Below are 114637 nucleotides of genomic sequence, written 5' to 3' on the forward strand. Positions count from 1 at the left end.
TTTGACTTCTTTAGCAGAAATCTCCTTATCATATTGTTTTAATTATAAAGCCGGGCGTTGCCCGGCTTTATTGTTTTTTTATGGGCAACAGCAATAAATAATACCTTTTATTACTTTTCCAGGTATTCTTTAAGCGAGATACCGGTAATATGTGTCCAGCCGGCAACAAAATTTTCTTTTTTGAAGGAATCCAGTGGCGGGAAGGTTTCGAGCCCGCTATGGGTAAGTATCAATTTAGTACCCTCCCCTTCCGGGAAAAGCTCCCAGGTAACTTCCGAATTACCTTCATAACCATCATAGCGCCAGGTGTAAGCAATAGTTTTGCCCTCAACAACCTTAGTTACCCGGCACAGATGAAGAAATTCTTTATTTCCGTCGCTTCCGGTAAATTCAAATTCAAAACCTACCTCGGGCTTAAATTCGGCAAGGTCAAAATACCACTCTTTCATTTTTTCCTTAACGGTAATGGCTTCCCATACTTTTTTGATGGGCGCTGCGTAAACTCTTTCAATTACAAATGGTTGCGTGCTCATAGTTTGTTGTTTTTATGGTTATCTGTGTTGTGTTCGTTGGTCAAAAAAGTACCAAGCGCATCCAGTTTCTGCGTCCAGAACTGGCGGTATTGTTCGGCCCAGTCGGTAACTTGTTTTAGCTGCTTTAAGTCGGCATGACAATAGCGCTCCCTTCCCTGCTGTTTAACAACAAGCAGGCCACATTCGGTTAATATTTTTATGTGTTTTGATACAGCTGGGCGGCTGATATCAAAATTATCGGCCACCGCATTCAAGTTCATTTGCCGGTGGGCCAGCAGGTTAATGATCTCGCGCCGGGTAGGGTCAGCAATGGCCTGAAAAACATCTCTTCGCATAATAACTGAACAATCATGTGAAACCGTTCGGTTACAAATATAAATGAAACCTTTTGGTTACACAATAATTCTTTTAAATTTTCCAAAATCCATTTCATATGCTTTTTTGCGTGCCGGCTAATTCGGCATATCGCTCCATGTTCATTTTCAAGCACATAAAACATCTTTTCAGTGTAGATTATTGCCCCGAAATATGTACCGGCACTTGAGCTATAGGTAATTTTACGTAGTGAAAATTGGGTGATTATACCTATTTCGGGGTATTGTTTTTTGCCATATTTTTATTCCACCTGAACATCTAATGCAAATAACACAATGGCAGTACGTATAGTATGTATAAAAACCGATACCCGGCCTCATGATAATCCCTATGTGGCCATCGATGCGCTTGAATGGATCAACGAACGGATCAATGTAAAAGGTCTTACCGAACGCTCAAAGCTGTATGATTGGATAAAAAATGAAGACGGCGAAGCTTATATCATCGATAACAAGGGTAATAAAACCAGTTTGATCCCGGCTGTGTGCCCTCAGGGTAATAAATATGTTAAAACTGTGAATGACGAATCGGAACCAGACTACCTGCTGGGCTTACCCGAATGCGCCTGAAAAATCTTTACCAGTTTTTAATCGGATTGACGCTTAAAAAGGAATTGTAATATCGCTTATCTCCGGTTACTTCGGTAGTTACCCAGGGCGGTAATTCAAATTTTTCATCCTCACTATCAAGTTCAATCTCGGCCATGAGCAAGCCGCCATTATCGCCTAAAAACTCATCAACCTCCCAAAGTTTACCTGCATAGTTGATGTTGTAGCGATATTTTTCCAATTCGGATGAGGCAAAGTTATCAAGTAGCTGATTGCCATCAGCTATAGGGATAGTGTATTCGAACTCACTGCGGCTAAAACCTGCAGTGCTTCCTTTTATGGTAATAAATGCATCAGTATCGGTAACCCTTACCCTGATAGTTTTCTTTTCATCGCTAAAGATGTATCCCTGCCTGAAATGCATTGCCTCAGGCTTTGCTAACTGCTGCCATTTTTCGTGATCTACCAAAAACTTACGTTCTATTTCAACTGCCATCAGATTATATCGAATTTATTTCAGCCTGCAATTTTAGCATTATTTAACATTTAGGAGTAGATAGATACCGTATATTTATTATATATATAAAACCTACATGCTAACCGCTAAACCTGTTACAAAACTAACCTGCATTGTATTGACTTTGTTTTGCCTTAGCTGCAAACAACGCAACATCGTTAAGCACAACGGCGAAAAGGACCTCATCTCATTTAAACCCGTACTGGGTATCAGCTACACCGAAATTGCCCGACGTTCACAGAATGGCCTCTCTTTTAACAGTTTCGGCTATCAGTTGGAACCGCAATGGAAAATGCAATTTGTTTCAAATGATTCCGCCAGCATTTATAGCCCAACAAAAAAGCGGTTTATCAATTTCCCCCTTACCCGTGGCTATGACTCTATTTTTAATACGGCTCGCAGTTGGCTTAAAGTTAAAACCATAACAAAGGATAGCCTCATCGTTGAGCTACTCAAGGCATATGCCGATTCGGTGGATACCAGGGGCGCCAAAGTTTACATGGTTTTCTATGCCGACAATTATATTAAAAACGTGCTTCATGGAGATATAAGCCATTGCAAAAGCCCCAACCGTAAGGATAGTGTGTACATACAATCATTAACCGAAGCAGCAAATAAAGATTTTAAAAAGGGATTTGCGGCCAGGCAACCCGCAGAGCTTAAAAGCAAAAGTCCGTTGGTTACTATCAGTAAGCGTTATACCGAGCCAACCATGCTCAACAACTTCGATGCCTCTTATGATTATATGAACCCCGAGTTTGATATTACTATCGATAAAGCCTACGCCAATTTTTACTATTCATTCTCTGTGTTTGTTGATACGGCCGGGCAAATACATTATGGAAAACCCCTTACAGTATTCTCGGAGAAAAGCTACGAGGAAAATTATATTCACCTCTCTACGGCAGTAATGAACAGTTATCTTAAATACTACCTGAATTTCATTCCTGGTAAAACACTTGGTATAGTACATACCAGCGAGATAGCTGTTCATGTTACAGGGAACCGGGGCGTATAGATCTAAGTCAAAAGATTATGTAAACTCCTCATTTTAGCGTTCATAATAAGTTATATATTTAATAAATACCTATATGATAACCAACAACCAATGGCAAAATTAACCTGCTTTGTATTGGCTTTGCTTTGCATGGGCTGCAAACAACGTAACATTGTTAAACACAATGGCGAAAAAGACCTGATTTCGTTTAAACCTGTATTGGGTATTAACTATACGGAAATAGCACGCAGATCAGATAATGGACTGTCATTTAATAACTCAGGTTATCAATTAGAACCGCAATGGAAAATGCAATTCGTTTCCGATGATTCAGCCAGCATTTACAGTCCAACAAAAAAACAATTCATCAATTTTCCGCTTACCCGCGGATACGATTCCGTTTTTAATACCGCCCGCACCTGGTTAAAAGTTAAAACCATGACTAAGGATAGTATGATCATTGAAATGCTTAAAGCCAGTGGCGATTCGGTTGATACCCGAGGAGCAAAGGTTTTCATGTTTTTTTATGCCGATAATTATATTAAAAACACGCTCCACGGCGATTTGAGCAAATGTAAAAGCCCAAACCGCAAAGACTCGATATATATAAAGCGGTTAGCCGAAGCTGCCAACAAAAACATTGAAAAAGCCTTTGCAGCCCGGCAACCGGTTGAGCTTAGCAGCAGCAGCAACCGGATAAAAATAAAAAAACTCCATACCGAGCCAACCATGCTCAACAATTTTAACCCATCCGACTATATGCGACCCGAGTTTGACATCACTATTGATAAAGCCTATGCAAACTTTTACTATTCGTTCTCAATTTTTGTTGATCCCATGGGGCGGATGTATTATGGCAAACCCCTGCGGGTATTTTTCGAAGAAACTCAAAGGGTAAGCAATACCCGCCTTTCAAAAGCCGTAATGGAAACTTACCTCAAGTTTTATCTTGATGTGAAGCCAGGCAGTACGCTTGGCATTGTGCATACCAGCGAGATTGCGGTAAACGTTACCGGCAAAAGTGGCCTGTAATGATATCGGTTCATTTTTTAGCCATTTATCTAATTATGTATATCTTTAGCGGCAATGCTATTCATCAATCTAAAAACGTTAAAAACGGCAGCATTCGGGTTGCTCATCATCATATCTGCCTCTATATCGGGCTGCGGCAATAGCCAGCCGGGCCAAAAGAAAAAAGAGCTTATTTCATTCAGGCCTTACAACGGTATCAATTATTCTGAGGTATCCAGGCGTCAAAAAAACGGTCTATCGTTTAACGAATACGGCTATCAGTTGGAGCCGCAATGGAAGCTAAAATTTGTTTCAGATGATTCGGTAAGCATTTTCAGTCCTACCAAAAATGCGTTTATAAATTTCCCGCTTACACGTGGCTATGATTCTATTTTTAATGCAGCCCGCTCATGGTTAAAGATCAGAAAGATTGATAAAGATAGCATCACCATGGAGATCCTGATCCAGAAAGGTGATTCACTCGATGTTAAAGGTACCAAAGTATTCATGCGATTTTTTGCTGATAATTATGTAAAAAACGTTTTGCACACCGATACAACTACGTTGAGAAGGCCAAGCCGTGCCGATACGTTATTCATTCGTTCGCTTGCCGCGAAAGCAACAGCAGATTACACCAGGGCTTTTGCAGCAAGGCAACCAGCTGTTATCACGAGTAAAAGCCCGTTGGTTACGGTATCGCGCCGCACTACCAAACCCGATATCCTCAACAACTTCGATAACTCTGATGATTACCTTGACCCTACTTACGACATCGTGATCAAAAACGCATATAAAGATTTTTACTATTCCTTCACCATGTATGTTGATGATAAAGGCAACTTATATTATGGCGTTCCTCTTGTTGGATTTAACGGCGACCAGGAAAGAGAGGCCGATTATATTCATACATCAAAAGCTGTTGTGGAGAGCTACTTTAAGTTTTATCTTAACGTAAAACCTGGTACAACACTGGGCATGATCCACTCAAGTGTGGTTTCGGTACACGTTGAGGGTAAAGCTAAAACAACAACTAAGTAACAATTGTGCTATTTTGCATAAACGTATAGCTTTTAGCGTTTAACTTTCGCAAACTGGCTAAAAAGGCATTTGTAAAAAAGTGTTAAATAAACGGCCGCTAAAAATGCAATACGGCTAAATGTTTATATTAGCCCCTGTTACTTCTTTAACTTATATTGATGATCATACGTCGATTTTTACTCCTATTATGCCTGTTAACTGCATTTGGTACATCTGTATTTGCCCAGCAGGATAGCATCCCCCTAACAACCATAATTGAAAAAACCAGCAAGTTCAGCGCCAGCTACCCTATCGAAAAAGTTTACCTGCATACAGATAAACCTTACTATGCTGTTGGCGATACCATCTGGTTTAAGGCTTATGTAACTATTGAAAAGCACCAGCCATCGGCATTGAGCCGCATAGTTTACGTCGACCTCATCAATAACCGGGATTCGGTCGTTGAAAGTCAGCGTATCGCAGTTGCCAATGGTTTTGCAAGTGGTAACATTGTGCTTAACGGCGATACCTATAAACAGGGAGCTTACCGACTGCGCAGCTACACCAACTGGATGCGTAATTTTGACCCTGATTATTTTTACGACCATACTTTCAATGTTGGTAATGCCATTGATAACCAGGTACGCACCAACATCAGTTATAAAAGTTCGAGCAAAAAAACCGGTGTTAAAGTTGATGCCACCATTCTTTATAAAGGAGCGGACAACAGCCCTTATGCCAACAAAAAAGTAAGCTGGCAGCTCATGAAAAATGGCGACCCGGTAAGCAAAGGTCGCGGTACTACCGATGACAAAGGCATATTATTGGTTGATATTCCTGAAAGCCAGGCTGATGTAATTACCGGTGGCATCCTGGTCACAGCCATTGACGTTGGCGATCGCAAAACCATCAGCAGCAGCTTTTCTATGCGCACTGCGGTTAAAGGCTACGATGTCCAGTTTTTCCCCGAAGGTGGCCAGTTAACCAATGGCATCCGCACCAAAGTTGCTTTTAAAGCCATAGCTTCAAGCGGTTTAGGTGTCGACATCAAAGGAACGATAGTTGACGATAAAGGCGCTGAAGTAGCCCAGATCAGCAGCGCACATTTAGGTATGGGGATCTTTGCTATTACACCCGATATCGAGCGTTCATATAAAGCAAACATCACTTTCCCCGATGGATCACAGGCAACCTATAACCTGCCGCGCGTGCAATCAATGGGGATAAATATTGCCGTTTACAACAATGATCCAACCAATCTCACTGTAAAAATATCGGCTAACGACCTGTTCTTTCAGCGTAAACAAAACAAAAGTTTTTACCTGGTAGCGCAAAGTGGCGGCGTTATTTACTATGCGGCTCAAACAGTGTTGCAAAGTACCGTTTATTCGGCCAATATCCCTAAAACTAAATTCCCTACAGGCATTGTGCAGGTAACGCTATTTTCATCGGGTGGATATGCTTTATGCGAGCGGATAGTGTTTATCCAGCACAATGACCAGATGAATATTGCCCTTAAAACTGATAAGCCATCATACACCACAAGGGGCAACGTTAAGATCACTGTATCTGCAAAAAACAATACAACGCCGGTTGAAGGCAGCTTTTCGGTAGCCGTGGTTGATGATGGCACCGTACCATCAAATGAAGATGCCGAATCGACCATATTGAGCAATATGCTGCTTACCTCTGATCTGAAAGGTTACATTGAAAAACCAAACTATTACTTCAATAAACCGGACGAAGAAAAACTGAACAACCTGGACATTTTAATGCTTACCCAGGGTTACCGCCGTTTTGATTACGAGGATATACTGGCAGATAAAAATCCGCCTATTTACCTGATGCCGGAACAAGGTATTGACGTAACGGGAACCTTAAGGACCAATGCCGGTCTTCCGGTAGCCAAAGGCAGCATAAGGTTGCTGATCCCCGATAAAAACTTTTCGGCAGAGACAATTACCGACATGTCGGGCAACTTTAAATTTTCGAATGTGAATGTGCCGGACACATCAAAAATCACCCTGAGTGCCCGCAACAACCCTAACGGACGCAACATGGTTATATCGGTTAATGGCGAAGCTTATCAAAAACTGAGCAAAAACAATAACATCCCCGATGAAATCCTGAATATTGACAGTACTTTCCGCCCTTATCTGCAAAACAGCTATAAGCAATATCAAAGTTCACGTACTATAAAGGAAGTTGTAGTAAAATCGACCAAAATTGTAAAAAAAGCAAGCCATACCGATTATGGTACATTTGCAGGCTTGCCTATGTTGGCCGACCATGAAATATCAACACAACAATTAGATGGTTGCCCCCTGCTTATAAACTGTTTATCAACCATGGCAATGGGCCTTACTTATATTGATAACAATTTTTACATTACCCGCGATTACAATTCTGGTAGCCGCACTCCGGTACAGATATATGTAGGAAGCTTACCTGTTGATGCCAACTTCCTATCAAGTATGGCGGCAAGCGAGGTAGAATCCGTCGAGATCTTTTTAAACGACGGCGTAAGCGGGATCAATCGTAGCACCCAAACTAAAGGTGTAATGGTTATCAATAAAAAAGTTGTCAAAAAACAAAAGATAACACTTGCCCAGTTGCAGGAGCTTATCCCTAAACAAAACGTAATTACTTTTGCCGTGCAGGGCTATACCAAGGCCAAAGAGTTTTACTCGCCTAAATATGATGTAACCAAAGCAGGCACCCTTGGCGGCGATTTGCGCAATACCATTTATTGGAAACCGAACGTAATTACCGATAAAGCAACAGGTACTGCAACTATCAATTTCTTTAACAGTGACCAACGCGGCTCATACCGCGCCATAATTGAAGGCATTGACGCCGAGGGTAATATAGGCCGTAGCGTGATACACTATAACGTAAAATAGTACAATACAAAAATTCGTTATTAAATTTTGAGAACCCTGATTGCTTAAATCGTAATCAGGGTTTTTCATTTACGCCTATTCAATCATTTTTTCTTAAAAGCTTTGAGCTTTGCGCATTCAGCTTTCAGCTTTTATTAATTATATTAGTACAACCAATTTAATTTAAACATTATCATCATGAACTTTCAACTTATCAACTGGCTGGCCGTTGTGGTTGCAGCATTATCTGCATTTTTAGTTGGCGGCATCTGGTATTCTCCAGCCCTGTTTGCCAATGCCTGGATGGCCGATAATAAACTAACCAGTGCCGAACTACAGGCATCCAGCAAAGGCAGAGCCTTTGGCTTCACAGCTTTCTTTTCCATTATTATGGCTGTAAACCTGGCTATGTTTTTGGCCGACGCAAAAACCGATCTTGCCTGGGGAACAGCAGCAGGTTTCCTTGCCGGTATCTGGACATTCTGTGCCATTGCCATTCACAGTTTGTTTGAACTTAAAAGCTGGCGTTTGATATTTATTAACGGCGGTTACAGCGTGGTATCACTAACCCTGATGGGATTAATATTGGGTGCCTGGAGATAATTAACACTAATAAAAACAAATTTATACGAATTACACGAATAACTACCGCGCTTTAATTCGTGTAATTCGTGTACATCCATTAGTGTATCCTCAAAATGACATTTGTGTTATACATTCCATGAACAATAACGGTGTTTTTTAGTTGAACTTTACAGTAATCAAACCAAAAAACATGACCATGGCAAGCACAACAAGTTCATTTGAAAAAACATTCACCATTGGTGGCGACATTACAATCAATCGTTTGGGTTACGGCGCTATGCGTATTACAGGTCCCGGTATCTGGGGGCCACCGAAAGATAAAGATGAAAGTATCCGCGTGTTAAAACGCGCTGTTGAACTCGGTGTAAATTTTATTGATACTGCTGATAGCTACGGGCCAAATGTATCAGAAGAATTAATTGCTAAAGCCCTGCATCCTTACCCTGCCGATCTCCTGATAGGTACAAAAGGCGGCCTGCTACGTACAGGGCCAAATGAATGGCCGGTGGATTCATCGCCGGAGCATTTAAAGGCAGCCCTTGAAGGTAGCCTGAAACGCCTGCAGGTTGATCGTATCGATCTTTACCAGCTACATCGTATCGACCCTAAAGTGCCTGCCGAAAAATCATTTGAGTTTTTACAAAAGGCACAGCAGGCTGGCAAGATCAGGCATATAGGCTTATCTGAAGTAAGTATTGATGATATCAAACTTGCACAGCAATATTTTGAGGTAGTATCAATACAAAATATGTACAGCGTTGATAACCGCAAATGGGAAGCCGAGCTGGAATATACCCGCGACCATAACATTGCCTTTATTCCGTGGTTCCCGCTTGGTGGCGGTAATGTACAGGGCGAAGAGATATTAAATCGAATAGCAGCCAAACATGGCGCGACCCTCCATCAGATTGCATTAAGCTGGTTGCTGCACCATTCGCCAAATATCCTGCTCATTCCGGGAACATCGAGCGTTAAACATCTGGAAGAAAACATGAAAACTGCAGATATTCAGTTATCAGAAGATGATATTGATGTATTGGATAGTTTAGCTGAAGCGTAACGAGGGAATTAAAAGTTTATAATTAACGTCCCCTCAAGGTCTCTCGCAGATTTAAGTTAACCCACAAAATTGCTTTGTCGTTTAACCAGTAAGGCGTTTTGTTTTGACCCTCCGGGGCAAAGGCTATTTCTATATATTTTTATGCTACAAACCTTTTGCACCTCTGGTGCACCTGTCCTTGGGCAGTTAATACATGTTTATTAAATTGCAAAAAATCCCCCAGAGGGGGAAAAGGTTTGTAGAAAATAACATAACACCCTTTCCCGAACCCCAGAGGGGTTCAACTTATGCACATTACCCAATTTGACTATTGATTTTGTGGGTTAACTTAAATCTGCGAGAGACCCTAAGGAAACATGAAACTATTTCTCCAAAAAATTAAAAGGATGTTAGTAATTTGGCATCCTTTTTATTATTTAAGTCAATAGAAGATAGTTACTGGCACCAATATCAAATGAGAAGTAAAGAAGAAATATTGAATAGCTACAATACTACCGGAAACGATGGATTACCTGAAATAAGCGCCGGCGACCTCCTTAAAGCTATGGAAACCTATAAACAGGAATGGGCAGAAGCAGCATTCACTGCTGCGAGACAGCAGGATGCATCCGGTAATTATAAGTTTAACAATTATGCCGATTTTATAGACAGCGTTGAAAAAAAGGCTAAACCGGTTGATGAATTTGGTATCACCCTCGCTGCCGTAGCCGACAGTATTGTCACCAACTTTTTGCCCTATGATAGTTCCGTAACCGAATTTGATTTTAATTTCACTATGCAGGGCAAAGGATATACAGCTTTTTATGCCAGGGATGCCCAAGGCTATTGGAAGATGAGCAGATGGGCGGAGCAGTTTTAAGTGAGTAGTGGTAGTTGCAGTGAGCAGTATTCAGCTTGCAGTCAGTAACGACATAAGAAAAGCTACAATTACATGCACAAGCTAATTTACAAACACTGCATATTGCCCACAGAAACCGCCACTTGACACTGTCATGTCAACCGCGAACTGAATATTTTCTACTGAAAAATTGCCAACTGCTACTGCCACTAACTTACAAGTCTGCCACTTTAAACGGCTTCACATCAACACTTTCCCAAACACGTTGTGTAATATAAGGATCGGCATTTTTCCAGGCCTCTAATTCTTCAAAGGTTTCAAACTGTACAATCATTGTTGAACCTATCATTTTGCCTTCATCATTGAGCATAGCTCCGGCTACAACTAAGTTACCGCTGGCTTTAAGCGCTTTTGCACCATCAACATGGTGCGGACGCGCAGCCATGCGGCGGTCAAATGCTTCGGCGTCTGTGTAATCATATGCGGTTACAAGGTATTGCTTCATAAGTATTTATTTAACTGGTTAAAGGGTTTTATCAGGGCCGAATATCAGCAAAACTACCCCATAAAAATAAATTAAAAATTAAAATAAATTTATAACTGTAAAGTTGACAATTTTTACAATATTTGTTTTCCGAAAAACCAACCTGAATAATGAAGAATAATTTGCACCAGGAATTTAACAAGATCTTTAACAAAGAAGCAGACAACGTATACTTTTCGCCGGGCCGCGTAAACCTTATTGGCGAGCATATTGACTATAACGGCGGGTTGGTGATGCCATGTGCCATTACTTTTGGCACTTATTTACTGACCGCCCCTAACGAAGATGGCATTTTCCGTTTCAGAAGCTTAAATTTCAACGAGCAAAAAGATATTCCGCTGCAACTTCATTATGAAAAAACTGGTGAAAACTGGTTTAACTTCCCTATTGGCGTTATAGACCGTTTTGTACAAGATGGGCACCAGCTTAAAGGACTGGATATGTTATTTTATGGCGATATTCCAATCGGTTCGGGTTTATCGTCATCTGCTTCTATTGAGGTAGTTACCTCCTTTGCGCTTAACGACCTGTTTCATAGCGGCTACAGTAAGCTCGACCTTGTTAAATTGTCAAAATATGTAGAAAACAATTTTATAGGTGTTAACAGCGGCATTATGGACCAGTTTGCGGTAGCCTTCGGCGAAAAAAACAAAGCCTTAATGCTCAATTGCGATACTTTAGATTACCAGGCTGTTGATAGCAACCTTGGCGATTATGTATTGGCCATTATCAATACCAATAAACCTCGCAAACTAGCCGAGTCAAAATACAACGAACGTGTACAGGAGTGCCAGGCAGCCCTTCAGGCCCTGCAACAACAACTGAATATCAAATATCTCTGTGAAATTAACAGCGCCACTTTCGAACAATACAAACACCTGATAACAGATCCGATTGTACTGAAACGCGCCAAACACGTAATTGAAGAAAACGATCGCGTAAAACTGGCCGCAACAGCCCTTGCTTCCAACAACCTGGCCGAATTTGGCAAGCTGATGTACGCTTCGCACGGTTCGCTGCGTGATCTGTACGAAGTAAGTGGTGTTGAACTGGATACTGTTGCCGAATACAGCAAAACCAACCCCGATGTTGCCGGTGCACGTATGACAGGTGCAGGCTTTGGTGGCTGCGCTATAGCGTTGGTAAAAGGAGATGCTTTCGATAAATTCAGCAAAGAAGTAACCGAATATTACACGCAGAAAATTGGTTATGCACCTTCAGTTTACAGCTCGCTTATTGGCGATGGCGTAGGCGAACTGGCTACTGTACTTAACTAACGGCTTTTTTTAATAGTTTTGCACTTGGTTCATAGTTGATAGTTCATGGTTCATGGCCTGTTATTAAACATACGTTGGCTATGAACTATGATCTATGAACCATGGACTAAAAAAAGTATGCGCAAATTAAAATTGGATGAGCTGAACCGGGCTACGGTTGATGAATTTAAAGCACAGGATAAATTACCGGTAGCTGTAGTGTTGGATAATGTGCGGAGCATGCACAATATCGGTTCCATCTTCCGTACATCAGATGGCTTTGCGGTTGAACAGATTTGTCTTTGCGGCATCACCGCACAACCTCCCCACCGCGAAATTGAAAAAACAGCCCTTGGCGCTACCCAATCTGTTAACTGGACATATTACGAAACTCCTCTCCAAGCTGTTGAACGATTACGCAAAGACGGCTATAAGATTATAGCGATTGAACAGGCCGAGAACAGCACTATGCTTCATGAGTTTAAACCTGCCGAAGATGGCAAATACGCCCTAATTTTTGGCAACGAGGTAAATGGCGTAAGCGATGAAGTAATGCAGACAATTGATGCCTGTATCGAAATCCCCCAGTTTGGCACCAAACATTCGTTTAATATCGTGGTGTCGGCAGGAATTGTACTTTGGGACTTTTTTGCTAAGATGGCGATATAAGAGGAAACATAATACGATGTCATTGCGAGCGCAGCGCGGCAATCGCAAGGAAGCATAGCACGCTCTGTATATCGTGCGATTACTTCGTCGTTCCTCCTCGCAATGACATTTTTTTGCAATTACTTCCTCAATACATAAAACGACATTTCCTTCCTCGTCACAAAACCGAGCTTTTCATACACGTTAATAGCCCTTTCATTTTCACTTTTCACGTGCAGAAAAGGAATTTCGGAAGCTGCTTTAATCCGCTGAGCCTGGTTTAATAATAATTTACCGGCATAACCGCGTCCAAGGTAATTAGGATGTGTACAAACAGCGCTAATTTCAGCATAAGGCGTAGGGTTTAAACGCTGGCCGGCCATGGCAACCAGCTTATCGCTATCAAATATGCCGCGATAGTGTCCAAACTCAATAGTACGTTCTATAAAAGGCCCAGGATTGGTCAGTTGTGTAAGTTCAAGCATTTGGGGTACATGCTGTTCTGTAAGCGGTAACAGCTCTTCATCGGTAAAATCGGCTGGCACTTCTCCCTCAAAAACCATCTGCAGGCATTTAAGGTAATGTACTATTTCCCATTGCTCCGGGATCACAATATCATGTGGTGCTATAAATATAAAGCGGCTTTCAAAAGGAATGATATTGTAAAGCAGGTTAAAATTTTCGGCAGATATTTCAGGAATACCAACAAAAGGTGAAACCTCTTTCGGGAAATATTTAGCTATATCATTGCCTCCTGCAAAGATTTTATTACCGGTGTTAAGTGCGTTCCAGGCGGGGTTATCAAGTACATGTTCCATTAAAGCAAAGCTATTAAAAATACCAGGCAGCAGGGTTTTGGCTTGTCATTCAATTTTAATTTAATGCTTACATTAGCCTTATCCAATACCAAAGTGCTTACTATGAATGCTCTCACTAAAAAACTGATGATCAAGCCCAATTCGCGCTGGCTACTGCTAAATGCACCCGCCGGTTACCAGGATAGCCTTTCTCCCCTGCCTGATAATGCCAGCCTGGCTCTCAACACCGAGGGCGAATTTAATGGCATTCAACTATTTGTGACCAATAGCACCGCACTGATATCAGAACTTAAGGTGATCACTCCCCTCCTCAAGGCTGATACCGTTTTCTGGATCATCTACCCTAAAAAAAATTCAGGTATTCAAACCGACCTGGAAATGATGAGCAGTTGGGATGCCCCGGCGCAATATGGCTTGCGCCCGGTAGCATCGGCAGCTGTTAATGAAGTATGGACGGCATTACGTTTTCGCCCGGTTGAAGCCGTAAAAGTTTCTGAAGGACGCAATGACGCTGTACGCAACAATGAACACAGCGCTTATATTGATGTAGATAATAAAATAGTTACCCTGCCCGATTATATAAAGGAAACGTTGGAACAATATCCGGGGGTACTTAATTACTTCCAGTCGCTGGCTTACAGCCATAAAAAGGAGTATGTGCTTTGGATCCTTACAGCCAAACAGGAAAAAACCCGGCAAGACCGTTTAGCTAAAATGGTTGAGATGCTGCAGAATAAAAAGAAAAATCCTTCGGATAAATAAAAAGCAGGCATTATGGGTTACGGATTTTATGATATAACGCTTTATCGTCAATCTGAGAACAGTAACAATAAAGATTTTGCTATTCGAAACAATCTGATCTCCGACTTATACATTGATTTCCTTAACGGTTACAAACCGCCAGGCACTACAAGAATTTCCGTTAACATTGGAAATGAAGACTATATAAGAGGATATTTTGGAAGTATACTAAACGTTGAAGCTATTTTTAACGAAAAGGAATATTGGCTAAGCCAACCCGAAAATCAGAATAAAATTATCCTGAACACCATACACAGGATAGCTATTTTCTGTGCAGAAAAATACGGATGGGATAGAGCTTTTTTCGACAATGCTTATAACAAAGTCATTGAATGCGGGTTTATTTATAAAAAGGAGTTAAAGAGAAAACCTTCTAAAGACAGAAAACACCAAGCCTCATTACTACTGGAAAAAAATGGTGATTCCGCTACCATTTCAGTAAATTTTTATAATCCCAAAGGCGAGTTTCTAAAATCGGTTAAACTGCTTAAATCCTTTCATCATACAATGCATTATAAGAAAGCATTAACCAACAATAGATGGTTTAACAATCTTGATTTTGGGATACATCTTCGAGATCAGGAGATAATCATTAAAGCGTCGCTTGAAAAACCGGGCTCAGAAACTATACTAAAACCAGTCAGGAATACACTTGAGGAGTTAGAAGGGTATTTAAGATCAATTACTTACCGGGAATTTACAGACAGATTAGATTTTGTTAATTGGGCAAATCAATAACCATTTAGCTTTAAGGCTAAATTTCAAAGCATAAAAACAAAATCGCCCTGTATTCTCAACAAATACAGGGCGATTTTATGTTCAACTATTATTTACCAGCCAGAGCCTTTTTTAGCATTACCATTTTTGATATGCTCTTCGGCAGTCGCTTTACCCATAATGGCAGCCATTTTGTTACCCGCACTGTCAGTTCCTGTGGCAATGTATCTGCCCGATTTCACATCGATAACGGGATTGATCATCGGTACATTTTTAGTTTTTGTCTTCACTGAATAAGCGGTAATACCGCTTCCTTTTTCTGTTGCCATGATAAGTTTCTTTTGTTTTTTAATGTTAACCCCATTTAAACTGAATTGTTTTCAGCACAGGTATAATTGGTTTCTATGCGTAAACATGCATCATTTTTTTTTAATTAAAAATAGCTGCGATAAATAATTTGTTAACAGATTTAAGTTTGTGTTAATAACGAGTAAACCACAGTGTCTTCAAAACGACCGTTAAACAAATGATCTTCTTTGAAATAAGCCTCATGAACAAATTTATTTTTAAGCAACAATTTAATTGATGCGACATTGTCCGGGCTAACACGAGCCTCTATAGAATGCAGCTTGAGCAGATTAAAACCATAATCAATAACTGCCGTTACGGCCTCCTGCATAATCCCCTGCCCCTGGTATGCCGGGTTTAAAAGGTATCCTATTTCGGCGCGGTGATTATCTTTCTCTATTCGCCAAAAACCAATACTTCCTATATATTTATCACTGCTTTTCAAGCAGATACACCAGGTTACACCATCATTTTTACCAAGCAAGTCTTCTATTACAGCTATCAGCCCAATAGCATCATCAATGGTTTTATTAATTGGCCTGTGGATATACTGCATCACAGTTTCGTTTGATCGCATTTCAAACAGGTCAGCAGCATCATTGTAAGTAAAACGCCTCAATACAAGCCGTTCGGTAGTTAAAACAGGAAATGGATTAAAGACTGGATAAAGCATAAATGAATTTGTTGATAACCGATTACCGGAAGCCGGCAAGTCTACCGTTAAATTTGACTATCAGGTTAAAAAGATCGGTGTATTTATTGAGTGGCAGTGTGGCACTGATGTCAAAAACATCGTGATAAGCTTTTATTCCACCCATAGTATAAATAAAAAACGCGGGGACACCCTGTTCAGTAAAAAAGTAATGATCACTGTTGGCTGCCTTACCGCGGGAGGCTACTTTCACAAAGTAATTATTTTCCTTGTTGATCTGCTGCATCACAGCAAACTCTTTTGGATAAACAGAGGCATTTACAATGGTTATACCATCAATGCCCGTCCCGTTAAGATCGAGATTAATGAGAAAGCGGATGTTTTTAAGCGGAATAACCGGGTTTTGCGTAAAATATTTGGAACCCAATAAACCGGCTTCCTCTCCTGAAAAACAAATGAAAGCCACGCTGTAAGGCAGCGGATGTTTAGCGTAATACCTGGCAAGCCCCATCAATTCGGAAATTCCGCTGGCATTGTCATTAGCACCTGGAAAATAAGTTTTATCACCCATTCCGCCTAAATGGTCATAATGGGCGGTGATCACGATAACGGAATCGGGTTTGGCTGTGCCTTTTACTATACCGCAAATATTAGCTGTTTTAAAATCGGGGACCAGCTTATTTTCAATTGATACGTTAAGCGTTACCGGAGTTTCTTTTAGCGCTTTTTTGTCAACCTGGATCACGGTATAATCTAAAACCTGCCCTTCTGCCGACCAGGTAAGCTTATCCTCCAGCGATAAAACAATACGATTTTGCTGGTCGATAAAGTGGGTACTATCCTTTTTAACCAGCTGTCCTGTACCTGTAACCCCACGGCTATCGGGCGACACAATAAAATCCTTGCCGGGTCTTAGCTGCAAACCATTTACGGCCACCTCCATTTTGCCGGGAAAAGTATTAACCGGGTAGCTAAACTCTTGCAGGTAATTTTTGCCGTCCATGGGTTTTACACCGTAATGCTTTAGTTGAGCCGATAAAAAATCAGCCGCTTTATGAACACCGTCTTTAGTATAACCACGCCCCCAGAAGTAAGGCGACGTAAGCGTATCAACCATTTTACGGGCAAAAAGGGCATCCTGCGCTAAAAGCGTATTCGAAATAAAAAGGAATGCAATGGCAAGTCTAAATTTCATTAACTTCCTAAATAAAGCTGTCAGCCTCTCTGTAAGCTTTGATCAACGCAAGCTCGCCTTCTTTTCCTGCCCCGGCTGTTCCGTGCTCCATACCCATTACGCCTTTATAGCCTTTATTATAAATGTGCTTGAATATGTTTTTATAATTTACCTCGCCGGTACCGGGTTCTTTACGGCCAGGGTTATCCCCTATCTGGTAATAACCTATCTCATCGTAAACCAAATCAAGCGTTGGAATAATGTTTCCCTGGTTGCGCTGCACGTGATACATATCATACAGGATCTTGCATGAGGGGCTCCCAACGGCCTTACAAATGGCATAAGCCTGATCGGGCGTGCGTAAAAACAAATCGGGGTTATCACTCAGTGGCTCCAAAACCATAATTACACCATGTGGCTCCAATATGGCAGTACCTTTTTTAATGGCTTCAATTACATTACCGGTTTGTACACCAATGGGCAGTTTGCGTGCAAAATCTCCGGGAACAACGGTAACCAGCTTACTGCCAATCCGTTTAGCTACCTCAACAGCCTCTTTACATGAAGCAATAAACTTTTCGACCTGGTCGGCATTGCCGGTTGCCAGCATGTTGCTGTCATTACCCAAGCTGGGCTGCACAAAAACGCCCATTGCCATGCCCAGCTTCGCCAGTGTATCACCTATCTTTTTTTGCTGTTCAACTGGCCGGCCGCTCATGCCGTTATCCTCGATAGCGCGGAAACCTTTATCGTAAGCAAATTTTATCTGGTCAATGAAATCTTCGCCGGCATGGCTTTTAAACATGCCATCATGAATGCCGTAGTTAAGGTTAAAAGGTTTATCGCCGGCAATCACATTTGCTTCGCCAGCAGGTTCGGCACAGCCTGAAAGCGTGGAGGCTTTTAAAATGCCTGTTGTAAATAACGAAGCTCCGGCCAGCACCGAGCTTTGAACAAAGTTTCTGCGTTTCATGAGGATTGTTGATTGGTTTGCGGGCTAAAGTTAAAAGGATTGATGAATAAACAGTATGCAAATAATGAACTATCTCCAGCAATTACATCTAACTACACAAGCCATGACGCCTGGTAATCAAATCAATTGATTAGTCCATCAATTTACTTAGAGAAATTTTCAACACGAATATCTACCCTATGGCACACAATTAATCGAGTTTCACAAATCGTGTAGTAGTTATATTCGTGCAATTCGATTAATTCGCAAAAATTAGTGTAAAAATTTTTCATTTATCGCCTTCTGATTTATCTGTCCGCTTTAAAGTGCTTTCTCACTATCCTATAACAGGAATGGTTGAAAATCCGGCTATTTTTGTTATCCTTTGTGTATAAACGGCAAAATTTCAAAGCTATTCCAGCTTACTGCACCCAGCTATTTTGATGCTGATCTGTTTTATTCCCTGCTGATACCGTTGCTGCCCGGAACTTAACTTAAAGATCATTTTTACGCTCACTGAAACAGGTATTTATCGCCTGGCCCGGCCTTTTTATTGCTATACGGAATAGCTATTATTTAACTTAATTAATCATAATTATGGCTAAATCGCAAGCAACATTCATGAAAAAACAACTGGAAAAAAATCGCCAGAAAAAAAAGGAAGATAAAGAACAACGTAAACAGGAACGCAAACAAAACGCAGGCAGTAGCGACCTTGAAAGCATGCTGGCCTATGTAAATGAATTTGGCGAAATTGTATCAACCCCGCCCGAAAAAAAAATGGCACAGTCAGGCTCAACGAATATTTAATAGTTACATTGTAACTATTTAGTGGCTATTGCTTTTAGTGATTGAACCTTTTAGTATTTTAATTGTCATAACAAAAAATCAACCACAGTTATGAAATTTCAATTAGGCTATGTTTCCCTTATCGCAGTAACGGTTGCCTCTTGCTCGGGCAATCGTTCAACAAATGATGCCGATACGGCAATTAAAAAGGAAGACACCGCCATGGCAAATGCTCCCGATGCTCCGGCTGTAAATATGGAGTATTGCTTCTATACTACCGAAGGGAGCGCCAGCCAGGATACTACAAAAGTAAACCTGCACATCAACGGCAACAAGGTTACCGGCGATATGGATTGGTTGCCTAAAGAAAAAGATGCCCGCAAAGGCACATTGATGGGTAATTTAAACGGCAATGTTATCAAAGCCTTATGGACTTACGTTCAGGAAGGCAGTACCGATACGCTAAGTGTCGATTTTCAGTTAAGGGGCAACAAACTTGCACAAAAACCTTATCAATACGATGCAAAAACCGGCAAACAGCAAACCAACAGCGCTGCCGATTATACCGTAATTTACAGCATGAAAAATTGCCGTTAATTTAAACGCTATTTATAAATTAGCTAAAAATAAAAAGCCAAAAATGGAAAAGCGCGAAACCAGCATACTGTACCTTGTATTGGGTTTATATACCTTAATGATAAGCTGGTACTATAACCACAGCATAATTTTATTGATTATCCATTACATATTTTGGCCGGTTTACCTCATATACGAGCTGCTGATAGGTCACCTCGCTCATGGTATGTGGAAAACAATCCCGCTTTCATATTTTAAGTAGGCTATTATATAGCCATGTAAGGCATAACAGAAAAACCGCTCCGAAAACCACATCGGGGCGGTTTTTCTGTTTTTTATTAAACCTTTTCAACTACGACAGCTGTACCGTAAGCAAGTACTTCGGTAATGCCCTGCATTACCTCGTTTGCATCGTAACGCATGTTTATGATAGCATTGGCACCAATTGCCTGAGCATGCTGAATCAGCAATTGATAAGCCTCTTCACGGGCATTTTCGCACAGTTCAACATAAATTGAAAGCCTGCCGCCAAACAGCGATTGAAAACCGCCTGCAATGTTACCCAACGCACTTCGGCTACGTACCGTAATACCACGTACAACGCCTAAATGCCTGGTAACCCTGTAGCCATCTAAGGCTGTGCTGGTAGTAATAAGTGATGTATCCATTTTAGTTTAAGTTTGTTAGCCAGCTTTAACCGGCCATTTTTTATTTAGATGCAGTATGGTTAACGATATTACGTAATTGACTGTTTTTATTTTTTGAGATTAGTCGATTAGTGATTTGAGGTTAGAGATTAGTTGCTTTGCTCGGTTCATTTGTCTGAACTCGAATTAAACGAATTTAATTAATGGACAGAATTTTAAAATTCAATTAATTCCTATAATTCGTTTAATTACGGTTCAGAAAAAAATCCGAAATCGAAAATCCGATATTCGAAATCAATAATGGCGTTACCTGCGGCCCGGGCTATCCGCTCATACGCCTGCAGGCATTACGCTCAGGGCCGGTATCCCAATGTCATTAAGTTAAGAAAATCCCCCAAAGGGGGAACAGGTTTGTAGCACATAATATACCGAAAATAACCGTGCCAGAGGTACGGAACATCGGAGTTGTGTACCTCTGGCACACTAAAAATCCAATTCATTTCTATTTCTACAAACCTTTTGCACCTCTGGTGCAGCCTCTAAAACTCTTAACTTAATCACATTGGCCGGTATCCGCTACTATCCCTAACGCTTTTTCTGAACCAAGATTTATAGGATTAACGGATTCATCAGATTGCTTTATTCACTCATCTTTCTACCACCACTACTATAAAGCCACCTCATAAACCAACTACCAATCACCAATCGTTAACTACGATCTATGAACCATCAACCATGAACTAAAAAAACGTACCTTTGCCGAAAATTTAAAATCAATGCCAGATAAAGTTAAAGCTGTTTTTTTAGATCGTGATGGTGTGTTAAACCAGGAAATGGGCGATTACGTGCGCCGTTTTGAGGATTTTCATGTACTTGATAACTTTGATGCCCTTAAAACCCTGCAAGACCGTGGTTATATGCTGCTTATTGCTACAAACCAGGGCGGCTTAGCCAAAGGATGGTACACCGAAGAGGAACTGGCAAAAATGCACAACCATCTAAAACAGGTTTATCACGAACATGGCGTTGAACTCACCGACTTTTTTTACTGCCCGCATCACCCCAACTTTACCGGCGATTGTGATTGCCGTAAACCAAAACCAGGCTTGTTGCTTCAGGGCATAGCCAAATACAACATCGACCCATCAAAATCATATTTCATAGGCGATCGTGAACGCGACGTTGAAGCCGGAACTGCTGCTGGTGTAAAAGGCATCCTGATCGACAGTGATCAGCCTATAAGCACGGTACTTGATCAGATTGCGTAAGGCAAAAAAACATGTCATTGCGAGCGAAGCGTGGCAACCGCACGGAGGCATAACTGCCCGGTATAGCATGCGATTGCTTCGTCGTTCCTCCTCGCAATGACATAAAAATAAAGCCCTTTCCTTAAAACATTTTCTTCTCTCCTGCTTTTTACCAATATTTATATTATCCTATGCAAAAAAGCCGCTACTTAAAAAACCTTGATGCTGTTATTGCCGCCCTTATCGGCTGGTTTATATTAAGCTTGTTTTTCAGGTACAGTGGCGTGGGGATTTCGCCGGATAGTATTATGTATACCAGCGCAGCAAGGAGTTTTAAAGGGCACGGCACTTTGCTAACCTTTAACCATGTGCCCATTGTTGATTTCCCGGTATTTTATCCCATTTATCTTGGCATTATTTCGTTCATCACGCAAATAGATCCGGTTAAGTTTGGCGCGGTGTTGAACGGCATTATGTTCGCCACGCTTATCCTCACCAGCGGCTGGATCATGGAGCACTTTGTACCTGCCTCAAGAATTTATAAGTGGCTAATGCTGGCGGCAATTATCCTGAGCCCGCCACTATTACAGGTATATTCATACTTATGGTCCGAGACGCTGTTCATTCTTGAGATCCTGTTTTTTTTGGTTGCTTTCCGCGAATATCTTTTAAAGCATACACTTAAAGCGCTTATAGTAGCAGCCGTTATCGCTGCCGTAAGCTGTATTACACGCTATGCGGCTGTTACCATCGTAGGTACAGGCGGTTTACTTTTGCTATTAGACAGGGTATTGCCCCTTAAAAAGAAGATTACCCATATCATCGTTTACGGGCTAATTTGTATCTCGCTACTGGTGACCAACCTTGTTTTCAATGCTTTTGTAACAGGTACAACAACCGGTCCGCGGGAGCCGTCCATCACTCCATTCAGTAAAAACCTGTACTACTTCGGTACTGTGATGTGCGATTGGATGGGCCTCAGTCCAAATCAATACTGGGCCGCTACGGCTTTGGCCATTATTATTTTCCTGGGCTTCATTGCCGCCCTGGCATTTAATTATTACCGCCGCAAGCTGGATAGCTTTGAAAACCTGGCCATTACCTTTGCACTGGTTTACGGAGCATTTATAGTGCTCTCATCTACCTTTTCAAGGTATGAACGGATCAATCACCGCCTGTTATCGCCATTATACATTTCGGCTTTATGGGGATATACCAGTTGGGCCCTGTTACTGCTTAAAAAGTTAAACAATACTACTACACGGCGTATTGTTGGAACCATAATGGTGATATTAATGCTGGGCTTCATCACTAGCGAATTTTTGATAAATAAAGCCCGCTACAACGACCAGGTAGCCGATGAATACGGCAACCCAGGCTATACCGACGAAAGCTGGATAGATTCGGAATTTGCTGCCTACTTAAGGGGCACAGATCACAGTTTGTTTAAACCCGGCATCAAGATCTATACCGATGCGCACGAGGCGGTCTACTTCTTCTCGGGCATGTCATCGTACCTGGTACCGCATCGCTTTTTCACTAAGGATATTGATAAGTTTTACAAGGTTAAACACTATTACCTCATTTGGTTTAATGTACTTGAAAACCCCGAACTCATTAACCTAAAGGATATTCAAAAAGTTAAAAACCTCAAAAAGATCAAGGATTTTGGCGAAGAAGGGGCGATTTATGAGTATGTGTCTGAACCGTGATTTATAGGATTTTAGGATTATCGTGAATTGAATGAACGCGGCTCCTTATCGCAGCAAGTTAGCATATATTCATGCTTTTTAGGCCTGTGTAGGGGCCGCGTTAGATTGTAGTGTAAAGCCCGGAGCGGGCGTTAGGATTGTGCACAGGAAACACGAGGACTTGTAACGGAAAGCCCGGCCCGTTAGCTAACGGGAACGCCCATATTATAAACGAATCAAAAATATCCTCCTGCCATTGTTGATGTTGTCAGGAATTAACAAGGCCATTATGCAGGCGTAAGTTGTTGGTGACAACACCATAGGTGTTCGGAAGATTTTTTAATTCCCTCCTTGGGGAGAGGTGCGGCAGACTTATGTAGTGGCAGGAGGGGTTTATGCGCCGTTAAAGCAGATAAGCCTGCCGTCGAAACCCCTCCATACACCCTCCCAGGGGAAGGAATCGCACAATCCCCTACTTTTTTTCATCTTCCGAACACTTGTGGTTACAACACCAACAACGGCAAAAAACCAACTACAAACTGAATATTTTAACATTTTTGGGGGTTAACATCAATTTCAAACTAAGTTACTAATTATCATCTAGTTAACTCAAAAATACTCAATTTTATGTTAACCCTGTTAACCCCCTGCCATTGCGGTCTCCGCCGTTGTTGATGACAAAATTAAATTCTAATAACTCACCTGAAAAACCATGAAACTTCTTGAAAATTTCACATACCGGCACACTTTTTTACTTTAAATTTTGATTTAAAAAACATCTGTCTATATTTGCACCGCTAATCTATAGTTTTACTATATAAAAAATGAACGGTATCGCACTACATCATCTTCATCTGCATCACCACCATGTGGTGATCAGCTAATATGTATGTTTCTACGCGAAATAACAACCTCCGTTTATATTCTTTTTTATCATAGTCTCTTAAATTCAATCTTTTGAAAACACTTAAAATAGCTATCCAAAAATCGGGTAGGCTCAACGAAAAATCTGTTGAATTATTAAAAAATTGCGGCTTAAACTTTGAAAACTACAAAAGCTCGCTTATCTCTCCGGTATCCAATTTCCCTTTAGAAATCCTTTTCCTTCGCGATGACGATATCCCTGAGTATGTACAGGACGGCATTGCCGATTTAGGTATCGTAGGCGAAAACGTGATCCAGGAAACCGAAGTTGAAGTAAGCTACCTGCAACGTTTGGGCTTTGGTAAATGCTCACTCAAAATAGCTGTACCAAACAACAGCGATATCAATTCCCTTGCCGATTTACACGGCAAAGCAATTGCTACCACCTACCCTGCCATTTTAGGCAAGTTTTTAAAACAACAAAATATTACTTCAGATATCCGCACCATTTCCGGTTCGGTTGAAATTTCACCGGGTTTAGGCCTTAGCGACGCCATTTGCGATTTGGTATCAACCGGTGGTACGCTAAAAAGCAACGGACTGAAACCCTTTGCCGATGTAATGTCATCAGAAGCGGTGCTGATTGGCAGCAAGGCCGTTGCCGAAAGCGACCTTGTATTAGAGCTGATCCAGCGTATCCAATCTGTTTTACGCGCTAAAGAGACTAAATATGTAGTGCTTAACGTTGAAAAAAAGAACCTTGACGCTGTTATTGCTTTACTACCAGGTGTAAAAAGTCCGTCGGTAGTGCCATTGGCCGAAGAAGGTTGGGTTGCTGTACACACCGTGATCCCCGAGCGCGATTTCTGGGACCGCATAAGCCAGCTCAAACAGGCTGGTGCACAAGGCATTGTGGTAATGCCTATTGAGAAGATCATTTTGTAAGCCACGCCCCCCGGCCCCCTAAAGGGGGAGTAACGGAGGGCAATCAAAATACAGGACATTAACTCCCCCTTTAGGGGGCTGGGGGGCAAATGAAGACATACAATTATTCAGAACTTTCATCCACTGAAATCCAGAAACTGGTTCAGCGCAATGTTGATCCGGCAAATGAGATCAGGACAATTGTTGAGGATGTGATTGCCAACGTGCAGCAGCATGGTGACAGCGCTTTATTTGATTATGCATTGAAGTTCGACAAGGTAGAGCTGAACAAACTTTATCTTGATAAAGCCGAACTGGAAGAAATTGCCAAAGCAATATCTGCCGATCAAAAAGCGGCATTGGAAACGGCCTACAGCAACATATACAAGTTTCATCAAACACAGTTAAAAACCGAGGACAAGGTTGAAACCATGCCCGGCGTAACCTGCTGGCGCGAACTACGACCAATTGAAAAAGTTGGATTGTATATTCCCGGAGGTTCGGCTGTATTGCCAAGTACGTTTTTGATGCTGGGTATCCCGGCCCGTATTGCAGGTTGTCATGAAATAGTAGTTTGCTCGCCCCCGCAAAAAAACGGCAAAGTAAATGCCTTTATAGCTTATGTGGCGCTAATGCTTGGGATCGATAAGATTTACCTTGCAGGTGGTTCGCAGGCTGTCGCCGCCATGGCTTATGGAACTGCCAGCATCCCTAAGGTTGATAAGATCTTTGGGCCGGGTAATCAGTTTGTAACCAAAGCAAAAACCATCATCCAGTCAACTACTACAACGGCCATTGATATGCCCGCTGGTCCGTCGGAAGTATTGGTCATTGCAGATGAAACCGCAATCCCGGCCTATATCGCTGCCGATCTGCTGGCCCAGGCCGAGCACGGTATCGACAGCCAGGCGGTATTAGTTTGTACTTCTGCCGATATTGCTCAAAAAGCCATTGCCGAAGTTGAAAAACAACTGCCCGTATTGCCCCGTGCCGAAATAGCCAAACTGGCCATCGATAACTCGTACGTAGTGATCACCAGTAGCTTAAGCGAGGCCATGGCTTTCAGCAATCAATACGCGCCGGAGCACCTGATACTGGCTACTCATAGCTGGGAACAGATCACCGGCAGTATCATCAATGCAGGTTCGGTATTTTTAGGAAACCTAACCCCTGAAAGCGCAGGAGATTATGCATCAGGCACCAACCATACTTTGCCAACCAGCAGTTATGCAAGGGCCTATTCAGGCGTATCGGTTGATTCGTTTGTGAAGAAGATCACGTTTCAGCATATCAGCCGTGAAGGAATCCAAAACATCGGACCAACAGTTGAAGTTTTGGCCGAACTGGAAGGCTTGCATGCGCACAGGAATGCCGTGAGTGTGAGGATGAGCCCCCCAACCCCCTAAAGGGGGAGTTTGGCTCCGGCGAAAAAATGCAAAATATCAACCAAACCGTCATTGCGAGGTACGAAGCAATCGCGAACTATACAGGGCAGTTCTGCTTATCGGGGATTGCTTCGTACCCCGCAATGACGGGTGTAAAAAAAGATTAAAAAATGTTCGACATAAATAATATTCTTAGAGAAAATATAAAACGGCTTGTGCCCTATTCATCAGCTCGTGATGAGTACCAGGGCGAAGCAAGCGTTTTCCTTGATGCCAATGAAAATGCCTTTGGCTCCCCTTTAGATCAGCAGTTTAACCGCTATCCTGATCCTTTACAATACGATCTGAAAAAACGCATCACCGAAATTAAAGGTGTACCGCCGCGCAATATTTTTATTGGCAACGGCAGCGATGAAGCTATTGATATCCTGTTCCGTAGCTTTTGTAACCCGGGCGTTGACAATGTGATCCTGGTACCGCCTACCTATGGCATGTACGAGGTATCAGCAAACATCAACGATATCGAAGCCCGCAAGGTAAACCTTACCGAAGATTACCAGCTAAATTTAGAGGGCATTGCCGAGGCTATCGACAAAAACACCAAGCTCATCTTTATCTGCTCGCCAAACAACCCGACAGGTAATTCCATCAACCGCGATGATATTCAAACCTTGCTCGCCAACTTTAAAGGCATTGTAGTAGTTGATGAGGCTTATATCAACTTCAGCCGTCAAAAATCATTTATCCAGGAGCTTACCGAATGTGCCAATCTTGTGGTAATGCAAACCCTTTCCAAAGCATGGGGCCTGGCTGGTTTACGCGTGGGCATGGCCTTTGCGAGCGAAGAGATCATTGAAGTGATGAACAAGGTAAAACCACCTTATAACGTAAACGAATCGTCGCAGCAACTGGCTTTAGCGGCTTTAGCCAATGTTGGTCAGGTTAATGAATGGATTAAAGAAACCCTTGCACAACGCGACAGGTTGGTTTTACAACTGAAAGAATTTGATTTTGTGGTAGATATCTATCCATCCGATGCTAACTTCATTCTTGTAAAAACCACCAACGCAAACGGCATTTACGATTACCTGGTAAAACAGGGCATCATTGTGCGTAACCGTTCAAAAGTTGAGCTTTGCGAGGGCTGTTTGAGGATCACCGTAGGTACGCCAGAAGAGAACACTATTTTACTCGAAGCGCTTCAAAACTTTAAATAAAAAAATCACTAACTCAGTAATTCGCTAATTCACTAATTATAAAGAATGAGCCTACAGAAAATATTATTCGTTGACCGCGACGGCACGCTGATCAAAGAACCGGCCGATGAGCAGATTGATTCATTCGCGAAGCTGGAGTTTTATCCCGGCGCGCTAACCTATCTGCCAAAAATAGCCAAAGAACTTGATTTTGAACTGGTAATGGTGACCAACCAGGATGGTTTGGGTACCTCAGTTTATCCTGAAGACACTTTTTGGCCCGTACACAACTTCGTACTGCAAACATTTGAAGGTGAAGGCGTGAAGTTTGCCAACCAGATCATTGACCGTACTTTTGCACGTGACAACGCCCCTACCCGCAAGCCAGGCACAGCGTTGTTAACGCAGTACTTGGATGCAGATAAATATGATCTGAAAAACTCATTTACCATCGGCGACCGTAAAAACGATGTGCTACTGGCTAAAAACCTTGGCGCAAAAGCCATCTGGCTTAACAACAACAGCAATTTGGGTGGAAGTGAATTTAGCGAAGCAGATCATATTGATGACGTTATCGCCCTTGAATCTACCGACTGGCAAAAGATTTATGAGTTTCTGAAACTTGGTCAGCGGGTATTTGAACATCGCCGTGCCACAAAGGAAACCGATATCCATATCAAAATAAACCTTGACGGTAAAGGCGACGCTAAAATCTCAACCGGTTTACACTTTTTTGACCACATGTTGGATCAAATTGCCCGTCACGGCAGTATCGACCTGGAAATTACAGCCAAAGGGGATCTGCATATAGATGAGCACCATACCATTGAAGATACGGGTATTGCCATGGGCGAAGTATTTGCCGCAGCATTAGGCAATAAAATGGGCATTGAGCGTTATGGCTTTTGCCTGCCTATGGATGACTGCCTGGCACAAGCTGCTATTGACTTTGGTGGTCGTAACTGGATAGTTTGGGACGCGGATTTTAAACGCGAAAAAGTGGGCGATGTACCAACCGAAATGTTTTATCATTTCTTCAAATCATTCAGCGATGCATCAAAAAGTAACCTGAATATAAAAGCAGAAGGGCAAAACGAACATCACAAAATTGAAGCTATATTTAAAGCCTTTGCAAAGGCAATAAAAGTGGCCGTAAAACGTGATGTAGATAAGATGGTTTTACCAAGCACTAAGGGGCTGCTGTAAAGCCCCCCGGCCCCCTAAAGGGGGGAGTAACAAGCACAAAATGGACACACCAGATCAAAATATACAAAAAGTAGACAAGGAAAGCCTCGCAGAGGCACCCCCTTCAGGGGGCGGGGGGGGCATCGGCATCATCCTATACGGAGCCGGAAACATATTTTCCCTTACTGCCGCTTTAGAGCGCTTAGGTATTCCCTACGGCTTTATTAACAGCGAAGAGGATTTTGATAAGTATGACCGTTACATCATTCCGGGTGTTGGCCATGCGGGTGCGGCCATGAATAAACTTAAAGCTACCGGGCTTGTGCCGTTTATCAAAGCTTTGAAAAAACCTACATTGGGTATCTGCGTGGGCATGCAGCTGCTTACTTCTTATTCTGAAGAAGGGGATTCGAACCTACTTGATATCATACCGGTTAAAACTTTAAGGTTTAAAGATAGCGCCGATCATAAGGTACCCCATACGGGTTGGAACAGGGTTTTCCCCGAAAAAGAAAACCCGCTATTTGAAAATATACCGTCAGGTTCACATTTTTACTTTGTACATTCATACTTTATTGAGTATGATAAAACATACACTTTATTAGCCTCCGATTACGGAAATCAATTTTCGGCATCAATTTGGCTTGATAATTTTTATGGCGTACAATTCCACCCCGAAAAGTCGGGTGTGTTTGGCGAAACATTGTTAACTAATTTCTCAAAAATATAAAGGATATGTACATTATTCCTGCCATTGACATTTTGAACAAGAAGGTTGTCCGTCTTCGTGAAGGCGACTACGCACAGGTAACTGAATACGATGTTACCCTTGAAGAAATGATAGAGCGCTACCAAAGCAACGGCACCAACTTCATCCACATTATTGACCTTAATGGTGCAAAAAACGATTTCAGTAATCAGCAATACCTGTTTGATGTAATTCGTAAAACCGACATGAAGGTGCAATATGGCGGCGGTATTCGCAGCATCGAAAAAGTGAAAGAGCTGATAGATGCTGGTGTTCACCGCGTTATTGTTGGTACGCAGGCACTTACCAACCCTGATTTTTTACCAGATTTGAGCAAGGAGATTTGCGGTAAAGATAAATGCTCGGATCAGGTGGTTGTAGCTATCGACGTGCTTGACGAGGTGATCAAATACTCTGGCTGGATGGAAAGCTCACCTATCAAACTGATGGATTACGTTGATAAATGCCTGGCCTTAGGTTTCTTCCGTTTCCTTTGTACCGATATTAACAAGGACGGCAAATTGGGCGGCGCAGGTATTGAACTATACGAAAAACTGCTTGACCATTCTCCATTCATTAAACTGATTGCATCAGGTGGCGTAAGTTCAATGAGCGATATCGAAAAACTAAACCGTTTAAAAGTTGAGTCGGTAGTAGTAGGCAAAGCGATATACGAAGGCCACATCACTATTGAGGATGTGAAACATTGGAATCTGGACGCGCTGATATCGATATAACCCCCCAGCCCCCTAAAGGGGGTGCTGATATGCAAGTTTAGGCATATCGGAATTGAAATATTAAACTCAGATATGAAGAAAAAGCTCTTTCTTGATGCGAACGCCGAAATATTTGCTAACGCGAAAGCATTAAGATACAATATGACTCCCGCTGAAATATTTTTATGGAGTCAGTTGAACGTTGCTTTTTCGGGAACAAAATTCAGAAAACAACACCCGCTGGGTAGTTATGTTGCTGATTTCTATTGTCATAAGTATAAACTTGTAATTGAATTGGACGGAAGCATACACCAACTTCCCGATGTAATTAATAATGATCTTCAAAAACAGGTTTTCCTGGAAAGCCAGGGATTAACTGTTTTAAGATTTACCAATGAAGAAGTCTTCAACAACTTAAATAAAGTATTGGAACAAATTAATACGCAAATCAAAAGCACCCCCTTTAGGGGGCGGGGGGGGTTAGCCAAGCGCATTATCCCCTGCCTTGACGTTAAAGACGGCCGTACAGTCAAAGGCGTAAACTTTGTTGACCTCCGCGATGCCGGCGACCCGGTTGAGCTTGCTTGGAACTACTCAAACCAGGGCGCCGACGAACTGGTGTTTTTGGACATCACAGCGACGGTTGAACGCCGTAAAACCATGGTTGAACTGGTGAAAGCTGTTGCAAGGCAAATCAATATCCCCTTCACCATTGGCGGCGGTATCAATGAAATCGCTGATGCTGATGCATTGTTGAATGCCGGAGCTGATAAAATCTCTATTAACTCGGCAGCGGTGCGTAACCCTAAGCTGATTGATGAACTGGCTGCTGCTTTCGGTGTTCAGTTTGTGGTGGTAGCTGTTGATACCCGCAGCATTGGCGATAAAAATGTAGTACACCTGAATGGTGGTAGGTTGCCAACCGAGCGCCAAACATTGGAGTGGATCCTGGAAGCTGAAAGTCGTGGTGCTGGTGAAATCCTGTTAACTTCAATGGATCATGACGGTACCAAAGGTGGTTTTGATAATGGACTGCTGAAAACAGTTAATGACGCTGTGCATATCCCGGTAATAGCTTCGGGCGGTGCTGGTAAGGTTGAGCACTTTGTTGATGTATTTGAAAAAACCAATGTCGATGCTGCACTGGCTGCTTCGGTGTTTCACTATGGTGAAATATTGATACCTGATTTGAAGCGGGCTTTGCAGGAAAATAAGATAGAAGTTAGAATTTGAAATAAAAGCACGGACTTGTATGATTCCCTAAGCGCCGTTGTTGGTGTTGTCACCAACAACATGTTGTTCAATACAGGCGAGCTATGCTGATAGCTACTGATGACAACAGCGACAGAAAGGATTCAATAATATCCACACAGTCGCCGTGAAGACACGGCAACCAGGAAATAGGAAAACGAAAATGAACATAGATTTTGAAAAAACCGGCGGACTTGTCCCCGTAATCATACAGGACGAGCAGACTTTAGAGGTTTTAATGCTGGGCTATATGAACCAGGAAGCTTACGATAAAACTGTACAGGAAAATATCGTAACTTTTTATTCCCGTTCCAAAAACCGCCTTTGGACCAAAGGTGAAACCAGCAGCAATTTTCTGCATGTAAAAAACATCAGCATTGACTGCGATAACGATACCCTGCTTATTAAAGTAAAAGCCGATGGCGCAACCTGTCATACAGGCTCACGCAGCTGCTTCAATACCGAGTTTAACCAAAACTTCATCCTTGAACTGGAAAACATCATTGCCGACAGGTATGCTAACCCGGTTGCAGGATCGTATGTAAACAAACTCCGTAATAAAGGTCTTAATAAAATAGCCCAGAAAGTTGGCGAAGAAGGCGTTGAAACCGTTATAGCCGCCCTTGCCGAAACAGAAACCGACCTGATCAACGAATCGTCAGATCTTGTTTTTCATTTACTGGTACTGCTCCGCGAAAAAGGTTTAACATTAGAAACAATCGCCAAAAACCTGGAATCGAGACATAAATAATTTTGTTCATGGTTCATAGATCATGGTTTATGGCTAAATGTCATAACCTTCTTTTTCCGGCTATGAACTATGAACCATCAACCATGAACTATAGAAATGATCACCGTACAAAAAACAGCCGAACTTACAGGTCATGCCAACCCGGTATTTACGCTTGAGCTATCGCAAAAGCCGGGAATATTGTTTACCGGTGGCAACGACAAAGGTTTGGTTGAGTGGGAGCTGAAAGATTTTTCGTTCATTAAAGTGATGTTCCCTGTTAATGCGTCTATTTATGCTATTCACTGCCCTCAGGGCTACCCTTTAATGTTTGCCGGATTGCGCAGCGGCGAGGTTTTGGTATTTGATTTTATCCAGCAAAAACTACTTAAACCATTACGGCATCACCGAAAGGCCATTTTTGACATCAAATCGTCGATAAAAAAAGACGAACTGCTGATAGCTTCTGAGGATGGAACTGTATCCGTATGGAGCCTTAAAACGCTTGAAATGGTGCATGGCATTACGGTATCAAAGGATACAATTCGTAGCATTGCAGTTTCGCCCGATCAAAAACAGGTAGCATTCGGTTGCCGCGATAATCACATTGCTATTTACGATCTTGAAGATTATACGATTATAAAGGCGCTTCATGGTCACACTATGGCGGTGTTTGCGCTCGCCTATAGCCCCGACGGAAGTTACATCGCTTCCGGCTCAAGAGATGCCCAGGTAAAAATTTGGGATACCGGCAGCTATCATGAAGTAAAAAACATTCCCGCCCATTTATTCGCGGTAAACCATATCGCATTCCACCCAACCCTACCCTATTTTGCTACTGCCAGTATGGACAAAAGTATCAAGATCTGGGGATCAGATGATTTCAAGCTTTACAAAAACATCAGCAGGGAAAAAGGTTACCCAGGCCATGTGCTATCCATCAATAAATTAGCATGGGCAGCTACAGATCAGCTACTTTCGGTAAGTGATGATAAACTTGTCATCAACTGGGAAATTAAATTTTAATTTTCGCTTGCTGCATTGTCCTATATTTACGTTTTTTCAAAAAAAAAGTCCTTCCAGGTGCAAAAAATAATATTAAATTGGTGTATTTTTCACACAAAACACACTAATTTAATATTAAAAAACACCGCGCTATTCATTCGTATTTTGCTTGTTCATTTTATTCATTCCTGAAAAACAGCAACATTTATAGTCATTTACTCGTAACTATACAGCAGTACTCAAGTTCGAAAAAAGCAACCTAAATTTTCACGATAGCTTTTAAGAATATAAAAAATAGTATGAATAAGTATAGTTATGAAACCAAAACTTATCATCTTTATTATTACATTCTTAGTCATCACAGGCCTGCTAACAAGTGGTGCTTATGCAGCGACCTACGACTGGAAAGGAGGCTCGAGCACAGCCTGGGATACCCCTTCAAACTGGAGCCCGAGCAGAACAACGCCTCTCTCAAGTGATGCTTTACAAATAGGTGTAGTGTCATTTACCAACGCACCAACTATAACCACCAGTACCAGCAGTACAACTACATCTTGCGCATCAATTACTTTCGGCACTATAACATCATCAATAACCTTAACGGTAAACGGTACTTTATCGGTAAGCGGGGCAATATTACAAAACCCTCCTACGCTATCATTACTTGGGCTCGGTGGTACAATTACCACAACGCTTGCCGGCACGGGCTCTATAACATGCGGTTCAATGCAGGTTGGCAGCACTACTTTTTTAAGTGTGGGGGCAATTACTACCAATCAGGTTAACCTCGTATCAACTGTTAGTTCCCTTCAAATCAATGGCGATCTGAGTATTTACGGTACTTCTAACTCAGTTGTAATAGTATTAACTCTTTTACAAATAAATAACTCCGCATTCTATCTGCGTGGTGGCACTACAACTATTGGCGGGCAAATCTATACTAATATCTCGGCAGCTTCGGGAGGTATATTAAACCTCTCACTACTATCATCGGCAACTGCCACATTTACTGTAGATGTACCATCAGGTTCAAGTCTCACGCCGCGATTGGTTTTAACCAATGCTACACCTATTAAATCAACAAGTGTTACAGGATCGATAGACTTTTATAATAACGGGGGCGGCTCCGGAACATGTACGGTTGAATATGCAGGCAGCGGCCAAACCGTTTATACCGAAAGTACCAGTCAGCTTGATATCACCCCTACTGCCTATCAAAATATCAACTTTTCGGCAACCGGAACCAAGACTGTAAACTCGGGCGATCTTACAATTTATGGAGACTGGAACTCGGCTTCAACATCAGGAAAGGTTGATGTGATAACCAATAACCCCAATGTGATCTTTAAAGGGGCAACACAATCACTTAGCGATGCCGGATCTGACAATGGCAATGGAGTGGTGTTTAAAAATGTTTTTGTGCAAGGCAGCGCAACAAAAACCATGTCTGGCGCAGGTAAATTCGCGGTATCTTCCTCTGGTATACTTACCATGGGCGGCTCGGCAACCCTGGCTGCAGGCGGTGTTTTAACATTAAACTCTGATGCTACCGGCTCGGCTACAGTTGCAAGTATCCCCTCGGGTACTGCAATTACAGGCAATCTCAATGTACAACGCTATATTAACGGTTACGCCTCAAAATACAGGGGATACCGTTTGTTAACTTCTTCGGTTAATACAGGCACTTCAACTCCTGTTTTTACACTGGCGTATCTTAAAAACAATGCGTTTGTTACCGGCACCACGTTAGCCGCAGGTGGCTTTGATGTTTCGCCCGGAGCCAATAACCCAACCATTTACTTTTTTAAAGAAAGCCAGGCCGCAAATCAAAGTTCTTTTACATCCGGCTATTTCAGGGGGGTTAACAGTTTAACATCACCATATTCTTTTGATGGGGAAACCGGCACAAGATATATCGGCGCAGGCAATGGTTTTGTATTCTTTTTTCGGGGAGATCGTACCGCGGCTGGCTCTATAGCGAACGCTATTTATACCACTTATGTTCCGCAGCCAACCACGATGACCGAAACAGGAACGCTAAATCAGGGCAACATTACCGTGGCAAACTGGTATGATGGCACATCTACTTTACAGTATTCAAGCGTCGCCGCCAATACCCTGCAAGGTTATAACCTTGTGGGCAACCCTTATGCCAGCACCATAAATTTTGAAAAGTTTAATCGTAAGGGAATCTCTGGCAGTAACGCTAATGCCGCCTCTTCAATTTATATTTCCGGACAAAAAGCCCAGATCTATACAACTACGCCGGCAAATGTACCGCCATTGGTTTATATCTGGATTTACAATTTAACAACGAAAAATTTCGAGAGTTATCAGCAATATGCAGGGCAGATAACCTCGGTTAACGATACCACCACAACCATTAATCCCGGTGTGCAAAGCGTAGTTGGCGGCGCAGCAAGCAATATGATACCAAGCGGCCAGGGCTTTTTTGTTATAGCAAACGGCAGCGGGCAGGCTTTAACTTTCAGGGAATCGGCCAAGGTAACTACTCAGCCTTCATCAACTACACTTGCCGGGGTCTTCAGCTTACCCCAAGGCAAGACACCTATTGCACAGGCTTTGGGTGCCGGCAATAAAGCCATTATGAGCGCAGCAAACATGTCAATTGCGGCAGCAAGTACGAGCGAGGCGGTTGTGCAGCAAAGCCCTGTTATGCATCTCCTCCTTGAAAAAGACACCGCTAATTTTGACGGTGTTGCCCTGGTTTTTGATAAATGGGCTACTGCCAATTTCGATAAGAATAAAGATGCTGAAGATCTCGGAGGGATTGGTGCATTGGAAAGTTTTTCGGCTTTAACCAGCGACAGCGTAAAAACAAGCATCCACCATCTTCCACTCCCAGGGAAAAACAAGGAAATAATCCCTCTTTTTGCAGATGCCACGACATCAGGCCCTTATAAAATTAAATTAACCGATGTTAAATATCTGCCTGCCCTTTATGAAGTATGGCTTAAAGATAATTTCACCAAAGATTCAGTAGATCTCAAAGCGCATCCCGATTATAATTTTAATATCGATAAAAGCAACAGCGCCTCTTTTGGTGTAAACAGGCTGCAGCTTATCATTCGCCAGAACCCTGCACTCATGGTACGCCTGCTCGACTTCGAGGCAATAAAAGTAAACACAACTGCGAAGGCTACATGGTTTGTTAAAAATGAAGCTAATTATACAACCTACGTTATTGAACGGAGTACCGATAACGGCAAAACATTCGCCCCCATAGGTACCCTGAATTCAAATGGAGCAAAAAATTATTCGCTTAGCGACCAGGCGCCGGTTCAGGGCCTTAATCAATATCGCCTAAAGCAAATTGACTTAAACGGCGATTTTACTTATTCTAAAATTGTTCCGGTAATGTTTGCCAACAAGACACAAAGCGCTATAAGCAGCATCATGAGCCTATACCCCAATCCGGCTACTGATGTAATTAATGCAAAAATGAAAATAGATAATAACAGCTCTTTTAACTACAAGATCAGTATCACCAATAGTGAGGGCAGGATCATTGCTACAGCTATATCATCGCAATCTAACTGGCAAAATAACGTAGCCGCATTTATACCGGGCACTTATATCATGCAGGTTGTTAATAGTAGAGACAACAGCGTTATAGGATTTCAAAAATTCATTAAACAATAAACACAGGAATAATTAAAAAAAACGCCTGATACCACATAAGTTATGGGTATGTTTTTTTTGCTCCCGCGAGTATATACCATCTTCATTAATGGTATCAATTTTAACTTTGCCCGATGCATGGATGATGTGCTCATTATTAAGCATAATGCCCACATGAGTAACCTTGCCTTCGGCATTATCAAAAAAAGCCAGATCACCCAGCCTGGCATCCTTTATTGAATCAACCTTAGTACCTTCTGTTACCTGCATACTTGCATCGCGCTTAATTTTGAGGCCTTTAAGTTTGTAAACCATTTGTGTAAAACCCGAGCAATCAATCCCAAAATGTGTTCGCCCCCCCCACAAATAAGGAGAGTTTAGAAATGATTTAGCAGTTGCAGCGATATCTTCAGGCTCACCAACTTTGCCAATTATTTCAAAATGTTCATGACCAATGCGGCATGAGGTGCCTTCTAAGAAAGCAAGCGAACTGCCCGCCGGTAAATAAACAACGCTGTTATCGCTCATTTTCCATGCCTGCGTAACCGCCTGGTAAGTGAGTTTTGGGGGATGATGCTTAAGATTTTTATGTGCTGTATGAGCAAGCATGGTAAATTGCAAACGGCCTATCCACCCAACATAGCCATCACTTTCGGCAATAATCTTAACCCAGTTATTTTGCCACTCGGTAATTTCAAAAGCCTCGCCAAACAATAATTGTGACACCTGCTCGCTCCGCTCGCTGGGTTCGGCCCTGAGCGGGATTACGGCAAGGTTACATATTCCGTACTCCATAGTTTCTGTAAATGTCAAATAAACAAAAATTCGGCGCGTATTTTTAGTTAATACACGGTTAACATTTTAATATGATATTGCTTTTATAATTGGTATCTGTAATTTGGGGTAAAAGCTATACGATAATACAAATATTTTTAGAATTTTCAACCAACCCGGCATACCTTAACAATGCTTCATGTTCAATCGGTCACTCACTCTTTGAACTTATTGTAAACAACCCCCACCTGAGGTGGGGGCTTTACCTTACCCCTGAAAGGGGATATTCGTCAAAATAATTTCAGATCAGTTGTACCATCTTCTTTACGCTCTTCTGTTTCCTGATATTTTACATAGTTCTTTATCCGTTCCTCATCTGAACCTACCGTACTAACAAAATAACCTCTACTCCAAAAATGATTACCCCAATACGGTTTCTTGCGTAAACTTGGATAATTACTGAACATCATCTGTGCTGTCTTTCCTTTTAATATTCCCATGAAATCACTCACGCTCATTTTGGGGGGAATGCTACAAACCAGGTGTACGTGATCTGGCTGAATATTCATCTCCAGTATCTCTACCTCTTTCCATCCACATATTGCGCGTATCTTATTTTCCAAAGTATCAGCAACCACATCTGTCAATAACCTAAAGCGATATTTGGGTGTCCACACTATGTGGTAAACACAATAGTAAAAGATATGAGATAATTTCCTGTATTTCGTCACTAATACTAAGATAACGGTTTCTGGCGTAGCCTTCACACCTAACCTACCGCCTTAGGCGGTGGTTTTACGTTTAAAATAAAAAAGGGATATGCGTTGCATATCCCTTTTCAATATCATTAAAAAAATTTTATTCGTTCATGTGCAGCCAATCCTTTTTGGCAAGTAACTCTTCCTGGCTTTCGCGGATATCTTCGTCATCAACGCAACAATCAACAGGACAAACCGCAGCACACTGAGGCTCATCATGGAAACCTACGCATTCGGTGCACTTATCAGGTACTATATAATATATATCATCAGATAATGCAGCTTGTGTTTCTTCGGCGTTCAGGGTATTACCATCGCCAAAATCAATTATCCCTTTAAGACCCGTCCCGTCGCTAAAACGCCAGGCCGCTCCTGCATCATAAATGGCATTATTAGGGCATTCCGGTTCGCAGGCCCCGCAGTTTATGCATTCGTCGGTGATTTTAATCGCCATATTTCTAAATATCTAATAATCTCAATTAACTTTGCCTGCAAATTGCAAGCGCACAAATATAACAAAAAAAGGCTTTCGGGGTTTAATCCCCTAACATATATATGTCAAAAATTAATCCAAAAAACTCAATAAATTCATTTTCGGAGTTAGGCAGGCAACTCCTGGCCCCCGACGCAGCATTAAGCGCACTCATCGAAAACGAACAATATCATAATGCATGGTTCACACCGGCAAGCGTTTCGGAAGCAGTTTCAGCTATAGGTACCATGCTTAATGCGCCAGACCTAACTACCTGGCTTTCGAAATATAACTTTGAAACAGGTACCTCTCAAAAAAATGTTGGGCTTATACTGGCCGGTAACATCCCGTTGGTAGGTTTTCATGACGTACTTTGTGTTATTGCCTCGGGCAACACGGCGCTTATCAAAGCTTCATCTCAGGATGCCCGCCTTATCAAAGCCGTATTGGAAAAACTGGTAGTGATTGATGCTAATTTTGCCGGCAGCTATAGCTTTGTTGACAAGTTGGAAGGGTTTGACGCCATTATCGCCACCGGTAGCAATAACAGCTCGCGCTATTTTGATTATTATTTTGGCAAAGTTCCTAACATCATTCGTAAAAATCGCAACAGCATTGCTGTACTAAGCGGCAAGGAAACAGCCAAAGAACTGTTTAATCTCGGCCATGACATTTTAGATTATTATGGCCTTGGCTGTCGTAATGTATCCAAAATACTGGTACCTGAAGGGTATGATTTTACTTTCTTTTTTGAATCGATAGAAGATCATAAAGGCATCATCAATCATCATAAATACAATAACAATTACGACTATAATAAATCGATCTATCTGGTTAACGGTGATAAACATTTTGACAATGGATTTTTAATGGTTAAAGAGGATGACAGGCTGACATCTCCACTGTCAGTATTATTTTTCAACTATTATCATGATATAGCAGAAGCAGAAAATCTGATTAGTGAAAACGCCGAAAATATTCAATGCATTGTAAGTACCCTACCTTTAAAGGTAAATAACCAGGTAGTAGGTTTTGGCCAAAGCCAGCAACCCAAACTATGGGATTATGCCGATGGCGTGGATACGATGGAATTTTTGTCAAGTCTTTAAATAAAATAAATACCTTTGGGAAGTAAGGTCATTATTTCATTAGGTCATTAAGTCATTGAACTGTTTGCAAAGAAAAAAATGACCTAATGAGCAAAGCAAATGACCCAATGATACAATACGATGTATATCATAAAAGTTAAAGGTGTTGCTAAAATACCCGATTATGTACAGTTGCGTGATGATAAGTTTACGCTGCTGGCCTATTTCAGGGTTGACAGGCCAGATAAATCGTTGGATAAGGTTGGATTGGGCGACAAAGCCGACGAGATCATGAATATTATCAAAGACCTGCCGTTTGGGCAGATCTTAAAATTAGAGCTATAAAAACGATGATAGGAAATTCTATAATAAAACTAAACAACGTTGATATTTTTCAACAGGCGCACCTGGTACTTTCAAACGTAAATTTACATGTTGACAAAGGCGATTTTGTATGGCTGATAGGCCAGACAGGATCAGGTAAAAGCAGCCTGCTGAAAGTAATTTATGGCGATTTAGGAATAAAAGCCGGTACAGGCCATGCCTGTGGCTATGAGCTAAGCAAGCTGCCGGGCCGTGATATTCCTTATTTACGCCGTAAATTGGGTATAGTTTTCCAGGATTTCCAGTTACTGACCGATCGTACCATTGAACAAAATCTCAACTTTGTAATGCGTGCCACCGGTTGGAACGATAAAAAGCTGATTGCAGATAAAGCCCTTGACGTGCTTGAAAAAGTTGGTTTGCGTTCAAAATTAAAGAAAATGCCCCACGAACTTTCGGGTGGTGAACAGCAGCGTGTGGTTATAGCACGCGCCCTGCTCAATGATCCTGAAATAATCCTGGCCGATGAGCCCACAGGCAACCTCGACCCTGAAACATCCGAAGAAATTGTACTACTGCTCAAACAGATTAGTCAATCGGGCACTGCCGTATTGGTAGCCACTCATGACTATCACATTATCCGGGCTTTTCCATCGCGCATTATCAAATGCGAAAATGGCAAGGTTTTGGAAGATGTAGAGATATGACCGCTGATCGTTGATGATTGCGCTGATTTCGCTGAATTTTTATTAAAATGATTGGTTGATTAATATTTTGACTTCACCAGCAAATCGAAACCAAGCCGGTTAGCAAAATAAACACCTTCAAAAGGAATCAACGCAATCATCGTAATCAAAAAACCATCGGTGACAAATCAGCGGTCCGCCTGTCACCCTTACTTAAAATTATTTCATGCCACTGACAGCTTGACCGCTTTACGGTTATGGCAGGATACTTGATTGGCACTACTCGCTATGAAATTTAACGATATGTTGAAGAAAAAGAAGAAAGAAAATACGGATAATACTGAAAATATAAACGAAGTGGATAACGAGCAATTACAAAACGAAGGGCTGGAACAAGCCCAGGAAACAGAAGCTACGGCTACAGAAACTGCAGCAGCCCCTACTGCCGAAGAAAAGTTAAAAGACGAGCTGGCACAAGCTAATGACAAGTACTTGCGTTTATATGCCGAATTTGATAACTTTAGAAGGCGTACCATTAAAGAACGCGAGGAAGCCCGCAAAACCGAAGGTAAAGATGTTATTGTGGCTTTACTACCTGTACTTGACGACTTTGAACGCGCGCAGCGTGCCATGGATAAGGCTACCGAAGTTGCCCCTGTTAAAGAAGGTGTTACTTTGATCCAAAACAAGCTGAAAAATATACTGGGCCAAAAAGGCCTTAAAGAGATGACATCAATTGGCAATGCCTTTGATGCCGATCTGCATGAAGCTATTACCAATATTCCTGCCCCTACTGATGACCTTAAAGGCAAGGTAATGGACGAAATGGAAAAAGGCTATACCCTGAATGACAAAGTGATCCGCTTTGCTAAAGTGGTAGTTGGAGCGTAAATTAATTAGTGAATATTGAATTAGCGAATTAGTGATTGATACTTGTTTGCCGAATTCAGTTCTTCTTTTAATGCTTTACTAAATAAATAAAATATCAGAATACGGGTTGGTAATTTTTAAGTCACTAACTCACTAATTCAATAATTCTACATTAAACATGGCTAAGAGAGATTATTACGATGTGCTTGGAGTTGCTAAAGGAGCAAGTGCAGATGACATAAAAAAGGCATATCGTAAAATGGCTATTAAATATCACCCTGATAAAAACCAGGGCGATAAGGAAGCGGAAGAAAAGTTTAAAGAAGCTGCTGAAGCTTACGAAGTACTAAGTACTCCCGAAAAGCGTCAGCGTTATGACCAGTTTGGTCATGCTGCCAATGCGTCATCGGCCAATGGCGGTGGTTACGGCGGCGGCGGCATGAATATGGACGACATATTCAGCCAGTTTGGTGATATCTTTGGTGGCGGTAGCCCATTTGAAGGTTTCTTCGGTGGTGGTCGTCAAAGCGGCGGTGGCGGCAGGCGCGTAGCCCGCGGCAGCAACCTGCGCATTAAAGTGCGTTTAACCCTTGAGGAAATTGCCAACGGTGCCGAAAAGAAGATCAAGGTTAATAAACAAATTATCTGTAAAACCTGCGATGGCAGCGGTGCAAAAGATAAATCATCGTTCCAAACCTGTAAAACCTGCGGTGGCTCGGGTGCTGTGCGCAGGGTAACCAATACAATTTTAGGTCAGATGCAAACTACCAGCACCTGCCCTACCTGTAACGGCGAAGGTTCAACTATCCTGTCAAAATGTAATGTTTGTCATGGTGACGGGGTTGTTCGCGGGGAAGAACTGATCACTATCCAGGTACCTGCAGGTGTAAGTGAAGGCATGCAGTTGAGCATGAGCGGCAAAGGTAACGCAGCTCCACGTGGTGGTGTTCCCGGCGATCTGATCATCCTGATTGAGGAAGTACCTCACGAAACTTTGAAACGTGATGGTAACAACGTGATCTATGACCTGCACGTAAACTTTGTTGATGCAACTTTAGGCACCTCTGTTGAAGTACCAACCATCGACGGCAAAGCCAAGATAAAAATTGATCCCGGAACGCAAGGTGGCAAGATCCTGCGCCTGAAAGGCAAGGGATTACCTGAAGTGAACTCATATCACCGTGGCGACCAATTGGTGCATATTAATATCTGGACACCAAAAGCCCTGAGCCGCGAAGAGCGTGAGATCCTGGAGAAATTACAAGGTTCGCCTAACTTTAAACCCAATCCGGGCAAAAACGAGAAAAGTTTCTTTGAACGGATGAAGGAATACTTTGAATAAAGCTTAAGGCTGAAAGCCGAAAGCATAAAGCAAACGAAAGCCCGGAGTTTTAACAACTTCGGGCTTTTTAATTTTCTTTCAGCAAGTTCAAGCGTCCACGCTTGAACTTGCTGAAACTTACATTATATCACCCCTGCCTTCTCCAGCTCCCCCTGCATCTGCTGCTGTAAACTTAGGGCTTCTGCACGTGCGGCGTCGGCAAAATCCTCACTGTTACTTGCATATAGTATGGATCGGGACGAGTTTACGATAAGGCCGCAATCTTTGGTGATGCCGTATTTGCAAACTTCTTCCAAACTGCCGCCTTGCGCCCCTACTCCGGGTACCAGTAAAAAGCTATCGGGTGCGTATGCGCGGATGTTAGTAAATTCGGTGCTTTTAGTAGCACCTACTACATACATGATCCTGTCGGCACCTGCCCAGGTGTTGGCCTTTTTGATTACATTTTCATACAAATAACCATCGCCGGTTTGCAGGTATTGAAAATCCTTGCTACCAACAGATGATGTTAAAGCTAAAATAATAACCCATTTACCCTCATAAGCAAGGTACGGTGTAACGCTGTCATTACCCATATAAGGTGTAATGGTAATGGCATCAAAGCTCATCCCGCCCGATTGCTCATCGAAAAATGCTTTGGCATATTTATCGGATGTATTGCCGATATCGCCGCGTTTAGCGTCAATGATGCTTAAACAATCTTTAGGCAAGTATTTATAAGTATCAATTAAGCTTTGCAATCCTTTTATGCCATAAGCCTCATAAAAAGCGGCATTAGGTTTATAGGCAATGCAAAGGTCCTGAGTAGCATCAATAATGCGTTTGTTAAATTCAAATATAGGATCGGGGTACGATTTTAAAAATTCGGGGATCTTATTGATATCGGGATCAAGCCCAACACATAAAAATGATTTCTTTTTTTTGATCTGTTCAATTAACTCCTGGCGGGACATCATCAGCTGCTGAATAATATTTTAATTGTCAAAAAAACTAAAAATTTGGCTTATGTGTTCTGATATAGGTGATATTTATTTAATTAATTTGAAATTAAAGAATAATTGTTTACACTTGCATCGTTTTCCATTGAATTTTTCTTGCACTAAAGAAACAATTTAAATCACCACGCTTTTTATTATCACTTTATATAATACTTGCTTGGGTTTGGATGTTTACTAAAACAAGGTTTCAAGATCAATTTCTTTCAATTATAGCCTCATATGTTTTTACATGTGCTCAAAGCTTTAACACTTGCATAGAAATTTTTACCGTTTGAAAACACATTACAATTAAAAAATCCCATTGAACTATAATTCATATCATGTCTGATAAAATTGAATTGAACGACAAACTCGTTTCTGAGTTGCGCGAAATTGCCAGAAATTTAGGTATTGCTGAGGCCGACGAACTACGTAAAGCTCAGCTTGTTACCCGCATTATTGAACAACAACAGCTTATTGAAGCCGCCAGGGCCCAGCAAAATCTTGTTGAATCAAATTATACCCCTACCCCTGCTCCTGGTGAAGAACCGGCTGAAACAGCTGAAAAGCCCCGCAAAAGAGCCCGTGTTATAAAAACTAAAGATTCATCAAAACCACGCATCGAAGTTCCGTTAGATGATACCAATCTTTTTGATGCACAGGATGATGAGCCCGCACAGGAAGATCCGGAAAGTGAAGTTCCTGTAACTGCAGAAACAGAAGCCCCTCAAGCAGGTGAAACAGTAACCCGTACAGAGGAAGTTGTTCCTGAAGCCCGCCCGCAAAAATTTGAGCGCAGGGTTAACAGCAACCAAAATCAGCAAAAAGCACAGGAGATCCCAATCAATCTCGACTTTGATAACGTAATTGTAAACGAAGGTGTTTTGGAAATCATGCCTGATGGTTACGGCTTCCTTCGTTCATCTGATTATAACTACCTTACTTCTCCCGATGATATTTATGTATCGCAATCGCAGATAAAATTATTTGGTCTTAAAACAGGTGATACCGTTCGCGGAAGCATTCGCCCTCCTAAAGAAGGCGAAAAATATTTCCCGTTGGTACGCGTTGAGGCTATTAACGGCCGGATCCCTGCCGAGGTACGTGACCGCGTTCCGTTTGATCACTTAACACCGCTTTTCCCATCAGAGAAACTGAGCCTGTTCACCGATCCGAACAACTACTCAACCCGCATCATGGACCTGTTTTCGCCAATTGGTAAAGGTCAGCGTGGTTTGATCGTGGCGCAGCCAAAAACAGGTAAAACCATGTTATTAAAGGATGTAGCCAATGCAATAGCCAAAAACCATCCCGAAGTATACCTTATTATATTATTAATTGACGAGCGTCCTGAGGAGGTTACTGATATGGCCCGCAGCGTACGTGCCGAAGTTGTATCATCAACCTTTGATGAGCCTGCTGAGCGCCATGTAAAAATTGCCAATATCGTGCTTGAAAAAGCAAAACGTATGGTGGAGTGCGGTCATGACGTAGTAATTCTGTTGGATTCTATTACCCGTTTGGCCCGTGCTTATAACACCGTTGCCCCTGCATCGGGTAAAATATTATCAGGTGGTGTTGATGCTAACGCGCTGCACAAACCTAAACGCTTTTTTGGTGCTGCCCGTAACATTGAGGATGGCGGTTCATTAACCATTATCGCTACTGCGCTTACTGAAACCGGCTCAAAAATGGACGAGGTTATTTTTGAAGAATTTAAAGGTACCGGTAACATGGAATTACAGTTGGATCGTAAATTATCAAACAAACGTATCTTCCCTGCTATCGATATCACAGCTTCAAGTACCCGCCGCGACGACTTACTACTTGACCGCGAGACACTTCAACGTGTTTGGATCCTTCGCAACCACCTTGCCGACATGAATTCGCAGGAATCTATGGAGTTTTTACAGGCCCAGATTAAGGGTACAAAAACTAACGAAGAATTTCTGATTTCGATGAATTCGTAATATTTTAGCGATAATGAAGTTATAAGTAAGTAGAATATTATTTGTAACTTCATTATTACTTAATAATTTCCTGATAACTTCATGGCGAAATGAAGAGACGCGTTAAAAAACACCTTCCGAATGCTATTACCTGTGCCAATCTATTTAGCGGTTGTATAGGGATTGTTTTCGCCTTTCAGGGTAACCTGGTAGTGGCTGCTTATGCCATTTTCCTTAGCTCTATATTTGACTTTTTCGATGGACTTGCGTCAAGGGTACTAAATTCCTATTCATTCATAGGTAAAGATCTTGATTCACTTGCCGATATGGTAAGCTTTGGCGTGCTGCCATCGGTTATTATGTATGAGCTATTTTTACAGGCACCACAGATAAACGGAGTAAGCCAGCTATTAAACTTTGTAGCCTTTTTGCTACCGGTATTTTCGGCATTAAGGTTAGCTAAATTTAATAACGATACCAGGCAGTCGGATAGTTTTATAGGCCTGCCAACACCGGCAAACGCCATACTTATAGCATCGTTACCATTAATAGTACAACAATACGATGCCCTGGCCCATTACATATTAAACCCATACTTCCTTACCGTATTGGTGTTGGTGATGTGCTCGTTGCTGGTATCCGAAATACCGTTGATGTCGCTTAAATTCAAAAACCGCGACTTTAACAAAAACATTTTCCGTTATTTACTGCTCTTGTTTTCGGCAATACTCATTCTATTTTTTAAATTTGTGGCCGTTCCGGTGGTTATATTTATTTATATCACCTTATCTCTAATTCAAACAAAACTCACAAATGACAAAGTTCCGGGCTGAAATCGAAGTAATGCCCAAAAAAGAAATACTTGATCCACAAGGAAAGGCAGTAACCGGCAGCATGAAAAACCTCGGTTTAACCGAAATCCATAACGTTCGCATCGGCAAACACATTACGCTTGAAATTGAAGCTGAAAATGCCGAGGTTGCCAACGCCAAAGTTGATCAGGCCTGTAAAAGCCTGCTGGCTAACCTGATCATGGAAAGCTATACTTTTAAAATAGCTGAAGTTTAATTTAGGTTAAAGGCGAAAGGTAAAAGGTAAAAGGCCAAAGGTTTTTTATCTGTATAAACAACTAAAACTTTATAAAATACAAAAGGCAAAAGGGAAACCTCTTGCCTTTGTTTTTTTATCTAATCGGGAAGGAAAACCTTTAACCTTTCACCTTACAAATTAGCTTCCTTTTCAGCTTTAATTTCTTTTAAAGTGATGAGGTTTGCGGATACCATGCTGTTCACCTGGTTAAACTTTTCGAATATCTCTGCCGGATTTTGACCGCCGGCTTTGCAGGCCAGCTCAACTTCCTGAATAGTGGCCTGGCTTATAGGCATACCAAAAAAACCAAGGTTGGGTTTTAATTTATGAGCTGCTTGTGCGGCCAGCGCCCAGTCCTGGTTATTTAATGCGCCGCTGATTGTGTTAAGTAATTCGGGCGATTGCTCTAGGAACATCCCTATCGAATCGACAATAAAATCATCGCTACCATCAGCAATCTCGTATAAAAAAGAAAGATCAAGATCCTGATCCGGTGAAATATCTGCCATTATAAAAGCTTTGTGTTTATTCAAAAATATGCTTTTTTACGATTAAGTTATCCTTTAGTTCATCCTTTAGCTGCAAAATATTTTTTTTAAACACAGGATGAATAAAATCAGGCGCTATCTCGGCCAAAGGGATAAGCGTAAAACTGCGTTTATACAATTCGGGATGCGGTACCACCAGGTTAATCTCATGGATCACTTTATCGCCATAAAACAAAATATCAATATCAATGATACGCGATCCCCATTTAACCTCACGCTTGCGCCCCATTTGCAGTTCGATACCTAATATTTTTTCAAGGACATCCTGCGCCGAAAGATCTGTTTGCAGCATCAGCACCTGGTTAAGGTAGTCGGGTTCATCGGTTTTCCCCCACGACTGCGTTTCATAAACAGATGATACCAATTTAACAGGGGCAATTTGAGCAGAGATAGATTCAATTGCCTGCTGCAGAAACAATTCGCGGGTACCAAGGTTACTCCCGAGTAATAAAAAAACATCAATCATGTTGTAACAAATATAATGGAAACCGCTCTTAGCATTATACGGCTCCTTATTACTAAGTTTGCATAGTTAAAAAGATTTATAACATTAATGAAACAATTCTTCAAATTCGTTCTGGCCACTATTGTAGGGGTAATTATTTCAGGTATTATATTAGGTGTTATAGGAGCTGGCATTGTAATCGGCCTCATAGCATCGGCCGGCAGCGACAAAACGGTAGATGTTAACCCAAACTCCATCTTATATATGTCGCTCAAAACCCAGATAACCGAGCGTACTCCCAATAATCCGCTTGCAGGCCTGGATTTTTTAGGATTGAGTGAAGATAAATCAATCGGGTTAAATGATATCCTTGCTGATATCAAAAAGGCCAAAACCGACGATAACATTAAAGGCATATATCTTGATGAAAGCTATATGACAGCAGGTCAGGCTACCACCGAAGAAATTCGCAATGCACTTATCGATTTTAAAAAATCGGGCAAATTTATTGTAGCCTATGCCGAAGTTTATACACAGGGCTTTTACTACCTGGCCTCCATTGCCGATAAGGTTTACATTAACCCCAAAGGCATTTTTGAGTTTCATGGCTTTAGTTCACAAACCACTTTCCTGAAAGGTGCGTTGGATAAGTTAGGGATTGAAGCACAGATCATTAAAGTTGGCACCTATAAAAGCGCCGTTGAGCCGTTGTTCCTTACCAAAATGAGCGACGCCAATAAGTTACAGGTAACCTCATACCTGGGCTCGTTATATGATCACTTTTTAACCGGTATCAGCAAAAGCCGCGGTGTAAATAAAGATTCATTATTTACTTATGCCGATAACATGCGCATACAATTTCCTGAAGATGCCTACAAATTGAAATTGGTTGATGGCTTAAAATATAAAGACGAGATCCTGAACGATTTGAAAAGACGTACCGGTACCGATTTAAAAGACGACCTGAAAAGCGTGGATCTGCGGGACTATGCCAAAAGCAAAAGCGATGATTCGGATGATAAAGAGGACGACTCGTCATCAAAAAACCGTATTGCCATTGTTTACGCATCTGGTGATATTACCGGCGGCGATGGCGATGATAACAATATTGGCTCGGAAACTATTTCTAAAGCATTGCGCAAAGCCCGTTTGGACGATAAAGTTAAAGCTGTAGTACTGCGTGTAAATTCACCAGGGGGCAGTTCGCTTGCATCTGATGTGATCTGGCGCGAGGTAAAACTGATCCACGAAAAGAAACCAATCATCGTTTCTATGGGCGATTATGCGGCATCGGGCGGTTATTATATTTCATGCGCTGCCGATTCTATTATCGCGCAGCCTAATACCATTACCGGCTCTATAGGCATTTTTGCAGTGCTGCCAAACATGCAAAAACTATTTAACGATAAATTGGGTGTAACGTTTGATGGCGTAAAAACCGGTAAATATGCAGATCTGGGTGATATCAGCCGCCCGCTGAGCCCGGAAGAACGACTGATACTCCAAAATAGTGTAAACCACGGTTATGATGAGTTCACTAAAGCCGTAGCCGATGGCCGCGGTAAAACACAGGCCTACATTAACAGTATTGGCCAGGGCCGTGTGTGGACAGGTGAACAAGCCTTGAAAATTGGTTTAGTTGACCGTTTGGGAAATATAAACGATGCCATAACATCCGCCGCTAAAAAAGCTAAGATTAAAAGCTACAACATTGTAAGTTACCCTGAGCAAAAAAGTATTTTCAGCAAAGTGGGCAGTGGTTTAAGTGCAGAAGTTCAAACCCGCATGGTAAAAAATGAGCTTGGCGAAAACTACAGAGTTTATCAACAGATAAAAGGTATCACCCAAATGATGCGTACCCCGCAGGCCCGCCTGCCTTACGATCTGGTGATTAAATAAAATTTCATTAATACATACATTTTGATTGTGAAAAGCCACCTGTATGGGTGGCTTTTTTTTGAAACGCGAGGTTGTAAGCAAGACTTACGAAGTTTTAAAAACTTCGTAAGTCTGTTAAATATAATACCCCTTACCCCCTCTTCAAATAAGCATTCGGAACATTCTTCGGCACATAATCAATTCCATAAGCATGCTTTATAAGCAGACTCACAGTTTCCATAATCGTTTGCTCTTTACGATGAAATTGTGGCAACGAACCCATCATGGCATAACTTATCGGGTTTACGGCCGGGATAAACGTCTCCCATTCGTATCCCCTGCCCCAAATCAAACCATTAACAGTGATATACAAATCGGCGCCGTTTTGCAATAGAAAGTGAAGCATGTCAACCGAGCTATTACCGTTTTGATTAACCGTATGAAAAATGGGCGTATGCCCGCCGAAACCGTGTTCGTCAAAGGCGGCTTTAGCATTTACATCAGCACCATGTTCCAAAAGCATCTTAGCACAGGCAAGGCTATTATATTCGGCACAAAAATGCATTAAAGTGCCGCCAGTTAACGGAGTGTATGTGTTATTGTATAAGGAACAGGTCTTGTTAATAACCGTGGGGTCTGCATTTAAAGCCTGCTTCAACATTTCCTCATCTTGAGCCAAAACTGCCAGCAGCGCTTTATCTTCATACTCAAGTCCGGCATCAATAAACGCCTGCACACAATCTTTAAACCGCGGACCGCGGGCGTACATTTCAACCATCATAGTAAAAACCGGCATCCCATCATGAACTTCGTTCGGGCTGCCGCCTTTATTAAAGTACGCTTTGATCTCATCAACTGAATGAGTTTCGGCTGCGTAAAGGATGTCGTTATAATTGGGCATATTATTTTCAGGAACTTAAAATAAGTTTGCTTAGCGGCGTTCAGTGATATTTGTTGTCGCAACAACTTTTAGCCTTATATTCGCTAACTATAAATTTATGAAAACAAAAAACCTACACCTCCGAATTCCTGCTTTAATTTTATTAACAGCTATCCTTTTCACATCTTGCAAAAAAGACAGTCCGGTTAAACCAAAAGAAAACCACCTTTCAAGCTTCAACATTTTAAAATCAGACGGCACAGCATTTGATAAAAACGACATCTCCATCTCCGTTGCTACAGATAGCATCAGTGTAACGGTACCTATTTTTACTGATGTTACCAATCTTATCCCTGATTTAAAAGTAGATGCCGGAGCATCTGTATCACCTGCTAATGGTGTTAAAAACAACTTTATCGAACCCGTTACCTATAGCGTTACGGCCTCCGATGGCACCGTAAAAAAATACAAAGTGATTGTTCATCATGATAAACTTAAAAATGTGGTTTATGTAGGTGGACATGACAAAAACCTATACGCGCTTAACGCAAATACGGGTGCGCTTATCTGGAAATATACCGCCCAGGGCGGTATGGAGTATTCCAGCCCGGTATTGGTAAACGGCATTTTATATATTGGCAGTGTTGACCATAACATGTATGCGCTTGATCCCGTTACCGGAGCGCTAAAATGGAAATTTGCAACGCAAAGCAGCATCATGTCGGTTCCGGCAATTGTAAACGGCATTGTATACTTCGGTAGTGACGACAGCTATGTTTACGCTGTTGATGCTTTAACCGGAACATTAAAATGGAAATATAAAACTGGGTTTAATGCCGATACCGACCCTCTTGTTAAAAACGGCGTTGTTTATATGGGCAGTGGTGATGGAAAGTTATATGCTTTAAACGCTTTATCCGGAAATCTAAAATGGAGCTTCGATACAGGAAATTTATTGATCGACTGGCGCATACTTGAATCAAACGGGGCGGTGCTTATAGGCGGTCGTTCGGGAGTATTATATGCGCTTAACGAAAACGATGGCTCGGTAAAATGGAGTGCTTCCGTTGGCGGCGGTAACACTTTAGAACGATCAAAAGTAGTGATTAACAATGGCGTTATTTATATTACAGATGGAGCGTATGGCAGCCTGCGTGCAATAAAAGAAAGCGATGGCTCGCCGATATGGAAAAGCCTTGACAATTTAGGCTTTTGGTCGGGGCCAACCCTCGCAAATGGCTTTTTATATGTCAGCTCCAATGATAACAACTTCTACATAATTAATGCAGCTACCGGTGCCGTTATCATCAAAAAAATGCTGATAACAAATGGATCCTTAGCTACCATAGCCGATGGTAAAATATTTGTTGCCGCCGGCGGCGAACATTTCTTTTACGCGCTTGATGCCGTAACAGCAACTCCTGTATGGAAATTTCCACTACCTGAAAGTATTCTCAACTCGCAGGCGCTGGTTGTAGATAAAAATGGGGACTGGTAATTTCCCTCGTTAAAAGACAAAAAACGCCACCAATTATGTGGCGTTTTTTGTTTTAGATAACCTCTTTGAATATTAAGCTGAATTAAAAACAAACACGCCGCTTAAGCTGTCATTACAATGGCTTTTTGTATTTTTACCGCCTCATTGTAATTATGGAAAATAAACCCATAGCCCGTACGCTTCGTCTACTCTCGCAACTCATGGAACTCCATGAGGTTAATCCGTTCAAGATCAAATCGGTAGCTAATGCAGCTTTTAAGGTTGACAAGCTGCCCTTCCCTATCGCCGGTAAAAAGCTGGACGAATTGGAAAAGATTGATGGCATAGGTAAAAGTATTGCCGGCAAAGTAGCCGAGCTGCTTGCAACCGGCACCATGACCGAACTGCAGGACCTGCTGGATAAAACTCCCGATGGCGTGGTTGAAATGATGGGTATTAAAGGTATCGGCCCTAAAAAGGTAGCCATCATCTGGAAAGAACTTGGCATCGAAAACACCGGCGAGCTTTTTTATGCCTGCAATGAAAACCGGTTGATAGAGGCCAAAGGCTTCGGTCTTAAAACGCAGGAAGAGATCCGCAAGGCAATCGAGTTTAGGATGGCAAGTAACGGCAAATTCCTTTTTGCCCAGGTTGAAAAGGAAGCCAACGAGCTGATGGATGAGGTGAAAGCCATTTTCCCTGATGCATTGAAGCACTTTGCCGGCGAATTCAGGCGCTTAAATGAAATCATTACTGAAATTGTGATCGTTGTTGGCAGTATTAACCATGATGTAGCCTACGATGCATTGGTAAACTCAACCATACTTGGTAACGTAAGCAAGAACAAAAACCATATCCAGGGCGAACTGCAAAACGGCCTGCTTGTTGATATTGTTTGCGTTGACAAGGCCGATTATTATAAAGAATTATTCATCAATACCGGTACCGAAGAGCATGTACAGGCAGTGTTTGACAGGATAAACGTTCCTGTTGAGCAGCCCGAAACAGAAGAAATGATCTATACCAAAGCCGGTTTGGCCTGGCTACAACCCGAGCTTCGTGAAGGTACCCTATTTATTGAAAAGGCTGAAAAGAACGAGCTGCCAACGTTGATCAACTGGCATGACCTGAAAGGCACACTTCATAACCACAGCACCTGGAGCGATGGCGTAAACACCATTGAAGAAATGGCATTATATTGCCGTGATACGCTGAAACTGCAATACCTGGGCATGTGTGATCATAGCAAAAGTGCATTTTATGCCAAAGGCCTAAGCATTGAGCGGGTATTGCAGCAACACGAAGAAATTGATACCCTTAATAAAAAGCTCGACGGCTTCCATATTTTTAAAGGCATCGAGTCGGACATTTTGTATGATGGTTCGCTTGATTACCCGGACGAGATTCTGCAAAAATTTGATTTCATTGTAGCTTCGGTACACTCCATCCTCAAAATGGATGAAGAAAAGGCTACTTCAAGGCTCATTACCGCCATTGAAAACCCTTATACAACTATATTAGGCCATCCTACCGGCAGGCTTTTATTAAGCCGTAGCGGATATCCTATTAATTATAAAAAAGTAATAGATGCCTGCGCAGCCAATAACGTAGTTATTGAGATCAATGCAAATCCATTGCGGCTCGACCTCGACTGGCGCTGGCACCAATATGCTTTGGATAAAGGCGTTATGCTATCCATAAACCCCGATGCCCACCGCATTGAAGGTTTCACCGATATGCATTACGGCATCCTGGCGGCCCGCAAAGGTGGTTTATATAAGGAGATGTGCATGAACGCAATGTCGCTGGCAGAAATCACGCAGGCGTTTGCAGCTAAAAGAGGTTAGGAAAAAGAGATTAGAGGTTGGAGATCAGAGGTTAGGAAGACACAATTTAATGACCTAATGACGCAATGAAACAATGACTAAATTAAATGAACCACTTAAAAGATAAAGTACAATCTATACAGGCAGCATCCCATAAACCGGCAATACTGGTTATTGGCGACCTGATGGTTGACCACTATATATGGGGCACTGCTACCCGCCTGTCGCCCGAGGCGCCTGTACCTATTGTAAACGTAAAAAACGAAACAACCACACTGGGTGGTGCCGGTAACGTGGTTCAAAACCTGGTATCATTAGGTGCAAAAGTTATTGTTGCCGGTGTAATTGGCGATGATCAGGCGGCCGGAGAACTCATTAAGATCCTGGCTGACGAAGGCGTTGAAACCGACACCATCATAAAAGATACCAACCGCCCTACAACAGTTAAAACCCGTGTTGTTGTAGGCAGCCATCAACTGGTACGTGTTGACCGTGAAATTACCGACGAAGTATCGGAGCCTATTGCCAACGAACTTATCAGTAAGCTAACCGGTTATATCGATAATGCTGACATGGTACTTTTGTCTGATTATAACAAAGGCTTGTTTTCGCCGTTTCTAACACAAGGCATTATCAAGGCGGCAAATGCTAAAGGTAAAAAAGTGATTATTGATCCTAAGGGACTTAATTACGAAAAATACAAGGGTGCTTTTATCATCAAACCCAACCGCAAGGAATTGTCGGAGGCTGCTAAAACCGAAAAAATCAACTCGATAGAAAGCCTGCAGCAAGCCGGAAAGGTTATTTTTGAGCAAACAGGTACGCAATATATCGTAGTTACTTTGTCTGAAGAGGGCATGGTAATACTAAGCGAACAGGATTATCAAAGTTTGCCCGTAAAAGCCACCGAGGTTTTCGATGTAACAGGTGCAGGCGATACTGTATTAGCTACAATGGCCTACTTTATGGCTGGTGGCTTGAGCATTGAAGATTCATGCGAACTGGCCAACCACGCAGCTGCCATAGTAATCCGCCGCGTGGGCAGTGCAACAACTACTTTGGACGAGATTGTTGAAGATATATTAAAAGGTGAAAGGTAAAAGGTTAAAGGCGAAAGATAAAAGGTCAAAAAATGACTCGATGACTTAATGACCTAATGAAATAAAATTAATGAACCAAAAGATATTAAACGAACTTAAAGATCATCAGGATACCCTGCAAAAGGTAATTGATACGCTTGGCAGCGATATTGAGGTAGCCTGCGATATGATCACTTCAACTATAAAAAACGGTAACAAGGTATTGCTGGCCGGTAACGGCGGTAGTGCTGCTGATGCCCAGCATATTGCAGCGGAGCTTAGCGGGCGTTATGTGAAAGATCGTAAACCTTTACCGGGCATTGCCCTAACTGTTGATACTTCGGCGCTTACTTCTATTGCCAACGACTATGGTTATGAGCATGTATTTTCACGCCAGCTGGAGGCCTTTGCCCGGCCGGGCGATTTATTTATTGGCATTTCTACAAGCGGCAACAGTCCGGGGATTTTAGCAGCCTTTGAGTCGGCTAAAAAACTGAAAGTTAAAACTTTAGGCCTTTCAGGCAGGGATGGTGGTAAAATGAACGGACTTTGTGAATTGAATATCATCGTGCCATCAAATATTACCGCGCGCATCCAGGAAATGCATATCCTTATCGGGCATATCCTGTGTACAGCAGTTGATGATCTTTTTTGATTAATAACATTATATACTAACTTAACCAAGGCAACAGCTTTAAAAACAGGAGGCACCTACGGAGCCAATACTAATCGATTTTTGTCTACACACATGGTACTCCTACGGAGTTTAACATACTGTAAATTCAACTCCATAGGAGTAACATGTTTATAGGAAGAATACACTCCAAAGAAGGGCTCCAGCGGAGCCTCCTATTGGCCATTTGATTTAAAAGCGATTGGCCATCAAGAAGGTTACTACCATAATATAAAGTAGAGACGCATGACATGCGCCTTTTCAACTGATAAAATACAGAGAGACATGTAACGTATCTCTACAGGAAAAAAATAAATGAGGACAGGTTTCGAAAAAACACTTCTTGATAAAATAACTGACCAGCCGTCATTGCAGGCACAGATCAAAAACTGGCAGGCCGAAGGTAAAAAAGTGGTATTTACCAATGGCGTTTTTGACCTGTTGCATATAGGACATCTCACCTACCTGGCTAAAGCAGCCGAACTTGGCGACAAGCTGGTGATTGGTCTTAATGCTGATAGCTCGGTAAAGCGTATCAAAGGCCCAACCCGCCCTGTTAACGATCAAAACAGTCGTGCAGCATTGTTGGCGGCCCTATTTTTTGTAGATGCCATTGTTGTTTTTGAGGAAGATACGCCTCTTAACCTGATCAGTTCCCTCCTACCTGACATCCTGGTAAAAGGTGCAGATTATGCAGTTGAAAACATTGTTGGCGCGAAAGAAGTGATTGCCAACGGCGGCGAGGTTAAAACCATTAATTTTGTTGAAGGATATTCATCAACCTCAATAATCGAAAAAATCAGGAACCAGATTTCCTGAACTTGATATAAACATGAAGATACTGGTGATCCGCTTTAGCTCGATGGGTGATATAATTTATACCACACCTGTTGTGCGCTGCCTAAAAAAGCAGGTACCTGATGCTGAAGTACACTTTTTAACCAAACCGGCCTTCAAATATATTTACGATAATAACCCTTACGTTGATAAACTGCTGTTACTAAAGCCTTCTTTAACAGATACTATCAACGAGATTAAGGCCGAAAAGTATGATCAGATCATTGATCTGCATAATAATCTCCGTACAAGTATAATCAAACTGCGCACAGGCATCAAAGCATCAACCTATAAAAAACAGCCAATTTTAAAATGGCTGAGCTTAAGGCTGAAACGTAACCTGGTAAGTAAGGAGCATTTGGTTGACAGGTATTTAAAAGCAGTTAAGTTTTTAGGCGTAGTTAATGACGATAGCCCGATTGACTATTACATCAAAGCCGAACATGACATAACTAAATTACTTCCGGTTAGTCATCAGAATGGTTATGTTGCTTTTGTAATAGGCGCCACTCATTTTACCAAGCGAATGCCTAATTATAAGATCATCAGTATTTGCAAACAGCTTAATTTACCTGTTTTGCTATTAGGTGGTAATGATGTAAAGACAAATGGTGATGAAATAGCTGCAGCAGTTGGCATTTCGGTTTACAATGCCTGCGGAATAACGTCACTTGATGAGTCGGTTTTCCTGGTATCCAAAGCGCAAAATGTAATTGGTTTTGATACCGGCCTCACACATATTGCCGAAGCATTTAACGTGCCAATAGCCTCGGTTTGGGGCGGCACCACTCCCAACTTGCTGGGCGTTTGGCCTTATAAAGTGAAGGAAGTACTGGTTGCAGGTATTGATCTGCCCTGTCGCCCCTGTTCCAAATTCGGTCTTGAAAAATGCCCCCTTGGCCACTTTAAGTGTATGAACGATATGCCAGAGACAGATATCGTGAGTTTCTCCAACCGATAACTGACAATTGTAAAACATTGCCTGCGTTATACTTACAGCTTCACAACTGTTAATATTTCGCAAAAAACATTAGATGTCTTTTACCGTAAGTGTATTTGTATAACTTTGTGAATTAACTTAAAATCCTTACACGATGAAAAAAACCTTACTCAGCCTGTGCCTTTTAATGGCATCCTTCGCAGCATTTGCTCAATTACCAACCTTTGGCGTTAAAGGAGGCGTAAACTTCGCTACTTTACATGCAACAGTCGATGGATTTAGTGGTTCCGGCAATTCCGGCAGCTTAACCTCATTCAATGTAGGCGCTTTTGTCGATTTCAAATTTGGAAACGTATCATTGCAACCGGCTTTAAACTTTACCGGCAAAGGCGGTTCGTCAAGCTTCGCTGTCGACGATGAAACGAGCTCAAACAGCAAAGTAAAACTTTACTATCTACAGGTACCTGTAAATGTTGTTTACCATGTACCTGCAGTTGTTGGCGACTTTTATTTTGGTGCCGGCCCATACCTTGGCATGGGTATTTCTGGCAAAGCAAAAGATGATAGCGGCAATTCCGAAGATGTTAAATTTGGCAGCGGGCAGGACGAAATTAAAAGAACAGATGCTGGTTTAAATGCCATAGTTGGCTTTAAATTTAAAACCGGCTTTCTTATCAATGCTAACTACGATTGGGGTTTAACCAATATCACCAATGTTGATGGTATTAAACTTACAAACCGCGTTTTCGGCGTTTCAGTAGGCTACGCGTTCTAATTAACCCCCAAAATTAAAGAGGATTCTGCTCCTCTTTAAAAAGGAGGAGTCTTTGCTTCTCCTTTTTAATTTAGTATAATTGAAACCTATTAAAAACCTTTCACGTTATATTTATAAAACCGTAATATTATAAACCGATTGCTCTCCCGTTTAGAATCATGAAAAAATTATTACTGATACGCCACGCAAAAGCCACTCATGAAAGTGGTTATATTGATTTTGACAGGCCGCTAAAACAATCGGGAATGCAGGATGCGGTTTTAATGGCTACCCTATTAAAAGGGCAGTTGCAAATTCCTCAAATTATCATAACAAGTCCGGCGCTTCGTACAAAAACTACTGCCGATATTTTTGCCAACCAGTTTAAATTATCTGCCCCCCGCGAGGATAAAAGAATTTATGAAGCAAGTGAAAATACCTGGGTAAAAGTAATCAACAGCCTGCCCGATGAGTATGATTTTATTGGCATAGTTGGCCATAACCCGGGCATAAGCCAGATATTATACTACCTTACCAGTCAGTTAAAAGAAATGCCTACCTGCGCCGTGGCAGTCATAACTTTTGAAAATGACAGCTGGCAATCTATCAGTGAAGAGGATGGAAAACTGGTACATTTTGATTCGCCGAAGGGATAGTTTTAAGTCCGAAGTCTTAAGTCTATAGTCTTTAGTTCTAAGTCGAAAGATTTTAAAACAGATAGTCACTTTTTGACTTAAGACTTAGAACTTAAAACTTCAATTCACCTTATAAGTTTTCCCCGGCAGCGAGCTGATATAACCCTGCATCTCCATATTTAGTAAGTTCATTGCCAGCTGGCTCATAGGCATATTGGCCTTCAGCGTAAGATCATCGATAGCAACCGGTGTGCTGTTTTGCCGAAGTATATCCATGATCAGCCGTTCATCGTCCGACAGATCAAACGGTAGCATAAATTGCTCAACAGGCTTATTAGTATCATTCTTTTCCCAGCCCAAACTAAAAGCCAGATCAGCAGTACAGGTTAGCAGGCTTGCTTTATTATTGCGGATCAGGAAGTTACAACCTTCAGAAAATTCGTCGCCTAACCGGCCTGGAAAAGCAAATACATCCCGGTTATAAGAATTGGCTATTTCGGCCGTGATAAGTGCACCGCCCTTTATACTGGCTTCAATCACTACTGTTGCGTCGGCAATACCGGCAACAATCCTGTTTCGCTGCGGAAAGTTTTCCCTATCGGGATTGGTTCCCGAAGGATATTCAGACAATAATCCCCCGTTTTGAAGCATTTTATCAGCTGTAGCACGGTTTTGAGCAGGGTAAAGTCTATCAAGCCCATGGCCAAGTACACCTACGGTTGGCAGATTGAGTTTCACGCATTCTTTATGAGCAGCTACATCAATACCATGCGCCAGGCCACTTACTATTAAAACGTTATATTGCTTTAATTCCTCAATCAACTGATGACATAACTGTCGGCCATAATCTGTGGCATTCCGGGTACCCACTATACTAATGATATGAGGAGGGTTAAGATCCATTTTCCCCTTTGCATAAAGCAACACCGGCGAATCGTGGCAATTTTTTAGGCGTTTAGGATACCGGTGATCAGTATAAAAAATAACATCTATACCTTGTTGTTCTATAAACTTAAGCTCCTTTTCGGCCTGCTTTAAAGCATCATCAAAATCCCATTTTACAGCCCGCTTCTCTCCTATTCCCGGTATCCTGGTCATTTTTTCGGGCGAAGCTTTAAACACCTCTTCTTCATTGCCGAGGTAAGCAATTAGTGCTTTAGCCGCTACAGGACCGAGATTTTTAACAAAAGATAAAGCAACTTTATGGAGTAATGACATTGGGTTTAGATGTGCAGATTATAGATTACAGCCCCGCAAATTATAAATATTCAGCCGATTTTCAAGCGGGATCGAATGTTATTTGTAATACAAGCTATACAGTATGAATAACATATTCAGCCTTAAAAGGCACAACTTCTTTACACAATTTACATATCTGTAATCTGCACGCCTACCAAAAAACTACAAAAATAGTTTGCAAACTATAAAAATAGTTCTACCTTTATCTAACTATAAAAATAGTTTACTATGCACATCAAAGAACTAACCAAAGCCGAGGAACAGGTAATGCAGATCCTTTGGCAACTTAAAGAAGCCATTGTTAAAGATATTATCGAGGAAATGCCGGAGCCTAAACCGGCTTACAATACCGTGTCAACTGTAGTAAGGGTACTGGAAGGCAAGGGTTTTATCGACCATAAGGCTTATGGCAACTCGCATGTTTACTTCCCCCTTATCAGCGATGCCGAGTATAAAAAGTTCACTTTTGATAAGATGATGAAAAACTATTTCAGCAATTCGTATCAAAGCCTGGTATCTTTTATTGTAGATGAAAAGAAGATCAGTGTAAAGGAACTGGACGAATTAACTTCACTAATTGACAAGCTTAAAAACGAAAAACAATGAACTGGCTGCATTACCTTCTGGAGGCAAATTTGTACCTCGGCATATTTTATGCGGTGTATTGCCTGTTTTTAAATAAAGAAACACACTACACGCTCAACCGTGTATACTTGTTATTGAGTTGCATAATTTCGTTTGTATTGCCGGTGATACAAATTGGCTGGCTAAAAGCACTCGAATCACCAACTACTGCTTTTATTATACCGCGCAACAGCAAGCAAGCTATTGACCATAAACTGGCAGCACAACCTGCTTTAGATTTTCAGGAGCTGCTGCTTTATGTTTATATATTGGGTGCAATAGTACTTACAACTGTACTTTTAGCACGACTATACCAACTGGCAAAACTTACAAAAGCCACCAAAACCCTGGTTGATGATAAGTATAAACTTATCAATATCGAAGGTTCAAATACGGCTTTCTCCTTCTTTAACTACCTTTTTATCGGCACAAAAACAGAGGCCAACAATATCATTATCAGGCACGAACTGGTGCATATCCGTCAAAAACACTCGGCTGATATTGTTTTCCTCGAGCTGATCAAGATCATCAATTGGTTTAATCCACTGATTTATTTATTGCAGATAAGCCTGAAAACCCTACATGAATATATAGCCGATGAGCAAACGGCAGCGCAGGAAAGCGATGCATTAAGCTACTCATCATTTTTAGTAAGCAACGCTTATGGGTTAAACGGCTCGGCTCTGGCACATTCATTTTTCAATTATAACTTATTAAAAAAGAGGATAATCATGTTAAACCAAAAACGTTCGGGGAAGTTAGCCAGGCTAAAATACCTCGTGGCCGTACCCATAAGCGCCGGCCTGCTTTGCGCGTCGACCTTAGTATTCAGTAAAAGCTATGGATTTATTGACCTGATGCCAGGCTCAAAAAGTACATCCACCGCAACTGTGACTTCCCATAATCCTATTGTCGACACTTCACAAGTCAACAAATTATCCATCACTGCCAAAGGCTATAAGTACGAGGAAACCGGTTACCTTATTAACAGCAAAACCGATTTCCGGGTGATCATTACCGAAAAAAACGGCGAGCAAAAAGAATACTTCAAAAGTAAAGCAACACCAGAAGAATTGGCTACGCTGAAAAGTAAATATGGCTATACCTTCCCTAAAATGATGATCTATCCAAAACTTCCGCCTCCGCCACCTGCACCGCCTGCTCCTGGCAAAAAGCCAAAAGTTACTGACGTAAAGCTTCCGCCTCCGCCACCACCAGCAAATCCGGAAAAAACAAAAAAGGCTCCTAAAGTGGTAGAAGTTCAGGAAGCCATACCTGTAGGTAACCCCGTAGCCTCGGCGCAGCCTTCGGCTTCAGTGCAATTACCCCCTCCACCGCCCCCTGCCGATCCGATGGCACCGCTTTACAAATACATAGCCAAGCATGTAAGGTATCCAGCCGCCGCACGCAACAATCGTATTACAGGGCAGGTAACTGTGGGTTTTAAGCTAAGCAACGGAAAAATAAACGGGGTTAAAGTACTCAAAACTGTTGACCCGCAAATAGATAAAGAGGTAGCAAGGGTAGTGAGTGATTTTGATGAAAAGCTTGACGGCTTAAACCAGGGCGATTATACCCTTACCGTAGCTCTTAAGCTGATAGATTCGCACGATAAATATATAGCTAACAATATTGACAAAGAAAAAAGTCAGGTTGTTGTGGTTGGATATGTAGAATAAACTATTCTTCTATCTTTCTCGACTAAATTCATTGCCGATCGGCCTAAAACCGTCCCGGCAATTTTCTGCGTTCAGACATCTTCTCTTCCTCAAATCTCTTCTTTCACAAATAGTTAAATAATTTCATTTGATATCCAAAAGTTTGTAACTTAGTAATATATCCAATAAAATTTTAACCAAACAAGGCAAACCTATCCAAATACGCTTTGTTTAATTTATACCAATTATACTTCCTGAGCCTTACCAGCAACCTGATTTTGTTCATTTTTAAACTTTATATTATGAAAAAGTTCGGTATCATTTTAGCAATTGTGGGCGTTTTAATGCTCATTGGAGGCAACTTTTTTTATGGTCATACAATCAACGCCGTAGATAGCTCAGGCAGCTCAATTATTACTACCGGCTTAAATGGCGGTTGGACTTTTAAGCTACCTGTTTTTGCCGGTGGTGCTTTATTTTACCTGGGATTTGTTTTCTGGGCTGCATCACGTACCGACAACCAGCACCATGATCATTTGATATAAAACACGCTGCAGATTCAAAGAAATAGTAGCTTTAATAAAAGAGTCATATTACTTTGTCAGGCGAAAATCTGCCTACAAAACCCAGCTTCGGGAAGCACCACGAGCAGGTAAAAACTTACGAAGTTTTTAAAACTTCGTAAGTTTGGATTAGATATCTTATAAACGGCAATGATGTTGACAGCGGGGTATTATCCCTTTACATATATCACCTGTTTGGTTTCAAAAAATTCCTCTTTGAAGTAATCTTTCAGGTTATATTGGGTAACCTTTAACCCCGATTCTTTGATCTCCAGGTCAAGGTTGCCGCCTTTTAAATACAGGATGCCGTTGGGCAATTTATTGTTAGATTCTTTGTTGAATTTACCCTTTACCCATGGATAAAAATCCTTCAGTTGAGTAACAGCACGTGATACTACAAAGTCAAATTTATCAGCAATTTGCTCGGCCCTTGAGTGCGATGCCTTTACATTTTTGAGCCCTAAGCCTGATGCTACTTCACTAACAACCTTGATTTTTTTTCCGATAGAATCAACCAGATGAAACCGGGTCTCCGGAAATAAAATAGCCAGCGGAATACCGGGAAAACCGCCGCCGGTACCTACGTCAAGCACATTTTCGCCCGGTAAAAAAGCCATAACTTTGGCAATACCGAGTGAATGGAGCACGTGGCGTTCATACAAAAGATCAATATCTTTGCGCGAAATTACGTTGATCTGGCTGTTCCAATGCTCATATAAAGCAGGCAATTTTTCAAATTGCTGCCGCTGCTCTGTACTTAAATCAGGAAAATATTGTAGAATTATTTCAGATGTCATCCCTGTTAAAACGGTTAATAATATTGCCAAGCAGGTACCTTGCCCTAAACAATTGAGCCTTTACGGTACCTAAAGGAAGGTCAAGCTGCTGGGCTATTTCCTCGTACGAAAGCTCATCAAAATAGCGTAAAGTAATGAGATTTCTGTAACGTGTTGGCAAGCTTTCAATCAGCAATTTCAACTCCTGGGTTTGTTGTTTTTTGATAGAAGTTTCTTCCGGGTTAAGAGTATCAGCCTTAATTTGCAGGGGCTTTTCATCACCTTCGTCATCCATCATACCATGAATTGACATGGTACTTAACTTCTTTTTTCGAATAAAATCGATGCAATTATTGGTTGCCACCCTAAAAAGCCAGGTACTAAAAGCAAAATCGGGCTGGTATTTTTCAAGCTTTTCAAATGCTTTGGCAAAGGTTTCAACCGTTAAATCCATCGCATCCTCCTTGTTGTTTACCATTTTAAGCACCATAAAATAAATCGAATCTTTATAACGGTGCATCAGGTCAGCATAGGCTTTTTGATCTCCCTGCCTTGCTTTCACAACCAGGTGAAAATCATTCTTTGCATTTTCGGTAAAGTTGGCGTTTATTTCCATTGAGTAGTTTTTAAAAAGGTACCGATCAATCCAAAAACGTTTAAATACATATAATACAATATGTCAAAAAAGGGGAGATACCACAAAAGGTCTTTGCCATTAAGTTTCTTAAATATACGATTATAAATGGCTATTTGTAATATCAACCGAAAAACGCACAAACCTAATGCCAGTAACGGCTCATATCCTAAAATAAGGAATAATATCAATAAAATATAGAATATAAAACCACTAACCGCATCAAAACTAAGCATACGCCTGTGCTGGTTTTTATACAGTTTACCCACACCCATGTGGCGTTTTTTTTGCTTAAACCACGATTTAAATGTGGTTTTAGCTTCTGTAAACATAAATGATTCGGGGCTCAATTCAACTACCGTATTATCGGGAGTAGCATGTTGGTTAACAAACAAATCATCATCGCCGGATATTACGTGCATGTGCGACGCAAACCCTTTTGCACTAAAAAATAACGTTTTTGTATAGGCAAGGTTACGGCCAATACCCATATAAGGGTCGCCGGTTAAGGCGCTGGAAAGATAGTTTGTTGCCGTTTTAATAGTTTCAAAACGGGTAAAAGTGTTAATGAAACCACCTGCCTTATAATAAGGAGAGTAGCCTAAAACTATTTGCACCCCACTTGTAAAATTGGCGGCCATGCGGCTTATCCAGTTTTCGGAAGCCGGTTTGCAATCAGCATCGGTAAATAAAAGATATTCGTTTTTTGAGGCCTTGATCCCCAATGTAAGGGCAAACTTTTTCCCGGTTTTAAAACGGTCATGCTCAGTAATGGTAACAACTTTAAGGCGGGAATAGCGCTTTTGCATCTCCTCCAGCACCTCATCTGATGCATCGTACGAGCAATCGTTAATAACAACTACTTCAAAATCGGTGTAGTTTTGCTCAAGTATGGAAGGCAAATTTTCCTGCAAATTGCGGGCCTCATTACGGGCGCTTATAATAACAGAAACGGGGATCATGACCTGCGGCGGCGGTCCTTCGGCGGGTTTATAGCCTGCAAGGCGGGTGTGCCTGCTTACCAGATAATACAGCTGAACTATAAAACAAAGCTGAAAAAGAATAAAAAGCGCGTCGTGTAAGTACGTTTCCAAACAAAAAAAATAATGAGGCAAATTTGTTAAAAATCAATGAAATTAACCGCCAATATCAGCGTTAATTTGAAGTTTAATGTGCTCTTATTTCACCCCCTTCAAAATAAAAGCACTTTAATTAACATGGTTTTAATATTCAGCACGTTTATAAATAGCTTTTATCCTGCTATAGCCTTTGAAACGGCGGGCATGAGGCTTTTTTTTGTTAATTTTGCAACCCTAAAATGAAATTTAACTTAACAGCACAAGACCCGCTTTCAAAGGCCCGCGCCGGCGAGATCACTACCGACCACGGTACTATACAAACTCCTATTTTTATGCCGGTAGGTACCGCAGGTACCGTAAAAGCAGTACACCAGCATGAACTTAAACAGGATATTTCGGCTCAAATTATACTGGGTAACACCTATCACTTGTACCTGCGTCCGGGTTTAAACACCCTTGAAAGCGCCGGAGGACTGCATAAATTTAATGGATGGGACGGTCCCATCTTAACCGATAGCGGCGGCTACCAGGTATATTCACTAACAGAAGTACGCAAAATTAAAGAGGAAGGCGTTACGTTCCGTTCACATATCGACGGATCAAAACACCTCTTCACTCCCGAAAATGTGATGGATATCCAGCGCGTAATTGGCGCCGATATTATCATGGCTTTTGACGAATGTACACCTTACCCCTGCGATTATAATTACGCAAAACGATCAATAGAAATGACCCATCGCTGGCTTAAACGCTGCTGTGATAGGTTTGACAGCACCCAGCCAAAGTACGGTTACAGTCAAACACTTTTCCCTATTGTACAGGGTTCGGTCTATAAAGATCTGCGTGTGCGTTCGGCCGAAGTGATTGCTTCATATGAGCGCGAAGGCAATGCCATCGGCGGTCTTTCTGTAGGTGAACCTGCCGAAGAAATGTATGCTATGACCGAGATAGTATGCAATATATTACCAGAGCAAAAACCACGCTATTTAATGGGTGTAGGCACACCGGTAAACATCCTTGAAAACATAGCCCTGGGCATTGATATGTTTGATTGTGTTATGCCAACCCGCAATGCCCGCAACGGCATGCTTTTCACCAAAAACGGTATTATAAATATCAAAAACGAAAAGTGGAAAAACGACTTTTCGGCTATTGAAGATGACAGCGATCTGTTTGCAGACAGAGACTACAGCAAGGCTTATTTACGCCACTTGATCCATTCGGGCGAGATGCTGGGTGCTCAGATTGCTACACTGCACAATCTACATTTTTACCTGTGGCTTGTTAAGGAAGCCCGGAAAAAGATTATCGCCGGCGAGTTTTACAACTGGAAAAACATCATGGTAAAACGTCTTGGCCAGCGTTTATAAAAGCCTGAAAAGTTAAAAACCATCACAAGAAAAACATGATTACTAAAAATCAAATAACCTGCAGATGAAAGCTTTTTTTCATAAACATTTAAAGATCATCGATAGGTTTATTATCGGAAAATACCTGGGTACTTTTTTATTTACCATGGGTATTTTTATGGTAATTTCTGTAGTGTTTGACGTGTCAGAAAAGCTGGATAATTTTTTGAATAAGCACGCCAGTTTTCATGATATTGTATTCAGATATTATGCGGGTTTTATACCTTTTTATTTGAATATGTTATCGCCATTGATCAACTTTTTGGCGGTAATTTTCTTCACCGCCAAGATGGCAAACCAAACTGAAATTGTTCCGATACTGAGCGGAAGGGCAAGCTTTAATCGCTTTTTACGACCATATGTAATTGCCTCTACCATCATATTTGTGGTATCATTTTTTGCAAATGTTTACCTCATTCCGTTTACAAATCGCCTCAAAATCGACTTTGAAAATGCCAACGGAATGATGGATAATGACCCAACCAAAGTTGAAGTTCACATGCAAATTGACAAGCATACGTTTGTATATCTCGCCAACTATGACCCGACAACGCATCTCGGGTATAATTTTATAATGGAAAAATTTAACGGTGACACTTTGCGCGAGAAACTAATTGCCAATACAATTCAGTACGATTCGGTAAAAAGAATATGGTCGCTCAAAGAGTACAGTGTTAAATATGTGAACGGCATGAAGGAACAATTCATCAAGAGTTTCACACCAAAAGACACTGTTTTAGATATGCACCCGAGCGATTTTATTGTATACGATAATGTATATCAAGCTATGTCATTAAGCGATTTGAATAAGAATATTGACAAGGAAAAACTGCGCAGACCCGAGTATTTAAAGGCTATTTATTTTGAAAAATACCACCGGTTTGTTTACCCGTTATCGGCATTTGTGCTAACACTTATTGGCGTTTCCATATCCTCAAGAAAGGTACGCGGCGGCGTTGGTTTGCCACTTGGGATAGGCATCCTGTTATGCTTTGCTTATATAATATTAGAGCGGTTTGCACTTGTATTTTCGGTAAAAGGGGGCATGACACCTTTAATAGCCGTGTTCATTCCTAATATCATTTTTGGCATTTTAGGCTATTACCTGCTTCTAAAGGCACCCAAATAATGACACAAAACACCCCTTCATCCCCAAATAAGAACCTAATTATCCTTCATTTTACGGTTTTTGTGTGGGGATTTACCGGAATTTTAGGCGCTCTGATCACGATTTCGGCCGTACAATTGGTGTGGTTTAGGGTACTTATTGCTTTTTTATCGCTGTTTTCGTATTTCAAATTCAATAAAACCGATTTTAAAGTCGACAGAAAAACGCTGATCAAACTGGTGTTTACCGGGGGAATTGTGGGCGGACATTGGATCCTTTTTTTCGCCGCTATCAAGCTTTCCACAGTTGCAGTTACCCTGGTTTGCCTTTCATCCATCACACTTTTCACCGCCATTTTTGAGCCGATCATCAATAAAAAAAGCATTTCAAAACTTGAAATTTTAGCCGGTCTTTTAATTATCACCGGTATTGTTTTGATTTTTAAATTTGAAAGCAGATACACTAAGGGCATCATAACCGGGCTTGCAAGTGCTGTTTGTGCAAGTCTTTTTTCCATCATCAACTCGCGCCAGGTGCAAAAAGTACCGGCACCGGTCATCGCATTTTATGAGCTTTCCGGAGCCTTTGTGTGGATTTCGACATACCTGTTTATAACCTCCGGCTACACCCGGGCCATGCTATTGAAGCCGGCTGATATCGGCTACCTGGTGCTGCTTGGCACCGTGTGCACATCCCTTGCTTACGTGGCCGGTGTATCTGTAATGCGTGAGCTTTCGGCATTCAGAGTTGCCCTGATCACTAACCTTGAGCCGGTATACGGCATCATCCTGTCGTTCATTTTTTTTGGTGACATTAATAAAATGACGCTTGGTTTCTGGGGTGGCGCACTCCTCATTTTGTCTACAATTTTTCTATATCCCGTAGCCCGAAAGCAAATTACCCAACGCAAAAGCAGGGCTTGATCTTTTACATTTTTCACCTCCTTGCTTCATAAAAGCGGTTGAAAAACCGTACTTCCGCCAGCTACCTGATAGCTGTTTGAAAACTCAAATCTGCGCTGCATTTTTAATTTCCAACCCAAAATAGGGGCAAAATCCCCATGTCCGTTTTGGCCATTTTTAGCCCTTTAGAGCGATCCTAATTTTTTAAGGTATTCCGGGCTCAAACAACACTTCAGCGCAAAACAGCGGCAAAATCCGTTTTTTACTTAGTGTACTAAATTCAAAATATAAATTCAGGACACCAATTTCCATAAACCCACTTTTGCTTACTTTTTTTTAGCATGAAAATTTCAGATATTGATTTAATTAAATAAAATATAAATTTTAAAATCAGATATTTATATAAATTATATAAACAAACAATCAAACACAATAAGCCTAAGTAAAATCGCAAAAAACTAAAAATATTAGCAAATAAAATAATCACATTAAAAAGTCATCATATAAATTTAAAAATCAAATAATTAAATTACATTATATAACGTAAAAGTTTCAAATCAGACAAGAACGGAAATGACTTTACAAAGTGTAGTGAAGTAATAATTCAGGAATCAAAAAAAATCAGCGCCCATCTCCCGTCCGTATACAAAATCTGTTTTCGTGCTGATTTTTTTCGCTCTCGTACGATTGTCGTGAAGAAATTTAAGGCGTTAAGATTTTCCAAAAACGCAAACGCCAGGAAAGCACAGCGCGCAAATCTTACCTCTAAAAAAAGAGCACTAAAGTTTTGGATGGCGTACGCTCATTCTGTTTTTCGGGAGAGAGATCGCCGGCAGACGAAATCCTAAAATCTAATGAGCTACGGAAATACCAGACATCGCTGCCGGCAGTAAATATGTGAAGGTAAAAACATGGAGCATCCTCCCGCTCCGATCGAATCAGATTACGAAGGATCAATTTGCCAGAGATCAATTTTTATTAAACATTTAAAAAGCGGATATTGTATTACTCTAAAACCAACATCCATCATGAGCATTAAAACAATAGTCATTGTAGCCATCGCAGTTTTGCTTACCATCGTGCTGATGCAAAATACCGAAGAGGTTTATTTCAAATTTCTGTTCGCCACATTCAGGGTATCTAAACTAATGATGATGCTTGTAGTTGCCGTAACCGGTTTTGTATTGGGGCTGATTGTTGCCTGGCCAAAAAAACAGAAATTCGATATTGAGGGCTATCATGACGCCATACACAAAAAAGACAACACCGATACACTAAGTGACGAAGACAGAGAATACATCAGCTAATATGAAAACAACAATTGGATTTATCGGCCTTAGCCACATGGGCATCAACATGGCCAAAAATCTTATCGCCTCGGGATACCATCTGCAGGTTTACAATCGCACACTTTCAAAAATTGACGAGCTCGGCGCCGGCAACGTAACCAGGTGCCTGAGCCCAGCCGAAGCGGCGGCAAACGTGCCATTTTTGATCTCTATGGTGTCGGATGACGAAGTGTTGCGAGAATCGGCTGTAGGCGACGGCGGAATTTTAAAAACGCTACAGCCAAATGCTGTGCACATATCCATGAGTACCATTTCGCCGGATACTTCTGAAGAATTGGCCAAATTACACGAGCAGGCCGGAAGCCGTTACCTCGCCTCCCCGGTGTTTGGCAGGCCCGAAGCGGCGGCTGCGCGCAAGCTCTGGATTTGCGTTTCAGGCGACGAGCAAACTAAAAATGATGTCCGGCCGATCCTCGATTTATTGGGACAAGCGGTTATAGATTTTGGCCCTTCTGTTGGTGGTGCAAACGTGGTTAAAATAGCAGGCAATTTCATGATCATGGCCTCCATGGAAATGATGGCCGAAGCATTCACCCTCGCTGAGAAAAACGGACTAAGCCGAACACAGGTTTCCGAGTTTTTTGGCTCGACACTTTTCAACGCCCCCATCTTCCAAAATTATGGGAAGCTCATTGCAGGTAAGCAATACGAATCTGTGGGCTTTCAATCAAAACTTGGCTATAAAGACGCGCGCCTGGCGTTCAAATTATCGCAGACAAGCGAGATGCCTATGCCCATCGCAAACGCGGTACACGGCCGCTTATTAACCGCCGTAGCCAAAGGCTGGGGAGAACGAGACTGGGTAGAAGGAATAGGTCGCGGTGTGAGCGAAGATGCTGGAATTTGATTTCGGATTTCGGATGTTCGATTTCGGAATTGTGATTGATGATTTCTGAAATTAATGCCCGATATAAAATAAGATGCCGGATGAAATATTGATCGTTTTACAGATCGATAATTCGTCCGGCATTTTTGTATCTAACAAAACAACTTAATTGGATAAACAAGTCGTTTAAGTTCAGACTTACGAAGCTTTAAAACCCTCGTAAGTCTGTTATTATAACACCAAGTCGTTACCAGGAACGAAGCAATCCCAAACTATCGTGGAGCGCCCCTGCTACTTCGCAATGACACTTTTATTTTTATTACTGGGCAGCTTCCCAAATCCAGCTAAATACGAAATTGAACATCCCAATTCCGAAATCATAAATAGAACACTTCGTTCTCCCCTTCCAAAAATTTCAGATCGGGAGTTTCGGCAAAAATGCCAAACACGGATGCACCGCTTCCACTCATACTGGAGTAGATAGCACCGGCTTCATAAAGGGCAGCTTTGATGCCCCGGATCTCCACATGGTTTTTAAAAACGGTTTGCTCAAAATCATTTTTGATAAGCCTCTTCCAATCGGCAATTGGCTCTCTGATCAAATCAAAAAGCGAGTCCTTTACAAGCGTCGGCTTTATACCACGAAAAGCCTCTCCCGTTGACACATGAACAGGCGGCATTACCAATACTATTTTATATGCCGAGAGATCAAGTTTGATATTTTCAAATTCATCACCCCGTTCAAAAGCAAATACCGGTTTGTTCTCAACAAAAAAGGCGCAGTCGGCGCCCAGGCGACGGGCATAATCGGTCATCTCTTCAACGGATAAACTAAGCTTAAATTCGTCGTTCATCAGCCTGATAAAAAACGCCGCGTCAGATGAGCCACCACCCAAACCCGCGCCTATCGGGATATGCTTATGCAGGTGGATGCTTACGGGTGGCAGGTCATAATCCTGCTTTAGCATATGATAACCTTTAACACAAAGATTATCCTCCATCAGTCCAGGGATGTCCAAGCCGCTTGAAGTAAAACTAAGCCTGTCGCTCTTCACCACTTCAAGGGCGTCTTTAATGTCGATAGGGTAAAAAATGGTTTCGAGATTATGATAACCATCCGGCCGGCGTTCGGTAATATTGAGGCCGATGTTTATTTTTGCATTCGGAAATAAAATCATACAAAGTAATTAACACGAGATGTATTTGCCAACATCCGTAGGAAACCAAAGGTAGATTATTTTTCTTTGCCCTTTGAAACTTTGGTCATTGAGTCATTAGGTCAGTGGTTCATTGGTATCGCTTGTATAAGCCTTTAAAGCTATACACTATCAATACCCATGCAAATACTAATGAACTAATGAACAAGTGAACTGATGAACTAAACAAAATAAAATGAAACAGTATCTCGACCTGATGAGGCATGTGATGGAAACCGGCGCGCAAAAGCATGACAGAACCGGCACCGGTACGGTAAGTGTGTTTGGCTACCAGATGCGTTTCAACCTTAAGGATGGTTTCCCGATGGTGACCACCAAAAAGCTCCACCTCAAATCAATTATCCACGAGCTTATCTGGTTTTTGAGCGGCGACAGCAATATCCGTTACCTGAAAGAAAACGGCGTGCGCATCTGGGACGAATGGGCCGACGAGAACGGCGACCTGGGTCCGGTGTATGGTAAACAATGGCGCTCGTGGCCAACGCCTGATGGGGGCCATATCGACCAGATACAACAGGTGGTAAACCAGCTTAAAAACAATCCCGATTCACGCCGCATTATCGTATCGGCATGGAACGTTGCCGAGGTTAACCAAATGGCATTGCCTCCTTGTCATAGTTTGTTCCAGTTTTATGTAGAACCCCCTAACCCCCTGAAGGGGGAACAGAAGGGAAAGTTGTCTTGCCAGTTGTATCAGAGAAGCGCAGATATTTTCTTAGGTGTTCCGTTCAACATTGCATCTTATGCCCTGCTCACCATGATGATGGCACAGGTATGTGATCTTGACCTTGGCGACTTTGTACACACGCTTGGTGATGCTCATTTATACAACAACCACCTGGAGCAGGTGCGCCTGCAGTTGAGCCGAGATCCGCGACCGCTGCCTACCATGAAAATTAATCCGGAGGTAAAAGATATCTTCTCATTTAAGTTTGAAGATTTCACTTTAGAGAACTATGATCCGTGGCCGCATATTAAAGCGGAAGTGGCGGTGTAGTTCATTTGTTCACTGGTTCATTAGTTCATTGGTATAAGGCGTAGATTGAGTTTACGATTTCAACAGAATTTTGTTATCCTTACAGAATTAAAAAACTACCCGTCATTGCGAGGTACGAAGCAATGACGCATTGAAAAATAAAGGTTCAGATGCTCAGCACCAATGAACCAGTGAACAAATGAACTAATGATTTTATCCATCATCGTAGCCATAGCAAAAAACCACGCTATCGGTAAAGACAATAAATTACTCTGGTACCTGCCTAATGATCTGAAACATTTTAAGGATGTAACTACCGGTCATACCGTGATCATGGGGCGTAAAACTTTTGATTCGGTTGGTAAACCTTTACCTAAGCGCCGCAATATTGTAATTACGCGGCAAGTCATCAGCATTGAGGGCTGCGAGGTGGTGCCATCTGTCGAAGCAGCTATTGAGCTTTGCAAAGCCGAGGATGAAGTTTTTATTGTTGGCGGGGCCGAGATCTACCGGCAGTCTATCCCGCTAACTGATCGCATATATCTCACCATAATTGACCAGGATTTTGAGGGGGATACCTTCTTCCCGGAGTTAAATCCGGACGAGTGGCAGGAAAAAGATCGCGAAGATTTTGAGCCCGACGAAAAAAACAAGTATAAATATTCGTTTATCACACTTGAGCGTCGCTAACATTTTTTGTCATGATTTTGTTTTAATTTAAAATTTTGTGCTTACGAAATTTTATTAGATTTGCTGCCTTATTAAAAAAAGCTTATAAACTAATTTATTACATATTAAAAATTCGATGCAAGGCAAAGGGGTTATTAAATTTTTCGCCATACTACTGGCAGTTGTGTGCTTGTACCAGCTATCATTTACGTGGGTGGCACACAAAGTTGAGAGTGATGCCAACGTATATTCAAAGGGTGATTCTGCGAAATATAAAGCTTACTTGGATTCTGTTTCCAATCAGCCGGTATATCCGCTATTCAAACATGACTATGCTTATGTAAAGCAAAGGGAAATTGCATTAGGTTTGGATTTAAAAGGTGGTATGAACGTTACCATGCAGATCCAGCTTGATGAACTGGTTAGGAAAATCGCCAACAACAATCCTGATGCTACTTTCAATCAGGCTTTGGCTAATGCCGATAAATTGCAGGCCAACGCTCAAACCAGCCAAAAAGACTATATTGCATTATTTGTAAGCGAATACGAAAAGCTCAATCCTAATGGTAAGCTTGCCGCCATCTTTTCAACAAAAGATAACCAGGACCACCTGAAGTATAATGCTTCAAACAGCGAGGTTAAAACTTACCTTGAGGATCTGGCTTCAACAGCGGTTAAACAATCATTCACCGTTTTGAACACCCGTATCAACCAGTTCGGTGTAACCCAGCCTAACATCCAGTTGCAACAAGGTTCAAACAGGATTTTGGTTGAACTACCAGGTGTTAAAGAACCCGAGCGTGTTCGTAAATTACTTTCGGGCTCTGCAAAATTGGAGTTTTACGAAACTTTTGATAACGCTGAGGCTTACCAATACCTGATCAATGTTGATAACCTGCTTGCTGCAAAAAGCAAAACAGCAAAAGCCGATACCGGTAAATCAGCGAAAGCTGATACCACTGCAAAACTTGCAGCCGGAAAAGCAGATACTGCTAAAGGCAGCTCGTTATTAAGCAAAGTTCAGAAAAACGCTGCTAAAAACGATACTTCAGCCGCTTCATTAAGCAAAACCAAATTAGCTGCACAACACCCGTTGTTTGCAGTAATGTCATTAAACGTTGGCCAGGGAGCAAACGGCCAGCAGCAATTAGGCCCGGGCCCTGTTGTTGGTTACGCTCCACTTCAGGATACTGCTAAAGTAAATTCATACCTGCACAGTGCCGATGCGCAGTCAGTTATTCCGCGCAACCTGAAATTTTTATGGGAAGTAAAACCTATCAAAAATACCAAAACCTTTGCATTATACGCTATCAAACTTACAGGTGCCGAAAACGGCCCGGTATTATCAGGTGACGTAATTAACGATGCCCGTGCTGATAATGACCAGAAAGGCAGCCCTGAGGTTGTGATGATCATGAACTCGGAAGGTGCCCAAAAATGGCGTGCAGTTACTGCTGAAGCATCATCAGGTACTAACAAAAAGGCTATCGCTATCGTATTGGACGATAACGTATACTCTGCTCCTACTGTGCAAAACGAAATTTCAGGTGGTGTATCATCAATCTCTGGTAACTTCACTATTGATGACACCCGCGACTTAGCCAACGTGTTAAAAGCCGGTCGCTTACCGGCTCCTGCCCACATTGTATCTGAGTCAATTGTTGGTCCGTCATTAGGTCAGGAAGCTATTACTGCCGGTATTACTTCAAGTATTTTAGGTTTAGTTGTGGTATTGATCTTCATGATCGCTTATTACAACCGTGCAGGTACTGTAGCGGTAGTTGCGGTAATCATCAACATCTTCTTCCTGATGGGTGTATTAACCAGCTTAGGCGCTGTGTTAACCGTACCGGGTGTTGCAGGTATCGTATTAACCTTAGGTATTGCGGTAGATGCCAACGTACTGGTTTACGAACGTGTACGTGAAGAGCTTGGCTTAGGCAAATCATTAAGGGTTGCTGTTGCCGACGGGTTCAAACATGCTTTGCCTTCAATCCTCGACTCACAGATCAGTACGTTCCTTACCGGTTTAATCCTGTTTGTATTTGGTTCAGGTCCTATCCAGGGCTTTGCAACCACTTTGATGATCGGTATTGCAACTTCACTGTTCTGTTCGTTATTGATTTCAAGGGTTATATTTGAGTGGATGCTTGACAAAAACATGGATATTAAATTCTCAAATCCATGGAGCTCACATACCTTTAAAAATGCAAACTTTGCGTTCGTTAAAAACCGTGGCAAGTTCTACATTTTCTCAGGCTTGTTCATTGCTGCAGGTTTGGTATCTATCTTTACCCGTGGATTTACCTACGGTGTGGATTTTGAAGGCGGCCGTAATTACATTGTTAGCTTCCCTAACAAAACCGTTACTACCGAGCAGATCCACGATGCTATTGATGCTACTTTAGGTCGCAGCACCGAGGTTAAAACTATGGGTACCGATAAATTCAGTATCACTACCAACTACCTGTTTAATGATAACTCAACTGCTGCTGATGCTAAAGTAAGGGCAACCCTTGTTAGCACATTAGCTAATAAGGCTGAAACTAAAATTACCGACAGTAATATTTTAGGTGGTTCAAAAGTAAGCGCTACTATTGCCGATGAGTTAAAAACATCAGCTATCTACACCGTATTGTTCGCCATCTTCGTAATCTCGGCTTATATCCTGATCCGTTTCCGCAAATGGCAGTTTAGCCTGGGCGCGATGATCGCGACCGCTCACGATGCGTTGTTAGTATTGTCGTTCTTCTCATTATTCAATGGTTTCCTTCCGTTCTCACTGGATATTGACCAGGCGTTTATTGCGGCTATCCTTACTGTAATTGGTTATTCAATTAACGATACCGTGGTAGTATTTGACAGGATCCGTGAATTCCTTGAACACTCTAACAAAAACGAAAAACCGGAAGAGGTTATTAACAAAGCTATCAACAGCACATTGAGCCGTACAATCATTACTGCATTAACCGTGGTATTCGTATTGTTAGTATTGTTCATCTTTGGTGGTGACGTTATCAAAGGCTTCTCGTTCGCGTTATTAATTGGTGTTCTTTTCGGTACATACTCGTCGATCTGCGTGGCAACACCGGTAATCGTTGACTTTGGAAAGAAAGACCTTAAATAAAATAAAGTTTAAATAACTGAAAGGCTCCAAAGTAATTTGGGGCCTTTTTTGTTATCGTTGATCTCTATTAAAAAACATGGAAAACGACCGACAGATGGTGTTGCATATCGTAAACAATGAGTTATAATTGCATTGTATTTCAATACACATCGGCATTGGCGGCACGGAGATTGTGCTACAACTAAATATGGGCTTTATTGCCTGTAAAAGAACATATTTTTAATAATAACCTGCTCATGAATACATCCAATGATTCCAAATTTCCTTTAGTAGTAATAGTGGGCGGCGGCTTCGGCGGCCTGCAGGTGGCAAAACAACTAAAGGACAAACCAGTAGACGTTTTGATGCTGGATAAGCACAACTACCATACTTTTCAACCCCTTTTATACCAGGTGGCCATGGGTAGCCTCGAATCGGAGTCGATAGCTTTTTCCCTGCGGAAGAATTTTTCCAGTCAAAAAAACTTCCGCTTCAGGATAGCCGAAGTAACCAGGGTTGACGCTGATAACAACATGCTCGAAACCACTATAGGTAATATTGCCTATGATTACCTGGTGATAGCAACCGGTTCAACCACCAACTTTTTCGGCAATAAGGATATTGAGCATTATTCCATGCCGATGAAGTCGATCCCCGAGGCGCTTAACCTCCGGTACTCCATTCTGCAAAACATCGAGGAAGCGCTGCTTAAAGTTGGCAAAGCCGAGCGCGATCCCTACCTTACCTTTGTGCTGGTAGGCGCCGGGCCAACCGGTGTTGAGCTTGCCGGCTCACTGGCCGAACTCCGCAACCACGTTTTGACCAAAGACTACCCCGAGCTTAAAAAAGAGGATATGAAGGTATACCTGGTCGACTTTCTGCCCAAAGTACTCGGACCTTTCTCTGAGCAGGCATCCAACGCGGCACGCACATTCCTGACCAATATGGGCGTGGAGGTATTAACGGGTGTTAAGGTAGAGAGTTATGACGGTGAGGAAATAAAGTTTGAAGGCGGCAAAACTATCCGCACCAAAAACGTGATCTGGAGCGCCGGGGTTATGGGCGTTGTACCCGAAGGTTTTGATAAAGACGTTATTGAACGTGGAAATAGAATAAAGGTAGATAGCGTTGGCCGCGTTGTTGGCTTTAACAACGTATTTGCCATTGGTGACGTTGCTGCCATGATCACCGACGAAACACCTAAGGGGCACCCGGGCGTGGCGCAGGTAGCCATACAAATGGGGCAACATGTGGCTAAAAACATCATTCACATCATTAACGGTGAACAAACCTCGCCGTTTAAGTACAATGATAAAGGTTCATTGGCTACCATTGGCCGTAATAAGGCAGTGGCTGACTTAGGCAAAGTGAAGTTCCAGGGATTTTTTGCCTGGCTGGTGTGGATGTTTGTGCACCTGATATCGCTTTTAGGCGGCCGTAACAAGGTGATCGTATTTATTAACTGGGTGTCAAGCTATGTAACCTATAATGGCGGCACAAGGCTTATAATCCGCAAATTTGAGCGCGAAGGTTTAACTGAAGATCAGCATTTGCCTAACGCGGTTGATTAGTTTAAGTTTGAAGTCCGGAGTCGGAAGTCAGAAGTTTTAAGTTGGAAGTTTAGTGTTTTGTAAACTAAATTGATGACTTTTGATTTAGTACTTAAGACTTTCGACTTAAAGATGAACATCAAAATAACCGAATGCCCCCGCGATGCCATGCAGGGTATTCATAATTTTATTCCTACTGAGATAAAAGCAGCGTATATTAACCTGCTTTTACAGGTAGGTTTTGATACGATAGATTTTGGGAGCTTTGTATCGCCGAAGGCCATCCCCCAACTACAGGACACAGCCGATGTATTGAAGAGGCTTGACCTAAGTAATACCAGTTCAAAGCTGCTGGCTATTATAGCCAATTACCGCGGAGCTGAAGACGCTGTGAAGCATAGTGAGATTACCTATCTGGGGTACCCCTTTTCCATTTCCGAAACTTTTCAGCTCCGGAATACAAACTCAACCATTGAGCAGGCCTTTGAAACTGTACAACGGATAAATGAATTGTGCCAGAAAAGCGGTAAGCAATTACTTGTTTATCTTTCCATGGGTTTCGGAAACCCTTACGGCGATGAATGGAACACCGGCATCATTGAATACTGGGCAGAAAAAATGATAGCCGAAGGTATAAAAAACATCGCCCTTGCCGATACCATAGGCATTGCAGATGCAGCGCAGATCAGCAGCATTTATCCTAATCTTTGCCGTTTATTTCCAAAAACGGAGTTTGGTATTCATCTCCACTCTACTCCCGATACCTGGCAGCCCAAAATAGCGGCCGCCCATCAAAGCGGATGCAAGCGTTTCGATACTGCATTGAAAGGCTACGGAGGCTGTCCGATGGCTAAAGATGACCTTACAGGCAATATCGCCACCGAAAACCTACTTGCTTATCTTAAAATACAAAACGAACCTACAGGGCTTAATATGGACAAATTTCAGGAAGCGATGAACTATTCGGGAAAGGTGTTTGTCTGAATCAGAATTTATAGAATTTAAGGATTTTCAGAATGCAGCTAACATTATATCTGCCTAAATAAAGTGAAGAACATTTATTCTGTTAATTTTAAAATTCTGCAAATTCTGATTCAGACAACCTTTACGCTGCCGCGCTCTTAGCCGCTTTTGCAGCTTTGCTTTTCACCACCCGGTCAAAATTTTCCATTACCAGTACAGCTGCGCCAATCAATTCAGCATCAAAACCAAGCTCTGATACCAGTAACTCTGTACCGGCAGCCAAACGCGGGATACAATACTTGTGCAGTGCTTGTTGTATTGGGGCTGTTAAAATTTTAGCCACTTTGGCTCCGCGGCCGCTTAACACAATAATTGCCGGGTTCATGATGTGGATAAGGATGGCCAGGGCCTTCCCTATTTTGTAACCGGCGTCTGATAAAAGTTCAATGGCAAACTGGTCGCCGTTATTGGCAGCTTCTATCAGGGCATCGCCCATCAGTTTAGAATGATCTTCACCGTTGTATTTCAAGCTGGTTACACGGCCTTTTTTGATGCCCTCTATAGCTTTACGGGCCACCACAAGCAGCGAGGCTTCGGCTTCGAGACAGCCGCGCTTACCACATTCGCAAAGGGAGCCATCTTCTGATAACGGAATATGACTCAATTCCCCGGCAAAACCGTTGTGACCGCGAAATAGCTTGCCGTTTACAATCATCCCCAAACCAATACCCCAACCCAGGTTAATTACCATAACTTCCTGCTGTGATTTGGCTATACCGAATTTTTGTTCGGCGAGCGCAATGAGGCTCGAATCGTTATCGATATAAGTTGCGATGCCTGTTTTTGAAGTAAGATAAGCTGTCAGGCTTTGTCCACCGGCATCAAGGTAAGTGTAATTGATGCCTTCGGTAATATTTATAAATCCTGGCATACCGATGCCTATACCGGCAATTTTTTCTTTTGGGATGCCACTATGTACAATATAGCCATTAATCTGATCGACCAGTGTAGGTAAAGCCTCCGGATTATTAAGCAGTTTAAGCTCAAAAGTAAGCATATCTGCAACCGGGTTGTTTAACAGATCAAACATCTGGATGCGGGCGGTAAGCTGATCAAGTGCAATTGCTAAAATATGCATGGCGCTTGATTTTACCGAATACATTAACGGGCGACGGCCGCCGCTTGAGGGGGCATAACCCTGCTCAACAACAAAACCCTCGTGCATTAATTCGTTTATAGCTTTGGCTATAGACGGAATACTTTTATCAAATAACTCACTTAATCCTGCGCACGACATGGCCTTATTAAAATAAAGCCTTTTAATGATCATATTTTTTAACTGGCTGCCTTTTACCCCTTTATTCGTAAGTTCCATCAACAATTATTATAGTTTGGTTTATAACAGGCAACACCTTAGTGTTCTGAATTTTATAAAATTAAAAATAAAGTTATTAAGTACAACTGTAAATATTACAGTATTAAACCTGTTGTAAGTACATGGACACTATTAATACACCATTTGCCTACAACGCACAAAAATATCTATTATATCCGTGTACGATATAAAATAAGCGAAAGTTTTGATTAAAAATTTAGTTTTAGAGCATGTTTGAATCTGACAACTAACTATGGCAGCAGCCAAAACCGCCAGCCATTCCAGTATTCATCATATTGCGACCTGAAGCTTTGCAGTTGAAGCGATAAAGGTAAACCGTATGAAAAAGCAAAGGCATCGTACATTTGCCCTTCGCTAAAGTTAACAACGCCTTTAGTTTTCAAATTATACACTTTATACCCCGAATCAACCGACATACAAAGGTTATCGCCCTTCAAAACAAAAGTTTTTACATGTACTTGTTTATTTGTGCCTTTGGGTGTAAAATATGCAAACTGATCATCTTGCTTTATCGCTTCACCATGTCCTAAAGGGATCCGTGCACCATCGCCAAAGCCATGATCTCCATAATAGGTAAATGAAAAAACAACCAGCAACAAGCTTATAACCGCATATGCTGCAAATACTTTAGGCCACTTGAAGCCGGTATATTTTTTTTGCGCTTTTAAAATCAACACCCATAAAAACCAGATCAGCGGTGTATAAATTAAGCCAAGAATAAGCGATTTAATTACAACAAATAAAAAATGGAGCAGTACGGTCATAAGGCAGTTAATCTTTTTCAATTTGCATAAACATCCAGCGCTGGCCTTCTAAATCAGCAGCACGGTAGCGGGTGCCGGGATATCCATATTCAAGTTCGCTTAATATTGTGGCGCCTTTGTTTTTTGCGATATTGTAATGTTGTTCAACATCTTGTACGTATACTAAAATCCCGTTGATAATATATGGTACGGCACTCCATTTAGCAGCGATATCACAATTTTGAGCGTGATGAGCAGGACCCTGATAATGCGGCGTAGGTTCGGCCAGCATAACCAAACTATTGCCCATTTTAAGCTCGCCATGAGTAAGCCGACCGGCGTCATTGGTCATCCGTATATTTTCTGTGAAACCAAAAACATCACACAGCCAGTCCATAGCCGCAATGCCATCTTCATAGGCAAGCATAGGGATTATATGTTGGTTATTGTTCATTGGTTTACGCTTTAGTGTTAGCAGCACTAAAGGTAAACTATTGCAGTCTATTTATCAAAGCAGCTTATTTTTCTTCCAACTGTTTTTTAAGCTTAGCAACTTCATACTCCAATTTAAGCACATATTCATTTTGCGGTGCGAAGGCTTCTTTAATTTCATCAACAGTATAGCGCGGAGTAATATGCTGCGGGCAATTCCAGTCGAAAGCTTTTACGTCAAAGATAAGCATTCGTTCGGCTGTATGTTTGTATTCAGCTGGATCTATCAGCTCAAACAATTCAGGATTATCGGCAAGCTCAACAATACGCGCATCGGCATAGATCTTGAGCCTTGTTTTATGCGGATAATCCATCAGAAATAACGATACCTGCGGATGTTCCATCACATTGCCAACCGAAATATACTGCTTGTTGCCCCTGAAATCAACCACACCGAGCGTATGATTATCTATTACTTTAATAAAACCAGCCGGGCCTCCCCTGTGCTGAATGTAGGGATAGCCGTTTTCGCCCATGCTGGCCATGTAAAAACTATCGCGGCTTTCAATAAACATTTGTTCAAATTCTGTAATGCCATCCTTATCAGCCATAGGGTTTTCCATGCGGGCGTATGCATCCCGGCTACCGTATTTTTCCTGTAATTTTTTAACACCATCGGTAAAAGCAAAGCGTGCAAAGTTCATAATGTAAACAATTTTAAGGGGTAAAATACTTATGCCCGCCTTGCGGTGCAAGGCGGGCATAAGGGTGTAAACTATAAATTATAAATCAGGAATATTATTTTACCAGTTCAGGGATAGCAGGCCAGTCAACAGGTACCTGGGTTAAGGCATATACATAGTTGGTAATGGTTTTATCACCAACAGCTACTGCTACATCAATCAGATTGGCCTGTGTATAACCGGCAGCGTAAAAGTTTTCAACCAACTGATGATCGGCATGGCCTTTATTTTCGGTAATTGATTTAGCTACTTTAACCAAAGCATCAATTTTTGGATCAAATGAAGCAGAACCACCGCGAATCTCAACAATCTGATCATCGTTAAAGCCATTCATTTTAGCAATGGCAGTGTGAGCGGCAGAACAGTAGGCACAATCATTTACCTGGCTTACGATAAGGTTTACGGCTTCTTTTTCTTTAGCACGCAATGATGTTTTACCGTTTGAAAGTGTTATATAGTTAGCAAGCGCATGGTCTGAAGTTGCAAAAACTGCAAACAGGTTTGGTACGCGGCCTACTACTTTGGTTAATGTATCAAATATTACCTGATTTTCTGGGGTTACTTGTTCTCTGGTTGGAATTGCGAAAGTTTTCATTTTTGTAATGTTAATTTTTGTTGTTTTGAATTGACAATACAAAGGTGGTAAGTTTAGCGGCCCTGAGGAATGGGCAAATTTCCCGGGTTCTTGTAATTATTTCCCTTCAGCAACTAAAACCTTGTTATTTCTGAAATCAGTAGGCGAAAACGAGGTGTGTTTTTTGAAAAAATTGCTAAAATAAGCCGCATCATCAAAGCCAAGTTCATAAGTAATTTCTTTGGCCGATTTATCGGTATAATACAACAGGCGTTTTGCCTCAATAATCAGGCGTTCCTGTATCACCTGTAAAGGTGTCTTATGGTTATACAAGGCAAAAAGGTTGGAAAGCGTTTTGGGCGATTTATTTAATTGCTGCGCATAATAGGCCACGGTATGGTGTTCACGGTAATTATTCTCCACCAACAGATTAAACTTACGGATAGTACCAAATTTTTCATCGGCCAAAGCTTCGCGTGGGCCACTGTGAGCCTTAGCAAGGCGCGTCACGATAATAATAAGCCGCTTCAACAGCATCCTGAGCATATCTATCTGGATATTATCTGCCGTTTCAAACTCTTCGATGAAAATATCAAGCAGGCGCTGCAATTTAAACTGCATGGTTTCGTCAAGGGTAACAAAAACCTGGTCGGAGCTACCATAAAACAGGAAACCTACGCAACTTACTTCTTCATCATGATCAACAATACAATAAAAATCGCGGTTAAATTGCCAGGCCACTATTTCTTCCGGCCGCTCAAAGCGGAAGGATTGATTAACCATTAAAGGCAGAATGGTATTAGGCAAAAAATCATAATCAATCTCATCAATAGTTACGGTTTGCTTCTCGCCGCGGTTCCAGGCTATAGTCAGGTATTTATGATGACGATCGCGGGTAAAAAACATCCTGTCGAAGTGCCTTTCATTAATAAGCAGCAGCAGATCGCCGCCTGTAGATTGTTCTGTAGCTGATAGTTTCATTTTTGCGCGATAGCAAAGATATTTAGAAAATATGTCACAATAAAGGTCATTACTCCATCATAATTCTTAACAACCGCTTAACATACTTCATCAAACATTCATCCAAAAGATAGAAATTGCCTCTTTAATTGCCCGCTGCCATTGCTTGAGGTGATTACCCCTATTAATTTAAGATGACTATTACCCAATTCCTCGACCGGCATCAGGATGCCGTGCAAATTGTATTATATGCTTTTATCATATGCTCTTTGTGGCTGGTAGAGGTTTGTTTTTCGTCAGGTATAATTTCGGTAAAAAAACGCTGGCAACACAATAAAACCAACCTGCTGTTCATTTTTACAGCCCTCCCTATCCAGCTATTGCTCACCACTATTGTTTTGATCATAGTTGGCTGGACCAACGCACATCATTGGGGGCTGATCAACTATATTCCCGGTCATCACAATAAATGGGTTTATTACATAAGCCTTTTTATGCTGCTTGACCTTTGTGAATACATTTACCATGTGGTAATGCACAAGATAGCCCCACTTTGGAAATTCCACCTGGTGCATCACAGCGATCTTCATGTTGACGTTTCAACCACAGTACGTGAGCACCCCGGCGAAACCTGTGTACGTACCTGCTGTTTAATGCTTTGGGTATTTATATGCGGCCCGGCCGTTGGCGTTTTGGTATTAAGGCAAACCTTTCAATCGCTATTTAATATCCTTGCCCATACCGAGTTCAGGTTACCTAAAAAAGTTAATATAGTAGTTGGCCTGATCTTCATAACGCCTAACCTGCACCACGTACACCATCATTATCAACTGCCCCACACCGACCGCAACTATGGCGATGTGCTAAGCATCTGGGACAGGCTTTTTGGTACTTTTGGCGAGCTTGAACAGGAAAACACCCGCTTTGGCATAGATACCCATATGGATAAAGAAACTACCGGCAAGTTTGTAAATATTCTTAAGATACCGTTTCAGAAGCTGGAGCGGCCGAAAAAGTAAAAGCACTCAGCATCTTATTCGCTTTGGCTCCATTCAGCAATTATTTTATTCCAATTTGGTTCAGCTTGCCCGTGGGATGCATCAAGCATCAAAACATTACCCGCATCACCGGAACAATATAACGCAAACCAAAGGGCATCGCCTAAGCCCTCATTATGCCATGTGGTCGTGATATCATACATTGGTAGATGTCCTTCAACTACACCTACCTTACGAAGAACTATTGTTTCGTCTATATAATCATGTAAAAACTCGCCATAGCTGCCCGTACAACAGGCATAATATACATTATGATTTATCGCGTTGCAGGCTATATCTTCAAATTTTGTTTTATCTTTTTCGTCAACCCTAACAACCAATACCCATTTTTCCCCTGGGATGTTTTTCGTCCAATCCATATCCGGCATGTATTTTTGATAATACAGTTTCCGGTTGTTAATTATCGTTACTTCCTTCATAACCGGGTTGCTCGGGAGTTACCCTTACTCCCCATCCTCTCCAAAATCTTCCATAACGCTAAAATACTCTTCCCATTCAGGGTCGTCGATAACGGTGATATTTATTGGGAGTTCATCAAATTCGGCTAAAGCCTCATTAAGCCTGTCGCCTGCAATATCAATATCAGTGGTATACCAGGCCCACCAGCGTTCATTTTCGCCGGTAAATACAAAAGCCAGGATACTTTGATAATCATCTTCAAGGATATCCACCAATGCATCCTCTATCTGTTCCATCAACAACATTTCATCGGCAGGAGGCAACAACGATGGATCAAATGATTCATAGTTCCAGGTTACATCCATCCGTTGCAGATAAACACCGGTTTCAAAAAAATTTGCCAGGTTGGGCCTGTAGCGCACCAGCAGAGGAATATCATCGTCGGATACGGCTTCTACCGACACCCAGGTATCATCTAAAATCATAGGTTTGTTTTTATAAGGTTTAGCAGGGTAATTTTACAGATAAAATATTATAGCCGAACAACAGGGTTTGCAATGATTTTATTCCTCAATAACAGATCTTTAGTTTCACTCTGCTTTCTGCATATAAAGATAAGCATGCCCGGCAAAATACGGCGCATTTATTCAAAAAATCATTGACAAAGGCGTCCCTGGCTTGGTGAATAAGAGACTTACGAAGTTTTAAACTTCGTAAGTCATAAACATCTCTTTTATTCTATCTCAAACTCTTTTTTCAATTTAATATCAACCGACGAGCTGCCTATCATCACCATAAATTTACCCGGCTCAACCGTCCAGTTCATATTTTTATCTAACAGCGCCAGATCATCGGGGTGCAGGGTAAATTGTACTGTTTTCTTTTCGCCTGGACTAAGGGTAATCCTATCAAAGCCACGCAAATCATACTCATACGTAGTAACGCTGCTTACTTCATCCTTAAGGTAAAGCTGTACCACATCATCGCCTTTGCGCTGCCCGGTATTGGTTACATCAACACTTACCTGTATAAGTCCCTGCGAATTACCTTTTTCGGGCGATACCTGCAGGTTACTGTACTCAAATGTGGTATAGCTTAAACCATAGCCATACGGATATAAGGCACCTTTTACGCTGGTTTTACCCCAGCTGTTTTGCCCGCCCTGTTCGGCCTGTGATGATGGCTTAAAAGGGAAGTTATACTCCAGTTGCCCTGTAGTTTTAGGGAACGTGATCGGCAGCCTGCCACCGGGGTTATTATCACCGAATAAGGTTTCAGCAATCACCTGTCCGCTTTGAACACTGGGGAACCAGGCCTCTAAAATCGCAGGTACATATTTGTTTTCCCAGTTGATGGTTAGCGGCTGTCCGTTGATCATCACCATTACCACTGGTTTACCGGTAGCCTGTAAAGCCTGGATCAGCTTCAATTGCCTGCCCGGCAGATTTAAGCCGGTACGCGATAAACTTTCGCCTACACGGTCAACATCTTCGCCTACCACAGCAATCACAATATCTGATTGTTTGGCCTGCGCCACTGCCGAATCAATGCCGGCCTGCTCCTGCGCAGTTAGCGGTGTTTCAATAATCTCGCTCTCCGGCCAGGTAGCATCAATCATGTCGCAACCTTTAGCATAGCTTACTTTAGCATCGCCGCCAACATAATTTTTAATCCCATCAAACACAGTGGTAACAGGGTTGTGCGATGGGCCGTACCTGCTCACAGCGTAGTTTGTTTCCTTAGCCAGCGGACCGGTAACCAGGATATTAGGATATTTCTTTTTATCCAACGGTAACAGGTTATTAGCGTTTTTCAGCAGCACCATTGATTCACGGTTCATTTTCAGGCTCATTGCCTTATCTGCATCGGTATGCACTATTTTATCGGCCGCTTTAGGGTCTTTAACATAAGGGCTGTCAAATAATCCTAACCTAAACTTCACTTTCAATACCTCGCCAACACGGGTGTCGATGATTTTCATTGAAATACGGTTTTCTTTGATCAGATCGCGCAGGGGCATGATAAAGGTTTGCGGCATGGTAAAATTAGTGCGCACGTTAAGCCCTGCTTCAACAGCCTGCCTTACGGCTTCCTTATAATCGGCCGCAACGTGATGTTTAGAGTAAAGGAACTCAACGGCCTCACTATCGCTCACAACATAGCCATCAAACCCAAACTGCTGACGTAATAACTGCGTTAAAAAGTAATAGCTGCCTGTTATGGGCACACCATCCCAGTCATTGTAACTGCTCATTACGCCCATAGGATGCGCCTCCTGGATCACCCTACGGAACGGATATAAATACAACTGGTGCATTTCCCGTGGAGCCACATGCGGGTCGGTACGGGCACTACCGTCGCGGCCCCCTTTAGGTACGCTGTATACGGCAAAGTGCTTAAGTGTTGAGGCTACACCGCTTTCCTGGATACCCAGCACCATCTGCTTGCCCATTTCGGCAATATGAAACGGATCTTCACCATAACATTCAACCACGCGGCCCCAACGCTGGTCCCGGGCAGGGTCAAGTATAGGAGCGTAAACGTTGGTATAACCCAGGGCTTTGGCTTCGCGGCCAACGGTTTTACCTGCTTCATAAACAAGTTCTTTATCAAAGGTACTGCCGATAGATATCGGCGCAGGCAGCGGTGTAGCCCTGTCATGGTTAAGACCGTGAATGCCCTCGTTGGTAAAATCAACCGGGATACCTAATCTGGTTTCCTCAACAAACCATTTTTGAATGGTATTGATGGCTGCAGCATGCTTGCTAAACGGATATGAATACTGTGTTGGCGCATCGTCTGTATGTGAGGTAAGGTTATTCAGCTCCTCATCAATATTGGCTATCCCATCTTTCCATACTTCGTTTTTCCAGTTGGGTACAGGCATTTCGTCTTTCAGTACCCGTTTGTACCCGTAAAGGGTGGCCATCTGGCAGGTTTTCTCTTCAACAGTCATTTGGCTTACCAGGTCGGCCACACGCTTATCAATGGGTTGCGAGGGATCTTCGAACACATCCATTTTGCCGTTCTTGTTAAAATCTATCCAGCCCTTGTGGTAGATATTTTTTTCCTGCGCCGATGAAGCCAGGCTAAAACTAAGCGACAAAGCAGATGCCACGAACACCCGCGGCAGGTAGTATTTATTTCTCATGAGGGTTGTATTGGAGTTGGTTTTGCCAAATATATAGCTTTAGGCCTAACCAGTACCGTTACAACTATCCACCGAGTAGTATATTTTAACTATATCGTTTGAGTAACATATCAGTTGCATTATTCAGAAACTTTACGCTATTTTTAAACTGTCCATGAGCTTAAAACAACCTGTCACCCTAATTTCGCAAGCGCTTATTCAGGCCGCTATCTGCGTACCTTTCCTGATAATTACATTAATTATTTATGGCATTGCCCGCGAGGGAAACGAGGTAGGCGCAGCAGTTATGTATGCGTTATTTGCTATTCCGGGTTATATAATTGCCGTTTGCAGTTATCTGCTATATAATGTTATCGAAACAAAAATAAAAACTACCTGGAGCATCCTTAAATATGCGGCTCCGTTATTTTTACTGGGAGTTGGCTTGTTAACTATAGTAAACTATAAGGAAAGTGACCGGCAAATATTTCTTGTCATCATAGTCACTATCCTGTTCATCGAACCTGTTAAGATCATTTATAATCGGGTAATGAAAACATTGTAGTCAGCTGTTTAAGAATTGAGTTTAGCCTGCTAATACTTCAATTCTTTTCTGAAAAAACTAACCGCCAAACTATCTACCTGTAAATGGATGGCGTGCCTGTTAACAGAGGGGGCATCGGTAAAATAAATCGGCGCTTCTTTTTTTACGGCATCAATTGCTTCGCCAAGCATAACGTAATGACCTACCTTACCCGGTAGCTCTGTATAAGTTGATTTACTGATTAACTGATGATAATGCCTGGCGTTGGTTTTAACAGGTGCGATACTATCGCTTTGCGAGCCCACGATATATAAAGCGCCTTTAATATCGGCTACCTGCTCCTTGCGGACAAAACCGAAACCCAAAGCAGGCGATATGGAAAAGAAAGCTTTAATTCTTTTATCTTTTAATGGCGGCACGTATTTGGAGTCGGCAATCAGCGTACTATCGTCCAACAGTTTTACCAAACCCGGAAATTCGGGAATCTCCAGTTCTTTGCGCCCTGTAGTTTTATAATAATTACGGGCTTGCTCAAAGTCGAGCTTTGCACCGGCGAGGGCGATCATGGTGTATCCTCCAAAAGAAAAACCTGTTGCCCCTATCTTTTGCTGATCAACAAGCGGTCCAACCGCCGGATCATTTAATAATGCGGTAAGGGCGAAGCTAATATCTAACGGGCGTTCCCAGGGCTTCACAAACTCAAGGGGGATTTTATGATCATAGGTATTACCATAATGATCAACAGCAGCAACTATGCAGCCGCTGTTTGCCAGGGCCTGGGCAAGCCATCCCAAAGTTAGCCTGCCGCCGCCTGTACCATGCGAAAGCAGGATGAGCGGTAACTTATTTACCGGAAGCTTACCATTACGCACGGTTGGCTGACGTAAAAAGGGCGAAAAATGTTTATCAGCAGGTTTTAAAGTATCTGTTGTGGGATACCATATTTCGGTAACCACCGGGCGATTTTTACGGCTGCCATCCTTCAAATTAAAAGTACGTTCGCCGAGGTTTTGGGCCCGGGCTGTTGCAACCGATAGCAGTAAGATGATAGCGATAAGTATTTGTTTGCACATAATGTTTAGCGTTTACTTCACAAAACAAGGCAATTAGCACATCAAAAAGATTGACAATAGTCAATAAATTATTTTTTTGATTTGAGCCGGCTCAGGGTTTCCTGCGAAATGCCAAGGTAGTCGGCCACTATTTTATTGGGTAGCCTTTTGATGATCTCGGGCTGGGTTTGCATGAGGATATTGTACCGGGCTTTTGAATCCATGGTGATGAGGCTTTCTATACGTTGGATGGATGCGATATAATCAAGCTCAAGTCCTAAACGGTACATGGTTTCAAATCCGGGGATCTCCTTTAGCAACAGATCACGATCAGCATAGCTTAGCACCAGTAACTCAGATGGTTCCGGGCTTTGAATAGAAGCGACAGATGGCTCCTTCAATATAAAACTTGGGAATGCGGTACCCATGCGCCCTTCAAATATCAGGAACCGGGTTGATTCGTTACCATCATCATCGGTTAAGAACACCCGCAGGCACCCCTTCACAACAAAATATAAATACTTCGCGACACTTCCTTTTTCAACCAATATCTCATTACGTTTTGTAAAGCGGGATTTAAAACAATTAGCCACCAATTGCTCGTGTTCGGGCGAGAGTACTAATTTATCTCCGATATGTTGTTTTAAAGCGGCATGCATCGATGCAATTTATGCACTTGGCACGGGGTTGACAAATTCCAGATTATTTTAACCAGTGAAGACTTACGAAGTTTTAGAAACTTCGTAAGTCTGGGTCTACAACATATAATGGATAAGCACAGCTGCTGCTAAGTCAGCAGCTTGTTATACAAGTCGTAATTTTCGTTATCGAAGCAAACAAATATCACCTTCTCAACCACTTTATCTTCTGCCAAAAACTCATTAACAGCTTTAACAGCAATTGCCGCGGCCTTATCTTTTGGGAAACGATAAATACCAGTGCTGATGTTTGGGAAAGCTATACTACGTACATTGTTTTCGGCAGCAAGCTTCAAACTATTTGAATAAGCTGAACGTAACAGCTCATCTTCTCCCCTTTTACCACTATTGTAAACCGGGCCTACCGTATGGATCACGTATTTTGCTGGCAGTTTACCACCCGTAGTTATTACAGCCTCTCCAGTTTTACAACCGCCTTGCCGGGCAACAATCTTTCGGCAATCCTCCAGTATTTCCGGTCCGCCTGCACGATGGATAGCACCATCAACGCCACCACCGCCCATTAACGAGGTATTAGCGGCGTTTACTATGGCATCGGCTTTAATTTTTGTAATATCGCCCTGTACCAACTCAATAATACCCATAGCATTTTGGATTTATAGCTTGTGTAACAAACAGGAAAATGTTTTGCTTTTAAAAATACAGCTGCACCATTTTACGCCAGTAACGGGCTCGGTGGGCTTCTTCATGCCAGATGTATAAACTGTTTTGGATCCCCTTGCTGGCCAGTACTGTGCTCAGATATTTATTATCCTCTAAAAATGCATCTTCTTCGCCTACGGCCAGTATAATTTGAAGGCGCTTAATCTGAGCAATAATTTCGGGGCTGTGCAGGTTATTCAAAAACTGGTTAGGCATATTAAAGTACACATTCTCATCGCGATAGCCATCCAACAGGTCGCGGAAGTTACCCATAGCCTGTGTAATGTCATAGCGCCCGCTCATACCTACCACTTTAACAAATACCGAAGGATGTTTGAAAGCGATATTTACAGCGTGATAAGCACCCATACTGCACCCTGCCGAAATAATTGAACCATCGGCATTAAGTGTTTTCATTAAAGGCACCACCTCCTGTAAAATGTATTGCTCATAATGCAGGTGCCTTTCCATGCGGTGATAGGGATGGCTATACTCGTTATAAAAGCTTTCGCGATCGATACTGTCAACACAGTAAATTTGCAGATGCCCGGCTTCAATTTTGCTTCGCAAAGCCTCAATTACCTTCCAGTCTTCATAATCATAAAACCGGGCTGTACGAGTGGGAAAAAATAAAATAGAGGCACCTGCGTGGCCAAAAACCAGCAATTCCATATTACGCTGAAGCGACGGACTGAACCACTTGTGGTACTCTCTTTTCATCTTTTAAACCGCTGAAAGATGACAAATGTGTGTAAACCCTATATTAAGCTAATTTGATACTTTGCGGCATTCGCTGTAAAACAGCATTTTTCCACAAAGCGTAACCGGCGCTGCTTAAATGCAAACCATCTTTATCATAATATTCTCGTATTGGTTTACCGGAAGCATCTATCATCTGATTAAATATATTGATGAACTGCCAGTTTTTATGGCGGTGAATTATTTCGTTTTCAATTAAACTGTTGGTATACCTGTATTTTTCAACAATAGGCCAGCGTGCAAAGCTCGGCTTAAGCGAAATATAATAACAGGGAATATTACCAAAAAGCCGCTCAACCTCAACGGTTAGCTGCTTAAAAAATATAAAAACCTCCTCGGGGTTGCGGCCATCGCCCAAATCATTGTCGCCTGCATAAACCACGATAGACTCGGGGTTGTAGGAATGAAGAATACGCTCAAAAAACCAAACGCAGGCGGCCAGCGTTGAGCCGCCAAAGCCCAGGTTAACAGGCTGCATGTCGTCAAAATCAGCATCAAGCGTATTCCATAAACGAATGGATGAGCTTCCATAAAAAATTACCCGCGGCACATAATCAAGCTTAGTTCGCTTAATCTCCAACTGCTTCACATCCTCTTCGTACCAGATCATATTCTATTTTGTAGACCGTATTAATTTAAGGGCTAAAGATAATACAATAGCCCTAACTTAATGTAAGTTGATAAAATAATGGTATTAAAATTGTAAACTTGTTACTCTTCTGCCGCTTCTTCTCCTTTCGTGCCCAGTTCAACAATATCGCCCTTTTTAAAAAGGATGGCCTGCAAAGTGGTACGCCAAACGGGTTTCTTACGCAACAAAAACTCCAGGTCCATACCAAAATGCTTAAACTCTTCCTGTTGGGCATTTTGCATAATAGCTTTTGCCTGTTTATCTTTTTCAACCGAAATGCGTTGTTCGTACCAGTTTATTGCCTCCGCCTCTTCGGTTAATGAAACTATCATTCGGGCAAAGGTGCGGGTTTCGTCCGATAGTTCATTTGGGGGTTCGTGATATTGATCAAATGACATACTGCTCTTTTTTAAGGAGATAAATGTAATTTGAACGCTTTTGTTTTAGCCTGTGAGTATTTAGAATTATTATTAAACCACATGCTTCCTGATTTTAACAGTGACCAGTTTTGACGTTGGTGTATTGCTTTGCTCGGCAACGCTGTTGATAGGGATCAGCACGTTGGCTTCCGGATAATAGGTGGCTGTATTCCCTTCGGGGATGTTATAGGGTACCACCACAAATAACCTTGCTACCCGCTCAACCCAATCATCATAATTAAACAAGTCAACTTTTTCCCGGGCCTTAAAGCCGGCCTTTTGCATGTCGTTCTCGTTCATTAATATTACCCGGCGCTCGTTGTGAATGCCCCGATAGCGGTCATCAAGACCATATATAGTGGTATTAAACTGATCATGACTGCGAATGGTTGCCATATGATATTCGTCGGCCGCCAGTTCATGCTTAGGCAGCGGGGCGATGTTAAAAGGTATAATGCTTCCGTTTTTTTCGGTGATAAACTTACCCTCGCGGGCAGCATTGGGCAGGTAAAACCCGCCGGGCAAACGCACCTTTTGATTATAATCCTCACAACCGGGAATCACTTTGGCTATCACATCGCGCACAGCATCATAGCTTTGGGCGTATTTATCCCAGTTGATAACCGAGCGGCTACCAAATGTGGCTTTGGCAAGGTTGCAGACAATCTGGTTCTCATTCATCAGGTGTTCAGATACGGGTTTCAACATTCCTTTCGACATCTGGACAACCCCCATAGAATTTTCGCAGCTTATAAATTGCTCTTCGCCATTTACAATGTCCTTGTCGCTTCGTGATAGTGTTGGCAATATCAAAGCCTCTTCGCCATGCACCAGGTGACTGCGGTTTAATTTAGTTGATATATGAACCGACAATCTAAGTTTGCGCATGGCCTGCGCGGTAAACAGCGTATCCGGCGTAGCCGAAAGAAAGTTACCCCCCATTGCAAAAAACACTTTGAGCTTGCCCTCATCCATAGCTTTGATGGATTCCACAACGTCATACCCATGTCCCCGCGGTGGCTCAAAACCAAAAACTTCTTTGAGCTTATCTAACTGTTTAGGTTTCGGCTTATCCCAAATCATCATAGTGCGGTTACCCTGTACATTGCTATGGCCGCGCACCGGGCACAAACCCGCGCCGGGTTTACCAATGGCGCCTTTAAGCATAACCAGATTCACAATCTCTTTCACAACAGCTACACCGTTTTTATGCTGGGTAATACCCATGGCCCAGCAAATGATGATGCGGCTTTTATTTTTAATCAAATTAACAGCCTGCTCAATTTCAGTTACTGTTAAACCCGCAGCTTTAGCCAGATCATCAACCTCATATTGGTTCAGGCTATCTAAAAACGCAACATAACCTGTGGTGTTCTTTTTAATAAATTCATGATCGAAAACAGTACCCGGGTTTTCCAATTCGGCCTTATACAGCAGCTTTTCCATGGCTTTGAGCAGCGCCATATCACCATTTATTTTCACCTGTAGGTACAAGTCGGCCAGTTGGGTTTTGATACCCAAAAACCCTTTTACTTTTTGTGGATTCTTAAAACCCATTAAACCGGCCTCATGCAGCGGATTTACGGCGATGATCTTCGAACCTTTTTCTTTTGCTTTTTCAAGTGCGCTGAGCATGCGCGGATGATTAGTGCCGGGGTTTTGCCCCATAATGATGATTACATCGGTATCGTAAAAATCATTAAGAGTAACTGTACCCTTACCAATGCCAATGGTATCCGCAAGGCCAACACCGGTACTTTCGTGGCACATGTTGGAGCAATCGGGCATGTTATTGGTGCCAAACTCGCGCACAAACAACTGGTAGGTAAATGAAGCTTCGTTACTGGTACGGCCCGATGTATAAAAGGCAGCTTCATCGGGCGATGCCAACGCGTTAAGCTCATCTGCTATTTTTTTAAAAGCGAAGTCCCAGCTTACCGGGGTGTAATGTGTAGCACCTTTGGCGAGGTAAACCGGCTGGGCAATGCGCCCTTTTTTCCCAATTTCGTAATCATTAAGTTTGGCAAGATCCGCCACCGAATTTTCGGCGAAGAACTCACCGGTCAATTTTTTGGTGGTGGCTTCCTCAGCAAGGGCTTTGGCTCCATTCTCGCAATACTCGGCTATGGGCGAACGGTCGTCATCGGGGTCGGGCCAGGCACAGCCAGAGCAGTCAAAACCGTTCTTTTTGTTCATGTGAAACAGGCCTTCCATACCCCTTACCAGGCCTGTTTCCTTTAATATATCAACCATAGCAACTGTTACAGCGGGAATACCGGCTGCCCAGTCTTTGGGATGTGTTATTTTCAGGTCGAGCAGTTCTTCGGGGTTTTCAGCTGCAGGTTCCTGTTCTGGTTCCTTGCTCATATCTTTTTAGCTGCTAAAGGATTGGGGTAATTATCGCTCTGATCTTCAGCAACTTCATCTAAACAGGTAAAATCCTTTTCAACCAGTAAATGTAAGCTGCCGTGAGTGCCCTCATAACCTACTTTGTCTTCATCAGCAAAACCGGTAATCATAGTTTTGGGCGCGTACAGTGTTATAGCGTTTTCTTTATAAGTGGCCGACAGTTGCTCATCAACAACCAGCCTTAAAGCGTAAATAAGTTGCTGGCTGCCAAAATCAACCGTTTCCTGCACGTAACCATCTTCGGCCAGTTTAGCTACGTCGGTTTTAGTGAGCCTGTATCGTAGTGAATTACCTTTTATCCTTATTTTCATTGATATCAAATCAGTTTATACTGCCGGGACTGTTGACACAGCATCATCGGCAGGGATCATTACACGTTGTGCACCTGTATAAATATTAAAGCGTTCATCGCGTAAAAATCCTATCAGTGTTATGTTAAACTCGTTTGCCAGCTCTACGGCGAGGCTTGAGGGGGCGCCTACAGCTGCAATAATACTAATGCCTGCCATAGCCGCTTTTTGAATAAGTTCAAAACTGGCCCTGCCGCTCAGTAACAATACCGTTTGTTGCAAAGGAAGCCAATCATAATTCATGGCGGCCCCGATCAACTTATCTAAGGCATTATGCCTTCCTATATCTTCTCTAAGTAACAGCAATTCGCCTACAGGAGTAAATAATGCAGAGGCATGGAGCCCCCCTGTATCATCAAATACACGTTGATGCCTGCGCAATATCTTCGGAAGCTGATTAAGTACAATGCTGTGGATCATGTTGCCATCATCCTCCCTCCCAGCAAAACCATTCACCGTACGTATAGCGCTGATCGATCCCTTACCGCATACACCGCAACTGCTGGTGGTGTAAAAATTGCGTTCGGTATTTTGGAGGTTCGGCAGAACGCCCTCCTCCAGTGTTACCAGTATGGTGTTCTCCTTGTTTTCGGCACAGGCAATAAAGCTATGTTTAGCCGATTTTATCTCATCGGCATTTTTAATAATGCCTTCGGTAAACAAGAAACCGGTTGCCAGTTCGGCGTCGTGCCCGGGAGTACGCATGGTTACTGAGATGTTGCGTACCTCTCTTTGATCGGCCGGACCATATTCCAGCTTAATTTCCAGGGGCTCTTCAATGGCGATACTATCCTCTTCCCTGGCGCTTTGGTTAGCGTTAACTTTTACAACCGGGATATGAATAACTGATGGCGTAGACATATTCAAATATACAACTTAACCGGCGCGTTTGTTTATGCAAGTTTATGCGCGAAAAGCAAGTTCAGGCGTTTGCGTTTGACTTATTTTTGAAGTAAGCGTCCACGTAAGAGCCGTTAACTTAGATCAGAAGGGGGTTAACAGGGTTAACAGAAATCCGGAATACCTTCACACTTTATATTGACAATCAACACCTTAAACAAAACAGGGTATTAACACGTGTGCCCCCGGCAAAATAAGCGTCCCGGCTCACGTTACTGGAAAGTAAGCGTGGACGCTTAAACCTGCGTAAGTGGATTTGTTAAATTTAAACCCATTGCTCATTTTGTAAGCTAATTTGAATATTTTTGAGATATGAAGATCAACATACTGGCTTTTGGGGTGACCAGGGAGATATTTGGAAGCAGCGAAGTTAGCCTGGAAATGACCAACGATGCTACTATCTCCAATTTAAAATACCTGCTTGAGCAGCAATATCCGCGTTTAAAGCAGCTTTCATCATACATGCTGGCTGTTAACAACGAATACGCCCTGCCCGGTGATACTATTCACGAGCGGGATGAAATTGCGATCATTCCACCCGTAAGCGGGGGGTAGTCAGTTGGCAATTCAGTAGCAGTTATGAGTGGCAGCGGCAGTAGTTGTGTTCAGTCTGCAGGTTTTAGTTAGCTGTTTGCGGCAGCTTTAAGAAGGTATTTTATTACAAATCCATTCAACATAACATAACAATGGCTATCAGAAGCGCTACACTTGCCGATCATTCAGCAATATCAAACCTGCTTACACAATTAGGCTATCCCGGTACCGAGGAGCATTTACCGGAGAACCTTGAACTAATGTTAAGGCAACCTTCATCACGGGTTTTAGTTTATGAAGATGAGGGCCAGGTTGCAGGTTTTATTGCCATCGATTTTTTAACGCAGTTAGTAGTTAAGGGCGATTTTATCCGCATCAGTTGTTTTTCTGTCGATGAAAACATCCGTGGTAAAGGCATTGGTAAAGCGCTTGAGGATTATATCACTGAGTTGGGCAAGGAACGCAATGCCGACCGGATAGAGGTACATTGCCACACCCGTCGGATTGATGCGCATCGCTTTTATTACAGGCAGGGGTACACCGAATCGCCCAAGTACCTCATGAAATCATTAGTGGATAAAATATAGATTTGCATTGATATGAACACACAAATCCTCCTATCGGCCCAAACACTGGATATCCAATCATGCATTGACTGGATCATGTCGCCCGAATCCGGGGGGATAGATGTGTTTATTGGCACCGTTCGTAATGCAACCAAGGGGAAAAAAGTTTTAAAACTTGATTTTGAAGCTTATGAGCCTATGGCCATCAGCGAAATGAACAAGATTGCGGCGCAGGCTTTTGAGCGCTGGCCCGTTCAAAAAATACTGATCCACCATCGTACCGGCTTACTGCAGGTTGGCGAAGTACCTGTTGTTATTGCCGTATCGGCAGCGCACCGTGATGCCGCCTTTGACGCCTGCCGGTATATCATTGATACACTTAAACAAACCGTCCCCATCTGGAAAAAAGAAAGCTTTGAGGATGGCGATGTTTGGGTGGCAGCACATCCATAAGATTTCGGATTTGGGATGTTCGATTTGGGATTTTTTTGATTTTACATTTATAATCGCCAGTCATCCTGAACTTGTTTCAGGGTCCCACAAGAAAGGTGGGTGATTTGCTTTGCAAGTGGCTTAGCGAGTGAGGCGCTGAAATAAATTCAGCATGACATGGAGAAGAACCAAGCCAATACACCGCCGATGTTGGTGTTGTCACCAACATCTTCCTTATTTACCACATTTCCTAATCAACCTTATATTCCTCTAATCCCCCCTCCAATGAAAAAACATCTGCTTCAGGTATCATTTTGAGGATCAACTTTACCGCCTCATCACTTCGCTTACCCGATGAGCAATAAAGCACCTTTGTATTGGGACTGGTAAAGTAGGCCAGATATTCCTCTACTTCGTCCAACGGGATATGTGTACCGCCAATGTCATAAGCTTCGCGTTCCTGCAACGTGCGTACATCTATGAGTTCCACAGTATCATCCAAAAGGATCCGCTTCTTTAGCTCATCGGCATTGATAGTTGGAATGGTAATAGTTGTTTTTAGGCGACGGATATGTGTTTTAGTAACCGGCCCGATCTTAAAGATGCGGCTTTGCATACTTTGCGCATCAAAAATCAGCACTTTCCCTGCAAGCAGGTCGCCGGTTTTGGTAAGATATTTAATTACCTCGTTGGCCTGCATGCAGCCGATAATTCCGGCCAAAGTAGGGATCACACCGCCCTCGGTACAGTTAGGGATCTGTGTAGCATCTACTTCGGGAAACAAATCGCGGTAATTGGGCGAATTAGCTCCTTTAGCGTTACTTACATTCCAAACTGCAACCTGTCCTTCAAACTGGTAAATGGCACCGTACACGAGTGGCTTACCCGCCAAAACGCAGGCATCATTAAGCAGATAACGGGTTTCAAAATTATCAGTACCATCCAGTACAATGTCATAGTTACTAAGCACATCCATCACATTATCGGATGTGATTTTAGTGGTATGAGGCACAAGTTTGATACCCGGGTTTTGTGCCTGTAAGCGTGTACAGGCTACTTCAGCCTTATTTTTACCCTCATCGGCAGGGGTGTATAATACCTGGCGGTGCAGGTTACTTATCGATACCTGGTCAAAGTCGGCAATACCTAACGTACCTATACCTGTTGATGCCAGATATTGCGCAGCAGGGCAGCCCAGGCCCCCCGCTCCTACTACCAGTACACGGGCTTGCTGTAATAATTGCTGGGCCTCCTCGCCAAAACCAGGCAGGGCTATCTGGCAGTTATATCGTTGTAAATCCTCATTCATTAGCGGCAACTATTTTATGGTGGATCATTGATTTTACTTTCTCTAATTCTTCGGGCGTGTTCACATTGGTCAGCGCTTCCTGACTTGGGGCATTGAGCAGGGTAATATCACTATTGATCAAAACCTTGCGCGGACATGAATACCCTTGAGCCAGAAACGACAACAACACAGGATAACTTTTAGGTTCCCAGATAGCTATTAAAGGCTCCGGAAAATCAGTTACGGGACTGTGATAAGCCGTAGCCACCGACGAGCTATTACGCCATGCAACTAAATTGCGAAGCGTACTTTCATCCATCAGCGGCAAATCGCAGGCCATAACCAGCCATGCGGCATCGGGCTGTTCACGGAAAGCGGATAGAATAGCTCCATAAGGCCCCAACCCGGTAAATGTATCCTCGATAACCAGATAAGCCGGATCAATTTCCTGCTGCTGTCCCGGCCTGCCGGAAATATAAACCTCTTTACAAAAGTTTTTAAGCAGATCGGCCATATAGTAGCGCTGCTGTTTGCCGTGCCAGTTGGCCGCACCCTTATCAAAACCCATGCGGGTGCTTTTACCGCCTGCTAATACCAATCCGTTTAAAACGGGTTTAGCCTGCTTTAACGCCGCTTCGAAAAACGCAACGATCTTTTCACGGTCATCTATCTTTAAAACAGGGATCTGTTGCCAATTGGGTATAACTTCCTGTATAAAGTCGGGAATTTCGCTTGCGTTATCGGCCAGCAGGAAAAGCTGAACATGATTAAGCTGGTCTGCCCTTTTTTGCAGCGAAGCTTTTTTATTGATGTCGATAATAACTACCTGGGCTTTGGCCTGCTGGTGGTTACCGTTAACCAATACCAAGTCGGCAGATGAAAACTGTTGTTTAAGCTGATAAGGATAAACCGGGTTTTGGTAGTTAAACTGCTTATAGTTGACCTGGTCGGTATAATCGAGTGAGGCTCCGCTCACCAGTCTGCCGGGCAACAAGGTAATATCATCATTATGCGACATATCCACATAAGCGCATTTATAAACCGGCGAAAGTGCCCTGATCACATCATCGGCCAATAATTTGATCACAGTACATGGGCCGCCTAAAATTGCCCATTCATTACGGCCGAAATTGCCGGTTGAGGGCCGGGTCAGTTTAGCGTGTTTTTTATGCGTGCCGGATGGCTGGTTATGATCTTTTAAAGTCACGTTTACCTCCTGTTTTTGAGATCAGTTTGGTTTCCTTTATCACTATATCATGGCTCATGGCCTTACACATATCATAAATGGTAAGCGCCGCTATCGATGCACCTACCAATGCCTCCATCTCCACACCTGTTTTTGCGGTGATGCTGGCAGTACAATCAACCTCTACCTCCTGCTGTTCATTTATCCGGATGGTAACGTTACAGTTATCCAAACCCAGCGGGTGGCAAAGCGGGATCAGGTCGCCGGTTTTTTTTGCCGCCATAATACCGGCAATAATAGCTGTTTGAAAAACAGGGCCTTTTTTGCTCTGCAATTCGTTCCCCGCTAAAAGTTCAAATACTGCTGCCGGCAAAGCAACCACACTGCGTGCAGTAGCGGTGCGGTGTGTAACCTGCTTTTCAGTTACATCAACCATATTCGGGTCGCCTTGTTTGTTTATGTGGGTTAACATTTTTTTACTGTGATTACACTGATTTTTATTATGATTTCACCGATCCCTTGATTTACGATGATTGTTTACTTGATTATATCGACTTGTTCGCTGATTGATTCACTTAAATCAAAAAATCAGTGTAATCAAACAAAGAAAATCGGTGTAATCCCCAAAACTAAAACCTCCAAACCTTAAACACCTCTCCTGCTTTAAATTCATTCCTTTCGAGCGGGAGTTGCAAAAAGGCTTCGGTATCTGCTAAGTTAGCAAAATCGCCTGAACCATTGCCTTCAACAGGCATTGCTATTAGCTGACCCAGCTCGTTACTTTGCAACTTTACCTGCAGATAATATTGCAATGCCGGCTGAAAAGTAAAATCTTTGCCCAGTACAGCATATGTTGGCGGCTTTAAAGGCAAGCCAAGTGTAGCATTAAGCCATAATAAAAAATAGCGGTGCAGGCACATAAATGTGGCTACAGGATTACCGGGAAAAGCAAATACCAATGCACCGGTATCATGCCTGCCAAACCAGAAAGGTTTACCGGGGCGCTGGGCTACTTTATGAAATAGTTTTTCAACCTTTAATTCTTCCAGTGCCTGCGGGATGTAATCAAATTTCCCCATCGAAATACCACCACTCAACAACAGCACATCATAATTATTCAAGCAATGTTGAATCTGCTCCCTGGTAACAGCAGGTTCATCCGGAATATGCAAAATATCAGCATCAATATGGTGCTGTTTTAAAACAGCTTTAACCGTATAGCTGTTTGATTTGCGGATTTGATATGGCAGCGGTGTTTCGTGTACGTCCACCAGTTCATCGCCCGATGAAATCACCACCACCCTGGGCATTTTTTTTACAAGCAGGTGGGTTTTGCCAACCGACGCCGCCACACTGATTATAGCCGGACTTACCGGTTGCCCCGATGAAGCAATAACATCATATTGTTTTTTATCAGCGCCCTGTAAATGCAGGTTCTGCCCCTTTTTAATATCCAGGGCATGCAAAGTTGCTATCCCGTCGCTAATCTTCACATCTTCATAACGGATCACAGTATCAACAGAAAGTGGCAACACTGCACCGGTCATGATCTCGATGCATTCATCAGATTCATCAATCTGAACCGGTTCATCACCCGCTGCCTGTGTAGCTTTAACGCGGAATACCTGAATACCATTTTCGATAGCTGCATATTTTATAGCTATGCCGTCCATAGTTACCCGGTTAAAAGGGGGCAAATCGCGGTCAGCTTTCAGGTCTTCGGCAAGCACATAGCCTAATGCCTGTTCAAACGGTAAGCTTTGGGTTCCATAATTCCTGGTTTGTGCCAGTACCAGTTTTTCTGCTTCTTCAACAGTTGTCATCTTTTTGTTTGATCTTTAAACTATCCGCCAATAGTAGCCATTGATTCATGGATTCCGGTTTTAGCAACCCGCGCGCGCTCGGCTTCCCAGCCATCTGCCGGCCGGTGATTAAAAGCAGTTAACAGGGCGTCCTGCAATGTTTCATCAGTGGCCCCGCTACGTATCAAATCTTTTAGGTTAAGCACGCCATCATCATACAAACAGGTTTTTAACTCGCCCTCGGGTGTTACCCGAATGCGGTTACAACTACCGCAAAACGTACGCGAATAAGCGGCTATGATACCTATAGTTCCTTTATGTCCTGGTATCTGGTAATTGTACGAAGTGGAATAAGCCGGATCATCCAGCTTTTTTATTTGCGGATATTTGCTTTTTATTTCTTCCAAAACACGCACATAGTCCCAGTGCAATCCATCATATACATATCCATCGCCATTAAAGGGCATTTCTTCAATAAACCTTACGCTTACCGGCAATTCTTTAGCCAGTTCAACCAGTGGAATAATATCCTGTATGTTTTTGCCATCCATTACCACGGCATTGATCTTTACCTCCATATCATGACTTAACATGGCATCCAGGGCAGCCATCACATTGGCAAACTCATCGCGACGGGTGATGGTAAAAAAGCGGCTGGCATCCAGTGTATCCAAACTCAGGTTTACCGATCGTATGCCTATCTTTTTCAATTCGGGTACGTAAGGTGCTATGAGCACTCCGTTGGTTGTCAGGCTCAGTTCTTTTAGGCCATCAAGCCTGGATATGCCTGTAAGCAAAGACATAAGATCTTTACGTACAAAGGGTTCTCCTCCGGTTATCCGAATCTTGTCGATGCCCATTTTTACAAGCAAACGGCAGCTACGCAGCATTTCGTCGTAACTCATGAGTTCGGCACGCGAAAGCCAGTTTAAACCATCTTCCGGCATGCAGTAAAAGCAGCGCAGATTGCACCTGTCTGTCACCGCGAGGCGCATATAACTAATCTTCCGGCCGTGATTATCTGTTAACAAAATATATCCCTTTTTACCTTGTAAATTTAATTAATTAACAGCCATTACAGCTTTAAGTTGATGCATGGCAATTGTAAAAGTAAGCATTACTATGCGGCGGGATGTTTATGAAATGTATTTTTTAGCCCTGCAACCGGCGATTTATCAATCTCTTATTAAACTATAGAGAAAATGCACTGCCAATACCCTGTTCACAAAATCACATAAATAACAAAAAATCAATTTATTACAAATGAACAGAGATAACTAAAACTTTAATTAAGCCGTTACCGTATTAAGACCAGCATCGCCGGAGTGGAATTATAAAAGGGAATCCCCTGAGCCCTGACAATAAAAACACAGGACCGGAAGCGGTATAAATAATGCTGCCCGATCATTGACCGGGCATTATAGTAACAGTTATACTAATACCTCATGTTAAACAGTTTATAAAAAATGACAGGGATCATTATTCTGGCAGCAGGCGCATCAAGCCGTTTTGGCTCACCTAAGCAAAATCTTATTTACCAGGGTAAAACCCTTTTACAACGCGCCATTCAAACTTCCTTAACCTGCCTGCATTGCGAAAAAGTTATCGTTGTACTTGGGGCTAATGAAGGAATAATTCGCCCTAACATAGATGATCAGCTCGTACATGTTATTTATAATCCTAACTGGCAGGAAGGGATGGGCTCATCAATAAAGATAGGTTTAACAGAAATGTTAAGACTCGCCCCCCACATAACCTCAATTATACTAATGCTTTGCGACCAGCCCTTTGTTGATTCATTCCTGATATCACAGCTAATGGAAAAAAAAGAAGTTAACGACTGCGGTATTATTGCCTGCGGCTATCGTGATGTATTGGGTGCACCTGCTTTATTTGATATAAAATATTTCCCGGAGCTACTTAGCCTTGAAGGCCTGGAGGGTGCAAAAAAAGTTATTGAAGCGCATGCCGACGACGTTTTTATACTTCCTTTTCCGCTGGGTGCCATTGATATTGACACCACAGCCGATTTAGAACGGCTTAACCAGGCCGGGTAGGTGGGCTAATTAAGCAGAAGCAACCAACTTATTTACACTGCGGTAAACAAACTCATTAAAGATGTGCCTGCGGGCAAACCTGCCTGGCGAATCGGCATTGATTAGTTTTGTATAAACTGCTTTTGGCACTCCAAAATACTCATATACATTACCATCCAGAAAAGTAACCTTCAGTACCTGTTGTTTATACTCAAAATCAGCTATGTTTGATAATGTAGTGGTGGCAGTATAATCAGACAACGTTTGAGCACGGGTTTCGGGTGCAATACTTACCAAAAAGTGGTAAGCTTCGATAATTGTTTTGCTTTTCTCTTCGGCTTCTATCCTGCTTTCGTCCTGAAACCTGTCGGGATGCCAGGTTTTCATCATGCTTTTATAAACCGTACGCAGTTCACTTAGTTCGGCATTTTCAGTTACGTTCAGGAGTTTCCTGTAGTCGACAATTTTTTTCATTATTTATTTAATTCTTTTTTATTGTCGATGAAGGGATTATACATAAACACCTCCATGAAAATAACGGCGCGAAGGTACGCTTTTTAAATGAGGAAAAACAGAGAGTTTTACTTATTAAAAAATGATGATATTAAGTAAATACTGGCTAAAGATTTTATTAACACAAGTCATTAATACCTACTCCGCCTGCTGCTTTTTTTAACAACACGAATGAATAAAATACAGTGATAATGGTTTAAATTATAAACCGTATTTTTGCGGGCTATGAAGTTTCCAAGATTTGCCGACCTGATACTGTTTGAGAACGATGACGTTATTGTTGTGAACAAACCACCTTTTATAAGTTCACTTGATGAGCGTGGTGAGGGCAGCAGTGAAATCAGCATGTTAAGGTTGGCCAAAGCTTACTGGGACGATGCCCAGATTTGCCACCGCCTGGACAAGGAAACATCGGGCGCGCTCATTTTTGCCAAAAACCCGGAAGCATACCGCTCTGTTTCTATGCAGTTTGAAAAACGTAAGGTTAAAAAAGTATACCATGCCGTTATTGATGGCACACATACTTTTGATAACCTGCTTGTTGATTTGCCAATATTAAATGTTGGCAAAGGCAGTGTAACCATTAGCCGGCAGGAAGGTAAACGTGCCGAAACCTGGTTTCAGTCATTAAAGTATTATAAACATTACACTTTGGTTGAATGCCGTCCGGTAACAGGCCGTATGCACCAGATCAGGATCCACCTCGCCACGCAAAGGGCTTCAATAGCAGGAGATGAAATGTATAAGGGCGAGCCTGTTTTTCTTTCAAAAATAAAGCGTAAATACCATTTAGGTAAAGACCAGGAAGAGCTGCCCATTATGAAGCGTTTTGCACTTCATGCTTATGAAGTAACATTCCGTATTAACCCCGAAACTGAAGTTACCATCCATGCCCCATATCCTAAAGACTTTGAAACGCTTTTAAAGCTACTTGATAAGTTTGACAGTTAAAATTAAATGTATAAAGTGTTTGATATTTACATACGCCAACGTATTTTTATGCCAAATGGCTTCTCTCTTTAAAAAGTTCGCTCTCTGCATTTTACTGGTGGTGTTTGTTGTAAGCCGTTCAGATGCATCTGCATATACCTATCTGTCTGAAGATAGCCTTGTTAACTTTATTAAAATAAAAGACAGAAACCTGCAGGACAAGAAAATAGTTGAATATATCAAACTCCGTTTTCAGCAGGGACCGGAAAATACTATTCCCGAGGGCAGAACGGAAGTGTACCAGAAACTGGATAAATACAAGGTTGATGACCGGGAGGCTTTAAAATTTTTTATTGAAAGTACCGTACAAAGACGGTTATCGAAGTTGCCCGAAGCAGAAACGGCCATGGTAAAAGCCATTGATCAGGCATCAAAAAGTAAAGCCGATTTTTTGATTTATTCATTTATCAGCCATCTTGCGTTCATACAAACAGACCGGGGTAATCCCATTGGTGCCATATACAGCTACGGGCTGGCCCAAAAGCAAGCGTTAAAACTTAACGAGCCGTTGTTACAGGTATATCTTAACATCAATATATCCGATCTGTATTATAAACTCAACCTGTACAGCCAGTCGTTATATTACCTTAACCTTGCATTTCATATCAAGGAAGAAAATAAAATCAAGGACGACAGGTTTTATACTATAATAAGCTATAACAAAGCCGAAAACTTTTTCAGGAGAAGAAACCTCGACTCACTGCAACGATGCCATGACGAGTTGATGGGGCCTAACAACAAAAGTTATAAACTATTTACCTACCAAAACCGCACGGCTTACTATATATCTATATTACAACATAAGTATAGCGATGCCATAACGCAGATCAAGGAGTTGCAAACTAATAAAAAGTACGTACACAATGACCTTGAGCGGCAAAACCTGGCCGATGCATTTTACCTGAACGGGCAGCCAGATTCGGCGAGTTCGATAGCTTACCAATTGCTCGCCATCCCCTATTCAGCCAATCACCCCGAAATAAAGCATCACCTTTACGAATTGCTTGGAAAAATAGCCCGCGACAGGGGCGATTATAAACTGGCTGCCGAAAACTTTGACCTTGCTTTAAAACAATCAGAAGAAAGCCTTAATAATACCACACAGGTAGGCAATGTATCGGCACAGATAAAAATTGACAAAATCGAAAACACGTTTACAGATACTGCCGAAAAGTATAGGCGCGAACGCCTTATTTTGATCCTCATCAGTATTACCACTGTTTTCATGTTCGCTGTTATAGCGCTGTTATATCGTAGCGCCAGGCAAAAACGTCATTACGAAAAATTGTTATACGACACCAAAAAGCGGGAGCTTGCCTTTATCAACTCACATGAAGTGCGTAAACACCTTACAAACATATTAGGCCTTGTGGAACTGATGAGCGAAACCAAAGATAAAAAACAGGAGTTTCTGCAGGTTGAAAAGCATCTTTACGATTCGGCCACCAGGCTTGACGAGGCTATTAAGAACATCTCTGAAAAATTAAGCGACTAAAATCCGTATCAATAAATTTATCTTAGCCATATCTGGCGTAAATGAGTGAATTAGGTTAAATTACAATGCCAAATTCAGCCCCGTATAAGCTTATTTACATTATTGATAAAAAACACCTCTCATTTATTTCGAAAAATATAAAATTGTTAAAAACGCAGTTTTACAGTTTCTTTTTTACGGGTTTACGGCCATAATTAACACGTTATTGAAAAAAAATGTAAAATTTCTTAACATTTGTAATGATTTTTGTAAAAATAATTTAAATTCGCCTTAATAATTATTGAGATTAATACAAAAACTATAATTAGAACCCCAACTTTACAAATTAATTAAAAAATGGCAACGAAACTCGAGTACATTTGGCTTGATGGCTACAAACCAACACAAAGCCTGCGCAGCAAAACAAAAATCGTTAAAGAATTTAGCGGAAAAGTAGAAGATTTAGATAACTGGAGCTTTGACGGTTCTTCAACTGAGCAGGCACCAGGTGGTTCATCAGATTGTATCTTAAAGCCAGTTTTTGTTGTTCCTGATCCACAAAGAAAAAGCGCTTACCTAGTAATGTGCGAAGTATTAAGCGCTGATGGCAAACCACACGAATCAAATGGTCGTGCTACTATCGCTGACGATGATAATGATTTCTGGTTTGGTTTTGAGCAGGAGTATTTCCTGTGGGATCCATCAACCAGCAAACCGCTTGGTTTCCCTGCAGCTGGTTACCCAGCACCACAAGGCCCTTACTACTGTTCAGTAGGTGCTAAAAATGCTTTCGGCCGCGAAATTGTTGAAGAGCACTTAGATGCATGTTTAGAAGCAGGCCTAAACGTTGAAGGTATCAACGCTGAGGTTGCTGCCGGTCAGTGGGAGTTCCAGATTTTTGCAAAAGGCGCTAAAGAAGCCGGTGATCAGATCTGGGTTGCACGTTATTTATTGGAAAGAATTGGTGAAAAATACGGAGTTGCTATTAACTGGCATTGCAAACCGCTTGGTCAATTAGACTGGAACGGTTCTGGTATGCACGCAAACTTCTCAAATACTACTTTGCGTACTGCTAACAGCAAAGAAATTTTCACAGCTATCTGCGAATCTTTCCGCCCTGCAGTTGCTGAGTGTATCGCTGTTTACGGTGCTGATAACGATCAACGCTTAACCGGTAAACACGAAACCGCTTCAATTCATGACTTTAGCTATGGTGTATCTGACCGTGGTGCTTCTATCCGTATCCCTCTGTACGCTGTTGATCACAACTGGAGTGGTTACCTGGAAGATCGTCGCCCTAACTCAGCTGCCGATCCATACAAAGTTGCCGCAGTTATCATCAAAACTGTAAAATCAGCTAAGCTTTAATGCCCTGAATAAAATAGTTATTTGTTTTATCCCCCGGTTTTGTAACCGGGGGATTTTTTTTGGGGGGTTAGATGTAGAGACGCGCCACATGCGTCTCTACATCTAAACTTTATACTAATTTTAGATTTTCAGAATATCTTGTTTTCAAACGGCTACAACAAAGCGTAGCCCGTTAGGCATTTAAAGGTTCCAGAGTTCGGCAATATCGGTTAACTTCACCGCAACATTATCAGAATTCATTGATGTAGCCCATTAAATCCGTCTTAAAAAGGGAAAAACATCATTAGTTAAATGATTATCTGGCAACATTATTTAAATATTGCATATAATCGCCATCGATAATCTGCCGATAAGTAATTACAGGCAAATTATAAACATACATCCAGCAATTGATATTACCGCTATCAGTAATAATATCTGCCTGCTTTCTCGTATATTCCTGCGGATGATTGTATAACTCTCCTATTCCCTCATAATCATCAACTACTTTTAAAATGGTTTCAGGATCATCCATCATAAAAATACTGCCGTGAACAAAGTGTTCCTCTGTGTTATCGATCAAAGCACCGGGGTATTCGCCAATATCGTAAAGCCGGCCTTTGATCTTACCTTTACTTATAAATTTACAATGTTTATTCAAGTAATCTGCAAACTCATTACCGGGCTGCAGCAATGTGCCATAAACAAATAAAAACTGGTGTATTGCTTCCATATAAATAGCTCAAACAAAGGTAAAAGCAATTGCGTATTAAACACGTAAAGGCTATTTTTTTATAGTTTAAGCCATAATAACTATCTTGCCATACCTTAACCGGCCATACTTTATACCATGAACACAGAAGAGATCAAAGCATATATTGAACAGAATAACATCCAGAAAATCAAATTCGCATTTGCCGACATTGACGGCATTTTGCGCGGTAAAGTGATCCACCCTAAAAAGTTTATTGATGGGCTACAAAGCGGTTACGGTTTTTGCGATGTTGTTTTTGGCTGGGACAGTAACGATGTTTGCTACGATAATGTGCAGCTAACCGGTTGGCAAAGTGGTTACCCCGATAAGCTTTGCCGTATCGATCTGTCAACACTCCGCAATGTGCCCTGGCAGGATGATATCCCGTTTTTCCTGGCCGATTTCAGTAAGCCGGACGGTAATGATTTGCCGGCTTGTCCGCGTAGCCTCCTCAAACATATCAAGGCCCAATGTGATGAGATGGGTTATCATGCCGAATTTGCGCAGGAGTTTGAATGGTTCAATTTTAAGGAAACGCCGCAAACCCTTGCTGATAAAAAATTCACCAATATTGAGCCGCTCACACCCGGTATGTTTGGCTACTCGATATTGCGCACATCCGAAAACAGCGATTTTTATTACGATCTGTTTAACCTGCTTACTAAATTTAATATACCGATAGAAGGGTTACACACCGAAACCGGTCCGGGAGTATACGAAGCTGCCATATTACATGACGAGGTTTTAGCTGCCGCTGACAAAGCAACGCTATTTAAAACCGCTGTTAAAGAAATTGCTTATAAACACGGTATCATGGCATCGTTTATGGCCAAATGGACCGAAACGCTGCCCGGTTGCAGCGGCCACATCCATCAAAGCCTGTGGACTAAAGACCAATCAAAAAACCTGTTTTACGATGCTAACGACGTAAATAAAATGAGCGAGTTACACAAGCAATACCTCGCTGGTCAGCTATATTGCATGCCTCACTTATTGCCGATGTATGCGCCAACCATCAACAGCTACAAACGCCTTGTTGAAGGTGCCTGGGCCCCCACCACCATTACATGGGGTGTTGAAAACCGTACTACTGCGTTACGTGTTATTAATACCACCGAAAACTATACGCGTCTGGAAACCCGCATCCCGGGATCTGACACCAACCCATACCTGGCCATGGCTGCGGCACTGGCTTCAGGCCTGTACGGCATTGAAAATAAACTGGAACTAAACATTGAACCTACCATAGGCAATGGCTATCAAGACAAACGTAACGGCGTATTGTGGCCAAATCTGCACGCAGCGGCTACCGCGATGCAAAACTCCGATATTGCAAAAGAACTCTTCGGCGAAGGTTTTGTTGACCACTTTACCCAAACCCGTCTGTGGGAATACCGCCAATTTGCCAAAAGCGTAACCGACTGGGAATTGAAAAGGTATTTTGAGATAATATAATTTTTTTCTTCTTCATGTCATTGTAGTAACCATCAGGTAAGGCCCTAAAAAAAGTAATGACGTGTAAACTATGTTTTAGCTATGCCGCGCGGGGCAGCGTTAGGGATAGTAGCGTAAAGCCCACAGCGCGGGTTGGATTTGCGGGCCGGAAAGGCGAGGACTTGCAGCGGATAGCCCGGGCCGCAGGCAACGCCCATATTGAAAAACATGATTAATATTCAAGCACTTACAACCACATCATTATAATAAGAAACGACAAAGCAATCCCGTAGTTATACATATCCGATATGCATTGGCTACGAGATTGCCACGCTTCGCTTATAATGACATGGTTTTAATATCTATTCCAACAAACAATTATAATATATTTGTACCCTTAATTATAAACCGAATGCTGCCATTGGCGTAACTTTGCCGGCAGATATATACAAATGGACTATTCTTTTATTATCCGCAAGGCCTGGGAGGGATATGATGCATCAAAAATCATTCGCGATATCGAAGATATCAGCGCTATGGTTTCAACCAATCATGTGTACCGTATTACGTTCGACGATGACGATATAATCATAGCCAAACTATCATACTTTGGCATATTTGAACACTTTAAAGAAGACCACCGCATTATTCAAACTTTAGCAATTAACCTGCTTTACCCGTTTGAGAATTTCCTGGCCCGTTCTTTACAAAAAAACAACCGTGTTTACATTTACCATCATAAACACGGCAAAACTGATGCCTGGGTGGTATTTTACAACCCTACCCGCATATTACAGCGACTGCCACGCCGTTTAGAGGAAAACCATATTAAAAAGCTTGGCCAGCAGGTTGGCAAGTTTCATAAAGCCTGTTCAAGGGTTAAAAATGTACTGCCTAAATCGTCAAAAACTTTACGCACCGATATTTCGGCGCTCTTACAGCAAATTGAGGCCGATCCCACGCAATTTGGCACAGGTATGCAAGCCGATTTTCTGAAATATCATTGTGAAACCTTCCTTAAAAACCGCTCTAAATACAATATGAGCTCGTTCGAGATCATCCCGGTATTTATAGACTGGAATATTGGCAATTTTTCGGTAACTCCTAACCTGGAATTGTACTCGCGCTGGGATTACGACTGGTTCAGGATGAGCTATCGCCTGCTTGATTTTTATTTCTTTAGTCGTGTAGTGTCTGATATCGGCGACCGCACTGTGTTCAGCTATGTGATCAACACTATGATGGAAGACCGTTTCATCATGTTTTTAAAGGAATATCACAAAGTAAACCCGCTAACTGCAGATGAGATCCGCTTTTTGAAGGAAGCATACCGCTTTTTTATCCTGAATTATGTAATTAAGGACGGCAAGCACTTTTTTAGCGAACAATACGCCAAAAAACTGCAAGCCGAGGCATTTGACATTTACTTACCATCAGTAGACCGGGATTTTGATGCCGAAAAAATCATTGAGGCTTTAAAATTAAAATAGGTTAGCTATCTTTCGGGCTCATTTTATTGCAGAACCCTAAAAACAGATAAGCATGACCAGAATAGACAACTTTAAATCCATAATTGATAAATACGAAGTTGTTTTTTTTGATGCTTTTGGGGTTTTGAAAAATTATGGAGGCTTACTTCCGGGTATTGAGCGAACTTTTGCCTATTTGCAGGAGCAAGGCAAGGAGTATTATATTGTAACCAACGATGCCTCGCGAAGCCCGGTGCAGCTGGCCGAATCCTATACAAGCAAAGGTTTAATGGCCATAACGCCCGACAGGATCATATCGTCGGGCATGCTTACCAAAGAGTATCTTGACCTCAAGGTAAATGATGGCATTGTGGCTTATCTCGGCACGCCTGATTCTGCACACTATATTGATAGCTCAGGCCTGCATACCCTGCCGATAAGCGAAGTAAATGAAAGCAATATCGACAGGGTTAACGCGCTGGTATTTTTGGATGACGAGGGCTTTGACTGGGGCCGCGATCTTAACAAATCGGTTAACCTGATGCGTAAGCGCACCATCCCGGCCATTGTAGCCAATACCGATCAGGCCTATCCCCTAACCAAGCACGATGTATCGATAGCTATTGGCGGTTTGGCCAGCATGATCGAAAAAATAGTGGGCAAGGCATTTATCCGTTTCGGTAAACCAGATTCTCAAATGTTCATGTTTGCCTATGATCTGCTTCGCGAACGCAGACCTATCAGCAAAAAAGACATTGTAATGGTGGGTGATACCCTGCAAACAGATATTTTGGGTGGCAATAAATTCGGGTTGGATACTGTATTGGTATTATCCGGAAATACGCAGGCCAAAGATGCTGAAAACCGCATTACGTCAACAGGTATTGTACCAACGTACATCTGCGATTCGGCAGTGGTTGAACCCGGCGGATTGGGTTTTTAAACATTCATGCTATTACCAACTGATACACATAGTACACAATAAAAACGACCGCCTTAACAGAAGCGGTCGTTTTTATTATAGATACTTTTTTGGGGGAAGAGCCTCGCTCAAGATTAATGGTGATGACCATTATCGTGGCCACGGTGTTCAACCACACGGGTACGTTTTACTACAGTTTTATGCGGCTTTTG

Annotated in this window: 118 protein-coding genes and 1 pseudogene (1 of these 119 running past the window's edge); 70 read left to right on the forward strand and 49 right to left on the reverse strand. The window is 42.1% G+C overall.

Features of this window, described 5'->3' with window-relative positions:
* Positions 1 to 110 precede the first annotated feature (110 nt).
* Complete coding sequence (locus tag ACEN9X_RS01370) at positions 111 to 533, reverse strand: SRPBCC family protein (RefSeq protein ID WP_413668702.1); 423 nt, start codon at positions 531 to 533, stop codon at positions 111 to 113.
* Complete coding sequence (locus ACEN9X_RS01375; RefSeq protein WP_413668703.1) at positions 530 to 868, reverse strand: ArsR/SmtB family transcription factor; 339 nt, start codon at positions 866 to 868, stop codon at positions 530 to 532. The genes ACEN9X_RS01370 and ACEN9X_RS01375 overlap by 4 nt, the downstream gene beginning before the upstream one ends.
* A 315-nt stretch (positions 869 to 1183) precedes the next feature.
* Here ACEN9X_RS01375 and ACEN9X_RS01380 point away from each other — a divergent pair, with 315 nt between their 5' ends.
* On the forward strand, positions 1184 to 1477 hold the full coding sequence (locus ACEN9X_RS01380; RefSeq protein ID WP_413668704.1) for a DUF3892 domain-containing protein: 294 nt from the start codon (positions 1184 to 1186) through the stop codon (positions 1475 to 1477).
* A gap of 7 nt (positions 1478 to 1484) precedes the next feature.
* Here ACEN9X_RS01380 and ACEN9X_RS01385 read toward each other — a convergent pair whose 3' ends face one another.
* Positions 1485 to 1952, reverse strand: a complete 468-nt coding sequence (locus ACEN9X_RS01385) for a CYTH domain-containing protein (RefSeq protein WP_413668705.1) — start codon at positions 1950 to 1952, stop codon at positions 1485 to 1487.
* A 97-nt stretch (positions 1953 to 2049) separates the two neighbouring features.
* On the opposite strand from ACEN9X_RS01385, the gene ACEN9X_RS01390 reads away from it, so the two are divergent.
* The 7 genes from ACEN9X_RS01390 (at position 2050) to ACEN9X_RS01420 (ending at position 10384) form a co-directional block, all read left to right on the forward strand.
* Complete coding sequence (locus tag ACEN9X_RS01390; RefSeq protein ID WP_413668706.1) at positions 2050 to 2991, forward strand: hypothetical protein; 942 nt, start codon at positions 2050 to 2052, stop codon at positions 2989 to 2991.
* A gap of 90 nt (positions 2992 to 3081) precedes the next feature.
* Complete coding sequence (locus tag ACEN9X_RS01395) at positions 3082 to 4002, forward strand: hypothetical protein (protein WP_413668707.1); 921 nt, start codon at positions 3082 to 3084, stop codon at positions 4000 to 4002.
* A 54-nt stretch (positions 4003 to 4056) separates the two neighbouring features.
* Positions 4057 to 5019 (forward strand): hypothetical protein, encoded by a 963-nt coding sequence (locus tag ACEN9X_RS01400; RefSeq protein ID WP_413668708.1) that lies wholly within the window; start codon positions 4057 to 4059, stop codon positions 5017 to 5019.
* Positions 5020 to 5177: 158 nt separating this feature from the next.
* Positions 5178 to 7901, forward strand: a complete 2724-nt coding sequence (locus tag ACEN9X_RS01405) for a carboxypeptidase regulatory-like domain-containing protein (protein WP_413668709.1) — start codon at positions 5178 to 5180, stop codon at positions 7899 to 7901.
* 177 nt (positions 7902 to 8078) lie between these two features.
* Entirely contained in the window at positions 8079 to 8483 is a 405-nt protein-coding gene (locus tag ACEN9X_RS01410; RefSeq protein WP_413668710.1) for a DUF1761 domain-containing protein, read from the forward strand.
* Positions 8484 to 8661: 178 nt separating this feature from the next.
* Positions 8662 to 9525, forward strand: a complete 864-nt coding sequence (locus ACEN9X_RS01415; protein ID WP_413668711.1) for an aldo/keto reductase — start codon at positions 8662 to 8664, stop codon at positions 9523 to 9525.
* Positions 9526 to 9979: 454 nt separating this feature from the next.
* Complete coding sequence (locus ACEN9X_RS01420; RefSeq protein ID WP_413668712.1) at positions 9980 to 10384, forward strand: hypothetical protein; 405 nt, start codon at positions 9980 to 9982, stop codon at positions 10382 to 10384.
* Between the two features lie 193 nt (positions 10385 to 10577).
* On the opposite strand, the gene ACEN9X_RS01425 is transcribed toward ACEN9X_RS01420, so the two are convergent.
* Positions 10578 to 10868: a YciI family protein gene (locus ACEN9X_RS01425; RefSeq protein WP_091210634.1), complete on the reverse strand. Its 291-nt coding sequence runs from the start codon at positions 10866 to 10868 to the stop codon at positions 10578 to 10580.
* A 149-nt stretch (positions 10869 to 11017) separates the two neighbouring features.
* Between ACEN9X_RS01425 and ACEN9X_RS01430 the strand changes: the two genes are divergently transcribed.
* A complete protein-coding gene (locus ACEN9X_RS01430) occupies positions 11018 to 12184 on the forward strand; it encodes a galactokinase (protein ID WP_413668713.1) in 1167 nt (388 codons plus the stop codon).
* Positions 12185 to 12301: 117 nt separating this feature from the next.
* Positions 12302 to 12832 carry an RNA methyltransferase gene (locus ACEN9X_RS01435; RefSeq protein ID WP_413668714.1) on the forward strand — a complete coding sequence of 177 codons (531 nt, stop codon included), beginning with the start codon at positions 12302 to 12304 and terminating at the stop codon, positions 12830 to 12832.
* A gap of 119 nt (positions 12833 to 12951) precedes the next feature.
* Here ACEN9X_RS01435 and ACEN9X_RS01440 read toward each other — a convergent pair whose 3' ends face one another.
* Complete coding sequence (locus ACEN9X_RS01440; RefSeq protein ID WP_413668715.1) at positions 12952 to 13629, reverse strand: GNAT family N-acetyltransferase; 678 nt, start codon at positions 13627 to 13629, stop codon at positions 12952 to 12954.
* A gap of 63 nt (positions 13630 to 13692) precedes the next feature.
* Here ACEN9X_RS01440 and ACEN9X_RS01445 point away from each other — a divergent pair, with 63 nt between their 5' ends.
* Positions 13693 to 14391: a YdeI/OmpD-associated family protein gene (locus ACEN9X_RS01445; protein ID WP_413668716.1), complete on the forward strand. Its 699-nt coding sequence runs from the start codon at positions 13693 to 13695 to the stop codon at positions 14389 to 14391.
* Between the two features lie 12 nt (positions 14392 to 14403).
* Complete coding sequence (locus tag ACEN9X_RS01450; protein WP_413668717.1) at positions 14404 to 15168, forward strand: hypothetical protein; 765 nt, start codon at positions 14404 to 14406, stop codon at positions 15166 to 15168.
* 92 nt (positions 15169 to 15260) lie between these two features.
* On the opposite strand, the gene ACEN9X_RS01455 is transcribed toward ACEN9X_RS01450, so the two are convergent.
* The 4 genes from ACEN9X_RS01455 to ACEN9X_RS01470 all read right to left on the reverse strand — a co-directional run bounded on the left by ACEN9X_RS01455 (position 15261) and on the right by ACEN9X_RS01470 (position 18294).
* Positions 15261 to 15476 (reverse strand): hypothetical protein, encoded by a 216-nt coding sequence (locus tag ACEN9X_RS01455; protein ID WP_112574318.1) that lies wholly within the window; start codon positions 15474 to 15476, stop codon positions 15261 to 15263.
* Between the two features lie 140 nt (positions 15477 to 15616).
* Positions 15617 to 16168, reverse strand: coding sequence for a GNAT family N-acetyltransferase (locus ACEN9X_RS01460; RefSeq protein ID WP_413668718.1), 552 nt, complete (start codon positions 16166 to 16168; stop codon positions 15617 to 15619).
* A gap of 22 nt (positions 16169 to 16190) precedes the next feature.
* Positions 16191 to 17342 (reverse strand): M28 family metallopeptidase, encoded by a 1152-nt coding sequence (locus ACEN9X_RS01465; RefSeq protein WP_413668719.1) that lies wholly within the window; start codon positions 17340 to 17342, stop codon positions 16191 to 16193.
* 7 nt (positions 17343 to 17349) lie between these two features.
* Complete coding sequence (locus ACEN9X_RS01470) at positions 17350 to 18294, reverse strand: hydroxypyruvate isomerase family protein (protein ID WP_413668720.1); 945 nt, start codon at positions 18292 to 18294, stop codon at positions 17350 to 17352.
* Positions 18295 to 18870: 576 nt separating this feature from the next.
* On the opposite strand from ACEN9X_RS01470, the gene ACEN9X_RS01475 reads away from it, so the two are divergent.
* The 3 genes from ACEN9X_RS01475 (at position 18871) to ACEN9X_RS01485 (ending at position 19900) form a co-directional block, all read left to right on the forward strand.
* Positions 18871 to 19083, forward strand: coding sequence for a hypothetical protein (locus ACEN9X_RS01475; RefSeq protein ID WP_413668721.1), 213 nt, complete (start codon positions 18871 to 18873; stop codon positions 19081 to 19083).
* Between the two features lie 90 nt (positions 19084 to 19173).
* Positions 19174 to 19659 carry a hypothetical protein gene (locus ACEN9X_RS01480; protein WP_413668722.1) on the forward strand — a complete coding sequence of 162 codons (486 nt, stop codon included), beginning with the start codon at positions 19174 to 19176 and terminating at the stop codon, positions 19657 to 19659.
* Positions 19660 to 19702: 43 nt separating this feature from the next.
* Positions 19703 to 19900, forward strand: a complete 198-nt coding sequence (locus tag ACEN9X_RS01485; protein WP_091210644.1) for a hypothetical protein — start codon at positions 19703 to 19705, stop codon at positions 19898 to 19900.
* Between the two features lie 76 nt (positions 19901 to 19976).
* Here the strand turns inward: ACEN9X_RS01485 and ACEN9X_RS01490 are convergent, their stop codons facing one another.
* Entirely contained in the window at positions 19977 to 20306 is a 330-nt protein-coding gene (locus ACEN9X_RS01490) for a YbjQ family protein (protein WP_091210645.1), read from the reverse strand.
* 755 nt (positions 20307 to 21061) lie between these two features.
* Between ACEN9X_RS01490 and ACEN9X_RS01495 the strand changes: the two genes are divergently transcribed.
* From ACEN9X_RS01495 to ACEN9X_RS01555, 13 genes and pseudogenes are all read left to right on the forward strand, one after another.
* The gene (locus tag ACEN9X_RS01495; RefSeq protein WP_091210646.1) at positions 21062 to 21553 is read left to right on the forward strand and encodes a D-glycero-alpha-D-manno-heptose-1,7-bisphosphate 7-phosphatase; all 492 of its coding nucleotides are present in this window, start codon (positions 21062 to 21064) and stop codon (positions 21551 to 21553) included.
* Between the two features lie 170 nt (positions 21554 to 21723).
* Positions 21724 to 23244: a hypothetical protein gene (locus ACEN9X_RS01500; protein WP_413668723.1), complete on the forward strand. Its 1521-nt coding sequence runs from the start codon at positions 21724 to 21726 to the stop codon at positions 23242 to 23244.
* Positions 23245 to 24180: 936 nt separating this feature from the next.
* A complete protein-coding gene (gene hisG / locus ACEN9X_RS01505) occupies positions 24181 to 25032 on the forward strand; it encodes an ATP phosphoribosyltransferase (RefSeq protein WP_413668724.1) in 852 nt (283 codons plus the stop codon).
* A gap of 89 nt (positions 25033 to 25121) precedes the next feature.
* Positions 25122 to 26417, forward strand: coding sequence for a histidinol dehydrogenase (gene hisD, locus ACEN9X_RS01510; RefSeq protein ID WP_413668725.1), 1296 nt, complete (start codon positions 25122 to 25124; stop codon positions 26415 to 26417).
* A 149-nt stretch (positions 26418 to 26566) separates the two neighbouring features.
* Positions 26567 to 27613: a histidinol-phosphate transaminase gene (gene hisC, locus ACEN9X_RS01515; RefSeq protein WP_413668726.1), complete on the forward strand. Its 1047-nt coding sequence runs from the start codon at positions 26567 to 26569 to the stop codon at positions 27611 to 27613.
* 45 nt (positions 27614 to 27658) lie between these two features.
* Positions 27659 to 28798 (forward strand): bifunctional histidinol-phosphatase/imidazoleglycerol-phosphate dehydratase HisB, encoded by a 1140-nt coding sequence (gene hisB, locus ACEN9X_RS01520; RefSeq protein ID WP_413668727.1) that lies wholly within the window; start codon positions 27659 to 27661, stop codon positions 28796 to 28798.
* Positions 28799 to 28838: 40 nt separating this feature from the next.
* Entirely contained in the window at positions 28839 to 29507 is a 669-nt protein-coding gene (hisH, locus tag ACEN9X_RS01525) for an imidazole glycerol phosphate synthase subunit HisH (RefSeq protein WP_413668728.1), read from the forward strand.
* A 5-nt stretch (positions 29508 to 29512) separates the two neighbouring features.
* A complete protein-coding gene (locus tag ACEN9X_RS01530) occupies positions 29513 to 30262 on the forward strand; it encodes a 1-(5-phosphoribosyl)-5-[(5-phosphoribosylamino)methylideneamino] imidazole-4-carboxamide isomerase (RefSeq protein WP_121229718.1) in 750 nt (249 codons plus the stop codon).
* Positions 30263 to 30334: 72 nt separating this feature from the next.
* Positions 30335 to 30679: pseudogene (locus tag ACEN9X_RS01535) on the forward strand (endonuclease domain-containing protein); the annotation flags it as partial.
* A 9-nt stretch (positions 30680 to 30688) separates the two neighbouring features.
* On the forward strand, positions 30689 to 31474 hold the full coding sequence (gene hisF, locus ACEN9X_RS01540; RefSeq protein WP_413671170.1) for an imidazole glycerol phosphate synthase subunit HisF: 786 nt from the start codon (positions 30689 to 30691) through the stop codon (positions 31472 to 31474).
* A gap of 145 nt (positions 31475 to 31619) precedes the next feature.
* The gene (gene hisIE / locus ACEN9X_RS01545) at positions 31620 to 32243 is read left to right on the forward strand and encodes a bifunctional phosphoribosyl-AMP cyclohydrolase/phosphoribosyl-ATP diphosphatase HisIE (protein WP_413668729.1); all 624 of its coding nucleotides are present in this window, start codon (positions 31620 to 31622) and stop codon (positions 32241 to 32243) included.
* A 96-nt stretch (positions 32244 to 32339) separates the two neighbouring features.
* Complete coding sequence (locus tag ACEN9X_RS01550) at positions 32340 to 33248, forward strand: WD40 repeat domain-containing protein (RefSeq protein ID WP_413668730.1); 909 nt, start codon at positions 32340 to 32342, stop codon at positions 33246 to 33248.
* Between the two features lie 294 nt (positions 33249 to 33542).
* The gene (locus tag ACEN9X_RS01555) at positions 33543 to 36890 is read left to right on the forward strand and encodes a T9SS type A sorting domain-containing protein (protein ID WP_413668731.1); all 3348 of its coding nucleotides are present in this window, start codon (positions 33543 to 33545) and stop codon (positions 36888 to 36890) included.
* A gap of 12 nt (positions 36891 to 36902) precedes the next feature.
* Here ACEN9X_RS01555 and ACEN9X_RS01560 read toward each other — a convergent pair whose 3' ends face one another.
* The 3 genes from ACEN9X_RS01560 to ACEN9X_RS01570 form a co-directional block, all read right to left on the reverse strand.
* A complete protein-coding gene (locus tag ACEN9X_RS01560) occupies positions 36903 to 37664 on the reverse strand; it encodes an NlpC/P60 family protein (RefSeq protein WP_413668732.1) in 762 nt (253 codons plus the stop codon).
* A 269-nt stretch (positions 37665 to 37933) separates the two neighbouring features.
* A complete protein-coding gene (gene tnpA / locus ACEN9X_RS01565; RefSeq protein ID WP_413668733.1) occupies positions 37934 to 38374 on the reverse strand; it encodes an IS200/IS605 family transposase in 441 nt (146 codons plus the stop codon).
* A 127-nt stretch (positions 38375 to 38501) separates the two neighbouring features.
* Positions 38502 to 38855, reverse strand: coding sequence for a 4Fe-4S dicluster domain-containing protein (locus ACEN9X_RS01570; RefSeq protein ID WP_413668734.1), 354 nt, complete (start codon positions 38853 to 38855; stop codon positions 38502 to 38504).
* 101 nt (positions 38856 to 38956) lie between these two features.
* Here ACEN9X_RS01570 and ACEN9X_RS01575 point away from each other — a divergent pair, with 101 nt between their 5' ends.
* The 5 genes from ACEN9X_RS01575 (at position 38957) to dnaJ (ending at position 43183) form a co-directional block, all read left to right on the forward strand.
* Positions 38957 to 39982, forward strand: a complete 1026-nt coding sequence (locus ACEN9X_RS01575) for an acyl-CoA reductase (protein ID WP_413668735.1) — start codon at positions 38957 to 38959, stop codon at positions 39980 to 39982.
* A gap of 120 nt (positions 39983 to 40102) precedes the next feature.
* Entirely contained in the window at positions 40103 to 40306 is a 204-nt protein-coding gene (locus ACEN9X_RS01580; RefSeq protein WP_090526558.1) for a fructose-6-phosphate aldolase, read from the forward strand.
* Between the two features lie 5 nt (positions 40307 to 40311).
* Positions 40312 to 40992, forward strand: a complete 681-nt coding sequence (locus tag ACEN9X_RS01585; protein ID WP_091210661.1) for a cell division ATP-binding protein FtsE — start codon at positions 40312 to 40314, stop codon at positions 40990 to 40992.
* 267 nt (positions 40993 to 41259) lie between these two features.
* Positions 41260 to 41862, forward strand: coding sequence for a nucleotide exchange factor GrpE (locus ACEN9X_RS01590; protein WP_413668736.1), 603 nt, complete (start codon positions 41260 to 41262; stop codon positions 41860 to 41862).
* Positions 41863 to 42019: 157 nt separating this feature from the next.
* The gene (gene dnaJ / locus ACEN9X_RS01595) at positions 42020 to 43183 is read left to right on the forward strand and encodes a molecular chaperone DnaJ (protein WP_413668737.1); all 1164 of its coding nucleotides are present in this window, start codon (positions 42020 to 42022) and stop codon (positions 43181 to 43183) included.
* 122 nt (positions 43184 to 43305) lie between these two features.
* On the opposite strand, the gene pyrF is transcribed toward dnaJ, so the two are convergent.
* Complete coding sequence (gene pyrF, locus ACEN9X_RS01600; RefSeq protein ID WP_413671171.1) at positions 43306 to 44136, reverse strand: orotidine-5'-phosphate decarboxylase; 831 nt, start codon at positions 44134 to 44136, stop codon at positions 43306 to 43308.
* A 365-nt stretch (positions 44137 to 44501) separates the two neighbouring features.
* On the opposite strand from pyrF, the gene rho reads away from it, so the two are divergent.
* The 3 genes from rho (at position 44502) to purS (ending at position 47177) form a co-directional block, all read left to right on the forward strand.
* Positions 44502 to 46130 carry a transcription termination factor Rho gene (rho, locus tag ACEN9X_RS01605; protein WP_413668738.1) on the forward strand — a complete coding sequence of 543 codons (1629 nt, stop codon included), beginning with the start codon at positions 44502 to 44504 and terminating at the stop codon, positions 46128 to 46130.
* A gap of 89 nt (positions 46131 to 46219) precedes the next feature.
* Complete coding sequence (gene pssA / locus ACEN9X_RS01610) at positions 46220 to 46942, forward strand: CDP-diacylglycerol--serine O-phosphatidyltransferase (RefSeq protein ID WP_413668739.1); 723 nt, start codon at positions 46220 to 46222, stop codon at positions 46940 to 46942.
* A complete protein-coding gene (gene purS / locus ACEN9X_RS01615) occupies positions 46923 to 47177 on the forward strand; it encodes a phosphoribosylformylglycinamidine synthase subunit PurS (RefSeq protein WP_413668740.1) in 255 nt (84 codons plus the stop codon). Before pssA ends, purS begins: the two co-directional genes overlap by 20 nt.
* Before the next feature lie 152 nt (positions 47178 to 47329).
* On the opposite strand, the gene ACEN9X_RS01620 is transcribed toward purS, so the two are convergent.
* Positions 47330 to 47707, reverse strand: a complete 378-nt coding sequence (locus ACEN9X_RS01620) for an Hpt domain-containing protein (RefSeq protein WP_413668741.1) — start codon at positions 47705 to 47707, stop codon at positions 47330 to 47332.
* A 16-nt stretch (positions 47708 to 47723) separates the two neighbouring features.
* A complete protein-coding gene (gene folK, locus ACEN9X_RS01625) occupies positions 47724 to 48212 on the reverse strand; it encodes a 2-amino-4-hydroxy-6-hydroxymethyldihydropteridine diphosphokinase (RefSeq protein WP_413668742.1) in 489 nt (162 codons plus the stop codon).
* Between the two features lie 87 nt (positions 48213 to 48299).
* On the opposite strand from folK, the gene sppA reads away from it, so the two are divergent.
* The gene (sppA, locus tag ACEN9X_RS01630) at positions 48300 to 50090 is read left to right on the forward strand and encodes a signal peptide peptidase SppA (protein WP_413668743.1); all 1791 of its coding nucleotides are present in this window, start codon (positions 48300 to 48302) and stop codon (positions 50088 to 50090) included.
* A gap of 130 nt (positions 50091 to 50220) precedes the next feature.
* Here sppA and ACEN9X_RS01635 read toward each other — a convergent pair whose 3' ends face one another.
* Entirely contained in the window at positions 50221 to 50970 is a 750-nt protein-coding gene (locus tag ACEN9X_RS01635; RefSeq protein WP_413668744.1) for an ankyrin repeat domain-containing protein, read from the reverse strand.
* A 97-nt stretch (positions 50971 to 51067) separates the two neighbouring features.
* On the opposite strand from ACEN9X_RS01635, the gene ACEN9X_RS01640 reads away from it, so the two are divergent.
* The 8 genes from ACEN9X_RS01640 to ACEN9X_RS01675 all read left to right on the forward strand — a co-directional run bounded on the left by ACEN9X_RS01640 (position 51068) and on the right by ACEN9X_RS01675 (position 59191).
* Positions 51068 to 52447, forward strand: coding sequence for a PQQ-binding-like beta-propeller repeat protein (locus tag ACEN9X_RS01640; RefSeq protein ID WP_413668745.1), 1380 nt, complete (start codon positions 51068 to 51070; stop codon positions 52445 to 52447).
* A gap of 152 nt (positions 52448 to 52599) precedes the next feature.
* Positions 52600 to 54273 (forward strand): helix-hairpin-helix domain-containing protein, encoded by a 1674-nt coding sequence (locus ACEN9X_RS01645; RefSeq protein WP_413668746.1) that lies wholly within the window; start codon positions 52600 to 52602, stop codon positions 54271 to 54273.
* 86 nt (positions 54274 to 54359) lie between these two features.
* Positions 54360 to 55352 (forward strand): D-glycero-beta-D-manno-heptose-7-phosphate kinase, encoded by a 993-nt coding sequence (gene rfaE1 / locus ACEN9X_RS01650; RefSeq protein WP_413668747.1) that lies wholly within the window; start codon positions 54360 to 54362, stop codon positions 55350 to 55352.
* A 70-nt stretch (positions 55353 to 55422) separates the two neighbouring features.
* Positions 55423 to 55986 carry a D-sedoheptulose 7-phosphate isomerase gene (locus ACEN9X_RS01655; RefSeq protein ID WP_413668748.1) on the forward strand — a complete coding sequence of 188 codons (564 nt, stop codon included), beginning with the start codon at positions 55423 to 55425 and terminating at the stop codon, positions 55984 to 55986.
* Positions 55987 to 56319: 333 nt separating this feature from the next.
* A complete protein-coding gene (rfaE2, locus tag ACEN9X_RS01660; protein WP_413668749.1) occupies positions 56320 to 56823 on the forward strand; it encodes a D-glycero-beta-D-manno-heptose 1-phosphate adenylyltransferase in 504 nt (167 codons plus the stop codon).
* 13 nt (positions 56824 to 56836) lie between these two features.
* Positions 56837 to 57802, forward strand: coding sequence for a glycosyltransferase family 9 protein (locus ACEN9X_RS01665; protein WP_413668750.1), 966 nt, complete (start codon positions 56837 to 56839; stop codon positions 57800 to 57802).
* A 133-nt stretch (positions 57803 to 57935) separates the two neighbouring features.
* Positions 57936 to 58556 (forward strand): porin family protein, encoded by a 621-nt coding sequence (locus ACEN9X_RS01670; protein ID WP_413668751.1) that lies wholly within the window; start codon positions 57936 to 57938, stop codon positions 58554 to 58556.
* 158 nt (positions 58557 to 58714) lie between these two features.
* Complete coding sequence (locus tag ACEN9X_RS01675; protein ID WP_413668752.1) at positions 58715 to 59191, forward strand: SixA phosphatase family protein; 477 nt, start codon at positions 58715 to 58717, stop codon at positions 59189 to 59191.
* A 99-nt stretch (positions 59192 to 59290) separates the two neighbouring features.
* Here the strand turns inward: ACEN9X_RS01675 and dprA are convergent, their stop codons facing one another.
* Positions 59291 to 60388 carry a DNA-processing protein DprA gene (gene dprA / locus ACEN9X_RS01680; RefSeq protein ID WP_413668753.1) on the reverse strand — a complete coding sequence of 366 codons (1098 nt, stop codon included), beginning with the start codon at positions 60386 to 60388 and terminating at the stop codon, positions 59291 to 59293.
* 249 nt (positions 60389 to 60637) lie between these two features.
* On the opposite strand from dprA, the gene ACEN9X_RS01685 reads away from it, so the two are divergent.
* The 3 genes from ACEN9X_RS01685 to ACEN9X_RS01695 all read left to right on the forward strand — a co-directional run bounded on the left by ACEN9X_RS01685 (position 60638) and on the right by ACEN9X_RS01695 (position 63236).
* Complete coding sequence (locus ACEN9X_RS01685; RefSeq protein ID WP_091210684.1) at positions 60638 to 61015, forward strand: BlaI/MecI/CopY family transcriptional regulator; 378 nt, start codon at positions 60638 to 60640, stop codon at positions 61013 to 61015.
* On the forward strand, positions 61012 to 62712 hold the full coding sequence (locus ACEN9X_RS01690; protein ID WP_413668754.1) for a M56 family metallopeptidase: 1701 nt from the start codon (positions 61012 to 61014) through the stop codon (positions 62710 to 62712). Before ACEN9X_RS01685 ends, ACEN9X_RS01690 begins: the two co-directional genes overlap by 4 nt.
* 281 nt (positions 62713 to 62993) lie before the next feature.
* Positions 62994 to 63236, forward strand: a complete 243-nt coding sequence (locus tag ACEN9X_RS01695; protein WP_413668755.1) for a hypothetical protein — start codon at positions 62994 to 62996, stop codon at positions 63234 to 63236.
* 188 nt (positions 63237 to 63424) lie between these two features.
* Here ACEN9X_RS01695 and rsmG read toward each other — a convergent pair whose 3' ends face one another.
* From rsmG to ACEN9X_RS01710, 3 genes are read right to left on the reverse strand one after another with little or no spacing between them, the layout of a single operon-like run.
* Complete coding sequence (gene rsmG, locus ACEN9X_RS01700) at positions 63425 to 64051, reverse strand: 16S rRNA (guanine(527)-N(7))-methyltransferase RsmG (protein WP_413668756.1); 627 nt, start codon at positions 64049 to 64051, stop codon at positions 63425 to 63427.
* Positions 64041 to 64646: an RNA polymerase sigma factor gene (locus ACEN9X_RS01705; protein ID WP_413668757.1), complete on the reverse strand. Its 606-nt coding sequence runs from the start codon at positions 64644 to 64646 to the stop codon at positions 64041 to 64043. The genes rsmG and ACEN9X_RS01705 overlap by 11 nt, the downstream gene beginning before the upstream one ends.
* Complete coding sequence (locus ACEN9X_RS01710) at positions 64637 to 65758, reverse strand: glycosyltransferase (RefSeq protein WP_413668758.1); 1122 nt, start codon at positions 65756 to 65758, stop codon at positions 64637 to 64639. The genes ACEN9X_RS01705 and ACEN9X_RS01710 overlap by 10 nt, the downstream gene beginning before the upstream one ends.
* 224 nt (positions 65759 to 65982) lie before the next feature.
* Between ACEN9X_RS01710 and tgt the strand changes: the two genes are divergently transcribed.
* The 5 genes from tgt (at position 65983) to ACEN9X_RS01735 (ending at position 71358) form a co-directional block, all read left to right on the forward strand.
* The gene (gene tgt / locus ACEN9X_RS01715) at positions 65983 to 67113 is read left to right on the forward strand and encodes a tRNA guanosine(34) transglycosylase Tgt (RefSeq protein ID WP_413668759.1); all 1131 of its coding nucleotides are present in this window, start codon (positions 65983 to 65985) and stop codon (positions 67111 to 67113) included.
* Between the two features lie 64 nt (positions 67114 to 67177).
* A complete protein-coding gene (locus ACEN9X_RS01720) occupies positions 67178 to 68281 on the forward strand; it encodes an LptF/LptG family permease (protein ID WP_413668760.1) in 1104 nt (367 codons plus the stop codon).
* Complete coding sequence (locus ACEN9X_RS01725) at positions 68281 to 69183, forward strand: DMT family transporter (RefSeq protein ID WP_413668761.1); 903 nt, start codon at positions 68281 to 68283, stop codon at positions 69181 to 69183. Before ACEN9X_RS01720 ends, ACEN9X_RS01725 begins: the two co-directional genes overlap by 1 nt.
* 1007 nt (positions 69184 to 70190) lie before the next feature.
* Positions 70191 to 70469, forward strand: a complete 279-nt coding sequence (locus tag ACEN9X_RS01730; RefSeq protein ID WP_413668762.1) for a lipopolysaccharide assembly protein LapA domain-containing protein — start codon at positions 70191 to 70193, stop codon at positions 70467 to 70469.
* 1 nt (position 70470) lies between these two features.
* Positions 70471 to 71358: an NAD(P)-dependent oxidoreductase gene (locus ACEN9X_RS01735; RefSeq protein WP_413668763.1), complete on the forward strand. Its 888-nt coding sequence runs from the start codon at positions 70471 to 70473 to the stop codon at positions 71356 to 71358.
* A 356-nt stretch (positions 71359 to 71714) separates the two neighbouring features.
* Here the strand turns inward: ACEN9X_RS01735 and ispE are convergent, their stop codons facing one another.
* Complete coding sequence (gene ispE / locus ACEN9X_RS01740; RefSeq protein ID WP_413668764.1) at positions 71715 to 72515, reverse strand: 4-(cytidine 5'-diphospho)-2-C-methyl-D-erythritol kinase; 801 nt, start codon at positions 72513 to 72515, stop codon at positions 71715 to 71717.
* A gap of 214 nt (positions 72516 to 72729) precedes the next feature.
* On the opposite strand from ispE, the gene ACEN9X_RS01745 reads away from it, so the two are divergent.
* The 5 genes from ACEN9X_RS01745 to ACEN9X_RS01765 all read left to right on the forward strand — a co-directional run bounded on the left by ACEN9X_RS01745 (position 72730) and on the right by ACEN9X_RS01765 (position 79839).
* Complete coding sequence (locus ACEN9X_RS01745) at positions 72730 to 73551, forward strand: thymidylate synthase (protein WP_413668765.1); 822 nt, start codon at positions 72730 to 72732, stop codon at positions 73549 to 73551.
* 186 nt (positions 73552 to 73737) lie between these two features.
* Positions 73738 to 74220 (forward strand): dihydrofolate reductase, encoded by a 483-nt coding sequence (locus tag ACEN9X_RS01750; protein ID WP_413668766.1) that lies wholly within the window; start codon positions 73738 to 73740, stop codon positions 74218 to 74220.
* 115 nt (positions 74221 to 74335) lie between these two features.
* Complete coding sequence (gene secDF / locus ACEN9X_RS01755; RefSeq protein ID WP_413668767.1) at positions 74336 to 77326, forward strand: protein translocase subunit SecDF; 2991 nt, start codon at positions 74336 to 74338, stop codon at positions 77324 to 77326.
* A 236-nt stretch (positions 77327 to 77562) separates the two neighbouring features.
* Positions 77563 to 78876 carry an NAD(P)/FAD-dependent oxidoreductase gene (locus ACEN9X_RS01760; protein ID WP_413668768.1) on the forward strand — a complete coding sequence of 438 codons (1314 nt, stop codon included), beginning with the start codon at positions 77563 to 77565 and terminating at the stop codon, positions 78874 to 78876.
* Positions 78877 to 78948: 72 nt separating this feature from the next.
* Positions 78949 to 79839, forward strand: coding sequence for a hydroxymethylglutaryl-CoA lyase (locus tag ACEN9X_RS01765; protein WP_413668769.1), 891 nt, complete (start codon positions 78949 to 78951; stop codon positions 79837 to 79839).
* Positions 79840 to 79960: 121 nt separating this feature from the next.
* On the opposite strand, the gene ACEN9X_RS01770 is transcribed toward ACEN9X_RS01765, so the two are convergent.
* The 6 genes from ACEN9X_RS01770 to ACEN9X_RS01795 form a co-directional block, all read right to left on the reverse strand.
* Entirely contained in the window at positions 79961 to 81193 is a 1233-nt protein-coding gene (locus ACEN9X_RS01770) for an ROK family protein (protein ID WP_413668770.1), read from the reverse strand.
* 251 nt (positions 81194 to 81444) lie between these two features.
* Positions 81445 to 81978: a hypothetical protein gene (locus ACEN9X_RS01775; RefSeq protein ID WP_413668771.1), complete on the reverse strand. Its 534-nt coding sequence runs from the start codon at positions 81976 to 81978 to the stop codon at positions 81445 to 81447.
* Positions 81979 to 81985: 7 nt separating this feature from the next.
* A complete protein-coding gene (locus tag ACEN9X_RS01780; protein ID WP_413668772.1) occupies positions 81986 to 82411 on the reverse strand; it encodes a VOC family protein in 426 nt (141 codons plus the stop codon).
* Between the two features lie 64 nt (positions 82412 to 82475).
* Positions 82476 to 83093 carry a pyridoxamine 5'-phosphate oxidase family protein gene (locus ACEN9X_RS01785; RefSeq protein ID WP_413668773.1) on the reverse strand — a complete coding sequence of 206 codons (618 nt, stop codon included), beginning with the start codon at positions 83091 to 83093 and terminating at the stop codon, positions 82476 to 82478.
* 94 nt (positions 83094 to 83187) lie between these two features.
* On the reverse strand, positions 83188 to 83727 hold the full coding sequence (locus ACEN9X_RS01790) for a carboxymuconolactone decarboxylase family protein (RefSeq protein WP_413668774.1): 540 nt from the start codon (positions 83725 to 83727) through the stop codon (positions 83188 to 83190).
* 96 nt (positions 83728 to 83823) lie between these two features.
* Entirely contained in the window at positions 83824 to 84687 is an 864-nt protein-coding gene (locus ACEN9X_RS01795; RefSeq protein ID WP_413668775.1) for a helix-turn-helix domain-containing protein, read from the reverse strand.
* Between the two features lie 173 nt (positions 84688 to 84860).
* Here ACEN9X_RS01795 and ACEN9X_RS01800 point away from each other — a divergent pair, with 173 nt between their 5' ends.
* Entirely contained in the window at positions 84861 to 85685 is an 825-nt protein-coding gene (locus tag ACEN9X_RS01800; RefSeq protein WP_413668776.1) for a sterol desaturase family protein, read from the forward strand.
* Positions 85686 to 85699: 14 nt separating this feature from the next.
* On the opposite strand, the gene ACEN9X_RS01805 is transcribed toward ACEN9X_RS01800, so the two are convergent.
* The 3 genes from ACEN9X_RS01805 to ACEN9X_RS01815 all read right to left on the reverse strand — a co-directional run bounded on the left by ACEN9X_RS01805 (position 85700) and on the right by ACEN9X_RS01815 (position 89274).
* On the reverse strand, positions 85700 to 86092 hold the full coding sequence (locus ACEN9X_RS01805; RefSeq protein ID WP_413668777.1) for a hypothetical protein: 393 nt from the start codon (positions 86090 to 86092) through the stop codon (positions 85700 to 85702).
* Positions 86093 to 86167: 75 nt separating this feature from the next.
* Positions 86168 to 86608: a DUF695 domain-containing protein gene (locus ACEN9X_RS01810; RefSeq protein WP_413668778.1), complete on the reverse strand. Its 441-nt coding sequence runs from the start codon at positions 86606 to 86608 to the stop codon at positions 86168 to 86170.
* A 248-nt stretch (positions 86609 to 86856) separates the two neighbouring features.
* On the reverse strand, positions 86857 to 89274 hold the full coding sequence (locus tag ACEN9X_RS01815) for a glycoside hydrolase family 3 N-terminal domain-containing protein (RefSeq protein ID WP_413668779.1): 2418 nt from the start codon (positions 89272 to 89274) through the stop codon (positions 86857 to 86859).
* 154 nt (positions 89275 to 89428) lie between these two features.
* Here ACEN9X_RS01815 and ACEN9X_RS01820 point away from each other — a divergent pair, with 154 nt between their 5' ends.
* Positions 89429 to 89818 (forward strand): hypothetical protein, encoded by a 390-nt coding sequence (locus ACEN9X_RS01820; protein ID WP_413668780.1) that lies wholly within the window; start codon positions 89429 to 89431, stop codon positions 89816 to 89818.
* A gap of 29 nt (positions 89819 to 89847) precedes the next feature.
* Here the strand turns inward: ACEN9X_RS01820 and ACEN9X_RS01825 are convergent, their stop codons facing one another.
* The 9 genes from ACEN9X_RS01825 to fdhD all read right to left on the reverse strand — a co-directional run bounded on the left by ACEN9X_RS01825 (position 89848) and on the right by fdhD (position 97639).
* Positions 89848 to 90870, reverse strand: a complete 1023-nt coding sequence (locus ACEN9X_RS01825; RefSeq protein ID WP_413668781.1) for an alpha/beta hydrolase family protein — start codon at positions 90868 to 90870, stop codon at positions 89848 to 89850.
* 68 nt (positions 90871 to 90938) lie between these two features.
* On the reverse strand, positions 90939 to 91508 hold the full coding sequence (locus ACEN9X_RS01830; RefSeq protein WP_413668782.1) for a Crp/Fnr family transcriptional regulator: 570 nt from the start codon (positions 91506 to 91508) through the stop codon (positions 90939 to 90941).
* 128 nt (positions 91509 to 91636) lie between these two features.
* Positions 91637 to 92152 carry an O-acetyl-ADP-ribose deacetylase gene (locus ACEN9X_RS01835; protein ID WP_413668783.1) on the reverse strand — a complete coding sequence of 172 codons (516 nt, stop codon included), beginning with the start codon at positions 92150 to 92152 and terminating at the stop codon, positions 91637 to 91639.
* 49 nt (positions 92153 to 92201) lie between these two features.
* Positions 92202 to 92930, reverse strand: coding sequence for an esterase family protein (locus tag ACEN9X_RS01840; RefSeq protein WP_413668784.1), 729 nt, complete (start codon positions 92928 to 92930; stop codon positions 92202 to 92204).
* Positions 92931 to 92973: 43 nt separating this feature from the next.
* Positions 92974 to 93579, reverse strand: coding sequence for a GDSL-type esterase/lipase family protein (locus tag ACEN9X_RS01845; RefSeq protein ID WP_413668785.1), 606 nt, complete (start codon positions 93577 to 93579; stop codon positions 92974 to 92976).
* Between the two features lie 101 nt (positions 93580 to 93680).
* On the reverse strand, positions 93681 to 93998 hold the full coding sequence (locus ACEN9X_RS01850; RefSeq protein ID WP_413668786.1) for a hypothetical protein: 318 nt from the start codon (positions 93996 to 93998) through the stop codon (positions 93681 to 93683).
* 72 nt (positions 93999 to 94070) lie between these two features.
* Entirely contained in the window at positions 94071 to 96386 is a 2316-nt protein-coding gene (locus ACEN9X_RS01855) for an FdhF/YdeP family oxidoreductase (RefSeq protein ID WP_413668787.1), read from the reverse strand.
* Complete coding sequence (locus ACEN9X_RS01860; RefSeq protein WP_413668788.1) at positions 96383 to 96739, reverse strand: DUF7009 family protein; 357 nt, start codon at positions 96737 to 96739, stop codon at positions 96383 to 96385. The genes ACEN9X_RS01855 and ACEN9X_RS01860 overlap by 4 nt, the downstream gene beginning before the upstream one ends.
* Before the next feature lie 15 nt (positions 96740 to 96754).
* Positions 96755 to 97639 carry a formate dehydrogenase accessory sulfurtransferase FdhD gene (fdhD, locus tag ACEN9X_RS01865; RefSeq protein ID WP_413668789.1) on the reverse strand — a complete coding sequence of 295 codons (885 nt, stop codon included), beginning with the start codon at positions 97637 to 97639 and terminating at the stop codon, positions 96755 to 96757.
* A 351-nt stretch (positions 97640 to 97990) separates the two neighbouring features.
* Here fdhD and ACEN9X_RS01870 point away from each other — a divergent pair, with 351 nt between their 5' ends.
* The 3 genes from ACEN9X_RS01870 (at position 97991) to ACEN9X_RS01880 (ending at position 99231) form a co-directional block, all read left to right on the forward strand.
* Positions 97991 to 98233, forward strand: coding sequence for a MoaD/ThiS family protein (locus tag ACEN9X_RS01870; protein WP_413668790.1), 243 nt, complete (start codon positions 97991 to 97993; stop codon positions 98231 to 98233).
* A 131-nt stretch (positions 98234 to 98364) separates the two neighbouring features.
* Complete coding sequence (locus tag ACEN9X_RS01875) at positions 98365 to 98799, forward strand: GNAT family N-acetyltransferase (protein WP_413668791.1); 435 nt, start codon at positions 98365 to 98367, stop codon at positions 98797 to 98799.
* A gap of 12 nt (positions 98800 to 98811) precedes the next feature.
* Positions 98812 to 99231 carry a molybdenum cofactor biosynthesis protein MoaE gene (locus ACEN9X_RS01880; protein WP_223818167.1) on the forward strand — a complete coding sequence of 140 codons (420 nt, stop codon included), beginning with the start codon at positions 98812 to 98814 and terminating at the stop codon, positions 99229 to 99231.
* Between the two features lie 229 nt (positions 99232 to 99460).
* Here the strand turns inward: ACEN9X_RS01880 and ACEN9X_RS01885 are convergent, their stop codons facing one another.
* The 5 genes from ACEN9X_RS01885 to moaA all read right to left on the reverse strand — a co-directional run bounded on the left by ACEN9X_RS01885 (position 99461) and on the right by moaA (position 104517).
* Positions 99461 to 100519 (reverse strand): ThiF family adenylyltransferase, encoded by a 1059-nt coding sequence (locus tag ACEN9X_RS01885; protein ID WP_413668792.1) that lies wholly within the window; start codon positions 100517 to 100519, stop codon positions 99461 to 99463.
* The gene (locus ACEN9X_RS01890) at positions 100512 to 101705 is read right to left on the reverse strand and encodes an NTP transferase domain-containing protein (protein WP_413668793.1); all 1194 of its coding nucleotides are present in this window, start codon (positions 101703 to 101705) and stop codon (positions 100512 to 100514) included. The genes ACEN9X_RS01885 and ACEN9X_RS01890 overlap by 8 nt, the downstream gene beginning before the upstream one ends.
* Entirely contained in the window at positions 101686 to 102156 is a 471-nt protein-coding gene (gene moaC, locus ACEN9X_RS01895; protein WP_413668794.1) for a cyclic pyranopterin monophosphate synthase MoaC, read from the reverse strand. Before moaC ends, ACEN9X_RS01890 begins: the two co-directional genes overlap by 20 nt.
* 157 nt (positions 102157 to 102313) lie before the next feature.
* Positions 102314 to 103507, reverse strand: a complete 1194-nt coding sequence (locus ACEN9X_RS01900; protein WP_413668795.1) for a molybdopterin molybdotransferase MoeA — start codon at positions 103505 to 103507, stop codon at positions 102314 to 102316.
* A gap of 20 nt (positions 103508 to 103527) precedes the next feature.
* Positions 103528 to 104517, reverse strand: a complete 990-nt coding sequence (gene moaA, locus ACEN9X_RS01905; protein ID WP_413668796.1) for a GTP 3',8-cyclase MoaA — start codon at positions 104515 to 104517, stop codon at positions 103528 to 103530.
* Between the two features lie 435 nt (positions 104518 to 104952).
* Between moaA and ACEN9X_RS01910 the strand changes: the two genes are divergently transcribed.
* The gene (locus tag ACEN9X_RS01910) at positions 104953 to 105543 is read left to right on the forward strand and encodes a nucleotidyltransferase family protein (protein WP_413668797.1); all 591 of its coding nucleotides are present in this window, start codon (positions 104953 to 104955) and stop codon (positions 105541 to 105543) included.
* Between the two features lie 9 nt (positions 105544 to 105552).
* Here the strand turns inward: ACEN9X_RS01910 and ACEN9X_RS01915 are convergent, their stop codons facing one another.
* A complete protein-coding gene (locus ACEN9X_RS01915) occupies positions 105553 to 105996 on the reverse strand; it encodes a KTSC domain-containing protein (RefSeq protein ID WP_413668798.1) in 444 nt (147 codons plus the stop codon).
* Between the two features lie 264 nt (positions 105997 to 106260).
* On the opposite strand from ACEN9X_RS01915, the gene ACEN9X_RS01920 reads away from it, so the two are divergent.
* The 3 genes from ACEN9X_RS01920 (at position 106261) to ACEN9X_RS01930 (ending at position 109867) form a co-directional block, all read left to right on the forward strand.
* Positions 106261 to 106986, forward strand: coding sequence for an RluA family pseudouridine synthase (locus ACEN9X_RS01920; protein WP_091210734.1), 726 nt, complete (start codon positions 106261 to 106263; stop codon positions 106984 to 106986).
* Positions 106987 to 107041: 55 nt separating this feature from the next.
* Positions 107042 to 108520 carry a hypothetical protein gene (locus tag ACEN9X_RS01925; protein WP_413668799.1) on the forward strand — a complete coding sequence of 493 codons (1479 nt, stop codon included), beginning with the start codon at positions 107042 to 107044 and terminating at the stop codon, positions 108518 to 108520.
* 336 nt (positions 108521 to 108856) lie between these two features.
* Entirely contained in the window at positions 108857 to 109867 is a 1011-nt protein-coding gene (locus ACEN9X_RS01930) for a glutamine synthetase beta-grasp domain-containing protein (protein WP_091210736.1), read from the forward strand.
* Between the two features lie 295 nt (positions 109868 to 110162).
* Here the strand turns inward: ACEN9X_RS01930 and ACEN9X_RS01935 are convergent, their stop codons facing one another.
* Complete coding sequence (locus tag ACEN9X_RS01935; protein ID WP_413668800.1) at positions 110163 to 110579, reverse strand: gamma-glutamylcyclotransferase; 417 nt, start codon at positions 110577 to 110579, stop codon at positions 110163 to 110165.
* Between the two features lie 117 nt (positions 110580 to 110696).
* On the opposite strand from ACEN9X_RS01935, the gene ACEN9X_RS01940 reads away from it, so the two are divergent.
* Complete coding sequence (locus tag ACEN9X_RS01940) at positions 110697 to 112055, forward strand: glutamine synthetase family protein (RefSeq protein WP_413668801.1); 1359 nt, start codon at positions 110697 to 110699, stop codon at positions 112053 to 112055.
* A 68-nt stretch (positions 112056 to 112123) separates the two neighbouring features.
* Here the strand turns inward: ACEN9X_RS01940 and ACEN9X_RS01945 are convergent, their stop codons facing one another.
* Complete coding sequence (locus tag ACEN9X_RS01945; protein WP_413668802.1) at positions 112124 to 112264, reverse strand: hypothetical protein; 141 nt, start codon at positions 112262 to 112264, stop codon at positions 112124 to 112126.
* A 222-nt stretch (positions 112265 to 112486) separates the two neighbouring features.
* Between ACEN9X_RS01945 and ACEN9X_RS01950 the strand changes: the two genes are divergently transcribed.
* On the forward strand, positions 112487 to 113524 hold the full coding sequence (locus ACEN9X_RS01950; protein ID WP_413668803.1) for a hypothetical protein: 1038 nt from the start codon (positions 112487 to 112489) through the stop codon (positions 113522 to 113524).
* Positions 113525 to 113576: 52 nt separating this feature from the next.
* Positions 113577 to 114446 (forward strand): HAD-IIA family hydrolase, encoded by an 870-nt coding sequence (locus ACEN9X_RS01955; protein ID WP_413668804.1) that lies wholly within the window; start codon positions 113577 to 113579, stop codon positions 114444 to 114446.
* 113 nt (positions 114447 to 114559) lie between these two features.
* Here ACEN9X_RS01955 and ACEN9X_RS01960 read toward each other — a convergent pair whose 3' ends face one another.
* Positions 114560 to 114637, reverse strand: partial view of a hypothetical protein gene (locus ACEN9X_RS01960; protein ID WP_413668805.1) — the final stretch only. 435 nt of this gene lie beyond the right edge of the window; only the last 78 of its 513 coding nucleotides appear in the window; the start codon falls outside the window, past its right edge; its stop codon occupies positions 114560 to 114562.

Source organism: Mucilaginibacter sp. Mucisp86, from assembly GCF_047324315.1.
In the GTDB taxonomy this organism is placed as follows: Bacteria; Bacteroidota; Bacteroidia; order Sphingobacteriales; family Sphingobacteriaceae; genus Mucilaginibacter.

What these genes read in the sequence shown, in the direction of transcription:
- ACEN9X_RS01440 (WP_413668715.1), bottom strand. Translation starts at nt 13,629, where the DNA reads ATGGAACATGTACTTGATAACCCCGCCTGGAACGCACTTAACACCGGT.
- ACEN9X_RS01405 (WP_413668709.1), top strand. Translation starts at nt 5,178, where the DNA reads ATGATCATACGTCGATTTTTACTCCTATTATGCCTGTTAACTGCATTT.
- ACEN9X_RS01635 (WP_413668744.1), bottom strand. Translation starts at nt 50,970, where the DNA reads ATGCCCAATTATAACGACATCCTTTACGCAGCCGAAACTCATTCAGTT.
- ACEN9X_RS01920 (WP_091210734.1), top strand. Translation starts at nt 106,261, where the DNA reads ATGAAGTTTCCAAGATTTGCCGACCTGATACTGTTTGAGAACGATGAC.
- ACEN9X_RS01375 (WP_413668703.1), bottom strand. Translation starts at nt 868, where the DNA reads ATGCGAAGAGATGTTTTTCAGGCCATTGCTGACCCTACCCGGCGCGAG.
- ACEN9X_RS01765 (WP_413668769.1), top strand. Translation starts at nt 78,949, where the DNA reads ATGACTTTTGATTTAGTACTTAAGACTTTCGACTTAAAGATGAACATC.
- ACEN9X_RS01555 (WP_413668731.1), top strand. Translation starts at nt 33,543, where the DNA reads ATGAAACCAAAACTTATCATCTTTATTATTACATTCTTAGTCATCACA.
- ACEN9X_RS01580 (WP_090526558.1), top strand. Translation starts at nt 40,103, where the DNA reads ATGTATATCATAAAAGTTAAAGGTGTTGCTAAAATACCCGATTATGTA.
- fdhD (WP_413668789.1), bottom strand. Translation starts at nt 97,639, where the DNA reads ATGTCTACGCCATCAGTTATTCATATCCCGGTTGTAAAAGTTAACGCT.
- ispE (WP_413668764.1), bottom strand. Translation starts at nt 72,515, where the DNA reads ATGATTTTATTTCCGAATGCAAAAATAAACATCGGCCTCAATATTACC.
- ACEN9X_RS01835 (WP_413668783.1), bottom strand. Translation starts at nt 92,152, where the DNA reads ATGGGTATTATTGAGTTGGTACAGGGCGATATTACAAAAATTAAAGCC.
- ACEN9X_RS01470 (WP_413668720.1), bottom strand. Translation starts at nt 18,294, where the DNA reads ATGAAACGCAGAAACTTTGTTCAAAGCTCGGTGCTGGCCGGAGCTTCG.
- ACEN9X_RS01485 (WP_091210644.1), top strand. Translation starts at nt 19,703, where the DNA reads ATGGAAAAGCGCGAAACCAGCATACTGTACCTTGTATTGGGTTTATAT.
- ACEN9X_RS01585 (WP_091210661.1), top strand. Translation starts at nt 40,312, where the DNA reads ATGATAGGAAATTCTATAATAAAACTAAACAACGTTGATATTTTTCAA.
- ACEN9X_RS01880 (WP_223818167.1), top strand. Translation starts at nt 98,812, where the DNA reads ATGAACACACAAATCCTCCTATCGGCCCAAACACTGGATATCCAATCA.
- ACEN9X_RS01735 (WP_413668763.1), top strand. Translation starts at nt 70,471, where the DNA reads ATGAAAACAACAATTGGATTTATCGGCCTTAGCCACATGGGCATCAAC.
- ACEN9X_RS01950 (WP_413668803.1), top strand. Translation starts at nt 112,487, where the DNA reads ATGGACTATTCTTTTATTATCCGCAAGGCCTGGGAGGGATATGATGCA.
- ACEN9X_RS01640 (WP_413668745.1), top strand. Translation starts at nt 51,068, where the DNA reads ATGAAAACAAAAAACCTACACCTCCGAATTCCTGCTTTAATTTTATTA.
- ACEN9X_RS01380 (WP_413668704.1), top strand. Translation starts at nt 1,184, where the DNA reads ATGGCAGTACGTATAGTATGTATAAAAACCGATACCCGGCCTCATGAT.
- ACEN9X_RS01455 (WP_112574318.1), bottom strand. Translation starts at nt 15,476, where the DNA reads ATGGCAACAGAAAAAGGAAGCGGTATTACCGCTTATTCAGTGAAGACA.
- ACEN9X_RS01875 (WP_413668791.1), top strand. Translation starts at nt 98,365, where the DNA reads ATGGCTATCAGAAGCGCTACACTTGCCGATCATTCAGCAATATCAAAC.
- folK (WP_413668742.1), bottom strand. Translation starts at nt 48,212, where the DNA reads ATGATTGATGTTTTTTTATTACTCGGGAGTAACCTTGGTACCCGCGAA.
- ACEN9X_RS01370 (WP_413668702.1), bottom strand. Translation starts at nt 533, where the DNA reads ATGAGCACGCAACCATTTGTAATTGAAAGAGTTTACGCAGCGCCCATC.
- pssA (WP_413668739.1), top strand. Translation starts at nt 46,220, where the DNA reads ATGAAGAGACGCGTTAAAAAACACCTTCCGAATGCTATTACCTGTGCC.
- ACEN9X_RS01475 (WP_413668721.1), top strand. Translation starts at nt 18,871, where the DNA reads ATGGCTAAATCGCAAGCAACATTCATGAAAAAACAACTGGAAAAAAAT.
- ACEN9X_RS01670 (WP_413668751.1), top strand. Translation starts at nt 57,936, where the DNA reads ATGAAAAAAACCTTACTCAGCCTGTGCCTTTTAATGGCATCCTTCGCA.
- dnaJ (WP_413668737.1), top strand. Translation starts at nt 42,020, where the DNA reads ATGGCTAAGAGAGATTATTACGATGTGCTTGGAGTTGCTAAAGGAGCA.
- ACEN9X_RS01570 (WP_413668734.1), bottom strand. Translation starts at nt 38,855, where the DNA reads ATGGCGATTAAAATCACCGACGAATGCATAAACTGCGGGGCCTGCGAA.
- moaC (WP_413668794.1), bottom strand. Translation starts at nt 102,156, where the DNA reads ATGTTAACCCACATAAACAAACAAGGCGACCCGAATATGGTTGATGTA.
- ACEN9X_RS01840 (WP_413668784.1), bottom strand. Translation starts at nt 92,930, where the DNA reads ATGAAAAGAGAGTACCACAAGTGGTTCAGTCCGTCGCTTCAGCGTAAT.
- ACEN9X_RS01490 (WP_091210645.1), bottom strand. Translation starts at nt 20,306, where the DNA reads ATGGATACATCACTTATTACTACCAGCACAGCCTTAGATGGCTACAGG.
- ACEN9X_RS01500 (WP_413668723.1), top strand. Translation starts at nt 21,724, where the DNA reads ATGCAAAAAAGCCGCTACTTAAAAAACCTTGATGCTGTTATTGCCGCC.
- hisB (WP_413668727.1), top strand. Translation starts at nt 27,659, where the DNA reads ATGAGCCTACAGAAAATATTATTCGTTGACCGCGACGGCACGCTGATC.
- ACEN9X_RS01720 (WP_413668760.1), top strand. Translation starts at nt 67,178, where the DNA reads ATGAAAGCTTTTTTTCATAAACATTTAAAGATCATCGATAGGTTTATT.
- ACEN9X_RS01695 (WP_413668755.1), top strand. Translation starts at nt 62,994, where the DNA reads ATGAAAAAGTTCGGTATCATTTTAGCAATTGTGGGCGTTTTAATGCTC.
- secDF (WP_413668767.1), top strand. Translation starts at nt 74,336, where the DNA reads ATGCAAGGCAAAGGGGTTATTAAATTTTTCGCCATACTACTGGCAGTT.
- ACEN9X_RS01825 (WP_413668781.1), bottom strand. Translation starts at nt 90,870, where the DNA reads ATGTGCAAACAAATACTTATCGCTATCATCTTACTGCTATCGGTTGCA.
- rsmG (WP_413668756.1), bottom strand. Translation starts at nt 64,051, where the DNA reads ATGACATCTGAAATAATTCTACAATATTTTCCTGATTTAAGTACAGAG.
- ACEN9X_RS01530 (WP_121229718.1), top strand. Translation starts at nt 29,513, where the DNA reads ATGTACATTATTCCTGCCATTGACATTTTGAACAAGAAGGTTGTCCGT.
- ACEN9X_RS01420 (WP_413668712.1), top strand. Translation starts at nt 9,980, where the DNA reads ATGAGAAGTAAAGAAGAAATATTGAATAGCTACAATACTACCGGAAAC.
- tgt (WP_413668759.1), top strand. Translation starts at nt 65,983, where the DNA reads ATGAAATTTAACTTAACAGCACAAGACCCGCTTTCAAAGGCCCGCGCC.
- ACEN9X_RS01855 (WP_413668787.1), bottom strand. Translation starts at nt 96,386, where the DNA reads ATGAGCAAGGAACCAGAACAGGAACCTGCAGCTGAAAACCCCGAAGAA.
- ACEN9X_RS01395 (WP_413668707.1), top strand. Translation starts at nt 3,082, where the DNA reads ATGGCAAAATTAACCTGCTTTGTATTGGCTTTGCTTTGCATGGGCTGC.
- ACEN9X_RS01495 (WP_091210646.1), top strand. Translation starts at nt 21,062, where the DNA reads ATGCCAGATAAAGTTAAAGCTGTTTTTTTAGATCGTGATGGTGTGTTA.
- ACEN9X_RS01400 (WP_413668708.1), top strand. Translation starts at nt 4,057, where the DNA reads ATGCTATTCATCAATCTAAAAACGTTAAAAACGGCAGCATTCGGGTTG.
- ACEN9X_RS01685 (WP_091210684.1), top strand. Translation starts at nt 60,638, where the DNA reads ATGCACATCAAAGAACTAACCAAAGCCGAGGAACAGGTAATGCAGATC.
- ACEN9X_RS01860 (WP_413668788.1), bottom strand. Translation starts at nt 96,739, where the DNA reads ATGAAAATAAGGATAAAAGGTAATTCACTACGATACAGGCTCACTAAA.
- ACEN9X_RS01465 (WP_413668719.1), bottom strand. Translation starts at nt 17,342, where the DNA reads ATGAAATTTAGACTTGCCATTGCATTCCTTTTTATTTCGAATACGCTT.
- pyrF (WP_413671171.1), bottom strand. Translation starts at nt 44,136, where the DNA reads ATGTCCCGCCAGGAGTTAATTGAACAGATCAAAAAAAAGAAATCATTT.
- ACEN9X_RS01760 (WP_413668768.1), top strand. Translation starts at nt 77,563, where the DNA reads ATGAATACATCCAATGATTCCAAATTTCCTTTAGTAGTAATAGTGGGC.
- ACEN9X_RS01930 (WP_091210736.1), top strand. Translation starts at nt 108,857, where the DNA reads ATGGCAACGAAACTCGAGTACATTTGGCTTGATGGCTACAAACCAACA.
- ACEN9X_RS01450 (WP_413668717.1), top strand. Translation starts at nt 14,404, where the DNA reads ATGGGTTACGGATTTTATGATATAACGCTTTATCGTCAATCTGAGAAC.
- ACEN9X_RS01955 (WP_413668804.1), top strand. Translation starts at nt 113,577, where the DNA reads ATGACCAGAATAGACAACTTTAAATCCATAATTGATAAATACGAAGTT.
- rho (WP_413668738.1), top strand. Translation starts at nt 44,502, where the DNA reads ATGTCTGATAAAATTGAATTGAACGACAAACTCGTTTCTGAGTTGCGC.
- ACEN9X_RS01885 (WP_413668792.1), bottom strand. Translation starts at nt 100,519, where the DNA reads ATGAATGAGGATTTACAACGATATAACTGCCAGATAGCCCTGCCTGGT.
- ACEN9X_RS01725 (WP_413668761.1), top strand. Translation starts at nt 68,281, where the DNA reads ATGACACAAAACACCCCTTCATCCCCAAATAAGAACCTAATTATCCTT.
- ACEN9X_RS01785 (WP_413668773.1), bottom strand. Translation starts at nt 83,093, where the DNA reads ATGAACTTTGCACGCTTTGCTTTTACCGATGGTGTTAAAAAATTACAG.
- rfaE1 (WP_413668747.1), top strand. Translation starts at nt 54,360, where the DNA reads ATGAACCACTTAAAAGATAAAGTACAATCTATACAGGCAGCATCCCAT.
- ACEN9X_RS01745 (WP_413668765.1), top strand. Translation starts at nt 72,730, where the DNA reads ATGAAACAGTATCTCGACCTGATGAGGCATGTGATGGAAACCGGCGCG.
- hisD (WP_413668725.1), top strand. Translation starts at nt 25,122, where the DNA reads ATGAAGACATACAATTATTCAGAACTTTCATCCACTGAAATCCAGAAA.
- hisC (WP_413668726.1), top strand. Translation starts at nt 26,567, where the DNA reads ATGTTCGACATAAATAATATTCTTAGAGAAAATATAAAACGGCTTGTG.
- ACEN9X_RS01795 (WP_413668775.1), bottom strand. Translation starts at nt 84,687, where the DNA reads ATGAAACTATCAGCTACAGAACAATCTACAGGCGGCGATCTGCTGCTG.
- ACEN9X_RS01940 (WP_413668801.1), top strand. Translation starts at nt 110,697, where the DNA reads ATGAACACAGAAGAGATCAAAGCATATATTGAACAGAATAACATCCAG.
- sppA (WP_413668743.1), top strand. Translation starts at nt 48,300, where the DNA reads ATGAAACAATTCTTCAAATTCGTTCTGGCCACTATTGTAGGGGTAATT.
- ACEN9X_RS01805 (WP_413668777.1), bottom strand. Translation starts at nt 86,092, where the DNA reads ATGCCGGATATGGATTGGACGAAAAACATCCCAGGGGAAAAATGGGTA.
- ACEN9X_RS01705 (WP_413668757.1), bottom strand. Translation starts at nt 64,646, where the DNA reads ATGGAAATAAACGCCAACTTTACCGAAAATGCAAAGAATGATTTTCAC.
- ACEN9X_RS01820 (WP_413668780.1), top strand. Translation starts at nt 89,429, where the DNA reads ATGAGCTTAAAACAACCTGTCACCCTAATTTCGCAAGCGCTTATTCAG.
- ACEN9X_RS01550 (WP_413668730.1), top strand. Translation starts at nt 32,340, where the DNA reads ATGATCACCGTACAAAAAACAGCCGAACTTACAGGTCATGCCAACCCG.
- ACEN9X_RS01620 (WP_413668741.1), bottom strand. Translation starts at nt 47,707, where the DNA reads ATGGCAGATATTTCACCGGATCAGGATCTTGATCTTTCTTTTTTATAC.
- ACEN9X_RS01780 (WP_413668772.1), bottom strand. Translation starts at nt 82,411, where the DNA reads ATGAACAATAACCAACATATAATCCCTATGCTTGCCTATGAAGATGGC.
- ACEN9X_RS01870 (WP_413668790.1), top strand. Translation starts at nt 97,991, where the DNA reads ATGAAGATCAACATACTGGCTTTTGGGGTGACCAGGGAGATATTTGGA.
- purS (WP_413668740.1), top strand. Translation starts at nt 46,923, where the DNA reads ATGACAAAGTTCCGGGCTGAAATCGAAGTAATGCCCAAAAAAGAAATA.
- ACEN9X_RS01385 (WP_413668705.1), bottom strand. Translation starts at nt 1,952, where the DNA reads ATGGCAGTTGAAATAGAACGTAAGTTTTTGGTAGATCACGAAAAATGG.
- ACEN9X_RS01850 (WP_413668786.1), bottom strand. Translation starts at nt 93,998, where the DNA reads ATGTCATTTGATCAATATCACGAACCCCCAAATGAACTATCGGACGAA.
- ACEN9X_RS01410 (WP_413668710.1), top strand. Translation starts at nt 8,079, where the DNA reads ATGAACTTTCAACTTATCAACTGGCTGGCCGTTGTGGTTGCAGCATTA.
- ACEN9X_RS01460 (WP_413668718.1), bottom strand. Translation starts at nt 16,168, where the DNA reads ATGCTTTATCCAGTCTTTAATCCATTTCCTGTTTTAACTACCGAACGG.
- ACEN9X_RS01790 (WP_413668774.1), bottom strand. Translation starts at nt 83,727, where the DNA reads ATGAAAACTTTCGCAATTCCAACCAGAGAACAAGTAACCCCAGAAAAT.
- rfaE2 (WP_413668749.1), top strand. Translation starts at nt 56,320, where the DNA reads ATGAGGACAGGTTTCGAAAAAACACTTCTTGATAAAATAACTGACCAG.
- ACEN9X_RS01775 (WP_413668771.1), bottom strand. Translation starts at nt 81,978, where the DNA reads ATGACCGTACTGCTCCATTTTTTATTTGTTGTAATTAAATCGCTTATT.
- ACEN9X_RS01910 (WP_413668797.1), top strand. Translation starts at nt 104,953, where the DNA reads ATGACAGGGATCATTATTCTGGCAGCAGGCGCATCAAGCCGTTTTGGC.
- ACEN9X_RS01925 (WP_413668799.1), top strand. Translation starts at nt 107,042, where the DNA reads ATGGCTTCTCTCTTTAAAAAGTTCGCTCTCTGCATTTTACTGGTGGTG.
- ACEN9X_RS01690 (WP_413668754.1), top strand. Translation starts at nt 61,012, where the DNA reads ATGAACTGGCTGCATTACCTTCTGGAGGCAAATTTGTACCTCGGCATA.
- ACEN9X_RS01645 (WP_413668746.1), top strand. Translation starts at nt 52,600, where the DNA reads ATGGAAAATAAACCCATAGCCCGTACGCTTCGTCTACTCTCGCAACTC.
- ACEN9X_RS01655 (WP_413668748.1), top strand. Translation starts at nt 55,423, where the DNA reads ATGAACCAAAAGATATTAAACGAACTTAAAGATCATCAGGATACCCTG.
- ACEN9X_RS01935 (WP_413668800.1), bottom strand. Translation starts at nt 110,579, where the DNA reads ATGGAAGCAATACACCAGTTTTTATTTGTTTATGGCACATTGCTGCAG.
- ACEN9X_RS01435 (WP_413668714.1), top strand. Translation starts at nt 12,302, where the DNA reads ATGCGCAAATTAAAATTGGATGAGCTGAACCGGGCTACGGTTGATGAA.
- ACEN9X_RS01560 (WP_413668732.1), bottom strand. Translation starts at nt 37,664, where the DNA reads ATGGAGTACGGAATATGTAACCTTGCCGTAATCCCGCTCAGGGCCGAA.
- ACEN9X_RS01815 (WP_413668779.1), bottom strand. Translation starts at nt 89,274, where the DNA reads ATGAGAAATAAATACTACCTGCCGCGGGTGTTCGTGGCATCTGCTTTG.
- ACEN9X_RS01750 (WP_413668766.1), top strand. Translation starts at nt 73,738, where the DNA reads ATGATTTTATCCATCATCGTAGCCATAGCAAAAAACCACGCTATCGGT.
- ACEN9X_RS01915 (WP_413668798.1), bottom strand. Translation starts at nt 105,996, where the DNA reads ATGAAAAAAATTGTCGACTACAGGAAACTCCTGAACGTAACTGAAAAT.
- ACEN9X_RS01665 (WP_413668750.1), top strand. Translation starts at nt 56,837, where the DNA reads ATGAAGATACTGGTGATCCGCTTTAGCTCGATGGGTGATATAATTTAT.
- ACEN9X_RS01810 (WP_413668778.1), bottom strand. Translation starts at nt 86,608, where the DNA reads ATGATTTTAGATGATACCTGGGTGTCGGTAGAAGCCGTATCCGACGAT.
- ACEN9X_RS01480 (WP_413668722.1), top strand. Translation starts at nt 19,174, where the DNA reads ATGAAATTTCAATTAGGCTATGTTTCCCTTATCGCAGTAACGGTTGCC.
- ACEN9X_RS01675 (WP_413668752.1), top strand. Translation starts at nt 58,715, where the DNA reads ATGAAAAAATTATTACTGATACGCCACGCAAAAGCCACTCATGAAAGT.
- ACEN9X_RS01430 (WP_413668713.1), top strand. Translation starts at nt 11,018, where the DNA reads ATGAAGAATAATTTGCACCAGGAATTTAACAAGATCTTTAACAAAGAA.
- ACEN9X_RS01575 (WP_413668735.1), top strand. Translation starts at nt 38,957, where the DNA reads ATGTCAAAAATTAATCCAAAAAACTCAATAAATTCATTTTCGGAGTTA.
- dprA (WP_413668753.1), bottom strand. Translation starts at nt 60,388, where the DNA reads ATGTCATTACTCCATAAAGTTGCTTTATCTTTTGTTAAAAATCTCGGT.
- ACEN9X_RS01425 (WP_091210634.1), bottom strand. Translation starts at nt 10,868, where the DNA reads ATGAAGCAATACCTTGTAACCGCATATGATTACACAGACGCCGAAGCA.
- ACEN9X_RS01845 (WP_413668785.1), bottom strand. Translation starts at nt 93,579, where the DNA reads ATGATCTGGTACGAAGAGGATGTGAAGCAGTTGGAGATTAAGCGAACT.
- ACEN9X_RS01800 (WP_413668776.1), top strand. Translation starts at nt 84,861, where the DNA reads ATGACTATTACCCAATTCCTCGACCGGCATCAGGATGCCGTGCAAATT.
- ACEN9X_RS01945 (WP_413668802.1), bottom strand. Translation starts at nt 112,264, where the DNA reads ATGTTTTTCAATATGGGCGTTGCCTGCGGCCCGGGCTATCCGCTGCAA.
- ACEN9X_RS01830 (WP_413668782.1), bottom strand. Translation starts at nt 91,508, where the DNA reads ATGCATGCCGCTTTAAAACAACATATCGGAGATAAATTAGTACTCTCG.
- ACEN9X_RS01730 (WP_413668762.1), top strand. Translation starts at nt 70,191, where the DNA reads ATGAGCATTAAAACAATAGTCATTGTAGCCATCGCAGTTTTGCTTACC.
- ACEN9X_RS01900 (WP_413668795.1), bottom strand. Translation starts at nt 103,507, where the DNA reads ATGACAACTGTTGAAGAAGCAGAAAAACTGGTACTGGCACAAACCAGG.
- ACEN9X_RS01445 (WP_413668716.1), top strand. Translation starts at nt 13,693, where the DNA reads ATGCTTACATTAGCCTTATCCAATACCAAAGTGCTTACTATGAATGCT.
- ACEN9X_RS01415 (WP_413668711.1), top strand. Translation starts at nt 8,662, where the DNA reads ATGGCAAGCACAACAAGTTCATTTGAAAAAACATTCACCATTGGTGGC.
- ACEN9X_RS01770 (WP_413668770.1), bottom strand. Translation starts at nt 81,193, where the DNA reads ATGGAACTTACGAATAAAGGGGTAAAAGGCAGCCAGTTAAAAAATATG.
- hisH (WP_413668728.1), top strand. Translation starts at nt 28,839, where the DNA reads ATGGACACACCAGATCAAAATATACAAAAAGTAGACAAGGAAAGCCTC.
- ACEN9X_RS01590 (WP_413668736.1), top strand. Translation starts at nt 41,260, where the DNA reads ATGAAATTTAACGATATGTTGAAGAAAAAGAAGAAAGAAAATACGGAT.
- ACEN9X_RS01390 (WP_413668706.1), top strand. Translation starts at nt 2,050, where the DNA reads ATGCTAACCGCTAAACCTGTTACAAAACTAACCTGCATTGTATTGACT.